This window comes from Archangium sp. Cb G35 (assembly GCF_001896145.1).
GTDB lineage: Bacteria > Myxococcota > Myxococcia > Myxococcales > Myxococcaceae > Archangium > Archangium violaceum.
In genome coordinates this window covers 456711-570881 of the sequence record NZ_MPOI01000002.1, presented here as the reverse complement: position 1 = coordinate 570881, position 114171 = coordinate 456711, and the positions used below count along the sequence as shown (strand labels likewise).

Annotated in this window: 100 protein-coding genes (2 of these 100 running past the window's edge); 35 read left to right on the top strand and 65 right to left on the bottom strand. The window is 69.0% G+C overall.

The features are described from left to right. Positions 1 to 10, top strand: the 3' portion of a protein-coding gene (locus BO221_RS08735; protein ID WP_073559922.1) for an alpha/beta hydrolase. Its footprint begins 797 nt before the window's first position; only the last 10 of its 807 coding nucleotides appear in the window; its start codon lies off the left edge, out of view; its stop codon occupies positions 8 to 10. A 57-nt stretch (positions 11 to 67) separates the two neighbouring features. Next, positions 68 to 1804, top strand: coding sequence for a hypothetical protein (locus BO221_RS08730; RefSeq protein WP_143195339.1), 1737 nt, complete (start codon positions 68 to 70; stop codon positions 1802 to 1804). Between the two features lie 53 nt (positions 1805 to 1857). Here the strand turns inward: BO221_RS08730 and BO221_RS08725 are convergent, their stop codons facing one another. Genes BO221_RS08725 through BO221_RS08685 form a run of 9 tightly spaced genes read right to left on the bottom strand, consistent with a single transcriptional unit; the run spans position 1858 to position 9552 of the window. Then, positions 1858 to 2256, bottom strand: coding sequence for a hypothetical protein (locus tag BO221_RS08725; RefSeq protein ID WP_073559920.1), 399 nt, complete (start codon positions 2254 to 2256; stop codon positions 1858 to 1860). A 26-nt stretch (positions 2257 to 2282) separates the two neighbouring features. After that, positions 2283 to 2753, bottom strand: a complete 471-nt coding sequence (locus BO221_RS08720; RefSeq protein ID WP_073559919.1) for a hypothetical protein — start codon at positions 2751 to 2753, stop codon at positions 2283 to 2285. 12 nt (positions 2754 to 2765) lie between these two features. Further along, positions 2766 to 3503: an SDR family oxidoreductase gene (locus BO221_RS08715; RefSeq protein WP_073559918.1), complete on the bottom strand. Its 738-nt coding sequence runs from the start codon at positions 3501 to 3503 to the stop codon at positions 2766 to 2768. Next, on the bottom strand, positions 3481 to 4878 hold the full coding sequence (locus tag BO221_RS08710; protein WP_073559917.1) for an NAD(P)/FAD-dependent oxidoreductase: 1398 nt from the start codon (positions 4876 to 4878) through the stop codon (positions 3481 to 3483). Before BO221_RS08710 ends, BO221_RS08715 begins: the two co-directional genes overlap by 23 nt. Continuing rightward, on the bottom strand, positions 4865 to 6145 hold the full coding sequence (gene kynU, locus BO221_RS08705; RefSeq protein WP_073559916.1) for a kynureninase: 1281 nt from the start codon (positions 6143 to 6145) through the stop codon (positions 4865 to 4867). Before kynU ends, BO221_RS08710 begins: the two co-directional genes overlap by 14 nt. Next, complete coding sequence (locus BO221_RS08700; RefSeq protein WP_073559915.1) at positions 6146 to 7159, bottom strand: amidohydrolase family protein; 1014 nt, start codon at positions 7157 to 7159, stop codon at positions 6146 to 6148. Then, positions 7156 to 7680, bottom strand: a complete 525-nt coding sequence (gene nbaC, locus BO221_RS08695; protein WP_073559914.1) for a 3-hydroxyanthranilate 3,4-dioxygenase — start codon at positions 7678 to 7680, stop codon at positions 7156 to 7158. Before nbaC ends, BO221_RS08700 begins: the two co-directional genes overlap by 4 nt. A gap of 1 nt (position 7681) precedes the next feature. Then, positions 7682 to 8113, bottom strand: a complete 432-nt coding sequence (locus BO221_RS08690; protein ID WP_073559913.1) for a RidA family protein — start codon at positions 8111 to 8113, stop codon at positions 7682 to 7684. After that, complete coding sequence (locus BO221_RS08685; protein WP_073559912.1) at positions 8110 to 9552, bottom strand: aldehyde dehydrogenase; 1443 nt, start codon at positions 9550 to 9552, stop codon at positions 8110 to 8112. Before BO221_RS08685 ends, BO221_RS08690 begins: the two co-directional genes overlap by 4 nt. A 209-nt stretch (positions 9553 to 9761) precedes the next feature. Between BO221_RS08685 and BO221_RS08680 the strand changes: the two genes are divergently transcribed. Together BO221_RS08680 and BO221_RS08675 are read left to right on the top strand one after the other, a co-directional pair. Continuing rightward, a complete protein-coding gene (locus BO221_RS08680; RefSeq protein ID WP_073559911.1) occupies positions 9762 to 10853 on the top strand; it encodes an ATP/GTP-binding protein in 1092 nt (363 codons plus the stop codon). Continuing rightward, complete coding sequence (locus tag BO221_RS08675; protein WP_073559910.1) at positions 10850 to 11497, top strand: DUF3226 domain-containing protein; 648 nt, start codon at positions 10850 to 10852, stop codon at positions 11495 to 11497. The genes BO221_RS08680 and BO221_RS08675 overlap by 4 nt, the downstream gene beginning before the upstream one ends. A gap of 18 nt (positions 11498 to 11515) precedes the next feature. Here BO221_RS08675 and BO221_RS08670 read toward each other — a convergent pair whose 3' ends face one another. Further along, the gene (locus BO221_RS08670) at positions 11516 to 12013 is read right to left on the bottom strand and encodes a DUF1579 domain-containing protein (RefSeq protein WP_073559909.1); all 498 of its coding nucleotides are present in this window, start codon (positions 12011 to 12013) and stop codon (positions 11516 to 11518) included. A gap of 120 nt (positions 12014 to 12133) precedes the next feature. On the opposite strand from BO221_RS08670, the gene BO221_RS08665 reads away from it, so the two are divergent. After that, on the top strand, positions 12134 to 12919 hold the full coding sequence (locus BO221_RS08665; RefSeq protein WP_073560279.1) for a 2-keto-4-pentenoate hydratase: 786 nt from the start codon (positions 12134 to 12136) through the stop codon (positions 12917 to 12919). Positions 12920 to 13085: 166 nt separating this feature from the next. Further along, complete coding sequence (locus BO221_RS08660) at positions 13086 to 15098, top strand: ATP-binding protein (protein WP_073559908.1); 2013 nt, start codon at positions 13086 to 13088, stop codon at positions 15096 to 15098. A gap of 30 nt (positions 15099 to 15128) precedes the next feature. On the opposite strand, the gene BO221_RS08655 is transcribed toward BO221_RS08660, so the two are convergent. The 16 genes from BO221_RS08655 to BO221_RS08580 all read right to left on the bottom strand — a co-directional run bounded on the left by BO221_RS08655 (position 15129) and on the right by BO221_RS08580 (position 32836). After that, the gene (locus BO221_RS08655; RefSeq protein ID WP_073559907.1) at positions 15129 to 15644 is read right to left on the bottom strand and encodes a hypothetical protein; all 516 of its coding nucleotides are present in this window, start codon (positions 15642 to 15644) and stop codon (positions 15129 to 15131) included. Positions 15645 to 15766: 122 nt separating this feature from the next. Continuing rightward, positions 15767 to 17416 carry a hypothetical protein gene (locus BO221_RS08650; RefSeq protein WP_083680865.1) on the bottom strand — a complete coding sequence of 550 codons (1650 nt, stop codon included), beginning with the start codon at positions 17414 to 17416 and terminating at the stop codon, positions 15767 to 15769. A gap of 186 nt (positions 17417 to 17602) precedes the next feature. Beyond that, positions 17603 to 17869 carry a DUF5985 family protein gene (locus BO221_RS08645; protein ID WP_073559906.1) on the bottom strand — a complete coding sequence of 89 codons (267 nt, stop codon included), beginning with the start codon at positions 17867 to 17869 and terminating at the stop codon, positions 17603 to 17605. Beyond that, entirely contained in the window at positions 17866 to 18135 is a 270-nt protein-coding gene (locus tag BO221_RS08640) for a DUF5985 family protein (protein ID WP_369864556.1), read from the bottom strand. Before BO221_RS08640 ends, BO221_RS08645 begins: the two co-directional genes overlap by 4 nt. Continuing rightward, positions 18119 to 18493, bottom strand: coding sequence for a hypothetical protein (locus BO221_RS08635; protein WP_233165814.1), 375 nt, complete (start codon positions 18491 to 18493; stop codon positions 18119 to 18121). The genes BO221_RS08640 and BO221_RS08635 overlap by 17 nt, the downstream gene beginning before the upstream one ends. A gap of 93 nt (positions 18494 to 18586) precedes the next feature. Further along, a complete protein-coding gene (locus BO221_RS08630; RefSeq protein ID WP_073559903.1) occupies positions 18587 to 20110 on the bottom strand; it encodes an ATP-binding protein in 1524 nt (507 codons plus the stop codon). Between the two features lie 38 nt (positions 20111 to 20148). Next, positions 20149 to 25428 carry a HAMP domain-containing protein gene (locus BO221_RS08625; RefSeq protein ID WP_073559902.1) on the bottom strand — a complete coding sequence of 1760 codons (5280 nt, stop codon included), beginning with the start codon at positions 25426 to 25428 and terminating at the stop codon, positions 20149 to 20151. 168 nt (positions 25429 to 25596) lie between these two features. Then, positions 25597 to 26082, bottom strand: coding sequence for an arsenate reductase ArsC (locus tag BO221_RS08620; protein WP_073559901.1), 486 nt, complete (start codon positions 26080 to 26082; stop codon positions 25597 to 25599). Positions 26083 to 26198: 116 nt separating this feature from the next. Beyond that, the gene (locus tag BO221_RS08615; protein WP_073559900.1) at positions 26199 to 26957 is read right to left on the bottom strand and encodes a hypothetical protein; all 759 of its coding nucleotides are present in this window, start codon (positions 26955 to 26957) and stop codon (positions 26199 to 26201) included. Continuing rightward, entirely contained in the window at positions 26954 to 27568 is a 615-nt protein-coding gene (locus tag BO221_RS08610) for an RNA polymerase sigma factor (protein ID WP_233165812.1), read from the bottom strand. Before BO221_RS08610 ends, BO221_RS08615 begins: the two co-directional genes overlap by 4 nt. 182 nt (positions 27569 to 27750) lie before the next feature. Next, positions 27751 to 29136: a HAMP domain-containing sensor histidine kinase gene (locus BO221_RS08605; protein ID WP_073559898.1), complete on the bottom strand. Its 1386-nt coding sequence runs from the start codon at positions 29134 to 29136 to the stop codon at positions 27751 to 27753. Next, on the bottom strand, positions 29123 to 29800 hold the full coding sequence (locus BO221_RS08600; RefSeq protein WP_073559897.1) for a response regulator transcription factor: 678 nt from the start codon (positions 29798 to 29800) through the stop codon (positions 29123 to 29125). The genes BO221_RS08605 and BO221_RS08600 overlap by 14 nt, the downstream gene beginning before the upstream one ends. Before the next feature lie 66 nt (positions 29801 to 29866). Beyond that, the gene (locus BO221_RS08595; RefSeq protein WP_233165811.1) at positions 29867 to 30169 is read right to left on the bottom strand and encodes a PepSY domain-containing protein; all 303 of its coding nucleotides are present in this window, start codon (positions 30167 to 30169) and stop codon (positions 29867 to 29869) included. Positions 30170 to 30351: 182 nt separating this feature from the next. Next, positions 30352 to 30822 carry an NUDIX hydrolase gene (locus BO221_RS08590; protein WP_073559895.1) on the bottom strand — a complete coding sequence of 157 codons (471 nt, stop codon included), beginning with the start codon at positions 30820 to 30822 and terminating at the stop codon, positions 30352 to 30354. A 71-nt stretch (positions 30823 to 30893) separates the two neighbouring features. Next, positions 30894 to 31361 carry an NUDIX hydrolase gene (locus BO221_RS08585; protein ID WP_073559894.1) on the bottom strand — a complete coding sequence of 156 codons (468 nt, stop codon included), beginning with the start codon at positions 31359 to 31361 and terminating at the stop codon, positions 30894 to 30896. After that, positions 31361 to 32836 (bottom strand): DUF2380 domain-containing protein, encoded by a 1476-nt coding sequence (locus BO221_RS08580; RefSeq protein ID WP_083680864.1) that lies wholly within the window; start codon positions 32834 to 32836, stop codon positions 31361 to 31363. Before BO221_RS08580 ends, BO221_RS08585 begins: the two co-directional genes overlap by 1 nt. Positions 32837 to 33127: 291 nt before the next feature. Between BO221_RS08580 and BO221_RS08575 the strand changes: the two genes are divergently transcribed. The 4 genes from BO221_RS08575 to BO221_RS08560 are packed head-to-tail and all read left to right on the top strand — an operon-like array spanning position 33128 to position 36837. Further along, positions 33128 to 34390, top strand: coding sequence for a caspase family protein (locus tag BO221_RS08575; RefSeq protein ID WP_073559893.1), 1263 nt, complete (start codon positions 33128 to 33130; stop codon positions 34388 to 34390). After that, entirely contained in the window at positions 34387 to 35145 is a 759-nt protein-coding gene (locus BO221_RS08570) for a hypothetical protein (protein ID WP_073559892.1), read from the top strand. Before BO221_RS08575 ends, BO221_RS08570 begins: the two co-directional genes overlap by 4 nt. Next, entirely contained in the window at positions 35142 to 36251 is a 1110-nt protein-coding gene (locus tag BO221_RS08565) for an Ig domain-containing protein (protein ID WP_073559891.1), read from the top strand. Before BO221_RS08570 ends, BO221_RS08565 begins: the two co-directional genes overlap by 4 nt. 46 nt (positions 36252 to 36297) lie before the next feature. Then, complete coding sequence (locus tag BO221_RS08560) at positions 36298 to 36837, top strand: hypothetical protein (protein ID WP_143195338.1); 540 nt, start codon at positions 36298 to 36300, stop codon at positions 36835 to 36837. Between the two features lie 10 nt (positions 36838 to 36847). Here BO221_RS08560 and BO221_RS08555 read toward each other — a convergent pair whose 3' ends face one another. Next, positions 36848 to 37375 (bottom strand): LOG family protein, encoded by a 528-nt coding sequence (locus tag BO221_RS08555; protein ID WP_073559889.1) that lies wholly within the window; start codon positions 37373 to 37375, stop codon positions 36848 to 36850. Positions 37376 to 37506: 131 nt separating this feature from the next. On the opposite strand from BO221_RS08555, the gene BO221_RS08550 reads away from it, so the two are divergent. After that, a complete protein-coding gene (locus BO221_RS08550) occupies positions 37507 to 38895 on the top strand; it encodes a cytochrome P450 (protein ID WP_073559888.1) in 1389 nt (462 codons plus the stop codon). Between the two features lie 9 nt (positions 38896 to 38904). Here the strand turns inward: BO221_RS08550 and BO221_RS08545 are convergent, their stop codons facing one another. The 3 genes from BO221_RS08545 to BO221_RS57260 form a co-directional block, all read right to left on the bottom strand. Beyond that, positions 38905 to 39882 carry a hypothetical protein gene (locus tag BO221_RS08545; protein WP_233165809.1) on the bottom strand — a complete coding sequence of 326 codons (978 nt, stop codon included), beginning with the start codon at positions 39880 to 39882 and terminating at the stop codon, positions 38905 to 38907. 308 nt (positions 39883 to 40190) lie between these two features. After that, on the bottom strand, positions 40191 to 41831 hold the full coding sequence (locus BO221_RS08540; RefSeq protein WP_073559887.1) for a M55 family metallopeptidase: 1641 nt from the start codon (positions 41829 to 41831) through the stop codon (positions 40191 to 40193). Positions 41832 to 41841: 10 nt separating this feature from the next. Continuing rightward, entirely contained in the window at positions 41842 to 43143 is a 1302-nt protein-coding gene (locus BO221_RS57260) for a c-type cytochrome (RefSeq protein ID WP_073559886.1), read from the bottom strand. 229 nt (positions 43144 to 43372) lie between these two features. Between BO221_RS57260 and BO221_RS08530 the strand changes: the two genes are divergently transcribed. Beyond that, on the top strand, positions 43373 to 44035 hold the full coding sequence (locus BO221_RS08530) for a sterol desaturase family protein (RefSeq protein ID WP_073559885.1): 663 nt from the start codon (positions 43373 to 43375) through the stop codon (positions 44033 to 44035). A 21-nt stretch (positions 44036 to 44056) separates the two neighbouring features. Here the strand turns inward: BO221_RS08530 and BO221_RS08525 are convergent, their stop codons facing one another. The 7 genes from BO221_RS08525 to mmsA all read right to left on the bottom strand — a co-directional run bounded on the left by BO221_RS08525 (position 44057) and on the right by mmsA (position 52053). Then, on the bottom strand, positions 44057 to 45193 hold the full coding sequence (locus BO221_RS08525; protein WP_073559884.1) for a hypothetical protein: 1137 nt from the start codon (positions 45191 to 45193) through the stop codon (positions 44057 to 44059). A gap of 291 nt (positions 45194 to 45484) precedes the next feature. Further along, entirely contained in the window at positions 45485 to 46048 is a 564-nt protein-coding gene (locus BO221_RS08520; protein WP_073559883.1) for an imm11 family protein, read from the bottom strand. Between the two features lie 16 nt (positions 46049 to 46064). Further along, positions 46065 to 47342 carry an AHH domain-containing protein gene (locus tag BO221_RS08515; protein ID WP_233165807.1) on the bottom strand — a complete coding sequence of 426 codons (1278 nt, stop codon included), beginning with the start codon at positions 47340 to 47342 and terminating at the stop codon, positions 46065 to 46067. A 58-nt stretch (positions 47343 to 47400) separates the two neighbouring features. After that, a complete protein-coding gene (upp, locus tag BO221_RS08510; protein ID WP_043399529.1) occupies positions 47401 to 48036 on the bottom strand; it encodes a uracil phosphoribosyltransferase in 636 nt (211 codons plus the stop codon). Positions 48037 to 48114: 78 nt separating this feature from the next. Continuing rightward, a complete protein-coding gene (locus tag BO221_RS08505; RefSeq protein WP_073559881.1) occupies positions 48115 to 49305 on the bottom strand; it encodes a URC4/urg3 family protein in 1191 nt (396 codons plus the stop codon). Continuing rightward, positions 49298 to 50551, bottom strand: a complete 1254-nt coding sequence (locus BO221_RS08500) for a GTP cyclohydrolase II (protein WP_073560276.1) — start codon at positions 50549 to 50551, stop codon at positions 49298 to 49300. The genes BO221_RS08505 and BO221_RS08500 overlap by 8 nt, the downstream gene beginning before the upstream one ends. Positions 50552 to 50568: 17 nt before the next feature. Next, on the bottom strand, positions 50569 to 52053 hold the full coding sequence (mmsA, locus tag BO221_RS08495) for a CoA-acylating methylmalonate-semialdehyde dehydrogenase (protein WP_073559880.1): 1485 nt from the start codon (positions 52051 to 52053) through the stop codon (positions 50569 to 50571). 282 nt (positions 52054 to 52335) lie between these two features. Between mmsA and BO221_RS08490 the strand changes: the two genes are divergently transcribed. After that, positions 52336 to 53091 (top strand): endonuclease/exonuclease/phosphatase family protein, encoded by a 756-nt coding sequence (locus BO221_RS08490; RefSeq protein ID WP_233165805.1) that lies wholly within the window; start codon positions 52336 to 52338, stop codon positions 53089 to 53091. A 9-nt stretch (positions 53092 to 53100) separates the two neighbouring features. Further along, on the top strand, positions 53101 to 54645 hold the full coding sequence (locus BO221_RS08485) for a hypothetical protein (protein WP_073559879.1): 1545 nt from the start codon (positions 53101 to 53103) through the stop codon (positions 54643 to 54645). A 21-nt stretch (positions 54646 to 54666) separates the two neighbouring features. Here the strand turns inward: BO221_RS08485 and BO221_RS08480 are convergent, their stop codons facing one another. Further along, the gene (locus BO221_RS08480) at positions 54667 to 56943 is read right to left on the bottom strand and encodes a CHASE domain-containing protein (protein ID WP_073559878.1); all 2277 of its coding nucleotides are present in this window, start codon (positions 56941 to 56943) and stop codon (positions 54667 to 54669) included. Positions 56944 to 57220: 277 nt separating this feature from the next. Between BO221_RS08480 and BO221_RS08475 the strand changes: the two genes are divergently transcribed. Beyond that, on the top strand, positions 57221 to 61204 hold the full coding sequence (locus BO221_RS08475) for a protein kinase (protein ID WP_083680862.1): 3984 nt from the start codon (positions 57221 to 57223) through the stop codon (positions 61202 to 61204). A 9-nt stretch (positions 61205 to 61213) separates the two neighbouring features. Here the strand turns inward: BO221_RS08475 and BO221_RS08470 are convergent, their stop codons facing one another. From BO221_RS08470 to BO221_RS08455, 4 genes are all read right to left on the bottom strand, one after another. Next, on the bottom strand, positions 61214 to 62176 hold the full coding sequence (locus BO221_RS08470) for a DUF5995 family protein (RefSeq protein WP_073559877.1): 963 nt from the start codon (positions 62174 to 62176) through the stop codon (positions 61214 to 61216). Positions 62177 to 62267: 91 nt separating this feature from the next. After that, positions 62268 to 63446 carry a lipid-transfer protein gene (locus BO221_RS08465; protein ID WP_073559876.1) on the bottom strand — a complete coding sequence of 393 codons (1179 nt, stop codon included), beginning with the start codon at positions 63444 to 63446 and terminating at the stop codon, positions 62268 to 62270. Between the two features lie 47 nt (positions 63447 to 63493). Then, entirely contained in the window at positions 63494 to 66061 is a 2568-nt protein-coding gene (locus BO221_RS08460; protein ID WP_073559875.1) for a peroxisomal multifunctional enzyme type 2, read from the bottom strand. 182 nt (positions 66062 to 66243) lie between these two features. Then, complete coding sequence (locus BO221_RS08455; protein WP_073559874.1) at positions 66244 to 67254, bottom strand: aldo/keto reductase; 1011 nt, start codon at positions 67252 to 67254, stop codon at positions 66244 to 66246. 73 nt (positions 67255 to 67327) lie between these two features. Between BO221_RS08455 and BO221_RS08450 the strand changes: the two genes are divergently transcribed. Both BO221_RS08450 and BO221_RS08445 read left to right on the top strand, forming a co-directional pair. After that, a complete protein-coding gene (locus BO221_RS08450) occupies positions 67328 to 68287 on the top strand; it encodes a LysR family transcriptional regulator (RefSeq protein ID WP_073559873.1) in 960 nt (319 codons plus the stop codon). A 175-nt stretch (positions 68288 to 68462) separates the two neighbouring features. Next, complete coding sequence (locus tag BO221_RS08445) at positions 68463 to 69008, top strand: hypothetical protein (RefSeq protein ID WP_073559872.1); 546 nt, start codon at positions 68463 to 68465, stop codon at positions 69006 to 69008. A gap of 56 nt (positions 69009 to 69064) precedes the next feature. Here the strand turns inward: BO221_RS08445 and BO221_RS08440 are convergent, their stop codons facing one another. The 5 genes from BO221_RS08440 to BO221_RS08420 all read right to left on the bottom strand — a co-directional run bounded on the left by BO221_RS08440 (position 69065) and on the right by BO221_RS08420 (position 81609). Then, positions 69065 to 71434, bottom strand: a complete 2370-nt coding sequence (locus BO221_RS08440) for a choice-of-anchor D domain-containing protein (protein WP_255408447.1) — start codon at positions 71432 to 71434, stop codon at positions 69065 to 69067. 344 nt (positions 71435 to 71778) lie between these two features. Beyond that, on the bottom strand, positions 71779 to 79023 hold the full coding sequence (locus BO221_RS08435; RefSeq protein ID WP_304528696.1) for a myxosortase-dependent M36 family metallopeptidase: 7245 nt from the start codon (positions 79021 to 79023) through the stop codon (positions 71779 to 71781). 261 nt (positions 79024 to 79284) lie between these two features. After that, positions 79285 to 79839, bottom strand: coding sequence for a DUF2062 domain-containing protein (locus tag BO221_RS08430; protein WP_073559869.1), 555 nt, complete (start codon positions 79837 to 79839; stop codon positions 79285 to 79287). 111 nt (positions 79840 to 79950) lie between these two features. After that, a complete protein-coding gene (locus BO221_RS08425) occupies positions 79951 to 80382 on the bottom strand; it encodes a response regulator transcription factor (protein ID WP_143195337.1) in 432 nt (143 codons plus the stop codon). Positions 80383 to 80466: 84 nt separating this feature from the next. Further along, positions 80467 to 81609, bottom strand: a complete 1143-nt coding sequence (locus tag BO221_RS08420) for a metallophosphoesterase (RefSeq protein WP_369864543.1) — start codon at positions 81607 to 81609, stop codon at positions 80467 to 80469. A gap of 267 nt (positions 81610 to 81876) precedes the next feature. Here BO221_RS08420 and BO221_RS08415 point away from each other — a divergent pair, with 267 nt between their 5' ends. Next, positions 81877 to 82428 (top strand): hypothetical protein, encoded by a 552-nt coding sequence (locus tag BO221_RS08415; RefSeq protein ID WP_083680856.1) that lies wholly within the window; start codon positions 81877 to 81879, stop codon positions 82426 to 82428. Here the strand turns inward: BO221_RS08415 and BO221_RS55365 are convergent. Continuing rightward, the gene (locus tag BO221_RS55365; protein WP_083680855.1) at positions 82409 to 83077 is read right to left on the bottom strand and encodes a TetR/AcrR family transcriptional regulator; all 669 of its coding nucleotides are present in this window, start codon (positions 83075 to 83077) and stop codon (positions 82409 to 82411) included. The two genes, BO221_RS08415 and BO221_RS55365, sit on opposite strands and share 20 nt — an antisense overlap. A gap of 138 nt (positions 83078 to 83215) precedes the next feature. On the opposite strand from BO221_RS55365, the gene BO221_RS08405 reads away from it, so the two are divergent. Both BO221_RS08405 and BO221_RS08400 read left to right on the top strand, forming a co-directional pair. Further along, entirely contained in the window at positions 83216 to 84226 is a 1011-nt protein-coding gene (locus BO221_RS08405) for an aromatic ring-hydroxylating dioxygenase subunit alpha (RefSeq protein ID WP_073559868.1), read from the top strand. Positions 84227 to 84257: 31 nt separating this feature from the next. Further along, the gene (locus BO221_RS08400) at positions 84258 to 84773 is read left to right on the top strand and encodes a hypothetical protein (protein ID WP_073559867.1); all 516 of its coding nucleotides are present in this window, start codon (positions 84258 to 84260) and stop codon (positions 84771 to 84773) included. 6 nt (positions 84774 to 84779) lie between these two features. On the opposite strand, the gene BO221_RS08395 is transcribed toward BO221_RS08400, so the two are convergent. Genes BO221_RS08395 through BO221_RS08385 form a run of 3 tightly spaced genes read right to left on the bottom strand, consistent with a single transcriptional unit; the run spans position 84780 to position 86648 of the window. After that, complete coding sequence (locus tag BO221_RS08395) at positions 84780 to 85280, bottom strand: hypothetical protein (protein ID WP_073559866.1); 501 nt, start codon at positions 85278 to 85280, stop codon at positions 84780 to 84782. Positions 85281 to 85315: 35 nt separating this feature from the next. Next, the gene (locus tag BO221_RS08390; RefSeq protein WP_073559865.1) at positions 85316 to 85816 is read right to left on the bottom strand and encodes a cupin domain-containing protein; all 501 of its coding nucleotides are present in this window, start codon (positions 85814 to 85816) and stop codon (positions 85316 to 85318) included. Positions 85817 to 85868: 52 nt separating this feature from the next. Further along, positions 85869 to 86648, bottom strand: coding sequence for a class I SAM-dependent methyltransferase (locus BO221_RS08385; protein WP_073559864.1), 780 nt, complete (start codon positions 86646 to 86648; stop codon positions 85869 to 85871). 75 nt (positions 86649 to 86723) lie between these two features. On the opposite strand from BO221_RS08385, the gene BO221_RS08380 reads away from it, so the two are divergent. Both BO221_RS08380 and BO221_RS08375 read left to right on the top strand, forming a co-directional pair. Beyond that, a complete protein-coding gene (locus tag BO221_RS08380) occupies positions 86724 to 88013 on the top strand; it encodes a citrate synthase (RefSeq protein WP_073559863.1) in 1290 nt (429 codons plus the stop codon). Between the two features lie 93 nt (positions 88014 to 88106). After that, on the top strand, positions 88107 to 88382 hold the full coding sequence (locus BO221_RS08375) for a hypothetical protein (RefSeq protein ID WP_073559862.1): 276 nt from the start codon (positions 88107 to 88109) through the stop codon (positions 88380 to 88382). A gap of 105 nt (positions 88383 to 88487) precedes the next feature. Here the strand turns inward: BO221_RS08375 and ychF are convergent, their stop codons facing one another. The 8 genes from ychF to BO221_RS08335 all read right to left on the bottom strand — a co-directional run bounded on the left by ychF (position 88488) and on the right by BO221_RS08335 (position 94891). Next, on the bottom strand, positions 88488 to 89597 hold the full coding sequence (gene ychF, locus BO221_RS08370) for a redox-regulated ATPase YchF (RefSeq protein WP_073559861.1): 1110 nt from the start codon (positions 89595 to 89597) through the stop codon (positions 88488 to 88490). A 45-nt stretch (positions 89598 to 89642) separates the two neighbouring features. Next, on the bottom strand, positions 89643 to 90173 hold the full coding sequence (atpF, locus tag BO221_RS08365) for a F0F1 ATP synthase subunit B (protein ID WP_073559860.1): 531 nt from the start codon (positions 90171 to 90173) through the stop codon (positions 89643 to 89645). Positions 90174 to 90297: 124 nt separating this feature from the next. Further along, positions 90298 to 90528, bottom strand: coding sequence for an ATP synthase F0 subunit C (locus tag BO221_RS08360; protein ID WP_073559859.1), 231 nt, complete (start codon positions 90526 to 90528; stop codon positions 90298 to 90300). A 144-nt stretch (positions 90529 to 90672) separates the two neighbouring features. Beyond that, positions 90673 to 91719, bottom strand: a complete 1047-nt coding sequence (gene atpB, locus BO221_RS08355; RefSeq protein WP_073559858.1) for a F0F1 ATP synthase subunit A — start codon at positions 91717 to 91719, stop codon at positions 90673 to 90675. Further along, positions 91719 to 92069, bottom strand: a complete 351-nt coding sequence (locus tag BO221_RS08350) for a hypothetical protein (protein ID WP_073560269.1) — start codon at positions 92067 to 92069, stop codon at positions 91719 to 91721. The genes atpB and BO221_RS08350 overlap by 1 nt, the downstream gene beginning before the upstream one ends. A 47-nt stretch (positions 92070 to 92116) precedes the next feature. After that, positions 92117 to 92380, bottom strand: a complete 264-nt coding sequence (locus tag BO221_RS08345; protein ID WP_073559857.1) for an AtpZ/AtpI family protein — start codon at positions 92378 to 92380, stop codon at positions 92117 to 92119. 142 nt (positions 92381 to 92522) lie between these two features. Next, a complete protein-coding gene (locus BO221_RS08340) occupies positions 92523 to 93941 on the bottom strand; it encodes a putative metal-binding motif-containing protein (RefSeq protein ID WP_073559856.1) in 1419 nt (472 codons plus the stop codon). A gap of 5 nt (positions 93942 to 93946) precedes the next feature. Continuing rightward, positions 93947 to 94891, bottom strand: a complete 945-nt coding sequence (locus tag BO221_RS08335; protein ID WP_073559855.1) for a hypothetical protein — start codon at positions 94889 to 94891, stop codon at positions 93947 to 93949. Between the two features lie 94 nt (positions 94892 to 94985). Here BO221_RS08335 and BO221_RS08330 point away from each other — a divergent pair, with 94 nt between their 5' ends. Genes BO221_RS08330 through BO221_RS08320 form a run of 3 tightly spaced genes read left to right on the top strand, consistent with a single transcriptional unit; the run spans position 94986 to position 96913 of the window. After that, positions 94986 to 95288, top strand: a complete 303-nt coding sequence (locus BO221_RS08330; protein WP_073559854.1) for a metalloregulator ArsR/SmtB family transcription factor — start codon at positions 94986 to 94988, stop codon at positions 95286 to 95288. After that, positions 95285 to 95932: an SdpI family protein gene (locus BO221_RS08325; protein ID WP_083680854.1), complete on the top strand. Its 648-nt coding sequence runs from the start codon at positions 95285 to 95287 to the stop codon at positions 95930 to 95932. Before BO221_RS08330 ends, BO221_RS08325 begins: the two co-directional genes overlap by 4 nt. A gap of 18 nt (positions 95933 to 95950) precedes the next feature. Beyond that, a complete protein-coding gene (locus BO221_RS08320; protein WP_073559852.1) occupies positions 95951 to 96913 on the top strand; it encodes a CPBP family intramembrane glutamic endopeptidase in 963 nt (320 codons plus the stop codon). Between the two features lie 3 nt (positions 96914 to 96916). Here BO221_RS08320 and BO221_RS08315 read toward each other — a convergent pair whose 3' ends face one another. Continuing rightward, a complete protein-coding gene (locus tag BO221_RS08315; protein WP_073559851.1) occupies positions 96917 to 97705 on the bottom strand; it encodes a cyclopropane-fatty-acyl-phospholipid synthase family protein in 789 nt (262 codons plus the stop codon). Positions 97706 to 97862: 157 nt separating this feature from the next. Between BO221_RS08315 and BO221_RS08310 the strand changes: the two genes are divergently transcribed. From BO221_RS08310 to BO221_RS08285, 6 genes are all read left to right on the top strand, one after another. Then, positions 97863 to 98360, top strand: coding sequence for a YbhB/YbcL family Raf kinase inhibitor-like protein (locus tag BO221_RS08310; protein WP_073559850.1), 498 nt, complete (start codon positions 97863 to 97865; stop codon positions 98358 to 98360). 81 nt (positions 98361 to 98441) lie between these two features. Then, positions 98442 to 100571 (top strand): ATP-binding protein, encoded by a 2130-nt coding sequence (locus BO221_RS08305; RefSeq protein WP_233165795.1) that lies wholly within the window; start codon positions 98442 to 98444, stop codon positions 100569 to 100571. Positions 100572 to 100857: 286 nt separating this feature from the next. Further along, positions 100858 to 101883, top strand: coding sequence for a hypothetical protein (locus tag BO221_RS08300; protein WP_073559849.1), 1026 nt, complete (start codon positions 100858 to 100860; stop codon positions 101881 to 101883). Positions 101884 to 101925: 42 nt separating this feature from the next. After that, positions 101926 to 103347 (top strand): hypothetical protein, encoded by a 1422-nt coding sequence (locus BO221_RS08295; protein WP_198956076.1) that lies wholly within the window; start codon positions 101926 to 101928, stop codon positions 103345 to 103347. 83 nt (positions 103348 to 103430) lie between these two features. Beyond that, positions 103431 to 103919, top strand: a complete 489-nt coding sequence (locus BO221_RS08290; RefSeq protein ID WP_233165793.1) for an ankyrin repeat domain-containing protein — start codon at positions 103431 to 103433, stop codon at positions 103917 to 103919. A gap of 205 nt (positions 103920 to 104124) precedes the next feature. Then, entirely contained in the window at positions 104125 to 104676 is a 552-nt protein-coding gene (locus BO221_RS08285; RefSeq protein WP_073559848.1) for a DUF2378 family protein, read from the top strand. A 23-nt stretch (positions 104677 to 104699) separates the two neighbouring features. Here the strand turns inward: BO221_RS08285 and BO221_RS08280 are convergent, their stop codons facing one another. The 3 genes from BO221_RS08280 to BO221_RS08270 all read right to left on the bottom strand — a co-directional run bounded on the left by BO221_RS08280 (position 104700) and on the right by BO221_RS08270 (position 106934). Next, entirely contained in the window at positions 104700 to 105347 is a 648-nt protein-coding gene (locus tag BO221_RS08280) for a cupin domain-containing protein (RefSeq protein ID WP_073559847.1), read from the bottom strand. Positions 105348 to 105351: 4 nt separating this feature from the next. Beyond that, positions 105352 to 105870, bottom strand: coding sequence for an RNA polymerase sigma factor (locus BO221_RS08275; protein WP_073559846.1), 519 nt, complete (start codon positions 105868 to 105870; stop codon positions 105352 to 105354). Between the two features lie 134 nt (positions 105871 to 106004). Further along, positions 106005 to 106934 carry a hypothetical protein gene (locus tag BO221_RS08270; protein WP_073559845.1) on the bottom strand — a complete coding sequence of 310 codons (930 nt, stop codon included), beginning with the start codon at positions 106932 to 106934 and terminating at the stop codon, positions 106005 to 106007. Between the two features lie 231 nt (positions 106935 to 107165). Here BO221_RS08270 and BO221_RS08265 point away from each other — a divergent pair, with 231 nt between their 5' ends. The 4 genes from BO221_RS08265 (at position 107166) to BO221_RS53515 (ending at position 112365) form a co-directional block, all read left to right on the top strand. Further along, on the top strand, positions 107166 to 108341 hold the full coding sequence (locus BO221_RS08265; RefSeq protein WP_073559844.1) for a hypothetical protein: 1176 nt from the start codon (positions 107166 to 107168) through the stop codon (positions 108339 to 108341). Between the two features lie 168 nt (positions 108342 to 108509). Continuing rightward, complete coding sequence (locus BO221_RS55360; protein WP_073559843.1) at positions 108510 to 110033, top strand: hypothetical protein; 1524 nt, start codon at positions 108510 to 108512, stop codon at positions 110031 to 110033. Positions 110034 to 110107: 74 nt separating this feature from the next. Beyond that, positions 110108 to 111337, top strand: a complete 1230-nt coding sequence (locus BO221_RS08255) for a hypothetical protein (protein WP_073559842.1) — start codon at positions 110108 to 110110, stop codon at positions 111335 to 111337. After that, the gene (locus BO221_RS53515; protein WP_143195336.1) at positions 111337 to 112365 is read left to right on the top strand and encodes a hypothetical protein; all 1029 of its coding nucleotides are present in this window, start codon (positions 111337 to 111339) and stop codon (positions 112363 to 112365) included. The genes BO221_RS08255 and BO221_RS53515 overlap by 1 nt, the downstream gene beginning before the upstream one ends. Here the strand turns inward: BO221_RS53515 and BO221_RS08245 are convergent. Together BO221_RS08245 and tnpB are read right to left on the bottom strand one after the other, a co-directional pair. Further along, a complete protein-coding gene (locus BO221_RS08245; RefSeq protein WP_143195195.1) occupies positions 112281 to 113777 on the bottom strand; it encodes an IS66 family transposase in 1497 nt (498 codons plus the stop codon). The two genes, BO221_RS53515 and BO221_RS08245, sit on opposite strands and share 85 nt — an antisense overlap. A gap of 55 nt (positions 113778 to 113832) precedes the next feature. Next, positions 113833 to 114171 carry the 3' portion of an IS66 family insertion sequence element accessory protein TnpB gene (gene tnpB / locus BO221_RS08240; protein WP_083680609.1) on the bottom strand. 60 nt of this gene lie beyond the right edge of the window, so only the last 339 of its 399 coding nucleotides appear in the window; the start codon falls outside the window, past its right edge — the gene reads right to left on this strand; its stop codon occupies positions 113833 to 113835.

Genomic DNA, 114171 nt, shown 5'->3' with positions numbered 1-114171 from the left:
CCTCCTGTGAAGCACGGTGGCCAGGGAGCTAGAATCCAGGGGCCGCCTGAACCCTGGAGGCTGTCCTGTGAAGCGATGCGTCGCCGCATTGTTGGGTCTGTTCCTGTTCGTTCCGGTGGAGGCCGTCGGCTTCGCCGTCGCCAAGGAGGTGACGTTCGGCAGCGTGGAGCTGCTGGATGGCACCACGGGGGCGGCGTCGTGTGATGACGACGGAGTGCTCGACAAGGGCGAGACGGCGCGCCTGCGCGTCACCCTGCGCAACAGCGGCACCGAGCTGCTCAAGCTGACGAGCATGACGCTCTCCAGCACGGACTCGGGCGTGGTCCTGCCCAAGGAACCGAAGGTGTACTTTCCCCCCATCGAAGCGGGCAAGTCCGCCAGCGTGGAGATGCCGGTGGGGCTCCTGGCCCCCGACACGCCGGCCGATATCTCCCTGCGCATCGACTACCGGGACGACGATCAGACGGAGCCCGGAGACAAGACGCACACGGTGACGTACCGCGTGAACATGGACGAGCGCCTGGAGGCGAGCACGCTCGAGACGGTGGACTCCGCCCGTCACCCGTGGACCGTCACCGTCCCCGCGGCGGGCCTGGTGAGCTGGGCGCGCACGTCCGATCCGGCGGGTGTCTGGTTCTTCCGGGGACCGGCCAACGGGCGGACCGCGGACCTCTCGCTCGTCTCGCCGCCCATCCAGGTGTCTGAGACGGAGGAATTCCGCGTCATCTTCCAGCAGCGTTACGCCTTCGAGGCGAGCCCCGCGGGCGTCTACTACGACGGCGCCGTCATCGAGCTGAGCCAGGATGATGGGAAGAGCTGGGTGGGAGTCGAGGACGCCGTGAGCCCCGCCTACAACGCGACCATCTATGCGGGAGACGAGAACCCGCTCAAGGGCAAGAAGGCGTATGGAGGGCAGAGCATCGGGTACCCCGCATTCACCAAGGCGACCCTCAACCTCGGCACCACGTATGCGGGCAAGACGGTGCGCCTCCGCTTCCGCATCGGTACGGACAGCAGCAAGGGAGACACGGGCTGGGATCTGGATGATCTCCAGTTGGAGGGGGTGAAGAACACGCCCTTCACCACGCTGGAACCCCACCGGGGCAAGTGCACCGACCGGGCGCCGGTGGCGAACGCGGGCGAGGACCAGACCGTCGAGGAGGGGCGCCTCGTGACGCTCTCCGGCAGCGGAACGGATCCCGAGGGAGCGAAGCTCACCTACGCCTGGACGCAGTCCAAGGGCCCGTCCGTGACGTTCAACGACGCGAGCACGTCCAGCCCCACCTTCCTCGCGCCCGACGTGACGAGGGACACGGAGCTCCAGTTCGAGCTGCGGGTGAGCGATGGGGTGAACACGAGCCCGCCGGACCTGGTGATCGTGAAGGTGCGAGACATCCCGCTGCCGCTGGCGCAGGCGGGGGAAGACCAGGTGGTCCGCGAGGGCAGCGGGGTGACGCTCGACGGCTCGGGATCGAGGGATCCGGAGGAGTCGGGGCTGATCTATACCTGGACACAGCAGGGGGAGCCCAAGGTGAACCTCCTGCAGGCGGGCCCGAGGGCCATGTTCAACGCGCCGGAGGTGGACGGGGAGATGGTGCTCACCTTCCAGCTCCAGGTGAAGGACGCCCTGGGACAGACCAGCGAGGACACCGTCACCGTGCGAGTGACGGACAGGGAGCTGGAGCAGATTCCGGGCAAAGGCTGCGCGGCGGGTCCGGAGGGCGGAGGGCCCACGACGGCCCTGCTGCTGCTCACGGCGCTCGGCATCACGCTCAGGAACCGCACCTCCCGCCTCCGTCGATGACAGCCTCCTGAATTCCTCGATACGACACACGTCGGGAGCCTGCTGGGAGGCACCTACTTCGGATCGGGAGGAGGCATCTTCATCAACTCCTCCGGAAGAGGCGTCGGACGGAATCTGAGCCCATTCCCATCCCGTCGAGGAATGACACGGAAGCCCTCGCCAGCGATCTTGACGAGGTCCCCCTCTTTCAACCGTCCATTGACGAGCCATTGGTCCGCATCCTCCCTCGTCGCGAACGTATGAGAAGGGACGATGTAATCGATGGCAGGCGTGTAGAACTTCCGGAAGAACTCGCGGTAGTCCTCCAGCCTCTGGGCTTCACGGACGTAGAACAGCGCAACCGAAGCGACCCGGATTGCCTCATCCTCTGGCGAGCCTTCCGGATACTTCTCATTCACGGTGCGCAGGATGTCGAGGACGGAGTCAACATCGAAGTCAGGATTGTATTTCATGTCCGAATCCAGAGCCGGCCCGAGAATCAGAGGGCAAGTGGAGCCAGGATCAGCGCGCCAGAACCGCCCGTAGTGAGGACGAAGGCGACGCCAGCGATGATGACGACAGTGCCCAGCGCGACCTCGGCCTTGTGACTCCTCAGCCAGGCAATCGCGTCATCCATGCGTGAGAACTTCAGCTTCTTTCTCTTCGCCTCTTCTTCCTTTTCGTCTTCGCAGTCGTTGTACGCCTTGTTGCAATCCTGCTCGCAGCGCTCGTGATACCAGCCAGACTGCGGTTCGTTATGAGGCCACGGGTAGCGTTTGTCCCAGCACCTCTTCATGCACTGCTTGAATTCCTCGTCACAATCGTAGCCGCCAGAGCCACCCACTCCGCCCGCTTCATCGGAGATGAAGTAGATCTTGCGCTCCGGCGTCTGCGAATGGGCGCACCCACTGACGCCCATTGCCGCAACGGCCAGCAGAACCACCAGCTTCAGCGGAACTGCTGACGTCATTGTGCCGTCCCCTCAGAAGCCGCGCATCCAGCCGCCATCAATGACAACGGACTGACCGGTGATGTAGCCCGCCTGCTCCGAGGCGAGGAACGTCACCAGCGCTCCCAGCTCCTCGGGCTTGCCCAGGCGGCGCGCCGGAATCGCCGACGTAATCTTGTCCTCGGGCACTCCCAGTTCCTTGAGGCGCTCCGTCGCGTGGTAGCCCGGCTGCACGCCGTTGATGGTGACGCCGTGCTCGGCCACCTCGTTGCTCACCGTCTTCACCAGGCCCATCAGCCCCGCGCGCAGGCCGTTGGAGACCGTCAGCAGCGGCATCGCCTCACGCGCGGCCACCGACGTCACCAGGATGATGCGGCCCCAGCGCCGCTCCTTCATCCCCGGCAGCGCCGCCTGCAGGCCCTCCACCACGCTCATCCACAGGCTCTGGAAGCCCTCCTGCCACTGCTCGGCGGTGATCTTCTCGATGCTCCCCTTGGGCGGCCCGCCCGTGTTCACCACGAGCACATCCACGCCCCCCATCGCCCCAATCACCTTCTCCACCAGCTCCTTCGTCGTGCCCGGCTTCGTCAGGTCCGCCGTCACGCCGAACTCGGCGCCCATGCGCTGGGCCGCGTCACGGATGCGCGCCTCGTCGCGCGAGCAGATGGCCACCCGCGCGCCCTCCTTCACCAGCTGCGCACCAATCGCGTACCCCAGTCCAGCCGAGGCGCCCAGCACCAGCGCCCGCCTACCTCGCAGTCCCAAATCCATCCGAATGCTCCTTCACGAAGGGCACCAGCCGCTCGCGAATGAGCGTGCGCGCCCTGTCCAGGTCCACGTCTTCCGCCCGGCCGAGCCCCTCGCTCAGCTCGGACACAATGCCGCCCGCGATGGCGCCCACTTCGTACGCCAGACGGTACGGCGTCAGGCTGAAGCTCACCAATGTGTAGCGGCTCAGGAACTCGCCCGGGAAGGCCTTGAGCAGCTCCTTCTCCACCGCCTTCTCCAGCAGGAAGCGCGGGGCCGCCGTCTTGTCCCGCATCTCCACGAAGTTCTCCACCGCCATGTCCGCGATGGCGTCCGCGTTCGTCTTGCGCAGCCGGAAGAACTCCACGAAGGCGTCCTCCCACCGCGTGTGCTTCCCGAGGCACGCATCCAGCGCCACGCAGTCCTCGAAGCCGCAGTTCATCCCCTGCCCGAAGAAGGGCACGATGGCGTGCGCCGCGTCCCCGAGCAGCAGCGACTTGCCGCCCACGTGCCACGGCTCGCTCTTCACCGTCACCATCGTCCCGGTGGGGTTGTGGAAGAACTCGTCCGTCAGGTGGGGCATCAGCGCCCGCGCGTCCGGGAACTGCTCCTCGAAGAAGGCCACCAGCTGCTCCGGCGTCTTCAACGCCTCGAAGCTCACCGGGCCCTCGAAGGGCAGGAACAACGTGCAGGTGAAGCTGCCATCCTGGTTCGGCAGGGCGATCAGCATGTACGAGCCACGCGGCCAGATGTGCAGCGCGTGCTTCTCCATCTGGAAGGCGCCGCCCGGGCCCGGGGGAATCGACAGCTCCTTGTACCCGTGGCTCAACTGCTCCTGCGCCGCGCGGTAGCCCGGCGCCAGTGACATCTCGCGCCGCACCGCCGAGCCCGAACCATCCGTGCCGAGAATCACCGGGCTGTGCAGCTCGCGCACGGCGCCGCTCCGCCTCTCCAGCACCTCGAGCGAGCCCTTCTGGAAATTCACGCGCTGCACGCTCTGCTCGAACTGGATGCGCACCCGGCCCGTGGCTTCCGCGTGGGTCATCAGGAACTTGTTCAGCCACGCGCGCGAGATGCTGTTGATGTGCTGGGACTCGTCCTTGCCGTAGGCCTGGAAGGCCAGCGCGCCGGAGACGGGGTGGATCATCCGGCCGCGCATGGGGATGGCATGGCGCAGCGCCTCGTCCTCCAGCCCCACCTGCTTCAGGGCGTACAGCCCGCGGGCGGAGATGGCGAGGTTGATGGAGCGCCCCGCGCCAATCTCCTCGCGGCGCATGTCCGGGCGCCACTCCAGGACGTCCACCTGGAAGCCGCGCCGCGCCAGGTACATCGACAGGAGCGAGCCCACCAGACCCGCGCCCACCACCGTCACACGTTGCGTCTGCTCAATCTCGTGCATGCCGTTCGAGCACTCCCGCGAAGCGGTATACGTCAAGGAAGCTCACATAGAGCGGAGCCGGCGCGGCGCGGATGATGTCCGGTGAACGGAAGTCGCAGAGGACTCCCTGCGCCGTCAGCTTCTCGAGCAGCTTCCGGGGTTCCTTGCTGAAGCGCAGCGACAGGTGGGCACCGCGCTGCTTCGGGTCCCTCGGCGTGATGCTGCGCACGAAGCCGGGAGGGAGCTGGTCCAGGAGGAACTCCAGGTAACCGGTGAGCAGCTCGCTCTTGCGGCGCAGGGCCGGCATGGTGGCTCTGTCGAAGATCTCCATGGACGCACGCAGCGCCGCCATCTGGAAGATGGGCGGGTTGGACAACTGCCAGCCCTCGGCACCCGGAATGGGGTCGAAGTCCGGCCCCATCTGGAAGCGCGACTGCTTGTCGTGGCCCCACCACCCCTGAAAGCGGGGCAGCGTCTTGTCGTGCGCGTGGCGCTCGTGGACGAAGACACCACCGAGCGTGCCCGGACCACCGTTGAGGTACTTGTACGAGCACCACACGGCGAAGTCCGGCCCGTCGTCGTGCAGCGACAGGTGGAGGTTGCCCGCCGCGTGCGCCAGGTCGAAGCCCACCTTGCAGCCCTGCCGGTGCGCGGCGCGGGTGATGGTGGCCATGTCGAACGCCTGGCCGGTGAGGTAGTTCACGTTGCCCAGCAGCACCAGGGCGATGTCCTTCCCGTGGCGCTCGATGGTGTCGAGGATGTCCTCGGTGCGCAGCGTCTCCTCGCCGGGGCGCGGAGCGAGCTGGATCACGGCGTCCTCCGGCGTGTGCCCGTGGAAGCGCACCTGCGAGGCCACCGCGTACTGATCCGAGGGGAAGGCACCGGCCTCGATGAGGATCTTCCGGCGCTCGCCCGAGGGCCGGTAGAAGGACACCAGCATCAGGTGGAGGTTCACCGAGAGGGTGTTCATCACCACCACCTCGAGCGGGTGGGCGCCCACCAGCCGCGCGGTCTGCTCGGTGAGCAGCTCGTGGTAGGGCATCCACGGGTGCGAGCCGCGGAAGTGGCCCTCCACCGCGTGCATCTCCCAGTCCTTCAGCGCCTCCAGCACGTAGGGCGTCGCCTTGCGCGGCTGGAGCCCCAGCGAGTTGCCCACGAGGTAGATGACGGGCTCGCCGTGGTGGCGGGGAAAGAGGAACTCGTCACGGAAGTGGCGGAGCGGATCCTCCGCGTCCATCCGCCGGGCGAACGCCTCACTGGCCTCGTACCGCACCGCTGCACCGCTCATCTACTTGAACTCCTCATACGAGCGCCCGAGCCATGCGAGCGCGTTCCGGCACAACAGCTTCTCCCGGGTGGCCGCATCGAACTCCGCGAGGGACTCGATCAACGTGCCCGGCCGGTCCTCGCCGAGAGGGAAGGGATAGTCACTGCCCAGGGCCACCTTGTCCGGGCCGAACATCCGCACGATGAAGCGCAGCATGTCCGGGTCGTGCACCAGCGAGTCCACCCAGAAGCGGCCCAGGTAGTCGCGAGGCGGCACGGGGTTGTCCACCGCGACGAGGTCCGGCCGCACCTGGAAGCCGTGCTCGATGCGGCCGAAGGTGCCCGGGAAGGCGCCGCCGCCATGCGCGAAGGCGACCCGCAGCTTCGGCAGCTTCTCCAGCGTGCCGGAGAAGAGCAGCGAGCAGATGGCCAGCGCCACCTCGGCGGGCATGCCCACGAGCCAGGGCATCCAGTACTTCTTCATCCGCGCCTCGCCCAGCATGTCCCAGGGGTGGACGAAGATGGCGGCGCCCAGGTCCGCGGCGGCCTCGAAGAAGGGGAACAGCTCCGGCTCACCCAGGTTGAGCCCGTTGACGTGCGAGCCCACCTGCACGCCCGCCATTCCCAGCTCGCGCACGCAGCGCTCCAGCTCGCGCACGGCCAGCTCCGGGGACTGCAGGGGCACCGTGCCCAGGCCCACGAAGCGTTTCGGGTGCGCCTTCACGACCGAGGCCAGCTGGTCGTTGAGGAAGCGCGACAGGTCCAACCCGTGCTCCGGCTTCGCCCAGTAGCCGAACATCACCGGCACCGTGGACAGCACCTGCACGCTGACGCCGTGCGCATCACACTCCTCGATGCGCTTCACCGGGTCCCAGCAGTTGCTTTCGATCTCCCGGAAGAACTTCCCGTCGTCGCGCACCATGCGCGCCCGGCATGGGGCGTGGTGCTCCAGCGTCATGAAGCCGCCGTAACCGTAGCGCTCGGCGAAGCGCGGTATCTCGGGAGGCAGCAGGTGCGTGTGGATGTCGATCTTCATGACTTGCGCGGCTCGCGAGTCACCCGGAAGCCGCACTGCTTGCAGGTGCAGTGCTCCGGGTTGCCATAGAAGCGCTCGAAGATGGGCGGCAGCTGGGTGACGATGTTGGTCACCTGGAGGAACTCTTCATACAGCGGGGTGTTGCACTGGGGGCAGAACCACGCGAAGCCATCCAGCTCGCCCTCGCGGCGCTTGCGCTCGATGACGAGGCCCACCGTGCCCGCGGGGCGCTGCGGCGAGTGCGGCACCCGGGGCGGCAGCAGGAAGATCTCCCCCTCGCGGATGGGGATGTCCTGCGGCTTGCCGTCCTCCATGATGCGCAGGTTGATGTCCCCCTCCACCTGGTAGAAGAACTCCTCGCTCTCGTCGATGTGGAAGTCGGTGCGCGAGTTGGGCCCGCCCACCACCATCACGATGAAGTCCCGGTCCTGCCACACCATCTGGTTGCCCACGGGGGGCTTGAGCAGGTGGCGGTGCTCGTCGATCCACTTCTTGAAGTTGAGGGGATGCGGTCGGCTCATCTCAGTCTCCAATCGTGGCCATGCACTTCAGCTCGATGGCGATGGGGGTGGGCAGCGAGGTGATGCCGAGCGTCGTCCGGCACGGCGGGGTGGGCACGTCCTTGAAGTACTCGGCCCACAGGCGGTTGTACGTGGGGAAGTCCTTCTTCATGTCCGTGAGGTACACCGTCACGTCCACCAGCCGGTCCCACGAGGAGCCCGCCTCCTCCAGGATGTAGCGCACGTTGCGGAACACCGAGTGGGTCTGCGTCTCGATGTCGTAGGAGACGATGTTGCCCTGGGCATCCAGCTCGACGCCGGGGATCTTCTTGCTTCCGCGCTCGCGCGGGCCCACGCCGGAGAGGAACAGCAGGTTGCCCACGCGCCGGGCGTGGGGATAGAGGCCCACGGGCTCGGGGGCCTTCTGGGAGTCGACTCGATCGGAGTTGCTCATAGCTTCACGCACACGTTCTTGGGCTCGGTGAAGAAGCGCAGCGCGTCCAGGCCGCCCTCGCGTCCCACGCCCGATTCCTTCACGCCGCCGAACGGCGTGCGCAGGTCGCGCAGCATCCAGCAGTTCACCCAGACGATGCCGCTCTCCAGCTTCGCGGCGAAGCGGTGGGCCCGCGTCACGTCCCGCGTCCACACGCTCGCCGCCAGCCCGTAGCGGGTGCTGTTGGCCCAGGCGAGCACCTCCTCCTCCTTCTCGAAGGGGGTGATCGTGGCCACCGGGCCGAAGATCTCTTCCTGGTTGGTCGCGCACGCGTGGCCCAGGCCCTCGATGAGCGTGGGCTCCACGAACCAGCCATTGCCGCAGCGCCCCGGCACCTCGGCGCGCTTGCCTCCGGTGAGGACGCGGCCGCCTTCCTTGCGCGCCACCTCGATGCAGCCCATCACCTTCTCGAAGTGCTGCGGGGACACCAGCGCGCCCTGGTCCGTGGACGGGTCCATCGGGTCGCCCACCTTCAGCGCCTTCGTGCGCTCCACCAGCGCCGCCTTGAAGCGCTCGTAGATGGGGGCCTGCACGAAGATGCGCGAGCCACAGAGGCAGATCTGCCCCTGGTTGGAGAAGGACGAGCGCACCGTGGTGGCCAGGGCCTCGTCGAAGTCGCAGTCGGCGAAGATGACGTTGGGGTTCTTACCGCCCATCTCCAGCGAGAGTTTCTTGAAGACCGGTGCGGCGACGCGGGCGATTTCGGCGCCCGTGCGCGTGCTGCCGGTGAAGGAGATGGCGCTGATGTCCGGGTGGCGGCTCATCGCGGAGCCCACCTTGGCGCCGTAGCCGTGGACGATGTTGAGCACACCCGGAGGCAGGCCGACCTCGCGGCACACCTGGGCGAGCAGGTACGCCGTCATGGGCGTCACCTCGGAGGGCTTGGCCACCACGCAGTTGCCGATGGCGAGCGCGGGCGCGAGCTTCCAGGTGAGCAGGTAGAGGGGCAGGTTCCACGGCGAGATGCAGCCCACCACGCCCAGGGGCGAGCGCACCGTGTAGTTGAGCGCCCCGCCGTCCATGACGTGGGCCTCGGTGGAGAACTGCGTCACCGCATCCGCGAAGAACTCGAAGTTCTGGATGCTCCGGGGGATGTCCACCGTGGAGGCCAGCTTGAACGGCTTGCCGGTGTCGATGGCCTCGGCGCGGGCGAAGGCGTCCAGCCGGGTGCGGATGGTGTCCGCGACGCGGCGCAGCAATCGGGCCCGCTCGGCGGCCGGGGTGGCAGACCAGGCCGGAAACGCGTTCCGGGCGGCCTCCACCGCGCGCTGGATGTCCTTCTCGTCCGAGTCCGGCACCTGGACCGAGAGTTCCCCGGTGGCGGGGTCCGGCTTGTCGAACCAGACCTGGGAGCTCGGGGCGACCAGCTCTCCACCGATGTAGTTGAGAACCTTCTCCATGCGCGAATCCTCCTCGGGCAAGCCGGGGCCCGGAATACCACGGGCCCCACACCCCGGCTACCGGGGTGGCGGCGCCGGAGCGTTCAGTTCCGGAGTCCGCCCCAAGCGAGGACCCGGTCGCACCAGTCGCCGCGCTCACAACTGGAGCGTTGGGGATGCTGATGGTAGACGCCAGAGTGGCCTGACCTCTTCTGCCTGGAGTCTCCAGCATGATGTCCACTCTGCGGATTGATAACTTCCGCTCCTTCCGCAAGCTCACCGTGGAAGGGTTGACCCGGGTCAGCCTGCTGGTCGGTACGAACAACGCCGGGAAGACCTCGGTGCTCGAAGCGGCCGAGCTGGTACTCGGCGGAACAGGCCCCTCCATTCTCGAACGCAGTGCGCGGAGCCGAGGCGAATACGTTCCCCTCCGGGATTTTAGCGGCGGCTACATCGAGGTGAACCATCTCTTCCATGGCCACACTCTCGAACCCGAAAAATCCTTCGAGATCGAGTCGGTCGTGGGAGAGCACCCTCGGTTCATCAACTGTAGGATCATTCCCCGCCCCCCAGGAAAGATGGAGGGCGACGAGATTGCACCGCCTGTTGAGTTTCTCAGGTCTGGCTCCCCCAGCCTCGCCCTCTCGATTTCAGGAGATGGAATGAGCCCGGAGGGCTACATCTTTCCGTTGGCTGGCTACAACGTCATGTCTCGTCTACTGCGTAATGCAGTGGCGAAGCCTGCCGGTAACGACTGGAAGGTCCGGTTCATGGGAACGGCTGCACCACCCGTTTCGGAACTCCAGCTGCTATGGGATGACATTGTACTGACCCCGGAAGAAGCAAAAGTCACGAACGCGCTCCAGATCATCGAGCCAGACATCGAACGCCTCGCTGCCCTCTCCGGGCCGAGGTCGGAAAGGGGGGGAAGCATGTTCGTCAAGCTCAGAGGCTCTGACGAACGCATCCCCCTGGGAAGCATGGGAGAGGGAATCAAACGGCTCCTCGCCTTGAGTATGAACCTCGTGAGTTCCGCGGGCGGCTACCTGCTCATCGATGAAATCGACACGGGGCTGCACCATTCCGTCATGACGCAGATGTGGCGGCTCGTCGTGGAGGTGGCGCGGCGGCTGAACGTCCAGGTGCTGGCCACGACCCACAGCCTCGACTGCGTCCGGGCCCTGGCGGCCTTGTACGAGGAATCCCCAGGCGTCCGCGACCTCATCTCGCTGCATCGCATCGAGCGCGGCACCGAAGCGAGTGTCCCCTACTCCGCCGATGAAATCCTCGCGGCCTCCCAGCATCAGATGGAGCTCCGGTGAGCAGGCCCCTCCCCAAGAGTCCCTACCGGCTGATGGTCGAAGGGCCAGATGATCAATACACGATCATCAACCTCCTGCGCCGCCATGGATACGACTGGGAGAATGACCGCATCATCCGTCCCTACGTTGAACCCGCTGGAGGAATCGAGAAGCTGCTCGTGAAGGCCACGCTCTCCACGGCGCTCAAGACGTACGACCGGCTCGGGCTCGTCCTCGACGCGGACCTGTCTCCCCCCCATCGATGGCAGCAGCTCAGGGACCTCTTCAGAGAGCTGGGCGCCCCCCTGCCTGCGACCCCCTCTCCAGACGGCACGGTCACCGAAGGAATCCGCCCCAACTCGCGCGTCGGCATCTGGCTCATGCCAGACAACTCGCAGCCCGGGCGAGTCGAGGAGTTCATCGAGAAGCTGATCCCCCAGGGAGACACAGTCTGGCCGCATGCACAGGCCACGACCACACAGGCCCTGGCGCTGGGCGCCAGGCTGAATCCGCGCGACCATCTCAAGGGGGCCATCCATGCATGGCTCGCGTGGCAGAGGGACCCAGGTCTACCCTTCGGCACAGCGCTAACCACCGAAGTGCTCGGTCATGATTCACCAGAGGCCCTGCGCTTCGTCGGCTGGTTCAGGCAGTGCTTCACCTGACCAGCCAGTTGCCACGGTTCAGCGCTTACGCCGGTACACCGTCTCCACCGCCTTGGCCTCCTGGCCGTCGGGGGTGATGTTGTAGTGGGTCATGATCAGCCGATCCGCCTCGGGCTGCTGAATCTCCGTCCGCCAGCCCCACGGCGGTCCGGACGGGGCCTCGTAGCTGCCCAGGACCCCGAAGCCCCGGCCCTCGTTCGCCCCCTTGAAGAACATGATGCCCGTGCCGGTGTGGAAGCTGTCGGCCCACGCCATCTCGAAGCGGTCCGGGTCCAGGTGGTAGCCCAGAATCGCCACGCCCGAGAGCGGCTTGCCCTGGAACGAGCCCTCGTACTCGTGCACCACGAACCGTCCTCCCGCCACGGGGCGCAGCGTGCCGCGCCACGGGGACTCGTCCCCGAGCTTGTCCGGCTCGAACCACGTCTTCGTCGTCCCCTCCCACTCCCCGGCGAGCTGACCCAACCGGTGGTGCAGACCGCCTTCCTTGCTCGACTCCTCGAACGTCCGCTTCGCCATGCGTGCGCCTCCTGTGGGAGCGCAACCTAGGCGTCTTTCACCGGACCGCGCCAGAAAGGCAGCTTGCGCTCGCGGCGGAGGCATTGGAAAACGCGCCCGTTCCCCACTTCGGAGATGGCGATGAGCGCACAGATGCACGAGGAGCTGGCCCGGCTGTTGGATCAGGCACGGCTGGAGGCTCGCGAGGTTCCCCCCCTCACCCGGGCCCACCCCACCCTCTCGCTCCCGGACGCCTATGCCATCCAGGCCGAGGGCCGCCGCCTGCGCATCGCTCACGGCGAGCGCGTGGTGGGCCTGAAAATGGGCTTCACCTCCGAGGCCAAGCGCCGGCAGATGAACCTGGACCTGCCCATCTACGGCTTCATCACCGACCGCATGGCGGTGCCCGCCGGTGGCACGCTCCGGATGCAGGGCGCCATCCACCCTCGAATCGAGCCGGAGATCGCCTTCCGCACCTCGCGCGAGCTGCGCGGCCGCATCACCCGCGAGGAGGCGCTCGACGCCTGCTCCACCGTCTTCGCGGCCATGGAGATCCTCGACTCGCGCTTCATCGACTTCAAATACTTCTCCCTGCCGGACGTGGTGGCGGACAACACCTCGGCCTCGCGCTACGTCCTGGGCACCACCGAGCGTCCGCCGCGCGAGCTGGACCTGCCCAACCTCCAGATGGTGATGGAGGTGAATGGCGAGCGCGTCCAGGCGGCGCGCTCGGACGCCATCTCGGGAGACCCTGTGGTGTCCATCATCCAGCTGTGCGAGCTGCTCGAGCAGCACGGGAAGCCGCTGCCCGCCGGCAGCATCGTGCTCTCCGGGGCGGCCACCGCGGCCCACCCGCTCCGGGCCGGGGACCGCATCCGCCTCACCGTCGAGGGGCTGGGCGACCTCTCCGTCTCCGTCGAGCCCTGAGCACGTCCAGCAGCCAACACACCGGCCCCTCGCTCCCGGTCCCGCACCGGGAGTAGACCGGGATGGCCGTCCAAAGGCCGATATGATGTGGTGCGTCAACCCACCTTGACGCCAGACAAGCCACACGGGCCCGTGCGACAAAAGTGCGGCAAGGGGGAGGAATGCCATGCACGTCGTCACGCTGGGAGTTCCCCACACCATCAGCGAGGAATGGGAGCGCGGGCTGCGCGAGGAGGGCAGGCGTCACGCGGTGGAGTGCCAGGTCCAGCACGCACGGGGCCTGGAGGAGCTGCCCGAGCTGCTGCCTCGTGGGCTGCTGGTGCTCTGGGACGCGGGCGGGCCGGTGCAGGACACGCTCACGCTCTGCCAGCGGCTGCACGCGCGCAGGGACCCGGTGCACTCCCATCTCGTGGTGGTGACGCCCCGCGGTCCGGACGAGCTGGACACCCTGGAGCAGGCCGGCGCCGACGAGTGCCTGCCGCCTCCGGGGGGACGCTGGGGCGCGCGGCTGATCGCCCTGGAGCGGCGGCTGCGCGCGCTGGAGCACTCGGCGCTGGTGGCCCCCAGTGGCAACCGCATGCGGACGGAGGCCACGCTCCAGGCGCTGCTGGAGTTCACCCTGGCCGAGCCCGGCCCCGACTTCTTCCAGGTGATGGTGCGGCAGCTGGCCCAGGCGCTCGGCGTCACGTGCGCGCTGGTGGGCGAGCTGGACGGGGACGCGGTGCGCAAGCTGGCTTGCTTCAACCTGGGCGACTTCTGCGAGCTGCCGCCCTATGTGCTCGCCGGAACGCCGTGTGAAATCACCGTCGACCAGGCCATCTGCCACTACCCGGACGGGGTGGCCGCGCGCTTCCCCGAGGACACGATGCTGCGCGAGCAGGGACTGCGCAGCTACCTGGGCGCGGCGCTGAGGGACTCGAGTGGCCAGCCCATCGGCGTGCTGGCCATCCTCCATGATCGTCCGCTCGAGGCGCGGCAGCTGGACTATGCGCTCATCAACGCCTTCGCGGTGCGCGCGGGCTTCGAGCTGGAGCGCCGGCGCCAGCGCGACGAGATGGAGCGCTCCAGGGACCTGCTGCAGAAGACGCTCGACACCGTGCCGGAGCCGCTGCTGGTGAAGGACCGGGGGTACCGGTGGATCGCCATGAACAGCGCCTTCTGCCGGCTCGTGGGGCGCCCGCTGGAGGAGCTGCTCGGCATGACGGACCGGGACCTCCTGCCCAAGGCCGAGGCGGACGCATCGCGGCGGCAGGACGAGCAGGTCTTCACCACCGGCCAACCGCACGAGGCCGAGGACACCTACACCGACGCGTCCGGCCAGGCGCGCGTGCTCCTCAGCCGGAAGACGCTCTTCACCGGCGGGGGCCGCTCGCTGCTGATGGTGCTCTGCCGGGACGTCACCGAGCGCAAGCGGCTGGAATCCCAGCTGCGGCTGGCGGACCGGATGGCATCGGCGGGCACGCTGGCCACGGGCATGGCGCACGAAATCAACAACCCGCTCACCTTCGTCTCCGCCAACCTCACCTTCCTGGAGGAGCAGCTCACGGGGATGATGGTGCTGCCCGAGGCGCTGCCCGAGATGCGCGAGGTACTCACGGAGACGCGCGAGGGCGTGGGGCGCATCCGCGAGCTGGTGCAGGACCTGAAGTCCTTCGCGCGGGCCGACGACGATCGCGTGGGACCCGTGGACGTGCACCGGGTGGTGGACAGCGCGCTGAGGCTGATGCGCAGCGCGCTGCGGCACCGCACGCAGGTGGTGCGCGCGTTCGGCGAGGTGCCGCTCGTGAGGGGCAACGAGGCGAGGCTGGGACAGGTGCTCGTCAATCTGCTGGTGAACGCGCTGCAGGCGCTTCCGGCGCGCACGGCCGACGACAACCGCATCCAGGTGTCCACGTGGCGAGAGGGGCCCCACCACGTGGTGCTGCAGGTCGAGGACAACGGGCAGGGCATTCCGCTGGAAATCCAGCGGCGCATCTTCGAGCCCTTCTTCACCACCAAGCCGGTGGGAGTGGGCACCGGCCTGGGGCTGGCCATCTGCAACAGCATCGTGCAGGGCATGGGCGGACGAATCGAGGTGCGCAGCCAGCCGGGCCAGGGCACCGCCTTCCAGCTGAAGCTGCCCGTGGACGGTGTGATGCCGCCTCAACTCCGCGGCAAGGAGGCCGTCCTCCCGCTGTAGTGCTGGCTCCCATTCGGGCCCGGGCGGCAATCACCACAGGCGTTCATTCTCCGTGCAGCTGTAGAACTCGAGACTGCGGTGGCTGACCCGCCAGCGCTCCCCGTCTCGCGAGAAGCGCATCTCGAGCTCGAAGCCCTCGTAGCCGGTGATAACCGGGAGCACCGCATGCACGAGCGGCTTCTCTGGGTCACTCCAGTCAATGGCATCGAATTTCAAGGGAAGGGAGAGAGCCTCCCCTCCCTCGGGAAGAGGGTGCCACCCTGAGGGGGCGCAGGCGGTCCGAGGACCGACGCGTACGGGATGGGACGCGAAGCGCGCGAGAACCGCCGGGTGGGGGGAACGGCCATGGAGGTCCAGGCAGTACAGCATGTCATCCTGCCCGAGGTCGTAGCGCGCTGGAATCCGTGGCTCATCGAGCACTTCGCGCGTGGCCATCGCGTAGAGCTCGTCCTCGGCACTGATCCGATCCACGAGCCGTGCGGGGGGCGCACGGCCACAGCCGGCCAGCACCAGCAGGATGCTCCAGAAGCCTCGCACGATGCGCATGGACCGACTCCGTGGGTGAGCCGGCCTGGAGCATGACACAGAGCCGCATGGAGGCACATGGGCGGATCCGAGCCGCGTCCTGGCTCCGCTTCGTCCAGGTACGAGGCCCGGCTCGTCCCCTGCTATTCGCCTCGGTAGATGCCGATGGCTCCCGGGCGCCCACTCTCGCTGCCGAAGGCCACCAACAGCCGGCGCTCCGGCCCGCTGCCCACGGACTGGATGTCCCAGACGGGGTGGTACGACAGCGCCCCGAGCGCCTGGCTGTAGCGCATCACCAGGTCCGCCTTCAGCCGCGTGAGCCCGCCACCCCAGCGGTGGCCCGCCCAGACGCTGTCATCGGCCCCATCCTTCCCCAGCGCGGAGACGTAGCGGTCCGCCCCCGTGCCGAGCGCGTACTGATTCACCACGCCCGTCGCGTCCATGCGTGCCAGGCCCCGGGCGAAGGAGCTCACCCACACCGAGCCGTCCGGCATCAGCGCCATGCCCGACACCAGATCGTCCACGCGGTCCGAGGGGCCCGGAATCCCCACCTCGTCCACCAGGTCCGGCCACACATCGATGCGGTTCTTGATGGCCGAGGCGTTCTCCGTCTGCTTGCGTGCCGTCTCGAAGTCCCGCGGGGTCTTGATGGTCATGTAGCGGAAGCGCGTGGAGCGATTGGCCCCGCCGAACCACACGTCCCCGTCCGGCCGCACCGCGACGCCGTAATAGGCATCCGTGAGCCGGAAGACGTGCCCACTGGCATCCTTCGCGTTGATGTGCGGATGCGCGTGCTCCTTCACGCCCGAGCACTCCCGCTGGCCGTTGCACGTGGGGTCTCCCGTGTAGTCCGGGTCGCCCCAGGCGAAGCCGTGGTTCGCGCCGAACCACAGGTTGCCGTGCTTCTTGTCCCAGACGATGCGGAGGATGGAGCAGAGCTTCTCGCGCCCACCCGACTCCTCGCCAATCACGCCCGGGCCGGACGAGATGTCGTAGTGGACGACGTCGATGCCCGTCTCCGTCAGCGTGACCTTGTCCGCGTCACCACTCTTGTAGCTGTTCGGGTTCTTCGCGCCCGGCGTGTAGTAGTTGCTCTCGCAGTCCGGTGCTCCCTGGTAGCCCACGAACACCGTCCCCGCCGGGCCTCCCGCCACCGAGAGCACCTTGAGGTACTTCGGCCCCACCGGCACGCTCCCGTCCTTCAGGTAGCCATAGGGACGCAGACCATCGTCCATCGTGAAGCGCTCGAAGGTGGCCGCCCCCGGACGCAGGAGGAACAGCCCCTCCTCACCACCCGCGACCCAGAGGTTGCCGCCCTCGTCCTCCGACACGCCGAGCACCTCGTGTGGCGCACCGTGCTCCGGACCAAGGAACGTCCACCCCGTGGCGTCGGGATAGACGACCGTGCCCGCATCGGGCGTCCCCGCGTCCCCCGGAGGCGGCGGCTCGACCGTGCCCGCATCGGGCTCCACCGTGCCCGCGTCGGGCTCCACCGTCCCCGCGTCGGGCGTCCCGGCATCCACCGGAGGCGGTGGTGGCGGCGGCGGTTCGACCGTGCCCGCATCGGGCTCGACCGTCCCCGCGTCCACAGGAGGAGGAGGTGGTGGTGGTGGCGGTGGCGGTTCGACCGTGCCCGCATCGGGCTCCACCGTGCCCGCGTCCGAGCTCCCCTGCCCCTGTTCATCTCGATCTCGCGCGGAAGACTCTCCGCTGTCCGGCTGGCCGCCCCCACACGCCACAACGGCCGCCAACAGCCCCGCCACGCCCCACGTCCACCAACGCCGCCCGTTCATACCCTGGTACGCCTCCACCGACCGCCGCCGGACACTCCGTCCAGTGCCAGACTGAAGCATCGCAAGTGGAGTGCCATGCCCCGGGGCAGGACAGACACGTCCACCGGACACCGGGTGGGTACTCAGGTCATCACCGGGAGCAGTCTCCTGCCCTCCGTGCGCAAACAGCGGGCTCCTCGCCCGTCCCTATCTGCGAGGCGCCGCCCGGTTCTTGTCGATGATGGCCAGGAGGATGAGCACGAAGGAGAGCAGCCGGATGAGGTACGCCGCGATGACGTGCTCGCTGTCGGTGAGCCGCATCAACATCAACACCAGCCGGTGCAGCCCCATCAGCCCGAAGGAGGCGGCGAAGAAGGCGAAGAACCGGTCCCGCGTCTTCCTCCAGAACCGCAGGAAGAACAGCCCCGCGACCAGGCACAGGGCAAACACCGTGCCGGAGAGGAAGTCGTTCATTCGGAGTCCCAGATGAGGCCAAAGACCAGGAGCGCCAGTGACACCAGCGCGGACAGATGACGGAACGTGGTCAGGTCAGGCCCCTTCGGGATGACCATCAGGTCCACCACCAGCAGGATGTTGTTCACCGCCAGCCCCACGAAGCACAGGCAGCTCCACAACAGCAGGGGCACCCGGTTCTGGGCATACCCCCGCAGGAGCAGCACCGCACAGGCGAGACTGGTCGCCGCACACAGCAGGAAGACCGCGTCAGCCATTGTCATCATCGTCCCTCCGGAGCCGGAAGGCATCAGCGAACGTCCGGATCTTGTCGACGGGTTTGGAGAAGATGAGGTTGATGACCGTCACCCGGCGCTCCGAGTACGCCGTGGCGAGCCCCGCCACCGCCTCCGCCATGTCAGGACTCTCCGGCGCGTAGCGGTATTCCGCCTCGCTGCCTTGAACCCTGGCCAGAATCGCCGAGCGAGCCATGTCCTTCAGCCGGTCCCCGGCGGACAAGGGGGAGATCCGCAGCTCCCGGGCCACCGACTCCGCGGTCCAGGAACGCTCCGGGTGCTGCTGGAGCAGCAGCAGGATCTCCAGTTGCTCGACCGAGTCAATGTGGTCGGCAATCAGCCGTCGCACGACTTCGGGAAGATCGCCCGCGCGCAAACATCATCCCTTTCTCCCCACCTCGGAAAACGGCTCCTTCTACGACGGAAGTCTCCACTCCGGAAGCTAGGACTGCAGCGGCATGCACACGTGGAACGTACTGCCCTCGCCGTCCACTCCCCGCGACTCCGCCCAGATTCGCCCGCCGTGCTGCTCGATGATGCCCTGGGAGATGGTCAACCCCAGGCCCAGGCCACCATACCTCGCCCCGTGGGCCTGGCCGAAGCGTTCGAAGATGACCGGCAATTTCTCCGCCGGAATGCCAATGCCCTGATCGCGCACCTGGAGCACGACGTTGCCCTCCTCGGACCACGCGCGCAGCTCCACCTCGCCGCCCTGGGGCGAGTAACGGATGGCGTTGGCCACCAGGTTGGTCACCACCTGCTCGAGGCGCCCGGGGTCTCCCCGCATGAGCAGCGTCTCGGGCGTTTCCAGCCGCAGCCGGTGCTCGGTGGAGAGCGCCTGCAGACGCTCGCAGGTGGTGCGCAGCAGGGGCACCAGGTCGAACTCCTCCAGCTCCAGCGACAGCCGCCCGGTGAGCAGCCGGCTCACGTCCAGCAGGTCCGACACCAGCTTGGTCATCCGGTCCACCTGCCGATCCAACCCCTCGAGCGCCCGGCGCGGCCCGTCCGTCAGCTCGGCACCGAACTTGCGCTGGGCAAGCTGCACCTGCATCTTCGCCGCGGCCAGCGGGGTGCGCAGCTCGTGCGAGGCAGCGGCCAGGAAGGCATCCTTCGCCACGCTCGCCCGGGCCAGCTCCTCCTCGGCCCGCTTCTGGTTGTCGATGTCCGTGGCGGTGATGATCCACCCGGTGATGCGGCCGCGCTCGTTGCGCTCCGGCACCGCACGGCCCAGGTGCCAGCGGAACGCCTGGGTGCGCTGGCAGCGCAGCCGGAACTGCACCTCGAAGGGCTGGCCGGTGCCCACCGAGTGGCACCAGGCGGCGTACACGCCCTCGCGGTCCTCCGGGTGCACCACCTCCGAGCGCCACAGGTTCTCCACGGCCTCGGAGGGCAGGCCGGACAGCTCCGTCCAGGCGCGATTGCCATAACGCAACCGGCCATCCGGGCCGGCGGCGAACACGCACAGGGGCATGGCATCGCCCAGCAGGCGGTAGCGGTAGGCGCTCTCCCGCTCCAGTGCCTCGCGCTCGCGCCGGCGCAGCAACGCCTCCTGGCGCTTGAGCTGCTCCTCCTTGAGGAACAATTCCACGAAGACGGCCACCTTCGAGCGCAGGATTTCCGGCGCGAAGGGTTTGAGCACGTAGTCCACCGCGCCCTGGGCGTAGCCGCGGAACACGTGTGAGGCGTCCCGGCTGCGCGCGGTGAGGAAGATGATGGGAATGAAGCGCGAGCGCTCGCGCTCCTTGATGAGCCGGGCCGTCTCGAAACCGTCCAGGCCCGGCATCTGCACGTCCAGCAGGATGAGGGCGAAGTCCTCGCGCAGCAGGTGCAGGAGGGCGTCTTCCCCCGAGTGCGCCTTCACCACCTCACCCAGGTCGCCGAGCGTGGCTTCCAGGGTGAGGAGGTTGGGAGCATGATCGTCAACGACCAGGATGCGTGCCCGCGACAGCTCCGGTTGAACCGGCAAGCTCCCGCTATTACCCCCCTCGGCCCACGTCATCGCTGTCATCTCGCTCCCGCGCAAGGCTCTACCCAACGGCGAATCAACTCCAACAGCCGCTCGGTATCGACCGGCTTGGACAGGTAATCGGACGCGCCTGCTTCCAGGCACTTCTCGCGGTCGTCCTTCAACGCCCGCGCGGTGATGGCGATGACGGGCAACGACGCCCACCTGGGATCCGCCCGGATGGCGCGCATCGCCTGGTAGCCGTCCATCTCCGGCATCATCACGTCCAGCAGAACCACATCCAATTCAGGATTCTTCTCCATCAGGTCCATGGCCGCCCGTCCGTCCTGGGCAAACGTCACCTGCATGCCATGGTTCTCCAGGACACTGGTGAGTGCGAAGATGTTTCGGGCGTCATCGTCCACCAGTAGAACCTTGCGGCCGGCGAGCGAGCGGGAGAGCTCCCTCATCTCCTCGGCGGAGACGCGGGACTGGTCTCCCACCCGGCGCAGGAAGCGGCCCACCTCGGCGAGCACGGCCTCGGGTGAGCGGGCGGCCGCCTCGAGCAGCACGGCCTCGGCCGAGCGCCGCAACCGCCGCTCGTCATCCGGGAGGAGCTGCGAGCCACTATAGAGGAGCACGGGAGGCAGGCGGGCGGGCCGGCGCACCAGCTCCACCAGCAGCTTCATTCCCCGGCCACCCGGAGAAGCCAGGTCCAGGGCGAGCGCGTCCACCTCGCCGCGGTCCAGGGCCTCCACGGCCCGGTGGGACTCGAGCTGGCGCATCTCCAGCGACTCCCCGGAGTCGATGAGCTGCTGCACGCAGTCACGCAGCTCGGGCTTGGGGTCCACCACCAGCAGCTTGCGCGGGTGGCCGTTGGCCTTGAGCTCCAGGTGGCTGAAAGCGCCCTGGATGGCCTCGGGGGTGAAGGGCCGGTCGAGGTAGACGAAGCCGCCGCCGCACGAGGCGCCGCGCAGCCGGTCCACGCTCACCACCTGGATGGGGATGCGGCGGGTGCGAGGGTCGCGCTTGAGTTGATCCAACACGCTCCAGCCGTCGATGACGGGCAGGCCGAGCTGCAGGACGATGGCGTACGGCTTGAGCCGCTGGGCGAGCGAGAGCGCCACGTCACCGCGCGTGGCCACCAGCGCCTTGAGGCCGCTCTGGTGGGCCGTGTTCACGAGGCCCCGGGCGAACTCCAGGTCATCCACCGCCACCAGCAGCACGCGGTCATCGGGGCCGAGGTCGTCCCGGTCGTCCGCCAGCGGGTGGGGGGCCGCGGTGCCATGCACCTCGTCGCGCGGCAGCAGCTCGCGCAGCATGGGGGTGTAGCCCACGTCCGTGTCGCTGGCCGGCTCGCCACCCCGCTCCGGGCCGCTGTAGCTGCGCGGCAGGTAGAGGGTGAAGGTGCTGCCCGCCCCGCGCGCGCTGCGCACGCGGATTTCACCGCCGAGCAGACGCGCCAGCTCGCGGCTGATGGAGAGACCCAGGCCGGTGCCGCCGTACTTGCGGCTGGTGGTGCCATCCGCCTGCTGGAAGGCCTCGAAGATGAGCTTCTGCTTGTCCTCGGGGATGCCGATGCCCGTGTCGATGACGGAGAAGGCGAGCACCTGGTCGGCCTCCACCAGCTCCGGCGCGGCGAAGCGCTCCTCGGTGTCCGCCATGCGGATGCGCAGCGTCACCTGGCCCGTGCTGGTGAACTTGAAGGCGTTGGACAGCAGGTTCTTGAGAATCTGCTGCAGGCGCTTCGGGTCCGTGAAGACGGTGGCCGGCACTTCCGGGCCCACCTCGGTGAGGAAGCCCAGGGTCTTCTGCTCGGCCACGGGGCCGAAGGTGCGGCGGGCGAACTCCACCAGCTCCGCCACGGCGGAGTCTCGCGGCTCCACCTGCATCTTCCCGGCCTCCACCTTGGACAGGTCGAGGATTTCGTTGATGAGGGACAGCAGATCCCCACCGGAAGAGTAGATGGTCTCCGCGTACTCCACCTGCTTGCGGCCCAGCGAGCCGTCGGAGTTGTCCGCGAGCAGCTTGGCGAGCACCAGCATGCTGTTGAGCGGCGTGCGCAGCTCGTGGGACATGTTGGCGAGGAACTCGCTCTTGTACTTGGAGATGAGCGAGAGCTGCTCGGCCTTCTCCTCCAGGGAGGAGCGCGCCTGTTCCACCTCGCGGTTCTTCTCCTCCACCTTGATGTTCTGCTGCTCGAGCAGCTTGGCCTTCTCCTCCAGCTCGAGGGCCTGGGCCTCCAGCGCCGAGTTGGAGCGCTTGAGCTCCTCCTGCTGCTGGGTGAGCTCGCGCGACTGGCTCTGCAGCTCGTTGGCGAGGCTCTGCGACTGACGCAGCAGCTCCTCGGTGCGCATGTTGGCCATGATCATGTTGAGCACCACGCCGATGCTCTCCGTGAGCTGGTCCAGGAAGATTTGATGGATGGCGCTGAACGGGTGGAAGGAGGCCAGCTCGATGACGGCCTTGACCTCGCCCTCGAAGAGGACGGGCAGGACGATGACGTTGAGGGGGCTGGCCTCGCCCAGGCCGGAGGTGATGCGGATGTAGTCCGCCGGCACGTGGGTGAGGAGGATGGTCTTCTTCTCCAGGGCGCACTGGCCCACCACGCCCTCGCCGAGGCGGAAGCGGTTGCCCACGTTCTTGCGCTCGCGGTAGGCGTAGCTGGAGGTGAGCTTGGCCACGGGGTGGCCGTCCTCGGTGTCCATGAGGAAGAAGGCGCCGTGGTGCGCGGAGACCAGGGGCGTCAGCTCGGACATGATGAGCCGGGAGACGGCCTCCAGGTTCTTCTGTCCCTGCATCATGCCGGAGAACTTGGCGAGGTTCGTCTTGAGCCAGTCCTGCTCGGTGTTCTTCTGGGTCGTCTCCTTGAGGTTGACGATCATCTGGTTGATGTTGTCCTTCAGGGCGGCCAGCTCGCCGCCCGCATCCACCGAGATGAACCGCGTCAGGTCCCCCTTCGTCACGGCGGTGGCCACCTCGGAGATGGCGCGCACCTGGGACGTCAGGTTGCCGGCGAGCTGATTCACGTTGTCGGTCAGCTGCCTCCAGGCCCCGCGGGCACCGGGCACCTTGGCCTGGCCACCCAGCTTGCCCTCGATACCCACCTCGCGGGCCACCGTGGACACCTGCTGCGCGAAGGTGCCCAGCGTGTCCGTCATGCTGTTGATGGTGTCCGCCAGCGCGGCCACCTCGCCCTTCGCGTCGACCACCAGCTTCTGGGTCAGGTCACCGTTGGCGACCGCGGTCACCACCTTGACGATGCCGCGCACCTGCGTGGTCAGGTTGCGGGCCATCAGGTTCACGTTGTCGGTGAGGTCCTTCCACGTACCGGCGACACCGGGCACACGCGCCTGGCCGCCCAGCTTGCCCTCGGTACCGACCTCGCGCGCGACGCGGGTCACCTCGGAGGCGAACGCGTTGAGCTGATCCACCATCGTGTTGATGGTGTCCTTCAGCTCGAGGATTTCACCCTTCGCATCGACGGTGATCTTCTTGGACAGGTCTCCATTGGCCACCGCCGTGGTCACCTTGGCGATGTTGCGCACCTGGTTGGTCAGGTTGGAGGCCATCGAGTTCACGCTGTCAGTCAGGTCCTTCCAGACGCCCGACACGCCCTGCACCTCGGCCTGGCCGCCCAGCTTTCCTTCCGTACCCACTTCCTTCGCGACGCGCGTCACCTCGGCGGCGAACGACCGGAGCTGGTCCACCATCGTGTTGATGGTGTTCTTCAGCTCGAGGATTTCGCCCTTCACGTCCACGGTAATCTTCTTGGACAGGTCTCCGTTGGCCACCGCGGTGGTCACCAGTGCGATGTTTCGCACCTGGGCGGTCAGATTGGAGGCCATGAAGTTCACGTTGTCGGTCAGGTCCTTCCAGGTACCAGAGACCCCCGGCACGTCGGCCTGGCCACCCAGTTTTCCTTCCGTACCGACTTCCTTCGCGACGCGCGTCACCTCACCGGCGAACGAGCGGAGCTGCTCGACCATCGTGTTGATGGTGTTCTTCAGCTCGAGGACCTCGCCGCGGGCGTCGACGGTGATCTTCTTGGACAGGTCACCGCGGGCAACGGCCGTGCTCACCTCGGCGATGTTTCGCACCTGGGCGGTGAGGTTGTTGGCCAGCAGGTTCACGTTGTCGGTGAGGTCCTTCCACGTACCGGCGACTCCGGGCACATCCGCCTGGGCGCCCAGCTTGCCTTCCACGCCCACCGTCTTGGCGACGCTGGTCACCTGGTCCGCGAAGATGCCCAGGGTCTTCGTCATGCTGTTGAGCGTGTCGGCCAGCGCGGCCACCTCGCCCTTGGCATCGACCACGAGGCGCTGGGACAGGTCACCGTTGGCGACCGCCGTCACGACCTTCACGATGCCTCGCACCTGGGTGGTGAGGTTGGAGGCCATCAGGTTCACGTTGTCCGTGAGGTCCTTCCACACGCCGGAGACGCCGGGCACGTCGGCCTGGCCACCCAGCTTGCCCTCGGTACCGACTTCCTTCGCGACGCGCGTCACTTCGCCCGCGAACGAACGGAGCTGATCCACCATCGTGTTGACGGTGTTCTTCAGCTCGAGCACCTCGCCACGCGCGTCGACGGTGATCTTCCGCGACAGGTCACCGCGGGCCACGGAGGTGGTCACCTCGGCGATGTTGCGCACCTGGGCGGTGAGGTTGTTGGCCAGCTGGTTCACGCTGTCGGTGAGGTCCTTCCACGTACCGGCGACTCCGGGCACACGCGCCTGGCCTCCCAGCTTTCCTTCCGTACCGACTTCGCGCGCGACGCGCGTCACCTCGGCGGCGAACGAGCTGAGCTGATCCACCATCGCGTTCACCGTGGTGCCGATGCGAAGGAACTCGCCCTTCACCGGCTGCCCCGGTAGATCCAAGGCCATCTTCTGCGTCAGGTCACCGCGGGCCACCGCGCCCAGCACGCGCGCCACCTCGGTGGTGGGCTGCACCAGGTCCGCGATGAGCGAGTTGATGGAGCCGATGCTCGACGCCCATCCGCCGCTCACCGGGCCGAGCGACGCGCGCTCCGCCATCTGGCCCTCGCGGCCCACCACGCGCTCCACGCGCACCAGCTCGTCCTGCATCCGCTGGTTCATCGCCACCATCGCGTTGAAGGCGTGGGCGATCTCCTCCATCGCCTGGGGCTGTACCTCCGGCGGGAGCCGCACGGAGAAGTCTCCGTGGGTGACGGCGCGCAAAGACTCCAGCAGTATCTCGAGCGCCTCGAGCGTCGCGACCCGTCGTGGACGGGCGTGCGCGTGGCGGGCGAGGGTGGTCGGCTTGCGGGTCTTCTTCCCAGTCTGGGTACGGCTGGAATGGCTGCTGCGACGATTCAAAGGCCTGCTCCAGTGCTGAGGTTTGGCGATTTCCCAACCCGAGGAGCCTTCGCGTTCGTTCCTGGGTAGGGAAACGCCCCTCAGAGGGCGGGCAGCCAACCGAGCGCACACGTGTCCCGTGATTCCCCGCACCAGCACCCGGAGGTGTTCGCCTGGGGAATTGAATCGCTACAGCGGTACCGCCGCCCGCGCGTCACCGGGCGGCAGGTGCAGCAGCTTCTCCACCGGCAGCGCGCACAGCAGGTCCAGGCGCTGGGACAGCTCCCGCCCCACCTGGATGAAGAGCCGTTCGCGCGCCGCCTCGCTCCCCTCGAAGGCCACCGGGTCTGGTTCATCCCAGTACGCCGCGCGGGGTTGTCCCGGCCACACCGCCCAGGCCTCGTTCGCCTTGTCACAGAGCGTGATGACCAGGTCGAAGCGCTCCTCCCGGAGCTCCTCCCACGACTTGCTGCGTGCTCCCTCCGGCTCGAGCCGGAAGCGTTCTCGCAGCACCTTGAGCGCCAGCGGGTGCACCATGCCTCTCGGTGTCACGCCCGCACTGAAGGTCTCGAAGCACCCGTGCCCCAGACGGCGCAGCAGGTACTCGGCCATGATGCTCCGGGCCGCGTTGCCCATGCTCAGGAAGAGGACTCGGACAACATGGTGGGGGTTCATGGCGCGACTGACGGTGGGTGGGCCACCGTCGCACGCCAAGGGGTCCGGTGGATGGGCCCGCCTGGCTGGTAGACCCTCACCCTGGCCCTCTCCCAGAGGGAGAGGGAAGACGGCGGTCAGCGCGGGGTCAGCGTCAGGTGTGTCTTGGAGAGGGGCCGGCCCTGGGCATCCTCGAAGGTCGCTCGCACCTCCAGCGGCCCGGCGAGCCAGCCCTCCTGCACCGGCGTGCTCAACGGCAGGAGGACGTCCACTCCCGCCTCCACCTCCTGCCCCGTGCCCTCCGGCGGGAAGAAGCGCAACGGCTCACCCTCGGGCGACGTCGCCTCCACCGTCAGCCTCGCTGCCTCGGGCGCCGTGTAGCTGAACTGCACCGCGCTCCCCTCTCCACACACCAGCCTTCCGCCCGGCCGGGCTTCGCCCCGCACCTGTCCGTCCGCGCCCACGCAGAACACCCGGACGCCCCAGGCCGCCGTGCCCGTCTCTCCGCCACGCGCCCCCCACTCCTCGGACTCGCGCGTCTTCAGTTGCGGCACCACCACCAGCAGCGCCACCCCCGCCATCGCCAGCCCCGCCATCGCCGGCACCAGGAAACGGGGGAAGAAGCTCTCGCGCCCGGCCCGCACCGGCGCCCGGGCCGGCTTCGCGGTGGCGCTCAGCCTCGCCATCAGCTCCTTCTCCAGCAGCGCCTCCCGGCCCGCGGGCAACGCGCGCTTCTCCAGCGTCGACTCCACCCGGCCCAGCTTGTCGTAGGCCTCGTGGCACTCGGCACACCCCGCCGCGTGCGCGCGCAACCGGTGGAAGCCCTCCCCGTCCAGCTCGCCCCGGAAGAGTGCCTCCAGCGCCTGCTTCGCCTGCCGGTCCCCGCACCTCGTCATGACTGGCCTCGCCGCTTGAAGAAGCTCCACCCCTTCACTTCCATCCCTTCCAGGTACCCGCGCGCCTGCAGGAACTCGAGCAGCCGCGTCTTCAACCCCAGCTCCCTCCGCCGCACCTGGATGCGCGTCAGCCCCAGCTGCTCCGCCGCGCCCTCCTGTGCCAGCCCCTCCTCGCCGAAGCGCAGCTCGAACAGCCGCCGCTCCTCCTCCGACAACCCTTCCTTGAAGGCCGCCAGCAACCCCTCCACCTCCCGGTCCTCCAGGGTCTGCGCCAGGCCCGTGCCTTCCTCCGGTACCCCTCCCGACTCCTCGAAGGGCTCCAACCCCACCGCCACCTCGCGCTGCCGCGTCTGCTCCAACAGCACGTTGCGCGCGATGCCCACCAGGAAGTGCCCGTACGGCCTCACCCCGTCGTACGCCGCCCGCGTCCTCGGCTCGAAGGCCCGGGCGAACGTCTCCAACACCGTGTTCTCCAGCTCCAGCGCGCCCCTCATCTGCCCGAAACCCCGCCCCCGCCACGCCATGGCCCGCAGCATCCGCGCCAACGCCTCCGCGTGAGCCCGGTACACCTGGCCCAGGATTTCCGGCTCACCGTCCCGGAAGCGTTGCAATGTCCGCGCATCCCACTCCATCCCTCGGCGACTTACCGTGCCCCGCCCACCCCCGTCACCCATCGCTCATGGTTCATTGCGATTTGCCCGCCGGGTTGGATCCTCGGGGTCCCGACAATCATCATCCCCAGGGACCCGGCCGCCCGCCCGCCCCACGGGGTGGGGGCTGTGGGACCCCCTCCTCAGCTTTCACGCACCGCGTCACCCTCTGGGGAGGGGCCCTGGCAATGCCCCTGGAGACGCACCACGAGGCCCGGGGCGTTGTCCGCCAGCGTCACGGACAGCTCGTGGAGGTGGGCGATGGCCGCCACCAGGCTCATCCCCAGCCCGCTGCCCGGGCTGGAGCGGCTCGCATCCAGCCGGTAGAAGGGCTCGAAGACCCGCGCATGTTCAGTGTTGGGGATGCCCGGGCCCGTATCGGACACGGTGGCCGTGAAGCGCCCGTCCGCCCCCTGCTCCAGCCCCAGGTGGATGGCGCTGCCCCCGCCACTGTGGCGCAAGGCGTTCTCCACCAGATTCGCGAAGAGCTGGGTCAGCAGGTTGCGGTCACCCCGCACGTGGAGCCCCGGAGCGAGCCGGTGCGTCAGGCACTGCCCGTTGTCCTCGGCGACGGGGGCGTAGGCGTCCGCGAGGGACTCCAGCACCTCGGAGAGGCAGACGGCCTCGAAGCCCGCCTTGCGCGAGCCGGACTCCACCTCGGCGATCCGCAGCAGGGCGGTGAAGGTCTCCAGGATGGCATCCACCTGCCGCAAGGCCTCGTTCCGCAGCGCGTCTCGCGGCGCCTCCTCGCGCAGGGATTCCAACGTCTGCCGCAAGTGTCCCAGCGGCGTCCGCAGGTCATGGGCGATGCTCGTGCTGACCTGCTGGACGTTCTCCAGCAGCCGTTGGATGCGATCCAACATGCGGTTGATGACCGCGGTGAGCTGGTCCAGGTCATCCCCCGTCCCCCGGGTGGGGAGGCGCCCCGTCACATCCCCCCCGCCAATCCGGTCCGCCGCCCGGGTGATGGCATCCACCTGGGAGAGGAAGCGCTGGCCGATCCACAGCCCTCCCACGGCGCCCGCCACCAGCGTGAATAGGAAGGCCCACCCGAAGGCCTGGCGGATGGCCCGCGTGGCATCCCGCATGGGGGCGAGGTCGGCCGCCACGGCCAGCTTGTAGCCCCCTTCCAGGGTGAGCGAATGGAGCAGGACGGAGGCCGTGGCGTCGGGCGTTCCCTGGGCGGGAACCCGCACGGTGTGCCAGCCATCCGGGGTGGGAATGGCGGGCAACGGATCGAAGACGACACGGCCCTCCGGATTCTGCAGGTAGTAGTACAGCCGCCGGGCGGGATTGGCCTCGATGCGCTCGTGGATGTCGTGGCGAAGCTCCTCCAGCCCATCGTCGCGGTAGTCCCCCAGGAGCTGGACGACCTCCGCTTCGACCTGCCCGCGCAGCTGCTGCTCGAGCGAGGAGCGGACCCCGAAGAAGACGATGACGCCGAGGAGGAAGACGGACAGCCCGAAGACGGCCGCGTAACTCAGGGCCAGGCGGAAGTTCGCCGTGCGCAGGACCCTACGGTGCCACATCGAGCTTGTATCCCGCGCCGCGGACGGTGTGGATCAACGCCGTCTCGAACCCACGGTCCAGCTTGGCGCGCAGGCGGCTGATATGGGTCTCGACGATGTTGGTCTTCGGATCGAAGTGGAAGCTCCAGACGTGCTCCAGCAGCATGGTGCGCGTGACGACACGGCCGGCGTGGCGCAGCAGGTATTCCAGGAGCCGGAACTCCGTGGGCTGCAGGTCGATGCTCTTGCCCGCGCGCACCACCGTCCGCTTGAGGAGATCCATCTCCAGGTCCCCGTGTGAGAGGACCGTCTGTACGTCCTGGAGTGGAGGCCGGCGGCCCAGCGAGCAGATGCGGGCATAGAGCTCGGAGAAGGCGAAGGGCTTCACCAGGTAGTCGTCGCCCCCCGACTCCAGCCCCTTCACCCGGTCATCGATGGCGCCCATGGCCGAGAGGAACAGCGCGGGGGTCCGGACGTGGCCCTCCCGCAGCATCCGCAACAGGGTCAGCCCGTCGAGCTTCGGGAGCATCCGGTCGATGACCAGCACGTCGTACTGGCCGGTGGTGGCCATGAGCAGACCCTCCTGGCCATCCGTCGCATGGTCGACCACCTGGCCCAGCTCGGTCAGCCCACGGCGGACGTATTCCGCTGTCTGCGCGTCGTCTTCGATCAACAAAATGCGCAAGCGAGCCCTCCTGCCAGACGAGGCGAGAGAGGCAGCGCCGCCCCTCTCGTTCCCGTCACCACCGCGTCAGTGCTTCGTGTCCTCGCGCACCCGCAGCACCTTCCCGTCGAGCCCGCTGACCCACACATCGTAGACGCGGTTGTCCTTGACGACACTGACTTCATAGACGGGCTGGAAGCTGTCGTCGTCGATCGACGCCTCGAAGGCCTGGCCGCCCTGGTGTTGCTGGGCCGCGTCGATCGCCTGCTGCAAGGTGATCTTCGTCTGCGCGAGCATGCGGAGCTCCTCCGCATCGGAAGCCATCGCCGAGCCCGCCGCGAGCCCCGTCAGTACGGCGACCGTGGTGAAGAAGGTTTTCAGTCGTGCCATGGGAGTCGTCTCCAGTTCCCTGAACCGTCCAGGCGGCATGCCTGAACGATTCTCATCCTGCACACGGCCGATGACCGGGCTTTGGCGGGAACTATACGGTTTGGCAATGTTGAGGCGGCCGCCCGCCAGCCCAGCATGAGCGACGGACGTGCCTGGCAGGGCTGAAGCGCACAGGGTGAAACTCAGGCTTCTTCGTCGGGCAGGAGCGAGAGGAGCAGTTCGTCGTCGGGGCCGAGCGGACGCCAGCCGGGCGGAGGTGGTGTGGCGAAGAGTGCATCGCTGGCCTGATCAACGCGCTCTTTATGAGTTTCCGGGGTGTAGGCAAACCACGAGCCGAGCGCCTCGGCAACCTTGAAACGGTTGGCGTCGTCCAGCACGGCCGGCCAACCCTCGGGGACGCTCTGTGACCACAGGCGCGCGAACACATCACGCACAAAACGCGTGACCTGTTTACGCCGCTCCGCCTCAGCGAGCAGACCACTCAACACCTGTACTCCGGCGACATCATCCTTGCCCAGTTCCTCTGCCAATAGGTGCAGCGGGACGGCAGGACGCGCATCAGCGAAAGCAGTGAGCGAATCGTAACCACGTTCGCGAACCCGCTCGTACAGGCGCACCTTCACGTTGCCCTGCCACGCACGTCCGTCGCTCATCGCCCTCTCCAGCGGATGAAGGTCACCCTCCCAGAACGGTCCTCGCCCAGGGTCCGCTCCAGGGGTGAAACTCAGGCTTCTTCGTCGGGCAGGAGCGTGAGCAGCAGCTCGTCGTCAGGCCCGAGCGGGCGCCAACCGGGTGGTGGAGGCTTGGCGAGGAGCGCATCGCTGGCCCGGTTGACGCGCTCCTGATGAGTCACTGGAGTGAAGCCGAACCACGAGCCGAGCGCCATGGCGACTTCCATGCGGGCTTCGTCGTCCATGAGGGCCGGCCAACCGTTGGGGAAGCTCTCGTACAGTTCACGCACAAGCTGGCCGCGTACCAGGCGAGTCACTCGATGGCTTCGCTCCGCCTCGTCAACCAGCCCCTTGAAGACCTGCACCGCGTTGAGGTCATCCCCCAGTTCCTCGGTTAGCTCAACCAGTGGGAGGGTTGGGTGCGCGTCAGCGAAAGCGGTGAGCGAACTGAAGCCGCGCTCACGGACCCGCTCATACAGGCGGTTCGCCCAGTTTCCCTGCCAGGAACGGCCCTCGCTCATCACCTTCTCCCGGAGACGAAGTTCATCGGGATTTTATAGCGCCTCATCTCTCTTGCGACGAGCTTCAGGACCGCAGTCGGCGTCAACATCCGGCCTGCCTTGGCCTCAGCCTGGCGCAGTACGCTCATGATCATCTGGTTCCATTCATCGGGCCATGTGCGCCCCAGCTTCCAATTTCCCCCGCCGTGGATGGCCTGATGGTGTGCCTGCTCCAACCTGACGCAGAACTGGTCGATGTCCATCTCGCCGGTGAAGCCGCGCTGCTCGAACCACTCGCGGAATTCCTTGGGCAGCACATGGTGCCGGGGGCGCCTGGCCATGCCAGCCCCCGTTCTGCCCGTCACGCGCATGGCCCGCACCTCGGGCCCCTCGCCGAGCGCCTCGCGCACGCCGCGCGGCAGTTCGCCGTGCGCCATCATCACCTGACCGGCCTGTATCCGCACCGCGGCGCTCACGGCGGGCAGCGAGAGGACGCCGGCCCGTACCAGCCGCTGCATCATCTCCACCCACTCGGCGGAGACGACGATGCGCGTGCCCATCATCACGCCGCCAGAGCCCACCATGAACCCCATGCCCAGCGTGGCGGGAGCCGCCGCGCGCAGCGCGGGCAGCGTGAACTTCAGCGCCGACACCAGGGTGAGCGCCTCCACGGACTCCTTGAGCACCAACGCCTTCTGGAGGTTCTCCGCCCCTTGGCGCACGGCCTCGCGGAATGCATCGAACTCGCCGGTGAGGTGGCCCACCAGCGCGGGCAGGTCATCCGCCGCTGCCTCCACCTGCGCTGGCTCCAGCGAGGAGAGCGCCGTCATGGCGGGCTCGAGCATCTTCTGGAAGCGGTCCATGTCCACGTACAGCCGCTCCACGCTGTAGAGGCGCCGGGAGAGCACGTCGTCGCCGAGGTGGAGAAAGTCGAACCAGACCGCCAGCAGCAGGGAGCCCATCATGGCGGCCTCCAACCGTGGGCCAGCCAGGCGCAGCAGCGCCAGTTGCATGTCCGGCTCCTCCACTTGAGAGGCGGCGGTGGCCAGCTGGGTGGCAGCGGCCAGCTCGGCGTCCATCCACCGCAACTGACGTTCCCCATATTCGACGTAGCGGACGAAGAGGCCGTTGCCCGCGCCAGCGATGCCCTGGTGGCTGGCCTTGAGTCTGGACAGCTCACGGGAGACACGGTGCGTGGAGGCGGACACCTCGTCCACGGCCCCCAGCAACGCCAAGTTGGCCACCAGGGCGCTCCCGGTGTCTTCCGCACCACCCGGCCCCACCGCCGTCACCACCTCTCGCGCATCCTGGCGGCGATGCAGCCGCCGCGCCCCCTCGGCCCCAGGTGTGGACGGCTCACCCGACCATGCGGCCATGGCGCCCTCTCCGTGCGTGGAGCGCAAGTGCATCCCCCGGCCGGGCGGTGGCGTCAGCGGTGCACAGCCGTTGGACAGCAGGGCCAGTACGAGCAGCACCACCAGCGACCTGGAAGTCATCAGCGCCTCCGTGGGGCGGACGTCCAGTCTACCCGCGGGTTGCCCACCAGCCGGGGAGCCGTGGACGGTCGCGGTCGCGGGTGGGGGGATGAACCCGATTCCGCCACACCTACCCAGGTCATCCCCCTGGTGCCGCGCAGGTGGGAGCAGCATCTCATCCATGACGCACAGGGTCGTCTGAGCAACACACCCCCTGGAGGGTTCGAGCCCCCACGGAGGGCGGGTGGATTCCCCACATGCAACCGTGGCACCTTGAACACCCTCGTTGTCCCCCCGGAGACCCCCCCGCGCATGCGACCGCTCCGATGCGCTCCGGCAGCCCTGCTGTGGCTCGCGCTCCTCGCCGGCTCCGCCGCGAGCGCAGCTCCCACCCGGGCCGCCTACGCGCTCATCATCGCCAACAACACCGGCACCGAACCCAAGCAGGCGCCCCTGCGCTACGCCGATGACGACGGCGCGCGCTACTACGAGCTGTTCTCCTCGCGCACCCAGGAGACGGTGTTCCTCTCCGTGCTGGACGCGGACACGCAGGCGCTCCACCCGGGGCTCGCCGCCCGCACGCGTCCTCCCACGCGGGCCGCCCTCAAGGAGGCGCTGCGCCAGCTCAACGCGCGCATGGCCGAGGACAAGGCCCGTGGCGACTCGCCCGTGCTGTATTTCGTCTTCACCGGCCACGGCAAGCGCGGGCCCGCCGGTGAGGGCGCGGTGAGCCTGCTGGACGGGGCCTTCACCCGCACGGACCTCTACTCCCAGGTCATCGCCCCCAGCACCGCCTCCTTCGTCCACCTCATCGTGGACGCGTGTGACTCGTACTTCTTCGTCAACTCGCGCGGCGCGCTGCCGGTGGCGCCCGCCCAGGTGCAGGCGGTGAAGGGCCTGCTGGCCACACGCGAGCTGACGCGCTACCCCAACGTGGGCGCCGTGCTCTCCACCACCCGCGAGCAGGAGAGCCACGAGTGGAGCGCCATCCGCTCGGGCGTCTTCAGCCACCAGGTGCTCTCCGCGCTCTCCGGCGCCGCGGACGTCAACGCGGACGGGCGGGTAGAGTACTCGGAGCTGAGCGCCTTCGTCGCCGCCGCCAACCAGGGCGTGGAGGACGTGCGCGGCCGGCTCGAGGTGTCCATCCAGCCGCCCGCGTTGGACCGGGCGGCGGCGCTGGTGGACATGGGGGACAAGGCGCGCCTGGGCTTCCTCCTGCTGCCGGCGGGCCTGGAGGGCCGGCTGTGGGTGGAGGACGCGCGCGGCCTGCGGGTGGCCGAGCTCCACAAGGAGCGCGAGCGCTCGGTGGTGCTGGGACTGCCTCCCGCGCAGGGCTACTTCCTGCGGGGCGCGGGGCGCGAGGCCTCCTTCCGCTTCGCCCGCGCGGGCGCGGTGGTGGATGGCGCGGGCCTCTCCTGGCGCGACAACGCCCTGGCGGCACGGGGTGCCATGGAGGACGCCTTGCGCGACAGGCTCTTCTCCGTGCCCTTCGGCCCGCGCTTCTACAACGGGTACATGGCCAGCCTCGGGCAGACGCCCGTGGCGCCCGAGCAACAGCCCGACCTCTCGCCATGAGCCTCCTCTCCCTCGCGCTGGCGCTGGCGCTGGCGCAGAGCCCAACCCCGTGCAGGAGCGGTGAGCGGTGGGTGATGCTCCCCTTCCAACCGGTGGCACTGAGCACGGCCGAGGCCCGGCAGGTGGAGGACGCCGTGCGCCGGGCGGCGGAGCAGACTTCCGGCGTGTGCCTGGAGCCTCGTGCGGACACGGTGGCGAAGGTGCGCGCCCGGGGTGGACGGCTCCCCGGGTGCGTGGACGCGGCGTGCCGGGGGGCGCAGGCGCAGGCGCTCGGCGCGCAGCGGCTGGTGCGCGGGGTGGCGCTCGGCGTGGGCGGAGGGCGCAGCGTGGCGCTCACGCTGGTGGACCGCGAGGGCCTCGAGTCCCACGCCGTCGTCGCGCTCTCCGGAGAAGGACTGCCACCCGGCCAGGAGGAGGCGCGGGCCCGCGAGGCCGTCCAGGAGCTGAGGAAGACGCACCTGTCGCCGGCCGGCGCGGTGAAGCGCCCGGGCAGCGCGTGGCCCACGGTGCTGCTGGCGGCGGGAGGCGTGGCGCTGGCGGCCGGGGTGGGCTTCGGACTGGCGGCGCGCAACACGGAGGCGGTGCTCTCCCAGGGCAACGCGGGCTGCTCGGGTGAGGGCGAGGCCTTCCGCTCCTGCTTCACCGGCCGGCTGCGCGAGGGCCAGCGGCAGGCGCGCACGGCCAACGTGCTGATGGGGGCGGGCGCGCTGCTGGGGGCGGGGGGTGCTGTCTTCTTCGTCTGGGAGCTGCCATGAGACAGGGGCTGACGTGGCTGGGATTGGCGGTGCTCCTCGGAGTGGTGACCTGCACCGGGGGGGCCTGCACCTTCCAACCCAACCTCTCCCGCTTCCCCGCGTGTGACGGGCAGGGGGCGTGTGCCTCGGGCTGGACGTGTCTGGCCTCCGAGGGCGTCTGCCTCCCGGACTGCGGCGAGCGCGGGCCCTGCACCGGCGAGGAGCCCTCGAGCATGGGCGCCGACGGGGGCACGGACGGAGGCATGGACGCGGGCACGGATGGGGGCAACCCCGACACGGTCCCGGCGCGGCTCGTGCTCATCCCGGATGCGCCCGGCCCCGGCACGGAGACGGTGAGCTACTTCCACCGCTTCCAGGTCAGCGGCGGGACGCCTCCGTACACCTTCTCCACCGAGGGCGAGCTGCCCGCGGGCCTGTCCTTCGACACCGGGCGGGGAGAGCTCTCCGGCAAGCCGCTCACCACCGGGAAGTCCACCTTCACCGTCGAGGTGGTGGACCAGGGCGCCGAGCCCCAGCGCGCCAGCCAGGAGTTCTCCGTGAGCATCCGGCCCGTGCTGCACCTGGCCGGACCGGACGTCCTCGTGTACTTCGAGAGCGGCAAGGACTACGTGGAGACGCTCTCGGCCACCGGCGGCAAGCCGCCCTACACCTTCGAGCTCTCCAGTGGCGCCCTGCCCTCGGGCATCGTCCTGCGTGGCAATGGCAGACTCGACGGCGCGGCCTACGCGGGCAGCGGCACGCCCCCCTTCGAGGTCCGCGTCACGGACTCCGACGAGCCTCCGCAGACCCGGGTGCGCCGCCTCCAGCTCACCTCCATCTCGTGCTCCGGCGGCGAGGTCTGCATCAAGAGCAGCGCCGTCCCGGATGGGCGCGTGGGCTCGGCGTACACCCACTCCCTCCAGAGCACCCCCGCCTCCGTCACCTGGACCTGGAAGAAAACGGACAGCGGCGCCCTGCCACCGGGCCTCGGCTTGAATGCCGGAACGGGTGTCATCTCCGGCATGCCCACACAAGTGGGGATGTATGAATTCAATGTCACCGCCACGGCCGGGGGCCTGCTCCCTCCGGCGCCCTCGACGCTCACCCTGCGGCTGATGGTGTATTGAGCGCCGGAAGATCCAATCGCCTGTCCTGGCATCAATGCCTGGACAGGTGAGCCCTTCCGGTCCAAGCCAGAAGCAACGAGCCAACTTCCGCCAGTGGCTGCCGCTGCTCTGTGGCGTGCTGCTCGCGGGGGCGATGGTCTGGAGCCTTACCCCGGCCGAGCCCCCCTGCGCCTACGTCGTGGGCCCGGCCGGCGAGGCCACCGTGGCCACTCCCGCCCGTGTCGTCTTCATCACGCCGGGGGAAGCCGCCGCTCCATCACCGAAGGACAAGGGGACTTCCTGGACGTGCTCCAGCGAGGGCGTGAGTGTCCCCGCCCTTCCCGTACACGTCTCCACGCCGATGTTCGAGAACCCGGAAACGCTCGTGGAGGCGACGTCCATCACGCTCCACCTGTCGAGCACGCCGGTGACGCGGGAGGGCCACGTCATGACGCTCGAGGGGGGCGGGCTCCTCGTCCTCCCTCAGCCAGGGCTCTCCGGCTCCATGCCCGAGGGAGACATCGCCGAGCCGTTCATCACCGTCGACTTCGGAGGCAACGTGACGACGGCCCGCTATGTGCCGGCCCCGAAAGCACCCGGACGATGATTTTTTGAAGTCAGCGCACCGCTTCCGACAGGAAGGCGCACACCCGCTCCAGCGACTCCGTGCGCTCCAGCTCCGAGGGGAAGGCGTGGAAGGCCTCGCGCGGGCCGAAGAGGATGAGCGGCTTGCCGTAGCGCAGCGCGAGCACCGCCTCGGACACCGTGCCCGCGCCGCCGGGCAGCGCCACCAACGCCCGCGCGGTGAGCACGTTGAGGTGGTTGCGGCTCATCGGCTCCGTGCCCTGTTCTCCGCTCAACGGCAGGTGCGTATGGATGGGCAGCTCCACCGCCGGATGGGGATAACCCGGCTTGGGCCGCCACGTACCGTCCACCACCGCCCCCGGCACGATGCCGATCGACAACCCCGCCCTCCCCTCCACCGCCACGAAGGACTCCGCCGCCGCGCCCATCACCCCGCCTCCCGCTCCCGTCAGCAGGTGGAAACCCCTGAGGGCGATCCACCGCGCCAGCGGCTCCACCCAGGCCCGGTGCTCCTCCTTCCCCGAGCCCAGCACACCGATGACTTCACGCCGGGTATCCATGGCCTCGCTCCCTGGCCCTCTCCCAGGGGAAGAGGGGACACGTCAGGTTCCGTCAGTCTCCCCGTGGATGCTGGTTCCCACACGCCACGGCGGACACAATCCCGCCTCTTCCTCGAAACGGCCCGCCCATCATGACTTCCTCCGCACCGCTGCCTCCCATGCCCCCGGGCCACTGGCTCTGGGGCCACCTTCCCGAGCGCGCGAGCAACCCGCTCGGCCTGTACCTCGACAGCCAGCGGCGGCTGGGGGACGTGGTGCGCTTCCGCATGGGCTACATCTACGTGGAGCAGCTCACGCACCCCGACCACGTCAAACACGTGCTCGCCGACGCGAGCGCCCGCTACACGAAGGGCACCGTCTTCGACAAGACGCGTCCCCTGGTGGGCAACGGCCTGCTCACCGCCGAGGGTGACTTCTGGAAGCGCCAGCGCCGGCTCGCCCAGCCCGCCTTCCACCGCGAGCGGCTGGCGGCGCTCGGCACGCGGATGACGGACACCATCTCCGAGATGCTGCCGGCCTGGGAGCGCTCGGCGGACGGGGGCACGCCGCTGCCGGTGTTCCAGGAGATGATGCGGCTCACCCTCACCGTGGCGGTGCGCGCCCTCTTCGGAGTGGACGTGGCCCAACACACCCACGCCGTGGGCGAGGCCTTCACCACCGCGCTCGAGGTCACCAACGAGCGCATCATCTCCCCCCTGCCCTACCAGCCGTGGCTCTACCGGCTGCCCACGCGGAGCAACCGCGCCTTCCGCCGGGCGGTGGACACGCTGGATGGGATTGTGCGCGGCCTCATCTCCCAGCGCCGCGCGGCCGGGACGCAGGCAGAGGATCTGCTCGGCATGCTCATGGCCGCGAGCGACGCGGACACCGGTGACACCTTCAATGATGCGCAGCTGCGCGACGAGGTGATGACACTGCTGCTGGCCGGCCACGAGACGACGGCCACCGCGCTGGCGTGGACGTTCCACCTGCTGGCACAGCACCCGGAGGTGGAGGCCACGCTGCACGCGGAGGTGGACGCGGTGCTCGGCGGGCGGATGCCCACGGTGGCGGATCTGCCGAGGCTGCGCTACGTGGGCTGCGTCTTCGAGGAGGCCATGCGCCTCTACCCGCCCATCTGGGCCATTCCCCGCGTGCCCCTGGAGGACGACGTGGTGGATGGCTACCGGATTCCCAAGGGGGACATCGTCATCCTCGTCCCCTACGTCACCCACCGCCACCCGGACTTCTGGCCCGAGCCGGAGCGCTTCGATCCCACGCGCTTCCTCCCGGAGAACAGCAAGGACCGGCCGCGCTGGGCCTACCTGCCCTTTGGTGGCGGGCAGCGCCAGTGCATCGGCAACAACTTCGCGATGATGGAGGCCCAGCTCATCCTCACGCTGGTGGCGCAGCGCTTCCGGCTGCGCGGGGTGCCCGGGGTGCCCGTGGTGCCCGAGCCCCACGTCAGCCTCCGTCCCCGGGGCCCCATGCCCATGCGGGTGGAGCGGCGCGAGGAACTCCCCCGGGTGCGCGTGGCCTGAGGCCGCCACTCAGAGGACGCAGGTGCCGCAGTCCAGCAGGCAGCTGTCCGCGGTGATGCCGAAGCCGCAGCGCTCGCCCTGCTGGCACACGCCGTCACCGCAGCGGTTGATGTCCTGGGGACGGATGCGGGTGGTGAGCGGCTTGTACTGCACGCCGTTGACGGTGCACTGCGTGTAGAACGCGCCGTTGGGGTCCAGCGTGCAGTGCTGCTCGCACTGGCCCACGCGCTGCACCTGCGAGCAGGAGGAGTTGGACAGCAACCCGAAGCCCACCAGGCCGCACGGGCGCGAGGAGCTCTCGTCCGAGGCCAGCGCGCTGCGGTCGTTGCCGGCGAAGAGGCCCTCGTTCTTGAAGACGTTGCCGAAGAAGCACGACTCCTTGCGGGCGAAGGTCGCCATCTCCTCGGAGCTGAAGGGGATGGTCACCTCCTTCGAGTCACGGCCCAGCAGGGAGATGGGGACGTGCAGCCCGTAGTTGTTGGCGTGGGCCGCCAGGCAGGCGGAGATGACCTGCTGCTCCACCAGGGAGGCCGGCGCGCCCCCCGCCCAGTCCGGCGCCAGGCCCATTCCGCCCTGCCACGTATAGACAAGGCCCGTGCTCGGGTTCGTGAAGGTGCGGCTCTCGTTGGCGGGCACCGCGCAGGTCACCATGTAGCGCATGAGCTGCGCATTGCCGGCCGGGTTGCCGTTGAACCAGGTGGCGAAGTCCGTGGTGGACAGGCCATTGAGCGACAGGCCATTGAGCGACAGGCCATTGAGCGACAGGCCATTGAGCGACAGGCCATTGAGCGACAGGCCGTTGTTCTCCACGAGCGCCTGCTCCACGGTGCCCGGCGCCGAGCCTGGCTCCTCCGGGGGCAGCTCCTCCACCCCGCAGCCGGTGGCGCTCACCGCCAGCGCCGTCGTGAGCACCCACGCCACCACGCTCCGACCCGCCACGCGCCCGCCCATCCCGTTCCGCAGACCTTCGAAAGACGTGAAACCCATGGCTCACACCTCCGGCTCTCGGCCGCCTGGGGCTCACCAGGTGGCAAAAGTCAGGGTGGAGATGCGGGAATTTCCCGGCATCGGCCGGAACTCCAGGAAAGCCGTAGAGGTCTGCCTGTCGACAGCACATCCGTCCAAGGCGCGACGGTGGGTTCCTCAGAACGTGAGAGGATCAACACCTCCCGGGGCGTGCGCACAGAGACCTACAGGCGCTCCATGGAAAGGAATTTCCCCGTCAGGGAAAGATGGCGCCCCACCGGAGCCTACCCATTCGTCACCGTGGGAACTCTGGTAGGCACTCCAGGGTGCTACGGCAGGCGCTCCTCGGCCCCCGCGAAGGCGAGCAGGGCGCCAGCGGTGGCATGAGCGTCCTCCATGCGACCATCGGGCTGCTGGTGACGCTCGAGCAGGACCAGGAGGGCCTCGTGGGCCCCACCACCGGCCTCGTCCACGCACTGGAGGCAGAAGGCCAGCTCCGCGCCCAGGTCCACGTTGCCCTGCTCCACCACCCAGGGCGTGGCCACCAGCAACTCCTCCGTCCAGGCCGTGGCGTCCGGATGCGCCGGCGCGGCGCGCAGGTAGCGGGTGTCCAGCAGGTACAGATGCGTGAGCCAGTAGAGGTCCGCCACGCGGGAGACGTCGCGCATGGCGCGGGCTGGAATGGGCAGGCGCACGTCCAGACCGCGCGTGGCGGCCATCTCCCCCAGCAGCCACGCGTGGAGGCCGTGCTCCTCGCCCGCCAGGTGCTCCAGATAGGCCCGGAGGAGGTACGGCTCCAGCGGGGCGTGGGGCAGGCCGCGCTCGCGGCGCACGTACCAGGCATCCACCCGCGCCATGCCCACGTCTGGAGACAGCCCGTCGGGGAGCGCCAGCGGCACCTCGGCCAGCGCGTCCACCGCCGCCTCCAGCGTGGGCCCCAGCCCCCGGCGCGCGAAGGCCCCGGGCGCATGGCCCTCCAACATGTGCAGCGTCAGCGCGCGCAGGGCCCGCGCCTCGTCGTCCTGCCCCTCCGTCAGCGAGAGGAAGGCCCCGAGCGTGCGGTCCACCGCCTCCGTCCGCCGGGCGGGCGGGTGCGTGGGAGGCCCGCGCAGCTGGAAGAGCGCCGTGGCATCCCGGAGGAAGCCGGGGCCGCCGGGCCCCTCCGCCACCGCGTCCGCCAGCACCGCGCCCGCGGCCGAGGCCGCCTGGAGGGCCCGCGTGTAGCGCTCGCGGAAGCCAGGCCCCTCCACCTCCACGCGGTAGCGATCCAACCGCCGGGCCCCGGTCTGGGCGGCGAGCGCCGCCTGGTGCCCGCTCTTGAAGGTGAGGACGAGCGGCGAGTCCGGGAGGGGCTCCACGGGCCGTGCTGGCAGCGAGGCGGCGCGGGTGAGCTCCGGCAGCACGGCCTCGGGCTCGCGAGAGTCAGCGCGGGTGACGGAGAGGGCCACCTTGGTGCGCACGTAGGCCACGCGGCCCCCGAGCTGCGCCTGCAACACGTCATCACCCGAGACGAATACCGCCGGCACACCGGCCTCCGCGGCCAGCGCCAGCACGAGGTCCGCCTCCGACAGTGCCCGCCCGGCGCACGTCCACGCGCCCAGCACGTCCACGGTGTGCGCGGCGAAGCCCACCGGCCCCGCCGCCGCGTGCATGCCCAGACAGGCCACCGCCTCCACCTCGTCGAAGAGGTGCGCGGCGTACGCGTCCTCCGGGAGGAAGCACGGCTCGGCGGCGGGGTGCAGGGCCTCGGGCAGGAGGTTGGACTCTCCGGAGCCGCACAGGTGGCTGTCGCTCACCCGCACCCGTTGGAAGCCGGCGGCGAGCAGGCCCTCCACCGCGGCGTTCACCTCGGCCGTCAGCAGGGCGCGGGCGCGCACGTACTCCGGCATCCCGGAGATGAGCGCACCCGGCGAGTCCACGCCGGCCACGCCCTCGAGGTCCACGACGAGCAGGGCCTGGCGCACACGCATGGGGCGCCTCCTACTTGCGAGCGGCCGGGCCGCCGGACTTGATCCACTTCGCCAGCGCGAGCGCCGTGGGCTCGTCGACGAGCGAGGCGTAGGTGGGCATGGTGGTGCCCGGGACGAACTTCTCGGGGTTGCGGATCCACTTCGCCAGCTCCTGCTCGGGCTTGCCGGCGGCCTGGACGATGCGCTCGTGGTAGCGGGCGCCCGGGGCGTGGCAGAGCGTGCAACCCAGCCGGGCGAAGAGGGCGGCGGGGTCCACGTCCTTGCGGGGCTCGGCCTGGGCGAGCACGAGGGTGGCGAGCTGCGCGGCGGCCGAGGTGCGCACGGGCGTGCCGGGCTCCACGGCCCGGGTGGACACGGAGCCGGGCGTCACGGGGGCGGACGGAGCCATGGCCTCGGGAGCGGTGCGCGGGCGGGCGCCGGGGACGTCGTGGCGGCGCGGGGGGAGCGAGCGCAGGTACTCGTAGAGGGCCTTCATGTCCACGTCATCCGCGCCGCGGTAGCGAGGCATGGGGTAGCGGACGATGGCCCCGGGGGCGAGCCCGTCGCGCACGGCGCGGGTGAAATCCTCGAGGCTCCAACCCTGGAGGCCGGTGGCATCGAAGGTGAGGTTGCTGGAGCGGATGGGGTTGCCATCGGCGCCGAGGAACTCGCGGCCGCCGGAGAAGCCCTTGGGCCCGTTGGCGTCCTCGGGGTCGAGGCTGTCGGTGTGGCAGCCGGCGCAGTCGAGCACGTGGGCCATGTAGCGGCCGTACTCGAGGGTGGGCCCCTTGGCGGGCACGGGGATGCCCGAGGCGGCATGCTCGGGCACCTTGGACACCAGCCCCCAGGCGAGCCCGCCGAAGAAGGAGAACCGCGTGCGGGGCGCCACGGTGGCATCGGCCTCGAAGAGCGCGTGCTGGGAGCGCATGAAGCCCAGCACGGCGGCGAGGTCCTTGTCGCCCATGGGCGAGCCGGGCATGGGGACGACACGCCCATCGCGGCTGACGCCGTAGCGGATGACGCGGGCGAGCTCCTCGTCCTTCGCCGAGCCGATGCCGGCGGAGGGGTGGGAGGTGAGGTTGGCGGTGTGGAGCGCGCCGAGCCACCCGGGCGCGTCCTTCATGGGCGCTCCGGTGGCGCGCTGCGAGTCGGGCCCACGGTGGCAGCCCTCACAGGCCCCGCGGAAGATGCTCTCGCCGCGCGCGAGCGCCTCGGGAGACGTATCCGCCTGAATGGGGGGATAAGCGGTCCTGGAGACACTTGCGCACCCGGACAACAGGGTGCTCCCCACCAGCAGGGTGCCATACACGGTGCTCAGCAGCTGTCGGCGCATCGGATCATGCCCTCCACGGAAATCCAGGATGCCGCAACTGGCTGTCCAAGGGTAGACACCCCGCCCGTCCGCCCGTCCTCCAGGCGGGCCGGACAGCAGGGACTGGAGGACACCGGGGGGAAGCCGGGGATTTTCGTCACGCCCCCACGGCGGCCGGGGGGTATATAAGGACGGCGGCGGGCGGTTGTCCGCCATGCAGCATCCTTTTGACTCCCTCCCGAGTACGGCCATGAAGACCGAGTACGTGCGCCACGGCACCGCGCGGATGTTCGAGAACGACTTCCTCGAAGCGGCCTCGAAGATCCACCCTGTCACTCCGTTCGCCTTCTACATCCCGCTCATCACGGGCATGCTGGGCTGGGCGCTGTGGAGCGGGACGACCCAATGGGGGAAGGTGGCCCTGTTCGCGCCGCTGGGGTACCTCACGTGGTGCTTCATGGAGTACACGCTGCACCGCAACCTCTTCCACTGGGAGGGGAACGGGCCGCTGACCCGGCGTTTCCACGCCATCATCCACGGCTACCACCACACGTACCCGGATGATCCGCAGCGGCTGGTGATGCCGCTGGGCGCGAGCATCCCGCTGGCCATCGTCATCGGCGGACTGTTGTGGCTGGTGGGCCGGCCGGACGCGACGATTCCGTACTTCTTCGGCGTCGTGGTGGGCTACCTCGCCTACGACTACCTGCACTGGGCGGTGCACTACAAGAAGCCGTGGACGCAGTGGGGCAAGACGATGCGGGCGCACCACATGGCGCACCACTTCGCCTGCCCGGACAAGAACTTCGGCATCAGCCACATGTGGATTGATCGGCTGGTGGGCTCGGTGCAGGTGCGCGGGCAGGCGGCTCGCGACGCCGCGGCGAAGCCGGACACCGGCGCGGCGGAGTAGTCCCCCGCGCCGGGGCCTGCCTCAAGGGTGCGCGGCCGAGGCCCACTGCCAGGCGGAGCCCCGGTGCAGGGCCGCGTAGAGGCGGTCGCGCAGCTCGTTGCACTCGGAGTGGGTCAACGAGCGGTCGAGCGCGCGCAGCACCACGCGCAGCAGCACGTTCTTCTGCCCGGGAGCGATGCCGAGCCGCCGGACGGCGGCGGGCGGCAGGGACGCGTAGGGCGTCTCCGAGAGCACCTCGACGGACTCCACCACGCCGGCCTGTTCGCCGAGTGTGGCGCGCGCCCTGTCTCCGAGCTCCTCGTGGGTGGTGTCGCCCTCGAGCACGAGGGACAGGTCGCGGCGGACGGCGGGCATGGAGGAGACCTCGCGGTAGGGCTCCAGGTCGAGCAACTGCGAGGCGATGCGCGGGTCCTCGGCGCGCAGCAGGCGGATGTCGTCCAGGCCCTTGCGCAACATGAGGATGCGATCCATCCCGAGCCCCATGGCGAGCCCCGAGACGCGTGACGGGTCCAGGCCGCTGTCGGCGAGCAGTTGGGGATGGGCCAGGCCGCACTCGCCGATCTCCACCCACTCGCCGTCGTGGCGGACATCCAGTTGGAGTCCGCCGGTGGTGTAGGGGTGCTGGGAAGAAGTGGTGCGCAGCTCTCGGCCGGGGAGCAGGGCGCGCACCACGGTCTCCACCATGTGGAGCAGCTCCCGGACACCGAGTGGTGCACCATGGCGGATGCGCCAGAGGTCCATCTGGTGGGGCTCACCGGTGTGGAGCCGGTCGATGCAGTCGCGGCGGTAGACGAGCCCGGGACAGGCGAGCAGCACATCGCCAGGAGAACGGGGCGAGGCGGCGAGCTGGCGCAACAGGGGAGGAATCATCGCCGAGGTCTGGGTGCGCAGCAGGGCGGTGTCACAGACGTAGCGGGTGTAGCGGGCGTCGCGGGCGGCGCCATCGGGCGGGTAGCGCAGCCGGTCGTAGTTGTCGGAGACGGAGACGATGGGGCTCCGCCGGTGCAGGAGGACATCGCAGCGCCAGGTGTCACGGAGGGCGGCGAGCACGTCCTCGACGAGACGCTGCATGGCATGAGGGCCGGCGGAGGGGTCGGTCAGGTCGCGGATGGAGAGGGCACGGCGGACGGAGTCTGTGCTGAGGATGCAGACGGACATGGAAGGGCTCTCGGGCTGGAGTGGAAGGAGGCGGCGTCAGGAGACGCCGGGACGCTCGGACACCCCCCGAACCCCTGGTCCAGGCGAGCGTCACGCCGAGAGGCGATCCGCGAAGGGAGAACGGGCTAGCGACGCAGCACGGCCTCCCGGCGCCTGGTGGGGCTCGGGGGGCGGCTAAATCGACGCTGGCACGTCAGGAGAATCATCGCTCGAAGAAGGTAAACGCGGTCCACGCCGAAAGCAATCCGGGGCCGGGCGGAACCCTCGGGTACCGGGGAAGTGGCCGCCCGCTCACACCTCGACGAACCGTGTGCCGGTGATGCGCTCGGCCTCCAGGGCCTGCTTGAGATCCTCGGAGACGATGAGACCTTGTGACCAGCCCCAGGTGCGGAAGATGCGGGCATCGCCCACCTTCGTTGGATCGATGCGCAGGCCCGAGACAACGCGGTACCTCCCCACCTTCTCCGGCTGACCATCCTCTGGCTTCCAGTAGTGCACTTCCTCGCACCGGGCATCATCGATACAGCGGAGGGTGCACAGCGTGTTGAGGATGAAGAAGGGCCCGGCATGGCCCTCCACCTCCACGGGGATGAACTGCACGTCCTGGACGCCCAGACGCTCGAAGAGCTGGACGAAGCGGCCATGCACCACGGGGATGGAGACCCCGGCCCAGCTGAAATCCAACGCCACCCCATCTGGCCTGACGGGCAAGCGGACCAATCCCTGGAGCTCGAGTTGCCTGCCTTTGAAGAACTGCCAGGGGTTGATTCGCTCCCCTTGCTCATCCAGGGGGCTCCTCAAGTGCCAGCGACCCGGATGGTAGAGGTCATCCTCCAGTTCGAAGTACCTGGGCATGATTCTCGTTGGCTCCTCAATCCTGCGACTTTGTCACGAGCGTATGGAGTCGTGATCCAGGAGTGCAGACCTCTCTAGCGATTCTCCGGAGTGCCTCAGCGAGCTTGCTCTTGCACTGAGAGAGGGACCCGCAGTCTTCAGTCGCCGAGGCAAGCGTCCTGTATACCTCTCGATGGTACGCCTCGGGGTGAGGACCTTTGTGCCCCTTGAGGTAAATGAGGTTCTCTGCCGCGTCCAGGCTCATCCCCGCCAACTCGAAGAACTGCTCGAACCTGGGCGTCCAGGGCCCTCCGGAAACCGTCGAGATTTCATTCTTGTTCGTGGCCAGGTGGTGCCAGTGGTAGCCCTCCTGGCTCTTGCTCCCATCCGTGCAGGCACTTCCCACCGCGGATGCCGCCGCCGTGCCCGCCGCCACTCCCGTCACCACGACGGTGCCATCGGCCACCATCTGCACCGTTTGCGCGCCCCCCATCGACAGCCCCTCGGGCAGCGCGAACCGGGGCCAGCGCAGCAACGCCCCGAGTCCCCCTTGCGGCACCTCGGGCAACCCCTTGGCCACACCCATGCTGGCCACCAGCATCAACACCCTCAGCCCCGTTCCACCCACCGCCTTGCCGAAGCGCTCGGCCACCGCCTCCAACTCCTCCACCGTCCTCGCCGCCTGCGCCTCCTGGTACAGCCGCACGCACGCGTTCGCGAACCGGCTCAACTCCACCGCCCCCACCGCCAGCGCCAGCCGCAGCGTCCACGTCGCCACGAACGCTTTCGTGAAAATGGGCTCGGGCGTCAGCCACGCCGTGAAATACACCAGCACCGACAGGGCCACGCTCGTCAGGAAGACGCGTGAGCTGAACAGCTCCCTCGCCGCTTCCCGGACTCCCTGACCCATGTAGTGGGGGGACAGCTTCAGCGCCATGAGGAGCCGGCTCGTCTCCAAGGACCCGGGCAGCGCCACCTCCGGCGCACCGAACCGGGACACGAACTCCTCCCGCAGCTGCCGCTCCCACTCTTCCGGCCCCGGCTCCGTCGACGCTCGCACCAGCCGGAAACGGCGGCTCTCCTCTCGTGGGAAGGACGCATGGAAGGCCGCGAGCACCGCCCGCGCCTCCTCCACCCTCACCCGCTCCAGCGCAAGGTCAGGCGCCACCGGCCCGAACGCGAGCCGCAGTGCACCACCGGGCAACGTGCTCGTCCGCACTACCGTGGGCCGCGCCGCACTCCGCCCCTCCGGAGGCAACACCTCCGGGGACGTGGCACACGACACCAACAACAGCCACCACAGGGCCACAACCATCCGCGGCCAGGAGCACTCACTCATGCTCCGGCAGCATGCATGGCCCTCGGACTTCGAGCTACCGCGTACCGAAGAGCCGGTCTCCCGCGTCTCCCAGACCCGGCAGGATGTAGCCGTGCTCGTTCAGCTTCTCGTCCACCGCGGCGGTGTAGACGTGCACGTCCGGGTGGTGCTCGCGCAGGTTCGCCAGGCCCTCGGGGCACGCCAGCAGACACACGAACCGCAGGCTCCCCGGCTTGCTGCGCTTCACCCGGTTGAGCGCCGCCACCGCCGAGTTCCCCGTCGCCAGCATCGGGTCACACATGATGACGTCACGGTCCGCCAGCTGGTTCGGCACCTTGTAGTAGTACTCCACCGCCGCCAGCGTCTTCGGGTCCCGGTACATGCCGATGTGTCCTACGCGCGCGCTCGGCACCAACTGCAGCATCCCGTCCAGGATGCCCTGCCCCGCTCGCAGGATCGCCACCAGCACCAGCTTCTTTCCGTCCAGCACCGGAGCCACCGTCTCCATCATCGGCGTCTCGATGGTCTCCTCGCGCACCTTCAGATCCCGCATCGCCTCGTAGGCGAGCAGCAGGGAGATCTCCTGCAACAGCGCGCGGAACGAGGCCGTGCTCGTGTCCTTGCGCCGCATCAGGGTCAGCTTGTGCTTCACCAGCGGGTGGTCCACCACGGTGCAGTTAGGGTACGTCACGGCGCTCTCCTCGTTGCTCGAGTACTAGAAAGAAGACCCTCACCCCCGGCCCTCTCCCAGAGGGAGAGGGAGGGCACTTCAGAACACCGTCCCGTCGCTCTCGATGCGGATGGGCGGCGTGCCTCCCGGACGCTTCTCCGCGGCGATCTTCCTGCCCGCGCTCCACGTCCCGCCCTGCAGCACCTTCGCCAGCGGCAACTGCTCCGCCGTCATCCCCAGCCGCTCGCGCACCTGCTTCGCCACCTCGTCCAGCAGCGCCACCGTCAGCGCCCGCCACTCCACGATCGGCTCCGAGCCCGGTGCGTACGCCTCCGTCAGCAGCCGCGCGTCCCTCGGCACCAGCAGGCCCATGTCCACCAGCAGGCCTCCGTTGCGGTACTCGGGCAGCCCGGTGAGCACGTCCAGGTCCGTCACCGTGATGCCGCCTTCCTCCAGCGGCTCCAGCAGTGAGTACGTCAGCCACTGCGACAGCTTGTGGAAGGGCACCAGCGACTCCGGACTCCCCTCGCGCCCCATCATCGAGTGCGGCCACACGTCGCCCAGGTTCACCCCTTCCAGCGTGACACGCCCGGGCCAGATGGAGCCCAGCGACTCCAGCACCCGTCCCAGCACCTCGGCCGCGGGCACGCGCGTGCCCCACGCCAACACCTGGTCATACAGAGCACCGGGCCTCGGCAGCGCCCGTCCCAGCCCTTGCAGCAGCGCGAGCCGGCCCTCCAGGCCCGCCAGCGGGTTGGCCTCCGTCACCTGGAAGCCCCGCGCCAGCGACTCGAGCGTCAACCGCTGCAACCCCTCGGCGTCCGCCCGCAGGGGCTGGCTCGGGTCCGAGGAGAACGCCCCCGCGAGGAACATGCGGAAGCTGGCCACGGCCAGTCCCTCGGAGCGCGCATACGTGCCCCCCCCGGGCTCCACGTACTTCCACGTGGGCCCGCTGCCCGCGTCCAGCAGCACGCTCGTGATGACCAGGTCCAACTTCGCCCGGGCCCGCTCGGCGCGCGGCAGCGAGGCCAGCCGCGCATCCAGCTCCGCGTTGCGCCGCACACCGCCCACGTCGAAGTGCCCCCACCGGCTGTGCACTGGAATGTCCAGCGTGGGGTACATCTCGCGCGTCACGGCCAGCACGTAGTCCGCCACCGCGGGCAGCCGATCCATGTCCACGCGGAAGTGCTTCAGCTGGCCGGCGGTGCCCAGCGCCAGCAGGGCCCGGCAGCGCTCGCGGATGGTGCGAGGGCTGCGCAGGTACGCCACGGTGGATGAGGGCTCACGCATCGAGAGACCTGCCCTTCACCTCCGCGAGCTCCTCCTTCGAGGCTACCTTGCCCGTGGTGAAGTAACCGGCGGCCTTCTTCGCCTCCATCTCCACCTTGGCGTCCGCGGGAACCAGCTCCTCCGGGATCGGCACGCGCTCGAGAATCTCGATGCCCGAGCGCACGATGGCGTCGTGCTTCATGTCGCTCATGGACACGAAGCGGTGGATGCGGGTGATGCCCAGCCAGTGCAGCACGTCCGGCATCAGCTCCTGGAAGCGCATGTCCTGAACACCGGCCACGCACTCGGTGCGGTGGAAGTAGGTGGCCGCCGAGTCCCCGCCCTCCTGGCGCTTGCGCGCGTTGTACACGAGGAACTTCGTCACCTCGCCCAGCGCGCGGCCCTCCTTGCGCGAGTAGGCGATGACGCCCGCTCCGCCCTGCTGGGCCGTCTGGATGCACACTTCAATCCCGTGCGTCAGGTAGGGCCGGCACGTGCAGATGTCGCTGCCGAACACGTCCGAGCCGTTGCACTCGTCGTGCACGCGCACGGCCAGCGGGATGTCCGGGTTGGAGATGGTGTCCATGTCCCCGAAGAAGTAGAGCGTGAGCCCACCAATGGGCGGCAGGAACACCTCCAGGTCCGAGCGGGTGATGAGCTCGGGGAACATGCCGCCGGTCTGCTCGAAGAGGCCGCGGCGCAGCTGCGCCTCCGTGAGGCCGAAACGCTTGGCGATACCGGGCAGGTACCACACCGGCTCCACGGCGGCCTTCACCACGCTCACGTCGCCGTTGGCGCAGAGGATGTTGCCGTCCGGCTTGAGACGTCCGGCGGTGATGGCATCGCGCAGCTCGGGCATGTTGATGTGCGCGCGGGTGATGGCGATGGAGGGCCGGAGGTCCACGCCCTGGTCCAGCCAGGAGCGGAAGGCCTGCGGCGCCACCGCGCCCCACGGATCCATCGACACGATGCGCTCGGGGTCCGCCCAGGCCTTGTGGGGGCCGATCTGCACCGCGGGCGCGGTGTTGGTGAGGTCCGCCCGGTGGTCCTGCGTGAGCTGCCCGGCGGCCACGGCGACGGCCCGGTAGATGGCGTACGAGCCCGAGTGTGTACCGATGACGTTGCGCTGTGAGGGATCCGTCAGCGTGGCGATGACGGGGCCACGGCGCATGGGCTCCGGGTCTCCCCAGCGGATGGGGGTGACCTGGGAGTCGCTGTCCGGATGCGAGGTGAGACGGATGTGATTGACGGGTTTCTTATCAGGCATGGGAATTTCGAATCCTCTCAGCTCATCCAGCTGCCATCGGTCCGCGAGGTCCACTTGCGGGTGACCTTCTTCAGGTCCGTCCAGAAACCGAGGCTGGACGCCCCCGTGATGTCACCGTGGCCGAACTTGGACTCGCCGGTACCACCAAACGAGAAGGGCTCGCGAGGCACGGGCACGCCCACGTTCACGCCCACCATGCCCACGCGCGAGCCCTCGACCACCGCCTGCGCCACCGCGCCATTGGTGGTGAAGATGGACGCCGCGTTGCCATAGGGCGAGGCGTTCTCCACCTCCAGCGCCGCCGACAGCGTGGGCACGCGGACGATGGACAGCACCGGGCCGAACAGCTCCCGCTGCGCCGCCTCCATGTCCGGGCGCACCCCGTCCAGGATGGTGGGCCCGAGCCAGTAGCCGCCCGCCCACTTCTCCCCGGCCGGCTTCTTCCCGCGCCCATCCAGCAGCACCCGCGCACCCGCGCGCTCCGCGGCGGCGATGGCCGTCTCCAGACGGGTGAGGCTCGCGCGGTCGATGATGGCGCCCATGCCGGGGCCCACCTCCATCCGCGAGGCACGCTCACGCACCTGCTCGATGATGTGTTGCACGTCTCCCACCGCGAGCAGCACGCTGGCCGCCATGCAGCGCTGGCCGGCGCACCCGGTGAAGGAGTCCACCACGGACTGCGCGGTGAGCGCCTCGTCCGCGTCGGGCACGACGATGAGGTGGTTCTTCGCCCCGCCGAGCGCCAGCACGCGCTTGCCCTGCGCGCTGCCCTCCGCGTACACGCGCCGCGCCACGGAGGACGAGCCGACGAAACCCACCGCGCGCACGTCCGGGTGGGCCACCAGGGCCTCCACCGTCTCGCGGCCGCCATGCACCACGGAGAAGACCCCGCGCGGAATGCCCGCCTCCACCATCAACTCGCCCATGGCGCACGCCGTCAGCGGCACCTTCTCCGAGGGCTTGAGGATGAAGGCGTTGCCCACCGTCACGGCGATGGGGAACATCCACAGCGGCACCATGCCCGGGAAGTTGAACGGGGTAATCCCCGCCACCACGCCGAGCGGCTCGCGCCGGAACTCACAACTGACACCGCGGCTCACCTCCATGCCACCGCCGGTGTCCAGGTTCTGCAGCGAGAGCGCGAAGTCGCACACCTCGATGCCCTTGAGCAGGCCCGCGCGCGCCTCGGCCACCGTCTTGCCGGCCTCGCTCGCCGCCAGGTGCGACAGGCGATCCAGGTTCGACTCGAGCAGGTGGCGGAAGCGGCTCATGAGCGTGGTGCGCTCGCGCAGGGGCGTGGCGCGCCAACCGGGCGCCGCGGCCCGGGCGGCCTCCACCGCCTGGGCCACCCCCTCCGCGGGCGTCAGCGGCACGCGGCCGATGACTCCTCCGGTATAAGGACTGTGTATGTCGAGCAGGGAGGCATCGCGTGGCACCAGCCACTCGCCTCCGACGAGGTTGCGGCAGGTGGTAACGCTCTCGGGCAACTGGACGAAGGACACTCGCGCTCCCCCACAGTGACAACTGCGTGAATTGCGAGCATAACAAGTGCCCGGCAAAACCCGGTAATCCGAGGGGAGCAGGCAGGCTCGGAAAGAAGGTCCGTTTCCCAACATTCGGCCCTTACGACGCGCCGCGCAGTGACAGGGACGAAAACACGCGCCAGGGGTGACCTCCCGCGTCCCCAGGGCCACGCCTCCGCGTCCCAGCGGCCACGCGAGCCCACATCGAGGCCGCGTCCACGCCGAGAGTCCCCTGGCCCCGCCCCTGCACCCGGGAGGGACATGCACACCCCCCTGCTCGTGGTGCTCGCCCTGCTCTCGGGCCAGCCCTTCAAGGCCATGGCCTACAACGTCCTCTATGACGCCCCCGCGGAGGACATCGAGAAGTCGCTCGACGTCATCGAGCGGGAGAAGCCAGACATCCTCTGCCTGCGGGAGCTGACACCGGGCTTCGCCAAGGCCTTCCGCAAGCGTCTGGGCAAGGAGTACCCGCACACCGTGCTCGTCCCCCGGAGGGGCACCTGGGGCATGGGCATCGCGAGCCGGCATCCGCTGCCGCGCACCCGGAGCTTCCCCGAGAAGCCCCACCGCATTCCTGGCATGGAGGCGGACGTGAAACTCGGCGGGCAGCGGCTGAAGGTGGTCTGCGTGCACCTCATGGCGCCCGGGGCGAAACACATCAAGAGCGACGGCCTGCTCGTATCGCTGGAGAAGAACGCGAAGCTGCGCGCGAAACAGGGCAAGGCCCTGATGGAGCGCTATGCCCAGGAGAAAGCGCCCATCCTGCTCCTCGGAGACATGAACGAGGGCCGCGAGGCCGACGCGATGAAAGCCTTCGCCGCCGCGGGCTTCACCCACTCCTGTGATGGACCGAAGGCTTCCTGTGGCAACACCTGGCCCGGCGCCAACACCGCCCTGCCCGCCATGGTGGAGATCGACCACATCCTCGGGCGCGAGCTCACCTTCTCCGAGGCCAGGGTGCTGCGCTCCGGAGGCTCGGATCATTTCCCCGTCCGCGCGCTCTTCGAGTTCAGATAGAGAACAGACATGACCGCGAAGCCCTCCCAGCTGCTCGCCGCCCTCACCTCGATGGCGGTGCTCGCCACTGGATGTGGTGGCAAAAAGCCGCTGCCTCCTCCTGCTCCCGAGCTCTGCACCGGCACCACCGCGCTCGACGTGCTCCCGGGCACGTACCCGAACGTCGTGGCGCCGTCGGACCTCGGTGCCCTGGAAGTGGCCGTGCTCGGGGATGCCACGCTCGATGCACGGACGCTCGACCCGGCTACCGCCACGATGTCCGACCCGGACGGTTCCGCCCCGAGCGTTTCCGCCGAGCCCGGGCTCCGCGAGCAGGACGTGAACGGAGACGGCCTCGTGGACGTCGTGCTGCGCTTTCCCCTTGCCGCATTGAGGGAGAACGGCGTCCTCCACGCGGAGGTGAGCCGCCTGAAGCTGGACGCGAGCACCCGTGCCGGTGCGCGGGTGGACGGATGCGACCGGGCCCGGGCCTCGGGCCATCTCTTCACCCGGCTCCCCGCGCCCTCAGGCCCCCATGCCGTGGGCACCACCGCCTTCTCGTGGGTGGATTCCTCTCGCGAGGAGACGTTCACGGAGGACAAGAAAGACAAGCGCGAGCTGATGATGCGCGTCTGGTATCCCGCCACGCCCACGCCGCGAACCCAGCCCGCGCCCTACTTCCTCGCGCGCCGCGAGGGCATCGCCCAGCTGAAACAGGGCGGCCTCGACCTGCCCCCTGGCGTGCTGGACTTCGTCCACACCCACTCAGTGGCCGAGGCGCCCCTCGCGGCCGGCGAGCGCTTCCCCGTCATCCTCTTCTCGCCCGGCGCCGGCTTCTCCCCCACCTTCTACACGTCCGTGCTGGAGGAACTCGCCAGCCATGGCTACGTGGCCGTGGCCACTTCGCACACGTATACCAACGGTCCTGTCATCTTCCCCGACGGCCGCTACGCCCCCAACACCCAGGAGCCCACCGGCCTCTTCGGCACGCCCTACTTCGACGTGGTGGTGACGGATCTGCGCTTCGTCCTCTCCCAGGTCCGCGCGCTCGACACGGAGGACGCCCGGGGCCGCTTCACCGGGCGGCTCGATCTGGAGCGAGTGGGCGTGTTCGGACACTCCATCGGTGGTGCCGCCTCCACCATCGTCTGCCAGAAGGAAACGGGGGTCCGCGCCTGCGCCAACCTCGACGGTAGCTTCCAGGGCTCCTGGGACAAGGGCATCACCCAGCCGCTCCTCCTGATGCACGCCCAGGCGCACGAGGACGGCACCCATCGCTCCTTCATCAAGGACAGACACGCGCCCGTCTACGAGGTCACCGTCTCCCAGGCGGGGCACCTCACCTTCTCCGACCTCCCGCTCCTGGTGGAGCTGATGAAGAGCTACGACTCGAAGGTGAGCGCCGAGACCTTCGACACGGGAACGCTGGAGCCGGCGGAGCGCACCGCGTCCATTACCCGCGCCTGGGTGCTCGCGTTCGCGGAGGAGCACGTGAAAGGCAGCGGCGAGTCCCCCCTCCTCCACGGAGGCGAGGGAAACGACCCGGCGGTCACACCGAAGGTCCATCCCCGCTGAGACGGCCGACGCTGAGCGCCGTCAGTTCACCGTGGAGGCACCACCCGCTCCCGCGTCCGCCACCAGCTCGCGCACCTGCTCGAGCTCCACCGGCTTGACGAGGTGCGCATCGAAGCCCGCCTCGCGCGAGCGCTGCCGGTCCGAGGCCTGTCCATAGCCCGTCACGGCCACCAGCCGCGGACCCGCGCCGCCCGAGCGCTCGCGAATCCTGCGCGCCACCTCGTACCCATCCATCCCCGGCAGCCCGATGTCGAGGAAGACGACATCGGGAGCCTCGGCGCCCAGGTGCTCCAGCGCCGCCATGCCGTCATGCACCACCGTCACCCGGTGCCCGTCCATCTCCAGCACCTCGCCCAGCAGCTCCGCGGCGTCCACGTTGTCGTCCACCACCAGAACCCGCCGCCCCCGGGTGGACACCTCCTGCCCGGCCGGCACATCCACAGGCGCCACCGGCACGCGCTCCTCGGGCAGCAGCGGCAGGCGCACCGTGAAGACGCTGCCCTTCCCCACACCCTCGCTCGCGGCCTCCACGCGGCCGCCGTGCATCTCCACCAACTGCTTCACCAGCGTCAGCCCCAGGCCCAGGCCTCCCTGCGCCCGGTCCAGCGTGCGCGCCACCTGCATGAAGGGCTCGAAGAGGTGCGGCAGCGCCTCGGCCGGAATGCCCATGCCCGTGTCCGTCACCCGCACCACCGCCTCGCCGCCCTCGCACACCAACGTCAGGGTGATGCGGCCACCAGACTCCGAGTACTTCGCCGCGTTGTGCAGCAGGTTGGTGAAGATCTGCACCACCCGCACCGGGTCCGCCTCCGCCCACACCGGCCTGTCCGGCAGCTCCACGCGCAGCGTGTGCTCCCGCGACTCCGCGAAGGGCCGCGCCGACTCCACCGCCCGCCCCACCGAGGCCACCAGGTCCATCGGGTGCGTGCGCAGTTGAATCTTGCCCCGCGTCACCCGCGACACGTCGAGCAGGTCATCCACCAGCCGCCGCATGTGGTGCACCTGGCGCTCCACCACCTCGCGCTCCCGCTCCGTGCCCAGACCCGCCCGCTGCTTGCGTTCCATGAGCTGCACGGCGGTGAGCACCGGCGCCAGGGGGTTGCGCAACTCGTGGGCCAGCATGGCCAGGAAGTCGTCCTTGCGCCGGTCCGCCTCGCGCAGCTGCTCCTCCACGCGGGCCCGCTCGGCGAGCGCCACGCGCAGCTCGTCCGCGCTCCGCTCCGCCGCCCCACGCGCCCGCACCTGAGCGAGCATCATCAAGAAGAATCCCAGGCTCACCAGCGCGCCCAGCCCCGAGAAGGGCAGCAGCACGATGGGCCGCGCGGCCGTCGCGTCGAAGGCCGGCAGCGAGGAGAAGGTGAGCGTCCAGGGCCGCCCCGCCACCAGCAGCGTGGTGGTGGTGGTGAACATCGGCTCGTACGCCAACGCCTCGGGGTGCGAGCGGTGCATCAGGCGCGCCTCGTCCACCTCCAGGCCGTCGTAGAGCTGGAAGGCCACGCGGGGGTGCCGCTCGGCGCCAAAGATGCCGTTGAGCAGATCATCCGCGCGGAAGGGGCAGTAGACGAAGCCCTCGAGCAGCTCGCGCCGCTCCTCCAGCGTGGCCGGCACGCGCCCTCCCTTGTAGACGGGCAGGTACAGGAGGAAACCCGCCTGCTTGTCCTCGCGGATCTCCTGCTTGAGCGTCACCTTCCCGGTGAGGGCGGGCTCCCCCGTGTCCCGGGCACGGGCCATCGCCTCCCGGCGGATGGGCTCGGAGTACATGTTGTAGCCCATGGCCGCCAGGTTCCTCATGTCGCGCGGCTCCAGCAGGGTGATGGAGTGGATCTCCTCCCCGGGCACCTCGGGCCAGGCATGGAAGCCCGGCAGGCCCAGGGTGGTGCGCGCCCGGTGCTCGACCTGGGCGCGCTCCTCGCGCGGGAAGCGCCGCGTGAAACCGAGCCCCTGGATGCCCGGGTACTTGGACTGGAGATCGAAGAGCCGCACGTACGCGGAGAACTCCTGCGGCGTCACCTCCTGCTGGGTGGCGAACAACCCCTCCGTCCCCTGCAAGAGCGCGACGTACGTGTCCAGACGGCGCTGGATGCGGTCGGACGTCGACTGCACCAGGTTCTCGAAGCGCGCCTCGTCCCGCGCACGCGCGGACAACCCCAGCAGCACGCATACGCAATACGTGAGCAGCAGGCAGAGGGCGAGCACGCCCACGGGCAACAGGTGCCGGGGCAGGCGATGGAAGGGAGAGGAGCGAAGCAGCGTCATGAAGGCGGGCAGGTAGACCAGCGTCCGCTGCCATTCCCCCACACGTGCGGGCCAGCTTCACGCGCCGGCGGGAGATGAGCGGACCCGGTGCTCGGTGCACAACCCTTCAGGGAGTCCGCCCCATCCCCGGTGTGACCCGCCCGGCGAGTCACCCGGGCCGCGGCGCGACTCTCTCCAGGAAGTGGATGGCCAACGCCTTCCTGCCCCGCCGGGCCGCTTGCATTGCCCGGGGTCTGGTCGCTCCCTAACTTGGGGCCCAGCCATGTCGGGTGCCGCGGCACGCGACACCGGAGCCGGGTGGGGATGCTGGGGGAAGACCATGGCGGGAAACACCGGTCGGAATGGCACTGGAGGCGGCTCGGGCTCCGGGTTCGAGGACTCGGACTTCGGGGACGTGCTGCTCCAGGCCGTCTCCCAGGAGTCCGCCCTGCTGCGCATCCCCACGCTCGGCGAGCGGCTGGGAGGCGGCGACGGCCAGCGGTTCGAGATTCTCGAGCAGCTCGGCGGTGGCACCATGGGCCGGGTGTTCCGCGCCTGGGACGCTCAGCTGCGGCGCGAGGTGGCGCTCAAGTTCCTGCTCCCCGGCTCGCCGCTGGACGAGCACCAGCTCTTCTCCCTGCTGAGGCAGGAGGCCCTGGCCATCGCGCAGCTCGCCCACCCGAACATCGTCCGTCTCTTCGACACGGCCGAGTGGGTGGGAGCCGCCTGGGAGCCGCGCATCCCCTTCCTCGTCATGGAGTGTCTGGAGGGCGAGTCCCTCTCCGTGCTGCTGCAACGCGAGCCCCGGCTGGAGCCACGGCGTGCCCTCGCCATCCTGGCGGGCATCGCCGCAGGGCTGGCCCATGCCCACGAGCACCACGTCATCCACCGCGACCTCAAGCCGAGCAATGTCTTCCTCACGAAGCAGGGCGAGGTGAAGCTGCTCGACTTCGGCCTGGCGTGGCTGCTGGAGGAGGGCAGCGCTCCGGGCTTCGAGGATCTGCCCAACGCCGGCACGCCGGCCTACATGGCGCCGGAGCAATGGCGGAGCGAGCGGCAGGACGAACGCACGGACATCTGGTCCACCGGCATCGTGCTGCACGAGATGCTCACCGGAACCACGCCCTACCCGAACGCCCACCTGCAGGAGCTGCGTGCCCGGGTGCTCTCCCCCGAGCCCATCCCGTCCGTGCGAGAGCACCACCCGGAGCTGCCCCGGGAGGTGGAGCCGCTGCTGCGCACGATGCTGGCCAAGCCTCCCGAGCGGCGCTACCAGACGGCGCAGGAGCTCGTCGAGGAGCTGCGCGAGGTGAGGGAGTCGCTCGGCCTGCGCGGGCAGGCCCCGCGCCGCGTGAGGCCCGAGCGGCGGCAGGTGACGCTGGTGTCCTGCCGGTTGACGGGGCTGGCCGCGCCCGGGCAGGTGCTGGACGCCGAGGACATCGGCGAGCTGGAGGAGGCCTTCCACCAGCAGTGCGCGGAGCTCGTCCAGCAGCGCGGGGGCTCCATCGTCCTGGCCATGGGCGACGAGGTGCTGGCCTGCTTCGGCTACCCGGCGGTGCGCGAGGAGGACTCGGAGCACGCGGTCCAGGCGGGGCTGGCCCTGGCCCGGGAGCTGCCCGCCGCCCTCCAGCGCAAGCTGCCCCGGCTCGCCTCGGACGTGCTCGCCGTGAAGGTGGGCCTGCACACGGACCAGGTGACGCTGAGCGAGCCCCCGCGCGAGCACGGCAACCGGACGCTCGTGCTGCAGGGCGAGGCCCCGAAGGTGGTCACCTGGCTGGCGGCCCGGGCCGGGCCCCACACCGTGGCCGCCAGCGAGGCCACCTGGGCGCTGGTGCGCGGGAGGTTCGAGGCCGAGCCGCTCGGCACCTTCGTCTACGAAGGCATCTCGGGGGCGTCGCGCCTGGGCGTGTACCGGGTGCTGAGCGAGCGGCCCTCGTCGTACCGCTTCGAGAAGGCGATCATCACCGGAGGCCTCACGCCGCTGGTGGGCCGCGAGCAGGAGCTGCAACGGCTGCTCTCGTACTGGGAGAAGGCCCGGCGGGGCCAGGACGGCTTCGTGCTCGTCACCGGCGAGCCGGGAGTCGGCAAGTCCCGGCTCATCCAGGAGCTGCACGCACGCGTCTGCCAGGACACCTGCATCCACTTCCAATGCCAGTGCTGGCCGCAGACCAGCACCAGTGCCTTCCAACCCATCATCGAGGTGCTGAGGCGCCTCTTCGCCTCGCGCGCGGTGGGGCCGGAGTCGCTGGGGCTCTCCGCGGAGCACGCCTCCCTGTTGAGCCAATTGCTGTCCCTGCCCGAGTCCGAGGCACGGCCTCCCCTCCAGCTCTCCCCGGAGCGGCGCAAGGAGCGCACCCTGGAGGCACTGGCGTCGCTGCTCTCGCACGTGGCCCGGCAGCACCCGGTGCTCGCCGTGGTGGAGGATCTGCACTGGGCGGACCCCTCCACCCTGGAGCTGCTCGGCTACCTCGTGGAGCGCGTGGAGCCCGAGCGCATCCTCTTCGTCCTCAGTGCCCGGCCCGACTTCCACCCGCCCTGGCCCGCGCACCCACGGATGCACCGGCTCACGCTGGAGCGGTTGTCTCCGGAGCACACCGCGGCGCTGGTACGCGAGGCCGCGGGAGGGCGCGACCTGCCCCCGGAGGTGATCCGGCAACTGGTGGCCCGGACGGATGGCGTCCCCCTCTTCGTGGAGGAGCTGACGCACATGGTGTTGGAGCGAGGCACCCCGGACGCCATCCCCATCACCCTGCACGAGCTGCTGCTGGCGCGGTTGGATCTGCTCGCCCCCCGGCAGAAGTCACTGGCCCAGGAGTGCGCGGCCATCGGACGCAGCTTCTCGCACGCGCTGCTGGCCACGCTGACACGCCGGAGCCCGGCGGCGCTCCAGCGCGACCTGGAGGAGCTGGTCGAGGCCGGGCTCCTTCAACCCCTCAACGAGCGGGCCGGGCTGGGCTACCGGTTCCGCCATGCCCTCATCCAGGACGCGGCCTGGCAGTCGCTGCCGCGCAGCGCACGCCGGAAGCTGCACCACCGCATCACCGAGGCCCTGCTGGAGCAGTCCCCCGAGGTACGCCAGACGCAGCCGGAGCTGCTCGCCCACCACTACACCGAGGCCGGTGAGGACGAGCCGGCCATCCACTACTGGTTCCAGGCCGGGCAGCGCGCCAGCGTGCGCTCGGCCAACCACGAAGCGGTGAGCCACTTCCAGCAGGCCCTGCGGCTGTTGCGCCTGCAGCCGGACACGCCGGAGCGGCTCCAGGAGGAGTTGCGGCTGCTCATCTCCCTGGGCATCCCGCTGGCCCAGGTGCAGGGCTACCGCTCCGCGGAAGTGGAGCGCACGTACGGCCGGGCCCGCGAGCTCATCCATCAGGTGGGCGAGGCACTCCCCCGGCTGCAACTCTCCTACTGGGGGCTCTTCGTCTATTCCTTCTCCCGGGCCGAGTACGGCGTGGCGCACGAGCTCGCTGCGCGGCTCGTGGCGCAGGGCGAGCGCCACCAGAACATGGAGCTGCTCGCGCTGGGGCACCGGATGATGGCGGCCACCTTCTACATCTGGGGAGAGCTGGCCGCGGCGATGGACCATGTCGAGCGGGGACTGGCCTGTCCGGACCTGCCGCTCGAGGCCCACCGCGTCATCGCCGAGAAACAGTGGATCAACCCGCGCGCCACGACGCTGGCCTTCGGGGCCATGGTGTACTCGGCGCTCGGGCGCGAGCAGGAGGCCCGGCGCTCCAGCCAGGAGGCGCTGGAGTTGGCGCGGCGCATCGGCCACCCGCATACGACGGCCATGGTGCTGAACTACATCTGCGTGGCCTGCCAGCTGCGCCGGGAGGCCAGGTGCGCCCTGGAGTGGTCCGCCCAGGCCATCGCGCTCGCGCACGAGCATGGCTTCCGGGCCTCGGAGATCTGGGCCACGCTCATCCAGGGCTGGGCCATGGCCGAGCTGGGACAGGCCCGCGCGGGGCTGAAGCTCATCCGCGAGGGCATCGCGGCCTGGAGGGGCCCGGGCATCAGCGCCGGCCTGTTCCACCACGACCTCGGCCTGATGGCGGAGCTGCACCTGAAGCTGGGACAGCCGCACGAGGCGCTGGCGCTCCTCAATGAAGCGCTGGAGCGGGCGCCCACGGAAGGCCAGCACTTCTACGAGGCCGAGCTGCACCGGCTGCGAGGCGAGGCCCTGCGGGTGCTCGACCACGAGCTGGACGCGCGCGAGTGCTTCCTGCGCGCCATCCAGGTGGCCCGCCGTCAGGGGGCCCGCGCCTTCGAGCAGCGGGCCCGGGAGGCACTCGGAGCCCAACCTCCAGAGCACCGCCACCTGTAGCCTGGGGGCTCAGAAGGGCCGCTGGAGCCGGTAGCCCATGCTTCCCCCCGCGTGGACCTCCACCCCATCCAGCTCGGGCTGGAACCTGCCCTCGATGCGTGCCCGGCGCAGGCCCCTGTCCAGGCGGAACACCGCGTTGTTGAGCCAGCCACCCTTGATGAGGAACTCGGCCATCTGCTGGGACTCCCAGCCCAGCCGCAGCTTCACCTTCTCACGCTCCTCGGGTCCCGCCGCCAGCAACCCGAGCACGTTGTTCCAGACGCGGTCGCGGTAGTACCGGAGCCCCGCGCTGGTGGCGAGCTCGTCGAACATTCCACCCGCCCTGCTCAACAGGCCCATGGCTCCCCGGAACTCCCGGCCCAACACCTCCTGGAGCTTCGGGTTGGTGCGCACGAGGACGTTGTTCATCTGGTCATGGTCGAACTTCCACCGCGCCATGAGCTCCAGGGTCCGGCGCTCCCTCGCCCCCGGCTCCCTCACCTCGTGCCGCAGGCGCAGCAAATCCTCGCGGACGACGTCATGGATGCCCTGGGCCAGGTCGAAGTTGATATGGGCATTGATGCCGAGCAGCATGCACAGAAGGATGCTCGGCCGGGGCCTCGCGGCCTGCTCCATCGCCAGGCCCCAGGCCTCGCAGATGGGCTTGTTGTCGGGGTAGCACGCCCGTGAGCGCGTGAGGGACTCGAAGTAGAGCCCCGCGAACCGGCCCGCGAGCCGATCCACCCAGGAGGGGTCGAAGAAGATGGGGCCCGTCTGCTCGAAATCCCCCGTCCCATGGACCGCCGCGTTCACCTGCGCGGTCATGACGTAATAGGCGCGCAGGAAGATGGCGCGCCCGTCATTGCGCGCGTAGAGCATCTTCAGCTCCTTCTCCATGCAGCACAGCGCCTCGCCCGTGGTCCGGGGCTGGTGGCGCGCGTCCCTGCAATCGGCGCCGCACTCAAGCAGCGGAGCGGTGGAGGTATCATCCATGGCAACTCTCCCTCTCGGTTCCCGTCGTCCAGGGCGGATGGAGAGGGAGAGCGCCATTTGTGACGCGGGCCGCCATCGCCCGCCTGCCCGCTCAGTCGCGGCGGTACATCGTCACCACACACGCGCCGCCGAGGCCGAGATTGTGCTGCAACGCCACGCGGGCGCCCTCGACCTGGCGCTGCTCGGCCTGGCCACGGAGCTGCCAGACGAGCTCCGTGCACTGCGCGAGACCCGTGGCGCCCAGCGGGTGGCCCTTGGAGAGCAGCCCGCCCGAGGGGTTGGTGACGAACTTCCCGCCGTAGGTGTTGTCGCCGTCCCAGATGAACTTCTCCGCCTCGCCCTCCTTGCACAGGGAGAGCGCCTCGTAGGTGAGCAGCTCGTTGGCGGTGAAGCAGTCGTGCAGCTCGACGACGTCCACAGCCTCGGGGCCGAGGCCGGACTTCTCGTACACCTGCTTCGCGGCGAGGGCGGCCATGTCGAAGCCGACCATCTTGATCATGCTGTCGCCGAAGCTGGAGGGCAGGTCCGTGGTCATCGACTGGGCGGCGATGTACACGGGGTTGGAGTGTCCCAGCTTCCGGGCGAACTCATCCGAGCAGACGATGGCCGCGGCGGCGCCGCACGTGGGCGGGCAGCACTGGAAGCGGGTGAGCGGATCGAAGACCTCGTCCGAGGCGAGGACCTCCTCCACCGAGAGCGTCTGGGTGAAGAGCGCGAAGGGGTTCTTGCTGGCGTGCTTGCGGGCCTTCTCGGAAATCTTCGCGAAGGTCTCGCGCTTCGTGCCGTACTTCCAGCGGTACTCGCGGCCGGCGCCGCCAAACATCTGCGCGGCGAAGGGCGACTGATTCATGCCCTGGGCGCGGTTCATGGTGTCCACGTGGCGCTCGAGCGGATTGGCGCGGTCGTCGAACTTGGAGGCGAGCGCGCCCTTCTCCATCTTCTCGAAGCCGAGCGCGAGGACGCACTCGGCCATGCCGCCCTCGACGGCCTGGCGCGCGAGGTAGAGCGCGGTGGAGCCGGTGGAGCAGTTGTTGTTCACGTTGATGACGGGGATACCGGTGAGGCCCACCGAGTACACGGCGCGCTGGCCACAGGTGCTGTCACCGAAGACGTAACCCGTATAGGCCTGCTGGATGTCGCCATAGGAGATGCCGGCGTCCTTGATGGCCGCCTGCGCCGCCTTGGACGCCATGACGTCGTACTCCTCGCTGGCGCCCGGCTTGGCGAACTTCACCATCCCCACTCCGATGACATTGACTCGACGTCCCATGGTTGTTGTCCCTTTCTCTTGGAGCGGATTGATGACCATCCGGTGGGTTACAGGAAACGCAGGCGCCGGGCCGCCAGCACATCCCCGTCCACGCGCAGCTTGCCCTGCATGTACAACCGCGTGATGGACTGCGGGTCTTCCTTCAAGGTGACCAGATCCTCGTCGGAGATGCGCACCGTGGTGTCTGGCTTCTCGACAGTCCCCTCGCGCACGCCCGGAGTCTCCCGACCGTCCACCACCCAGGAGCCCTTGGGGCCGGTGACGAGGAACTGGATGACAGCACCCAGCTCGCGGGCCAGCTCGGGCTTCTGCGCCAGCCGCTCGCCGAGCGCCTTGAAGATGGCCGGAGCCTGGCCGTTCCCCGTCTTCTCGCCGCCCGAGTCCGGAGCCGGAGCCGCGGACGCCTTCGCGGGAGCCGAGCCCTCCCCCGCCGGCCCCACCTTCGCGAGGAAGCCGAGCTTCTGCGAGGCCATCACGTTGCCGGTGATCTTCAGCTTGCCGCCGAAGTAGAGCTTCTGCGGATCCGCCTTGCCGGAGGTCATGGCGAGGAAGTCCGCGTCGGTGAGCTCCAGGGTGCAGTCGGCCTTGCCCTGGGCGCCCTCCTGCACCGAGCCCGCGCCGTTCTTGAGGTCCAGCGTCCAGGCGCTGTCCGGCTGGGTGAGCTTGAAGAGGTAGACGTTGGCCACCTGGGTGATGAGCTCGGGGTGCTGGGCCACATAGGCGCGAATGGCCCCGAAGACCCTGGCGCTGGCGGAGCTTCCACTGGCCGCGGCGGGAGCGCTGGCCTGCGCGGCGGGCTTCGCCTGGGCCGTGGGAATCTCCTTGTGCAGCTCCACGGCGGCGTTGCTGATGACGACCTTGTCGCGCTCGACGGCCTTGCAGCGGATGATGACGCGCTCGCCGTCCTTCCACATCTCGGTGCGGAGCGTCTCACCGGGCAGCACGGTGTCGGCGAAGCGCACGCGGATGCTCTTGAAGAGGCGCGGGTCTCCGTTGGCGAAGGCCTTGATGACGTGGCGGCCCACGTAGCCGAAGGTGCACAGGCCGTGGAGGATGGGCTTCTGGAAGCCGAAGTTCCGGGCGAACTCGGGGTCGGCGTGCAGCGGGTTCCAGTCACCAGACAGCCGGTAGAGGAGCGCCTGGTTCTCGTGCGTCTTCTCGGTGATGACGGCGTCGGGTGCGCGCTCCGGGGGAGGAATGTCCGTCACGGGCCCGCGCTCGCCCCCCCAGCCGCCCGCGCCGCGGACGAAGGTGGTGATCTCATTGCGCACGAGCGGCTCGCCCGTCTGCGCGTCGTAGCTGGTGACCTCGGTGACGACGAGCGCGTTCTTGCCCTTGTCGAAGATGTCCTTGATGCGGCCCTTGTGGCGCAGCGTGGCCTTGGCGGGCAGCGGGCGGAGCAGCTCGGTGTACTGCTCGCCGTGGAGGACGCGGTCCAGGCCGTAGTTGAGCCCCGGGGCCTGCTTGCCCTCGGCGGACATCTTCAGGACGGAGTTGAGGGCGGGGATGACGCCGTAGGTGGGCAGCGGGCGGAAGCCCTCGCCGTGGAGTTCGTAGACGTACTGGAGTTCCTTCGTGTCGAGCGGATCCTGCGCGGCGCCCACGCCGAGCGCGTAGAGCGAGAGGTCACGCTCGTCATAGGAGGAGCGGGTCTCGGGGAACTCGTAGCCGAGCGCGGCGTCGACGTCGATGAACTCGTTGCCGCCCTTGCTCTGGGAGGTGAGGTTGTCCATGACCGGCTGCATGCCGGAGGCCACGTCGGTGGGGTGGGTGGCGCCGGTGAAGCCGGTGATGGACTCCCAGGACTTCTGGACGGCCTCGGGAGAGATGGCGCGGCCGAGCTTGAACACCTTGCCGCGGGTGCGCTCCCAGCGGAGCTTCGCCATGAAGCCACCGCCCACCTCGAAGAGAGCGCCGGTCTCCTGGCAGTCCTCGTGGCAGAGCCAGGCGGCGAGCGGGCTGACGTACTCGGGGCGGAGCGCATCGACGACCTCCTTGGGGAGGATGGTCTCGGTCATGCGGCTGCCAGCGATGGGGGCGATGGCGTTGACGAGGATGTTCTTCTTGCGGCCCTCGATGGCGAGCGTGTTGGCGAAGCCGACGAGGCCGAGCTTGGCCATGCTGTAGTTGGCCTGGCCGAAGTTGCCGTAGATGCCGGCGGCGGAAGCGGTGAAGAGAATGCGGCCGTAGCCCTGGTCGCGCAGGTGGGGCCAGACGGCCTGGGTGACGCGGAAGGCGCCGAGCACGTGGACGCGGTAGATGAGCTCCCAGTCCTGCTCGGTCATCTTCTGGAAGCTGGTATCGCGGAGGATGCCAGCGTTGTTGATGACGATGTCCACGCGCTTCCAGGTATCGAGCGCGGTCTGGACGATCTTCGTGCCGTCCTCGACGGAGTCGTAGTTGGCGACGGCCTCGCCGCCAGCGGCCTTGATTTCAGCGACCACCTTGTCGGCGGCCTCGGAACCACGGCCGCCGCCGGTGCTGGAACCGCCGAGGTCATTGACGACCACCTTCGCTCCACGGCTCGCGAGCAGCAGCGCGTGAGAGCGGCCCAGGCCATTACCGGCACCGGTGACGATGGCGACCTTCCCGTCGAAACGAAGCTCGTTGCCCATTCAGTCTCCTTGCGGAGCGAGAGCAGACGACGAGCCGGTCACTTTGACAAGTGAGTCAATCCAACCCAAGAACCCCTCTCCCCTCGGGAGAGGGACGGGGTGAGGGTGCCACGCCCCCCGGGTTTGACTCCGTGTGCGCCAAGAGCGCGCCAGAAGTTCGCCGAGCGAAACGACGCTCCGCGTTACGGATGCGCGTGGCGCTCACTGTCGAGGTGCTTCATCTGTTCCGCGCCATACCGCTCGCCGGAGATGTTCACGATGGAATCGAGGGCCGAGAGGTCCTCCTTGGACAAGGTCCGATTCAGAGCACCCAGCGAGTCCTCGAGCTGCGCGACAGTCTTTGCCCCCACCACGGGAACGAGAGTGGGCTGGCGCGCGAGCACCCAGGAGACGGCGAGCTGCCCCGGGGACATGTTCCGCTCCCGGGCGAAACGCTGGAGCTCACCCACGACATCCTCGTTCTTCTCCCGGTTCGAGCCGGTGAAGCGGGGCAGATACGCGCGGTAGTCGCCCGAGCCCTTGGGCTTGCTGCCGGTGAGGAGACCCCGCGAGAAGACACCGTAGAGGGTGGCGCTGATGCCTAGCTCGGCGAGCGCGGGGAAGATCTCCGCCTCGGGGCCGCGGCTGGCGAGCGAGTACTCGATCTGCAGATCGACGATGGGGTGGACGCGGTGGGCGCGGCGGATGGTCTCGACGCCAACCTCGGAGAGGCCGATGTGGCGCACATAACCAGCCTTCACGAGCTCCGCGATGGCGCCGATGGTGTCCTCGATGGGGACGTTGGGATCGAGCCGGGCGGGGCGGTAGATGTCGATGACGTCCACGCCCAGACGCTTCAGGCTGTAGGCGACGAAGTTCTTCACGGCGGCGGGGCGCGTATCCACGCCGCCCCAGCTGCCATCCGGGCCGCGGAGCGCGCCGAACTTCACGGAGAGCTGGACCTTCTCCCGGCGGCCGGCGATGGCCTTGCCCACGAGCATCTCGTTGTGGCCCATGCCGTAGAAGTCACCGGTGTCGATCAACGTGACGCCGCGATCGATGGCGGTCTGGATGGTGCGGATGCTCTCGGCGTCATCGGTGGCACCGTACATGCCAGACATTCCCATGCAGCCGAGTCCCAGCGGGAATACCTCGGGGCCCGTGGAGCCGAGCTTCACCGTGCGCTGCGTCTGCTTCGAGTCGTGCGTGCTCATCGTTCGTCTCTCCTTCTGCGCAAAGACTATGGATCGACACGCTGAAATCCAATGAATAGGATGTATCTGAATCATGCACGGCATCTATGAAAAGGATCTCGACCTCAACCTGCTGCGAGTCTTCGTGGTGGTGGCGGAGGCGGGCAGCGTCACCGAGGCGGCGAGCCGCCTCTACCTCACACAGCCGGCGGTGAGCGCGGCGCTGAGGCGGCTCACCACGGCGGTGGGTGCACCGCTGTTCGTCCGGGCGGGACGAGGGCTCGCGCTCACGACACGGGGGCGGCGCCTGTTCACCACGGCGCAACCGCACCTGCAGGCGCTCGTCGAGGCGGCCGTCGCTCCAGCGGCGTTCGACGCGAAGACGAGCGAGCGGACGGTGCGGATTGGCCTCTCGGACTCGAACGAAGCCTGGCTCCTCCCGCCGCTCCTCCGGCTGCTCGCCGAGGAGGCACCCCGCATGAGGCTCATCGTGGTTCCGGTGCAGTTCCGCACCATCGCCGAGGCCCTGAGCTCCGCGGCGGTGGACCTCGCGGTGACGGTGGCCGACGAACTGCCCGCGGGCACGCGGCGCCTCGAGCTGTTCACGGGAGGATTCGTGTGTCTCTTCGACCCACGGCACACCCGGCTGGGAAGAACCCTGACCCTGGAGCGCTACCTCGCGCACGAGCACGTCATCGTCTCGTACAACGGGGATCTGCGAGGCATTGTCGAGGACATGCTGGGGGTCCAGCGGCGCGTGCGGGTGTCGGTTCCCACGTTCCACAGCGTGGGTGCGCTCGTGGAGGGCAGCGCCCTGCTCGCCACGGTGCCCGCCATGGTCGCCCGGGAGGTCATCTCGGTGCGTCCGAACCTGCGTACGGTCGCACCACCCATGTCCCTGGGGAGCGCGCCCATGGAGCTGCTCTGGCGGAGCACGGTCGAGGACGACGAGGCCATCCGTTTCATGCGCGAGCGGGTGGTGCGAGTGGCGGAGGCGGCGCAGGGCCCGGCTTCTTCGAAGAGGGCCCAGGCGTCCATGACCGCCCGTGAGTGAGCAGGCATGCGGAGGGGCGTTCCCCCTGTACGCGAGTGCCACTCGCGCGTGAGAGCGGGAGCAGAGCGCCCACCCTGACGCCCGATGGAAGAAGGCACCTCCCGATCCCCACCCTGAAGAGCGGAGGCGGGCTCGTGACAGGACCCGCCCGGCATGAGGCACGGAGGGATGGGACATGCGTGGAACCTGGACGAAGACGGCACTCTTCACGCTGGTGGCGATGCTGGGAGTCTCCGGTTGCGGTGGCCCGATGGAGGACGAGGGCCCCACGGATGAGCAGGAGGAGCTGGCGCTGGACGAAGGTGACGTGAGCGCGCTCGAGGGAGACAAGCCCTCCTGCAAGAAGGTGAAGGCGGACCCGGAGCTGCTGTGGCCGCCGAACCACAAGTTCCACACCGTCAGGCTGAGCGGAAAGGACGACTACGGAAAGCCCTTCAGGGTGACCATCAAGAAGGTGCTGCAGGACGAGCCCGTGAATGGCCCGGGTGACGGCAACACGGAACCGGACGCGAGGTGGGTGGGCGATTACCGGGACCGGGTGCAGGTGCGGGCGGAGCGCAGCGGCCAGGAAGACGGGCGCGTGTACTGCATCACCTTCACGGCGAAGGACAGCAAGGGCAACACGTGCACGAGCACCGTGGAGGTCGGCGTCCCGCACGACATGGGCGGACAGTCGGAGCCAGTCAACTCCGGGTGCAAGTACGACTCGTTCGAGGACTGAGCACGGACAGCGAAGCCGGAAGCCGCTGTGACTGGCGGCTTCCGGCCCCTCATGGACTAACCGTTCCGCCGGCGCCGGGAACCCAGGCCCACCAGCGCCAACAGCGCCAGCATTCCCGCGCTCCCCGCGCTGGTGCTGTCACAGGCGCATCCACCCGCCTGCTCCGGCGCCTCGAGGCTTCCCGTCACCGGAATCAGCGCCTCGGCCTCCGTCTCTCCCTGCAACCACACCTCCACTTCATTCTCGGCCTCGCCCTCCGTCTGGGGCTCGAAGGCCACCGAGATGGTCGCGCTTCCTCCCGGCGGGAGGGGCTCGGCCAGGGCCTTCGCCTCCAACGAGAAAGGCGTCCCCTCGAGGTTCTTCAGCTTCACCACCACGCGCTGCGGCTGTGAGGAGTGATTGGTGATGGTGATGTCCCTGGGCGCCACCTGCGTACCCGCGGCCACCTGGCCAAACTCCAGGCGCGTCCGATCCACGCTCAGGAAGCGTTGTACCGCCCTGCCCTCGAGCTGGACCTCCGCCGAGCGGGGCTTCGGCGGCAAGGTGGTGCCAAAGGACAGCTGGGTCTCGGACAGCGTCTCCACCATGGGCTGGTAGCCCACCGGCACGATGATGGACATGCCGGGCTCCAGCGTGCGATCCCGCACGAGGGCCTCGTCATACAGGAAGGGCACGCCCGTGGCGTACGTCACTTCCGGCGCGGCGAGGATGATGGGATCGCTGCTCAGGTTGGTGAGGGTGAGCGGCTGCACGCGCTGGGCGCCCCCAACGCGCACCGCACCAAAATCCAGCGGCGTGGGCATGACGGAGAGCACCGCGGGAATGCCCTTGCCATTCAGCTCCACTCCGAGCGGGTCCGGCATTTCGCTGAAGGAGAACTTCAACACACAGTCCACCTCGGCCTCGGACGAGGGGGTGAAGCGCACCATCACCTCCTGCTCCTGACGGGGCCCCAGCGAGAGCGGCAGCGGCGGCACCATCACCGAGAACCGCGAGGCGCCCGCTCCCTCCACCGTCACCGCCGTGAGGGTGACGGGCGAGTCGCTGTTGTTGATGACGCGCACCGTGCGCGGGCTCGAGGGGTAGTGGATGAGCTGCCTGCCGAACTCCAGCACCGGCGTCGAGAGTTGGAGTTGCTGGCGAACGCCCACACCGGACATCGGAACCACCACGCCCGGCATATACGTGTCGTTCGACTCCACCACGAGCTGGGCCGCGAAAACCCGCTCCGCCTCCGGCTTGAACGTCACGGCGATCTCCGAGGTGGCCCCCGGCACCAGGGAGAAGGGCAACGCGGGCGACGTCAGGAGGAAGGAAGCCACGTCCGCGCCCCCCACCACCAGGGAACGCACGGTGAGCACACCCGTGCCCGTGTTGGTGAGCCGGAGGACGCGCGGCGCGGAAGGACTGCCCACCCGCACGCTTCCAAACTCCAGACCCGGCGACGACAGCTTCAGGACCGGCGAGGTTCCCTCCCCCTGGAGGTTCACCTCCACGGCCTTGTCATTCGTGTAGACGATGGCCCGGGCCTGACGCAGGCCCAACGCCTGCGGGGTGAACAGGATCGGGACGAGGACACTCTCCGAGGGCTTCACCGCCAAGGGAAACGTCACCGAGCCGCCGACGCCAAAATCCAGCGCCGCGCCCGGGGCTCCTGCTGGAGCATCCACGAAGGCGATGTTCGAGACGTACAGCTCCCGCTCTCCCGTGTTCTTGATGGAGAGGTTCTGGGAGGTGGGCACCCCCACGTTGGCTCTACCGAAGGAGAGGTCGGCAGGCAGCACCTCCACGGCGGCGGCGAGTCCCGTGCCATCCATCGATAGATGAAGGGTGGGGTTCAACACGGAATCACTCCGGATGACGGTGGAGGCGCCGGCATAGCCGCGCCTCACGGGCTTGAAGGTGACCGTGAACGGCCGATCCTCGCCCGGCTGCAGCACCGTTCCCGGAGGCAGACCGGAGACGGTGAATGCCGCATCCTCGGGAGGATCCACGCCCGTGACCGTCAGCTTGTACTCGCCCGAGTTGGTGAGCGTCACGCTCCGCGCCACACCAGGAGCCCCCACGTCCACACCCGAGAAGGACAGGGAGGAGGGCGTCAGGCTCATCCGTCCGTCGATGCCAATGCCCTTCAGGGACACGGAAGGAGCCGCCGTGACGGCATTGCTGATGATGTCGAGCCGGCCTTCCACCATCCCCAGGGTCCTCGGGGTGAAGGACACATAGACGGGCACCATCTGGCCCACGCCAATCCTCAGCGGCGCGCTCTCCGTGGGCGATGGCGAGATGGAGAACACGGAGGGATGGATGAAACGCGTGATCTCCAGCTCGGCCGTGCCCGAGTTCCTGATCATCAACGAGAGGGGCTCGCTCACCACCGTCACGGGCTGCTTGCCGAAGTCCAGTGCGGACACGGATGTCTCCACCGCCGAGGTGGAGCTCAGCGCGAGCTTGCTCCCCGCCAGGGTCTGGGACGGTGATTCCGGGGGCTCACAGGCAGCCAACAAGCCAAGACACAGGACAAGCAGGGCTTTGAATCGAAGCAATTGTCGCTCCCAACCATCTCGATGAAGGGGCGCACGCTAACCGATTCCTGGCACAACCAAATACAGGCAAACCACGGCTCCCAGGAGGAACCAAAGCCATGGAGCGTTCCCCGAAACACCGGCGGCCGGCACCTGGGTGACAGGGGCCGGCCGCCGGGGCACGACGATTCAGACTCCACCCCCCTCCCCCTCCGGAACAACCAGAGGAGGAGGGCGGCGGTATGTCAGTTCAGCCAGCGGCGGCGGCGCAGCAGGCCGAGGAGCGCCAGGCCGAGCACGCTGGCCGGGGCGCCCGTGCCGGTGGAGGAGCAGCCGCCCGGATCCGGCGTGGACGTGGACAGCGTGGCCGTGGCCTCCACGGTGGTGTTGTGCGAGGCACCACGGGCATCCGTCACGGTGAGACGGAAGCTGTAGGTACCGCTCGCGGGCACATCCACGTTCAGCACCGCCTGGTTCGCGTTGGCGAGCTGCATGGCCGGGCCGCCGATCTGCTCCCACTGGTAGGAGAGCGCGTCCCCATCCACATCGCTGGAGGCCGAGCCGTCGAGCGTCATCGACTCCTGGCTGCCAGAGAGGAGGATGCGGGCCTTGGCCACCGGAGCCTGGTTGCCAGAGGGCGAGACGGTGACCGTGACGGTGGAGGGATCGCTGGAGAGCGAGCCATCGCGCACCACCAGCCGGAAGACGAGGTCGGTGCTCGACCTCACGGCCGGAGCGAGGAACGACGGCGTGGCGGTGTCAGCCCCCGCCAGCGTCACCCACGGACCACCCACCTGCGTCCACTGGTACGTCAGGGTGCCGCCGTCGGGGTCGAGGCCGCTGCCCTCGAGGTTGACGGTGGTCTGGGACACCGCGGAGATCGCGGGGCCCGCGTTGGCCGTGGGCGCGCGGTTGACGTTGCGCACGTTCACCGTCACGTCACGAGTGGCCGAGGCCTCGCCGTCGCTCACCGTCACGCGGAAGGTGAGCACGCGGTCCGCGGGCACCTCCCCGGTGGAGAAGGTGGCCGTCGCGGTGTTGGCACCGGAGAGCTCCACCGCCGGGCCGGACACCTGCACCCAGTTGTAGGTCAGCGCGTCACCGTCCGGGTCCGACGCGGTGGCCACGAGGGAGGCGGTGCTCCGCTCGTCCACCGTCACCGGAGACGCCGTCACCACCGGCGCGCGGTTCACCGGCACCACCACCACGTTCACCGTGTCGCTCACGCTCGCCGTGCCGTCGCTCACCGTCAGCACGAAGGAGAGCGTCTCGCCGGAATCCGTCTCCGGCGCGGTGAAGCTGGCGGACACCGTGTTGGCACCGGTCAGCGCCACCGGGGTACCGGACACCTGCACCCAGGCGTAGCTGAGAGCGTCCCCGTCCGCGTCGCTCGCGGAGCCGCTCAGCGTGTAGACGCTCCGCTCGTTCGCGGTGCCGTCCACGCCCGCGTTCACCGTGGGCGCGCGGTTGGTGGTGACGTTGCGCACCGTCACCGCCACGTCGTAGCTGGTGCTGGTGAAGCCGTCGAACACCGTCACGCGGAAGGTGAGCACGCTGTCGGCGCTCACCTCGCCCGTGGAAAAGGTGACCCGGGCCGTGCTGGCCCCGGAGAGCGCCACCGGCGTGCCGGACACCTGCGTCCAGCTATAGGTCAGCGCGTCACCGTCCGGGTCCGAGGCGGTGGCCTCGAGCGTGGCCGTGCTGCGCTCGTCCACCGTCACCGCGGGCACCGTCACCACCGGAGCGCGGTTCACCGGGTCGACCATCACGTTCACCGTGTCGCTGGCGCTCGCCTTGCCGTCGCTCACCGTCAGACGGAAGGTGAGCGTCTCACCGGAGACCGTCTCCGGCGCGGTGAAGGCAGCCGTCGCCGAGGTGGCATTGGTCAGCGCCACCGCCGTGCCGGACACCTGCGCCCAGCTGTAGCTCAACGTGTCCCCGTCCTCGTCGCTCGCGGAGCCGCTCAGCGTGTAGGCGCTCCGCTCGTTCACGACGCCGTCCACGCCCGCGTTGGCCGTGGGCACGCGGTTGACGTTGCGCACGTTCACCGTCACGTCACGGGAGGCAGTGCCGCCCTTGCCGTCGCTCACCGTCACGCGGAAGGCGAGCACGCTGTCGGCGCTCACCTCGCCCGTGGAGAAGGTGGCCGTCGCCGTGTTCGCCCCGGAGAGCGTGACCGGCGTGCCGGACACCTGCACCCAGTTGTACGTCAGCGCATCACCATCCGCGTCCGAGGCAGTGGCCTCGAGCGTGGCCGTGCTGCGCTCATCCACCGTCACCGAGGACGCCGTCACCACCGGCGCGCGGTTCACGTCGTGGATGACCACGTCCACCGTGTCGCTGACGCTGCTCTGGCCGTCGCTCACCGTCAGGCGGAAGGTGAGCGTCTCGTCGAGCGACACCTCCGGCGTGGCGAAGGTGGCGGACGCCTTGTCGTAGTTGCTCAGCGCCACCGGCGTGCCGGACACCTGCGTCCAGAGGTAGCTGAGGGTGTCCCCATCCGCGTCGCTCGCGGAGCCGGACAGCGTGTAGCTGCCACGCTCGCTGGCCGAGCCATCCAGGCCCGCATTCACCGTGGGCGCACGGTTGACATGACGCACCGTCACCACCACGTCCTGGGTGGCCGAGGCCTCGCCGTCGCTCACCGTCACGCGGAAGGTGAGCGTCTCACCGGAAGCCGTCTCCGGCGTGGTGAAGGTGGCCGTCGCGGTGTTGGCCCCGGAGAGCGTGACCGGCGTGCCAGACACCTGCGTCCAGCTGTACGTCAGCGCATCACCGTCCGGGTCCGACGCGGTGGCCACGAGGGAGGCGGTGCTCCGCTCGTCCACCGTCACCGCGGGCGACGTCACCACCGGCGCGCGGTTCACCGGCACCACCACCACGTTCACCGTGTCACTGACGCTCGCCTTGCCGTCGCTCACCGTCAGACGGAAGGTGAGCGTCTCACCGGAAGCCGTCTCCGGCGCGGTGAAGGTCGCCGTCGCCGAGGTGGCACCACTCAGCGCCACCGCCGTGCCGGACACCTGCACCCAGCTGTAGCTCAGCGTGTCCCCGTCCGCGTCGCTCGCGGAGCCGGAGAGCGTGTAGGACGCGTGCTCGTTCACGGAGCCATCCACGCCCGCGTTCACCGTGGGCGCGAGGTTGACCTGACGCACGTTCACCACCACGTCCTGGGTGGCCGTGGCCTTGCCGTCGCTCACCGTCACGCGGAAGGTCAGCACGCTGTCGGCGCTCACCTCACCCGCGGAGAAGGTGGCCGTCGCCGTGTTCGCCCCGGAGAGCGTCACCGGCGAGCCGGACACCTGCACCCAGCTGTACGTCAGCGCATCACCATCCGCGTCCGAGGCGCTGGCCACGAGGGAGGCCGTGCTGCGCTCATCCACCGTCACCGAGGACGCCGTCACCACCGGCGCGCGGTTCACGTCGTGGATGACCACGTCCACCGTGTCGCTGACGCTGTTCTGACCGTCGCTCACCGTCAGGCGGAAGGTGAGCACCTCGTCGAACGCGACCTCCGGCGTGGCGAAGGTGGCGGACGCCTTGTCGTAGTTGCTCAGCGCCACCGGCGTGCCGGACACCTGCGTCCAGAGGTAGCTGAGGGTGTCCCCATCCGCGTCGCTCGCGGAGCCGGACAGCGTGTAGCTGCCGCGCTCGCCGGCCGAGCCATCCAGGCCCGCGTTCACCGTGGGCGCACGGTTGACGTTCAACACGCGCACCGTCACGGTGTCGCTGGCGGTGAGCGCGCCATCGCTGACGGTCAGCCGCAGCACCATATCCGTGTCACTGGTCACATCGGGGACCGTGAAGGACGGGGTGCTCGTATTGGCGCCCTCGAGCACCGCCGCCGGGCCGGACAGCTGCGTCCAGCTGTAGCTCAGGGCGTTACCATCCGCGTCCGACGCGCTGCCGGACAGCGTCGCGCGCGAGCGCTCGTTCGCCGTCAGGTCCGCGCCGGCGTTGGCCATGGGAGCACGGTTCATGCACACGCCGTTCTCATCGGCGATGCCCGTGAACGGATTGTTCACGATGCCAGTGAAGGCCAGGTCATCCAGCAACCAGCCCGTCGCCGCGAAGCTCTCGTCGGAGCCGATGCGGAAGCGGATCCGCACCGTCTGGCCCGCGTAGGTGGTGCCCAGGTTCAGCGTCGCGGGCACGAACGTGGGGAAGTCCGGGGTCGCCGCCACGAGGGCGGGCCGGGCATTCAGCGGGTTCAGGTTGCCCGCGTAGGTGGCGAGCGTGCCGTTGTACAGGGGGGCACCAACGTCCACCCACGTCGCCCCTCCATCATTGGAGAGCTCGATGACGGCACCGTCGTAGTGGCCGGTGGAGTCGGACTCGAAGTCATGCGCGTGGCGGAAGGAGACGACGAGCGGCTCCGTGGCGCTCACCTCGAGCGGCGGGGTGATGAGGCGCAGGTCGCTCGCGGCACCCAGGTTCGGGCCGAAGAAGGCCCGGTTGAGGTCGGCGATGAACTCGACGATCCCGAAAGCGCCCGGGGTCAGCGCGGGGTTGTACTCGACCATCCACGGCACCGCACGAGCCTCCACCGTCTCCGTGGCGGAAGTGGCCGGCGCCTCGTCGTAATGCGTCTTGATACCGAACGAGTGGACCTTGTCACCCGGAACCGCCTGGCCCTCGTCACGGAAGGCGAGGTTGAAGGAGACGATCTGCCCCTTCGTCGCGCCGCGGAGCGTCACGGGAACGGACACCTCCGCCTCCTCCCCCACGGGAATCACCGGGAAGCGCAAGAAGCCCCCGTTGCCCATCGTCACGCCAGGAGAGGGAGAGAGCACGGTGACGCTGGTGTTGCTGGCCGGCATCGAGCCCGTGTTGCGCACGGTGACGATGATGCGTCCCGTCTCCCCGTTGTCCAGGACGCCGTCCATGTCGCAGGAGCCGGTCGCCACGTCGTCGGCGAACAGGGCGGAGACGAGCTCCAGATTCGTCCCGACGCTGAAGCTCTCCACCACACCGGCGTGGTCGGTGGAGTAGCGGTCCGGAGCCACCGCGCCCACGCCCGCGCCGCGCCGGGCGAAGGCCTTCCAGAAGCGCTCGCCGTCGGCCGGGTCGTTGGCGGTGGCCGCCGCGATGATGGCGTCACGCGCCTCCGTGTAGGTGGGCGCCGCGGGCGTCATCTTGAACCCGTTCACCAGGTAGCTCTTCATGCGGCTCTGCGCCTCCGCGAAGGGATGCGCGCGCAGCAGCGACACGTAGCACTCCCACAGCATGGTGGCCCACACCTCACCGGAGTTGTGGACCTGGGAGTTGACGCCGACCGGGGCCATGGGCGCCGAGGTGGGCAGCGCCACGCCGTCGGAGATATGGCGGAACATCAGGGCGTTCTTGGCCAGGTCCGCCGAGTACGTCACGCGGCGGATGCCGAAGAAGGCGGAGTCCGGGGAGCTGCCACGCGTGGCGTACTCGGCCGCGCCGTAGGCACCGTTCCAGTCCGCGTTGGCGGCGGCCAGGGCGTCCTCCGCGCGCGTCACCATCAGCAGCGCGGTGAAGTCACCCCAGCCCTCGCCCATGGCGCGGCCCTGGTTGTTGACCAGACCGGACGAGTTGGCGATGAGGCGGTTGCTGATGTAGTGGCCCCACTCGTGGGCCACGATGATGTTGTCCACCGTGCCGTCCAGGCTCAGGGGCGACGAGCGGAACAGCCGCACGTAGACCCCGGAGGCACCGCGCAGCACCGCGCCCTCCGCCTTCGTGAGGCGCAGCGTGGGAATGGTGATGGTGGTGGAGGCGCCCCCCAGGTTGGTGATCCATCCATCCACGTTGTCCGCGATGATGACGCCGAGGGCCCCCGCGTTCTGCGCGTTCGTCACCTTGTCGGTGAAGTCGCAGTTGCCACGGTCGATCAGGGCGATCTTCCCGGCCACTTCCGCCGCGTTCGACAGCGCGGTGCACGCGTCGGTGCTGGTGCCGACGCCGTCCAGGGCGGACACCACCTCACCGCCGACGTCGAAGGACTGCGGACCGAATTCGGCGGCGACGCCCGCCTGGATGTCACGCGCGATGCTCGCGGGCGCTTGCACCTTCACGAGCGCGTTGCGGCCGGTGAAGCGGTACATCTGCATGCGCGGGGAGAAGCCGTCCGCCGGCGTGGCCATGTTGGCGTTGTTGAGACCGCTGTAGTCCTGCGCCTGCGCCTGGATGGCGTCGTTGCCCAGGCCGCCGCGGCCGTAGTTGTTCGTCTGCGCGTTGCCGGAGGCCTCGTCGAAACCCGAGTCGTAGAACCAGTCGTGCAGCCAGTTGTTCAAGAAGAACAGGCTGGTGGTGGCCGCGGCGATCTGCGCCGTATTGGCATTCGGCTCGATGTCGAAGAGCATGGTCCGGTCGAACACGCCCGGCGCGGTGACGCTGGGGCGCAGATCGCCCGCGCTGTAGAAGTCCGGCGCGACGAGGTCCGCGTATGCGTCCACGTTGTTACCGGTGGTCACCGTGGCGCCGGCCGGCAGCCAGGGGTCGTTCCGGCTGAAGGGGACGTTCTGCAGGGTGACCAGCGCGGGCGGCACGAACGCCGGGATGAAGCCGCTCGGCGTCCCCGTGGGGTGCGGCGTGGCGTTGGTGCCCGAGGGGCCGTCATGCGGGGTGTACGGCGGCGTGGTGTCCGCGAAGACGCGGTAGGAGTACTCCGCATCCGCCGTCAGGTTGTTGCGCATCAGCAGCCGGCCATCGGCCGCGGACACGACGTAGGAGTAGTAGTCCGACTCCTTGCTGTCCACGCGTCCCGTGTTGAGCTCCACGTAGTAGGCGGGGACCAGTCCGCCCGGCAGCGGGTAGAGCACCTGCTTCGCCCGGGCCGGGAGGAGGAGCCGCTCCGCCAGCGGGCGCGCATAGGACACCGGCTCGTAGTGTACGTACTTGCCGGTCTCCCGCTTCGCGTCAACTCGCGCGAGCAGGCTCTTGTCCATCTCGCTTCCGGTCAGGTCCCGGTAGGCCAGGGAAATGGCCTCGGAGGCCGTCAGCTGGAAGCGCACCCGCGAGGCAGGCACGTCCGCGGAGGCGTGCTTGGACAGGGAGCCGGAAACGGCCACCAGATCATTGCTCCGGTTGAGCAGCAGGCGGAGCGACTGGCGGAAGACCTCGATGCCCGCAGCCTCCTGGGTGAGCGTCACCACCTTGATGCCCTGCGCGTTCTCGCTGATGGACTGCACCCGCGCGCCCGCCGACTCGAAGGAGCTCAGGCCATAGAGGCCGGCGTGCTCGGAGAGCTGCGCCAGGGCGGCCTTCTCCGGCGCCATGCGCGCGAAGGGCGCGGCCCGCTTCGCGGGAGCACTGCCCTTGTTGACCCAGAGGAACGTGGGTGAATCCGTCCGCTCGTCCCGATGGGCAACGCGCGTAACCGATTCCTCCACGGGCTTGAAGCTCCGGCCCGTGGGTTTCACATCCTGCAGTGCATCGTAGTTCGGTAACGACCGGGCAGCGGCGCCTGTGCCCGACAACACCAGCGCCAGCCCTGACAGCGTGGCAACCAACCGTCTCACGTGGGGGAGCTCCCTGTGCATACGACTGCGGAGATGGGAGCGTCCTCGAAACGTCGAGCGGCCTGAGAACCCACCCCGGCACACGTGCCGCGGCGCGCCTGGCCACCCCGGGTCACTCCCAGATGACAAAAGTGTCACCTGGTTGAAATCGTAGTGCCCTGGCGTATGTGGGTTCAAATACGACAGATACTTTTTCCTACCGCCTCTCCAGCGAGGACGGAATCCGGGCTCCCCCTGGCGGAGGCCGGGCCGCGCGGGCGTCTACGCCTCGGGGGCGAGCTTCAGGCCACGAGACCTGCGGGCCCGGCGCTGCTGACGATCGGCCTGGTGGCGGGACACCATGCCGTAGGTGATGCGGTAGCCGACCCACGCCGTGGGCACGCCCAGCACGACGCCGCCAATGACGAGGCCGAGCCCCACCTCGAGCGCATCCGGGCCGGAGAAGGACAGCGCGCTCAGGTCGAACGAGCCCGCGCCAGCCGTCGCCACGGACTGGGGAGGAGCCGGAAGGAGGCGGTGCGCGATGGGGCGGCCGATGAGGTAGCACAGGCCGTAGACGGGCGCGGCGGTGACGGGGTTGTTGAGCCACACACCCGCGGCGGCGGCGACGCGCGAGAGCTGGAAGTGCGTCAGCCGGCGCACCAGCTCGGCGGCGGCGAGGGCCAGGGGAAGCTGGAGGCCCATGACGGGCAGCACGGCGATGAACAACCCGAGCGCCATGCCACCGGCGATCTCACCCGGAGCTCCCGAGCCGCGCAGCAATCGCACGCGCGCGCGCCGGAGCTTCCTCTTGGCAACCTTCCACCACGACGGCACGGGGCACCACTCTTCTCGAAACACTTTCGGGGAACGGCGCCAGGATAATGCGAAGCGCGGGCGCGCGCAGGACATCGTGGCGGAGCCCGATTGGCCGCCTGCCATCAGACATCAGATGGCGTGAAGGGCGCTCGGGAAGGGGCGGAAGCCGAGCGCGGCCTCCACGAAAACACGCAGCTCACCGGCGGCCCACGGCGTGGCGAGCGCGAAGTGGATGATGCTGGCCTGGCTGAGGGTGGAGGCTTCCTCGGGGCGGAACTTGCTGGACAAAAGAACGCGCGGACCGGGGTAGTTGCGCTCCACCAGGGTGGCGAGGAAGTCCGCCGCGCCCCGGGCGTCCGCCAGCCCCAGGTCGAGGACGATGACGGTGGGAGCCGGCTCGAGGTCGAGCAGGGGCAGGGCCAGGGCGAAGGTGTTGACGGGGAGCAGCTCGAAGGCCGGCGACAGCTCCCTGCGGGCGGTGTCGCGCAGCACGGGGTCGTCCGCCACGAAGAGGACACGCATGGGCCCGGAGGCGGCCCGGCCTTGGGACGAGGAAGGCACGGACACAGGCTACAGCCGGAGAGGAAGCAGGGGCAACGCATCCCACGGGGCCAGGACAACCCGTGAACACCGCGCGTACGTGAGCTACGCGCTCACGAGGGTGAGCTCGGCGATCTCGGGCGCGGGCCCCAGGCGCAGCGGTGGGCCCCAGTAGCCGGTGCCGCGGTGGGTGTAGACGCGCACCCCGGCGATGGTGGCCAGGCCCTGGATGACGGGCTGCTGCAACTTCACGAAGAACATGAAGGGGAAGAGCTGTCCGCCGTGGGTGTGCCCGGAGAGCTGGAGGTCCACGCCCAGGTCCCGGGCCAGCATCGCGGCACGAGGCTGATGCGCCAGCAACAACCGGGGAACGCCCGCCGGAGCGCCCGCGAGCGCCACGTCCGGCCGGCACGCATGGGACGGATCCATCCGCCCGCCCTCGAGGTCCGTCACGCCCGCCACCGTCAGGCGCGAGCCCCCGCGCTCCACCACCCGGTGGGCGTTGTCGAGCACGGTGAGGCCCAGCCGGGCCACCTCGGCGGACCAGGCGGCGCCCCCGTGGTAGTACTCGTGGTTGCCGGTGACGTAATAGACGCCGAGCGGCGCACGCAGGCCGGCGAGCGGGGCCACCTCGTCGCGCAGCCGCGAGACGCCGCCATCCACCAGGTCTCCCGTCACCGCCACCACGTCGGGCTGGAGCGCGTTCACCTGATCCACCACCCGCTGCATGAAGCGCCGGTCCAGCGTGGGGCCGATGTGGATGTCGGAGATCTGCACCACCTTCATGCCGGACAGTCCCGCGCCCAGCCCCTTCACCGGCACCGTCACCCGCTCCACGCGCGCCGGGGAGCGGGCGGTGCGGAAGGCGAACAGCGTCGCGGGCACCACCACGCCCACCACCGCCAGGGCCTTGTTCTGGGCCAGCAGGGGCACCGGGCCCACGAGCCCCCACACCCAGCCCACCCCGTCCGCCACCACCGTGGCCGTCAGCAGCAGACCGAAAACACCCATCCACAGCATGCCGCCCCAATGCAGCGCCTGCTCCTTCCACGAGTGCTTCATCCGCGTGGAGGCCATGGCCGCCGGAATGGACAGGAAGCCGAGCCAGAGCACCGACCAGCCGAGCCCCGCCCACGGCTGCGCGAGTCCGGGGTCCGACACGAGCCTCACCCCGAGGTAGTAGTGCAGCGCGGCCACCAGCCCCACCATCATGGTCAACAGGAGGAGGCCCCGGAGGATGAGACCCACGGGCACCTGTCCCGAGGGACCGCTGGACCGTGGCCCGGCGTGTGGACGGCTGGACGGAGAAGACACCTCCACGGACATGGCTCCTTCGCCGGAGGGTGCCCGGCGGCTCGGTCTCGCTGGAGGATAACGGCCATGTCCCGGGCTCGCCCGGCAACCGGGCGGACGCCCGCCGTGCCGTCCTGGCGGAGCCCGCCATCCCCGCCTCCCCACGAGCGGGCGGCCAAGGGGTCCGGCACACGGAGGTGCCCCCGTTCCTATCTTCCCGGCATGAATTCCTTGTACACCCAGGGAATCGGCCGAGCGCTCGGGATGATCGCCCTGCTCGCGGTGGGGGCGGCGGACGCTCAGGGCGGCAAGCAGTACCTCTACCTGCGCACCCCGAACGCGGCCATCACGGCCCGCGTGACGGGCGACAGCGTCTCCGGCCCCGACCTCCAGCTCTCGCGCGATGGAAAGACGCTGCGCGGGAGGGCCTTTGGCCAGACGGTGTTCCTCGGCCTCAACGGCCAGGAGCTGGGCGGCACCGTGGGCCGGGAGCTGACGCGGATGAGCTTCGAGGACGACAACGGCGTCACCCGCGCGCGGGGCTCCTTCTACGGCCGGCTCTCGGAGCTGAACCTCAGCAAGGAGGAGCTCACCGGGACGGTGGGCCCGTGCAGCTACGAGCTGAAGGCGACGAAGGATGGGAGCTACGTGGGCTCGCGCAGCTGTGGAGGCGCGCCGGAGCGGCCCGTCATCCTCGACATTCCTCCCGCGCTCGCGAAGCAGGGCACCGGGATGACGCTGGCCACGCTCGGGCTCATCCTCGGCGTGCCTTGAGCGGCTCGGCTGGACTTCGCTCTGGGGGCTCCGGGGCGTGGGCGCGGAGGAAGGTGTCCAGGTGGTCCGCCAGGAAGCGCTCCACGTCCAGCGGACGGCAACGCGAACCCGCCAGTTGAACCTGGTGCAGCAGGCCGAGCACCACCGGGCACACCAACTCCAGCGCGGCGTGGCGCACGTCGCAGCGGCGCAGCTCTCCCTCCGCGATGTGACGGGACAGCCGGGCCTCGGTGGCCTGCAGCGTGGGCTCCAGCAACTCCTGCACGTACACGGGCCCCAGCTTCTCGTGGCCCAGGCTCGCGGTGAGGCCGAAGGCGTGCACCGCCCCCACGCCCATGCGCCAGCCGATGAGGAGTTGCTGGAGGAACCACTGGAGCGACTCGCGCACCGGGCCGTGGAACTCCGTGGCGGTGGCGTGCAGGTGGGGCAGGCCACGCTGGTGCATGTCCGTCATCACCTCCGCCAGCAGCGCTTCGCGAGAGCCGAAGTAATGGCGCAGCGTGGCCACGCTCACCCCGGCCACCTCGGCCAGCTCGCGGAAGCTCGCCTGCGCCCCGTCACTGGCGAGCAGGCGCTCCCGGACCGCCTGCAGCAGGCGCTCGCGCTCCTTCTCGTAGTCGGCGTTGCGGCTCCCCTTCACCCGGGCCATGCCCTCTGAATAACCCGCATGGGGTAGGAAATCCACCTCCTCCCAGGCCTGAGCCACCCCTCCACCGCACTTCGACTTGAAATTAAATAAACCAACCTGAATATTCTATCCCGAGAGCGGTACCCGTGGGAGGACTTCATGTTGGACGGTTTCGCCGACGAGGGTTTCACGGACGTCTGGACGCCGGTGGCGATGGCGAAGGAGGTGGGCAAGGCGCCCTACGCGTTGACGCTGGCGGGTGAGCGCCTCGTGCTCTTCCGGGACGCCCAGGGCCGGGTGTCGGCGCTGCATGATCAATGTCCGCACCGCGGGGTGAAGCTGTCGCTGGGGAAGGTGGGCAAGGACGGGTGCCTGGAGTGCCCCTTCCACGGATGGCGCTTCGCCTCGAGCGGGGCGTGCACGCACATTCCGCTCAACCCCATGCCCGAGGAGAAGCGCCGGCGCTTCGCCGCCACGACCTTCCCGGTGCAGGAGCGCGGAGGCCTCATCTGGGTCTACACGCGCCCGGGAGCGGAGGCACCGGAGGAGCTGTCCGTGCCCTCCGTGATGGAGCAGCCGGGCGTGCACGTGTGGCACTACGCCGAGACGTGGAACGCGCACTGGACGCGGGCGATGGAGAACATGCTGGACTCGCCGCACCTGCCCTTCGTGCACCGGCGCACCATCGGAGGAGCGCTGGCGCGGAGGATGAAGCCGGACTCGAAGATGGAGATGGAGGTGCACCCCACGCCCACGGGATTCCGCTCCTCGTGGACCCTGGATGGAGTGGCCTCGGACGCATACCTGGACTGGCTGCGGCCCAACGGCATGTCGCTGAGGGTTCCCATCCCCCAGCGGCTCATGAACCTGTTCATGTGGTGCGTGCCGGTGGATGAGAACCACACGCGGATGATGCTGGTGAGCACGCGCGACTTCCTGAAGTTCCAGCCGCTCGCGGCCCTGCTGGACCGCTTCAACAAGCGCATCCTGCGGGAGGACCAGGCGGTGGTGGAGTCGAGCTACCCGGTCGAATCGCCGCCGGCCTCCGAGGAGCGCAGCGTGGCGACGGACCGGGCCACGCTGGCGTTCCGCCGCTGGTACCTGGAGCGCAAGAAGCGGGGTCCGAGCGAGGCCACTCCCCTCACCGAGGCCCCGACACTCGCGAGCTGAGTGCTATGCTCCCGGCCACCGGGGAGGAAGCGTGGCCAGGTCTGAAGAGCGCGAGCTGAGGGATCTGCTCGAGACGACGCAGACGGAGGTGAAACGCCTCAAGGCCGAGCTGGCCGCACGCGAGAAGGCAGCCCCCGTGGCGCCACCGCGCGACGAGAAGCAGGAAGCGGCGGAGCTCCAGGCCCTGCGGACACAGGTGCAGTCGTTGGAGAAGGAGAACACCGCCCTCCGCTCCGCGCGCGCGGAGGTGGACCAGCAGCTCGCCACGCGCACGGCCGAACTGAGCGAGTCCCGGCGGGAAGCCTCCCTGGCACGTGACGAGGTGAAGCAGCTGAAGAAGCAGCTGGAGGTCTCGAGTCAGGCGCTGACGAAGGCCAAGGCGAAGCGCGGCTCCCGCTCGTCCTCCGGCAAACGCTCGTTGGTGGAGCGGCTCCGTGAGCTCTTCGGTGGCACGAAGCCCACGGAGGAGCTCGAGGCCGCGCGCAAGGAGATCGCCCGGCTGAACCAGCAGCTCAGCCTGGCGCAGTTCAAGCGGCGGGGACGCTGACGGGCCTCAGGAGCGCTCGGGCTCGCGCTCCAAGGCGTCCCTGTTCTGGGGCGCGAAGAAGCGCTCGCGCAGGAGCCTCGGGAGGGCGCGCTTGTCCACGCACAGGAGCTGGAGCGCGTCGTTCCACTCGCCGAGCAGGGCGATGGCGCGCACATCGGAAGCGTCACGGTAGAGGCTGTTGAGGTTGTGCACGAGCGCCCAGAGGTCCTCCACCTCCCAGCGCTCGGACGTCTCTCCGGCGAGGACGTGGAGCTCGAGGCGCGGGCGCTCGCGGACATCGACGACCTTGAAGCGCTTCGCGGCGCCGCCCATGGCCATGGTGAGAGGACCCACGAGCTCATCGGGCCGCACGCCGAACGCCACGGTGAGGCCGCCCTCGAGCAGCCCGGCGTCGCACAGGCGCAGCAGGGAGACATGGGGAGGCTCGGCGGGGTTGAGGACCTCCCGCGCCGCATCCCGGTCCTTGAGGAGGCGCGAGCGTTCGAGCGAGTCGAGGAGGGAGGCCATGGGACCGCGAGGGTGCCACGGCGTCTCCCCCAGGCTCAACCTTCCTCGCCGGTCCAGTAGCTGACCTGGGAATTCAGGGGCAGGTAGGCCTCCAGGGTGCGCGCGGCCTTGTGGCCCCCGGGAGCGGCCCCGGCGAGCACGCCCACCTTCTTCGAGTCCGGGTACACGATGACGTCGGGCTCGAGCATGGTGGAGAAGGCGAGGTAACGCAGGGGCGAGCCGCTCTCGTTGATGAGCTGGTGCGCGCAGGAGGGCCCGGCGGGGAGCGCGACGTAGTCACCGGCCTTCAGGGGCACGGTCTCTTCGCCGAGCCGCAGCGTGCCGGAGCCCTCGAGGATGAAGAGGGCCTCCTCGTTGGCGAGGTGGTAGTGGCGAGGCCAGGACTGCTTGCCGGGAGGGAGCTCGAAGAGGCTGCAACCGAGCTTCTGTCCCTGGGCGGCGGCGCCGAGCTGCTTGCGGCGCATGGCGATGCGGAGACCGCGGGTGCTCTCGGACCAGGGGAGGTCCTGCGCGTTGACGACGTGGGGATGAGCCATGACGAACTCCGAGAAACCCCCTCTCCCTCGGGGAGAGGGTTGGGGTGAGGGTCTACGGACGGGTGGAGATCAGAGCGAAGACGCGGTGGGGAACGGCGAGGGGCTCCGCGGGAAAACGCTCGGCGAGGAGCGAGGCGAGCGCGGCATCGAAGAGGGCGACCTGCTCCGGAGCGAGCGACGCACCAATCTTGGCGCTGGCCCGCACACGCCCGCGCCAGGCCTCATGGGTATAGGGAACGGCGACGTCGAAGGAGAAGCTCTCGAGGCCGATGAAGCCCGCGCCAGCGGCGTCCTTGAACCAGGCGGGATAGAGGCCGGTGCCGTGGCCGAACTGGACGTAGGGCTGGATGGGACCGGGGTTGAACGCGTGGATGAGGTTCTCGGTGGCCTCGATGATGTTGCCGGGCAGGGGGACCCAGTCGAAGTGGGCGATGACGAGCCGGCCACCGGGGACGAGCAGCCGGGCGGCCTCGCGGGCGGCGGCGGCGCGGTCGAACCAGTGCCAGCATTGACCGGCGATGACGAGGTCCGCCGAGGCATCGGGCAGGCCGGTGTTCTCCGCGGGGGCGAGGCGCCAGTCGATGGAGAGCCGCTCATGGGCGGCGAGCTGGCGGGCCCCCTCGAGCATGGAGGCGGAGATGTCCAGGGCGGTGACCTGGCAGCCGTTGCGGGCGAGCCCCCGGGCCACGGTGCCGGTACCGGTGCCCAGGTCCACGGCGCGCAGCCCGGGACGGAGGACCTCCTCGCGGACGAGCCGCTGGAAGAAACGCTCCGGGAATCCCGCCCGGTGCTTCACGTAGTCATTCGCCGTCCGTCCGAAGTCGACCTGCATGGTGACCCGCTCCTTCCATCTCGACTCGACGCGCCATCGAGTCGAGTCGACAATGCACGCCGGGAGGAATGACGAATGGTTAAAGCGCGAGGGCCCGGGGCTCAATCTCGATTCGACAGTCGAGATGAAGAGCTGGTGCCGGCGGCGGAGGCGGCGGAGCTGCTGGGGGTGAAGCGGGCGACGCTCTACACGTACGTGAGCCGGGGCCTGGTGCGGTGCGTGCCGGAGCCGGGGACGAAGGAGAACCGGTACGTCCGGGCGGATCTCGAGCGGCTGAAGGCACGGCACGATGCACGGGCGGGACACGCGGCGGTGGCGGCGGGAGCGCTGCGCTGGGGCGAGCCCGTCATCGACTCGGCGGTGTCACGGGTGGGAACGGAGGGACTGGCGTACCGGGGGTACCCGGCGGTGCGGCTCGCGGTGGAGGGGCGGAGCTTCGAGGACGTGGCGGAGCTGCTCTGGACGGGCACCCTGCCGGCCCAGCCGGCGCGGTGGCCCTCGCCGGAGCTGCCCGTGCAGCCCTCGGCGGTGGCGGAGCTGGTGCCGAAGCGCTCGCCTCCGTTGGCGGTGCTGCTGGCGGTGGTGCCGCTGCTGGGGGCCTGGGACGATGTGCGCTTCGCGGCCCCGGCGGAGCAGGAGCGGCTGCGGGGACGCCGGCTGTTGCGGCATCTGGCGGCCTGGGTGTGTGCGGCGCACGCGCCGACGCGGGTGGCCCGGGCGCTGAAGGAGGAGACGGTGGCTGCCTCGCTGGCGGTGGCGTGGGGAGCGACGGCGAAGCGGGCGCCGGAGATGCTGAACCGGGCGCTGGTGCTGTGCGCGGACCACGAGCTGAACGTGTCCACCTTCGCGGCACGGGTGACGGCGTCTTCGGGAGCGGACCTGTACGCCTGCATGAGCGCGGCGCTGGCGGCGCTCTCGGGGCCGAAGCACGGAGGCGCATGCGACCGCATCGAGGCGCTGCTGCAGGAGGTGGGAAGGCCGGAGCGGGCTCGCACGGTGGTGCACGAGCGGCTGCGGCGGGGCGAGTCGGTACCGGGATTCGGACACCAGTTGTACCCGGAGGGAGACCCCCGCACACCGCCACTGTTGGAAGCGGCGTATGCCTTCCGTCCGGAGACGGTGGGAGTCCGGGTGCTGCGCACGGTGGAGGAGACGATGCGGGAGGCGGGCCACCCGGCGCCGACAGTGGACTTCGGCCTGGTGGCGCTGGCCTCGGCGCTGGAGCTGCCAGCGGGAGCGGCGGCGGCGCTGTTCGCTGTGGGGCGAGCGGCGGGCTGGGTGGCGCACGTGCTGGAGCAACGCGAGCAGGGACACGTGCTGCGCCCGAGGGCCCGCTACGTGGGAGCGCCTGTCACCGCGCCCTGACCCGAGCTCATCACGACCCATCCGCCGTCTCCTGGCGCACGCCGCATGACAATGCGCTGGACTCCGCTCCCTCCACGCCGTACCCGAGCACCCATGAGCCCCTTCGCCCGCCTCCAACTGCTGCTCCTGCTCGGCAACGTCGCCTTCATCGGCGCCTGGGCCGTGGCCGTCTCCCGTCCTCCGGGCTGGAAGTGGATCGGCGCCACCCTGCTCGCCTGCTTCGTCGCCATCCGCGTGGGCGGCATGTGGGTGCGCGCCCGGAAGTTCCCCGACGAGGGCCGCTCCCGCCGCGCCGCCATCTTCTCCACCGCCGTCGCCGCACTCGCCGTCGCCCTGTGGCTCTACACCGCGCTCCGCGGGCCGGCTTAACGCTCCGTCCCCCGCAAAGCACAGAGGGTGCCGGGACCTCCTTCGGTCCACTGGCACCCTCTCGACGACCCTCACCCCGTCCCTCTCCCAGAGGGAGAGGGGTGGTTACACGTTGAAGCGGAAGTGCATGCAGTCACCGTCCTGCACCACGTACTCCTTGCCTTCCACGCGCAGCAGGCCCTTCTCCTTCACCGCCGCCTCGCTGCCGAGCTTGAGCAGGTCTTCCCACCTCATCACCTCGGCCTTGATGAAGCCGCGCTCGAAGTCCGAGTGGATGACGCCCGCCGCCTGCGGCGCCTTGTCACCCTTGTGGATCGTCCACGCCCGGCACTCCTGCTCGCCCACCGTGAAGTACGTCTGCAGGCCCAGCAGCTTGTAGCCCTCGCGCACCACCTTGTGCAGGCCCGGCTCCGTCAGCCCCGCACTCTCCAGGAAGCCCGGACGCTCCTCCTCGGGCAGCTGCTGGATCTCCGACTCCATCGCCGCGGCCAGCACCACCACCCCCGCGCCCTCCTTCGCCGCCATCTCCCGCACCCGCTGCACCATCGGGTCCGAGTCTTCCTTCCCAATCTGCTTCTCGCTGATGTTCGCCACGTACAGCACCGGCTTGTCCGTCAGCAGGAAAAGGTCGCGCAGCAGCGCCCGCTCCTCGGACGTCAGCTTCTGCGCGCGAACGGTGATGGCCGAGTCCAACCCCGCCTTCACCTTGTCCAGCAGCGCCAGCTCCGCCTTCGCCTCGTCGCCCGCCTTGCCGCCCATCTTGGCGTTCTTCTGCGAGCGCTCGCGGCGCTTCTCCACCGTCTCCATGTCCTTGAGGCAGAGCTCGGTGTCCACCACGTCCCGGTCCCGCACCGGCTCCACGCCACCCTCCACGTGGGTGACGTTGTCGTCCACGAAGCAGCGCAGCACGTGCAGCACCGCGTCCACCTGGCGGATGTTGCCGAGGAACTGGTTGCCCAGTCCCTCGCCCTTCGAGGCGCCGCGCACCAGGCCTGCGATGTCCACGAACTCGAGCGAGGTGGGAATCTTCTTCAGGGGCTTCACCAGCGCGGCCAGCTTGTCCAGCCGCTCGTCCGGCACCGGCACCACGCCCACGTTGGGCTCGATGGTGCAGAACGGGTAGTTGGCCGCCTGGGCCCCCGCTGCCGAGAGTGCGTTGAACAGGGTGGACTTGCCTACGTTGGGCAGACCGACGATGCCGATGGAAAGCGCCATATTGGATTCCTGAACAGCGGTGCGCGGACCCGGAAATCCGGTGGGTTACGCCCGGCCCTGCTTGACCGGCAGGCCCTGCACGAACTGCTCGGCCAGGGCGCGGTGCTTGGTGTCGTCCAGGCGCTCGTTGAGCAGCTTGCTGGCCACTTCCATGGACAGGTCCACCGCCATGGCCTTCACCTCGGCGATGGCCTTGGACTTCTGCTCTTCAATCTCACGCTGCGCGGACGCCTTGAACTCCTCGGCCTCCTTGCGGCTCTTGGCCATCAGCTCCTCGCGGAACTTCTCCACCTCCTGCTGGTTGCGGCGGAGCATCTCCTGCGCGTCGCGGCGGGCCTCGGCGATGGCCGTCTTCTGCTCGGCGAGCAGCTTCTCGGCCTCGGCGCGCTCACGCTTGGCGGCCTCGATGGAGCTGGCGATCTGCTTCTCGCGCTCCTCGACCAGCGACAGGATGGGGCCCCACGCCTTCGCCCGCAGGACGACGGCGACGGTGATGAAGGTGACGAGGGTCCAGAAGATGAGGCCCGGGCGGACCTCCACGAAGCTGCTGGCGGCGAGAACGTTGGGCAGGAGCATGGCGGCCTTCGGCGGTACGGCGGCAGGGGGGACTGCGGGAATTCTCTACATGATGCAAGGGCCGGCGCCCCCCGTCTGTAGCGGGCGCCGGACCCCGGGTCCTACTCGACTGCCAGAACCTGGATCAGGTCTTGACGGCGAGCAGAACGCACACGACCAGCGCGAACAGCGTGGCGCCTTCGATGAGGGCGGCGGCGATGATCATGGTGGTGCGGATGTCACCGCCGGCGGCCGGCTGGCGGCCCGTGGCGTCCATGGCGGCGGCGGCCAGACGGCCGATGCCCAGGGCGGCGCCGATGATGGAGAGGCCGGCACCGAGGCCGGCGGCGAGGAAGGCGAGAGCGACGTTGGTCATGGGAGTGCTTCTTCTTTCTTCGGAGGGGGACCCGCTTGTGGGGGGGTCGTGACTGCCCTTTGGGACGACCTCCGGCGACCTTTCGAATCGCCGGGTACTCACCGGGGCCCCGGACTCCAGGGCCCCGCTAACTTGGGAAGGACCTCAGGAGCCCAGCACGTGGGCCTTGCCGTGGTCGTGGCTGTGCGCGCCCTCGCCATGGCCGTGCTCCTCGGCGTGCTCGTGGCCGTGGTGGCCCATGGCCACGCTCATGCCGATGAAGAGCGCCGAGAGCATGGTGAAGACGTAGGCCTGCACGAAGGCCACGAAGAGCTCCAGCAGGTAGATGCCCATGGCGAAGGGCACGCTCACCAGCGCCACCGCCGGGTGGCCGAGCATGAAGATGAGGCCCAGCAGGAAGAAGATGACGATGTGGCCCGCCAGCATGTTGGCGAAGAGACGGACCGTGAGGGCGAAGGGCTTGGTGAACAGGCCGAGGATCTCCACCGGAACCATGATGATCCACAGCCCCCAGTGGACGCCGCCAGTCAGGTGGGCCAGGTAGCCGCCCAGGCCCGCGGAGCGGATGCCCGCCACCTGCGTCAGCACGAAGGTGCACACCGCCAGGGCGAGCGTGACGGCCAGGTTGCCGGTGGCCGTGGCCATCCAGGGGAACAGGCCCAGCAGGTTCATGAAGAGGATGAAGAAGAAGGCCGTCAGCAGGTAGGGCGTGTAGCGCGGGCCCTCCTCCTTGCCGATGTTCTTGATGGCCAGCTCGTCGCGCACGAAGAGCACGAGCATCTCGAAGAGGTTGGCGCCCGTGCCCCGGGGCACCAGCTTCGTCTTGTCGCGGTTGCTCCAGATGAGCAGCGAGCCGATGAGCAGCACCGCCGCCAGCCACATCATCACCGTGTGCTTGGTGATGGAGAGATCCAGGCAGCCCGCGCCCAGGCTGGGGACGGCCTCGCCGTGGTCCGTCATCTGCTTCTCACACGCCCCGGCCTTCAGGGGGATGAGGATCTCCGGCAGATGGATGGGGATGTGGTTGTGGCTGAGGGGAACCTCGATCTCCAGCTCCCGCGAGTCGGAGACGTGGTGGAGGATGTAACCCGCCACATCCTCGCTTTCCTTCTCCTGGTGCGAATCGGCGCCGGCGGCGTACGCCGCACCCGCCGCCATCAGCCCGACGAGAAGAATCATTGCCTTGCGCATCACTCGTCTCCGCCCGCCGCGTCCTTGGACGCGGCCATCACGTAGCTCACTTCAATCCACTGCAGCGCGAAGTAGGTCCCGAAGAACCCCGCCACGAACGCCACCGGATTCAGCCCCGACTCCACCGTCCACAACAGCCCCGCCACCACGCCCACGGCCCGAAGTCCGAACATCACCCCTACCGCCTTCAGCGCTTCCTTCAAGTCCTTGCGCACCGCCCGCCGCTTGAGCACCAGGGCCACCACCCCCGTCGCCGCCGCCAACGCCACCCCGATGAAGGCCGACTGCCTGGCCTCCGGCGCCTTCGGGAGGAAGGCCGCCACCACCAGCCCCGTCACCGCCACTCCCATCGCCAGTCCGGCGTGCTTCCGGAAGACCTTGTCCGCCTCGTGCTCGCTCACCGCTTGCGCTTCCCCAACCGTGCCATCTCGTGAAGGAATCCGTAGAAGCCCACGGAGATGCCCACCAGACTCAGCCCCACCAGCAGCCAGGGCGTTGTTCCCAGCTTCTTGTCCAGGAAATACCCACCCAGCACGCCCACCACCGCCCCGCCCACCAGCTTCCACACCGCCGAGATGTACGGCTCCGCCGCCCGCATCTGCCGGGCCGTCTCGCCCAGCTCGCTTCCGTCCGTGTCCTTCCGGGGCTCCTGTTCCGCCATCGCCACAACCCCCGGGAAAACCACGGGTTTGCCTTCCGACCACCCCGCCGTTCCTACACGCGGGCGCCGCTTAGCATTGAAGGTGCGCGGCGCGCAACCGCCACGCTCCCGGAGTGCTCCAATCTAGAAGGGGGCGGAATGCCTAGGGCAAGCCGAAGTCCGGGTGGAAGTCGAACCGGAAGCTCCCGGTCGACGCGGCCGGCTGGATGATCACCTCGATGCGCTTCACCTGGCGCAACACCCCCGGAATATCCGAGGAGCTGTTGGCCCCCACCACCCAGCCCGACGTGCTCGTGGGCGGCAGGGGGATGTTCTCCCGGATGGCCTCGGTCCCGGTCGAATCGAGGATCGCCGGGGAGGGCACCAGCCGCAGGAAGCCGCCCGGCCCGCACAGCAGCACGATGGGTTGCCCATGGTCCGACCAGCGGCTCAACCCTCCATCCCTGTTCGTCCCGGTGCCCGCGTCGCTGGCGACATCGGCGAAGAGCTTGAGTGTGGTCAAGGAGCGCGAAAGGTCCCACGTCCCGCCATCACGCTCCGCCCAGAAGACGTGGGAGGTGGAGCCGGAGCCCGTCCACACGTCCCCGGAGACGACGTCCGCCGGGGTGGTATTGGGCAGGGTGCTGCCCTTGAGGCAGTCGCCCATCACCCCCTGGAGGGCCGAGCCCAGGTGCCGGGCCCCGAAGACGACCGAGGGGTCCCCGGCGAAGCGGATGGGCCCGCCACAGTCCGGCTTCTCGTCCGTGGTGCCGTCGCAGTCGTCGTCCTTCGCGTTGCACGTGTCGAGCGAGGGAGTCTTGACCTGGCTGCAGACGTCCACGCCGCCGTCACAGGCCCTGGCGCCCTCGGTGCACACCCCGAGCTTGCCGGAGACGGTGCACGCCTGACCAATCTGGGCGGTGTCGTCCGTCTTGCCGTTGCAGTCATCGTCCAGGCCGTTGCAGACCTCGAAGGCCCCTGGATAGGAGGTGCCGCTGTCCGGGACGCAGTCGTTGCGGTTGTCCACCCAGCCCACCGGCCGCTGGCAGAACGCGCCCGGGCGCGCGGGGTCTCCAAAGCCGTCGTTGTCCTCGTCGAGGTAGTAGAGCCCGCCGTCGAGCCCCTCGTCGGCGACGCCATCGCAGCTGTTGTCGTAGCCGTCGCACTGCTCGGGGGCCCCCGGGAAGAAGAGTCGGCCGCCCGCGGTGGGGTTGTCGTTGCAGTCGTCACCGTTGGTGGCCGTCGGCAGCGACTGGGGTGGGACGCAGCGGTAGAGGGGCCTGGTGAGGTTGCCGAAACCGTCCTCGTCCAGGTCCTCGTAATAGGTCTGGGGCGTGCCGCCGTCCAGGCAGGAGCCTCCGTCCGCGCCCCCGTCCAGCACCCGGCCGATGCAGATGGGGTCCTCCCGCTCGCGGCAGCACACGCCATCGTCGCAGACGAAGCCCCCATCACCGCACTCCGCGTCCTCCTTGCAGGAGTAGTAGTCGCGCACCTCGGGCACCTCGTAGCAGGCGATGGCCAGCACCACACAGGCCCCCAGGGTGAGGAGGGAGGAACGGACGAGACGGTCGATGGGGAGCATGGGCTCTACTCGGACTGGGAAGAGACGAGGTCGAAGACGAAGAGGCCGGCGCCCACCGCGATGAGGCCCGCGCCCGCGCCGAGCAGCACGTTGCCCGTGCGCGCATAGCGGCCCGCCCGCTCATAGACGGGGCTCGCCTCGGGGAAGGAAGTGCAGGTGCGGGGGTACCCCGCGCAGGGATCCACCCCACGCAGCGCCCCCCGGGACAGCCCGCCCGCCACCAGCGAGCCCGCCACCGCGAGCGCGCCCACGCTGAAGGTGACATAGGAGGCCGTGCGCAGCCCCTTGCCTCGCGGCGCCCGGGACTCGCCCGGCTGGGGCACGAAGTCCGGCCGGGACTCCAGGCGCAGGAGCACACCCTCGGCAATCCGCTCACGGGTGAGGGACGCCTCGCCCGAGGGCAGCAACAAGTCCACCTCGTGCGGCCCCGCCGTCAGCGCCACCACCTCGCCCGGCTCGGTCATCCGCCCGTCCACGCGCAGCCGGGCCGACCCCGGCGCCACCACGCCGCCCCAGCCCTTGCGCGCGAAGGCCGGCACCAGCCCCGCCATCACCGGCCGCAGTTCCTTCGCCAGCGCCGCCGGTGGGACGGACGCCACCGCGCGCCGCGCGATGCTGCCTCGCACCGTGTCCACCCAGGCCACGTCCACGTCCAGCGTACCCTGGCGCTTCGGCGTCACGCCCACCACCAGGACGTGCTCCGTCTTCACCTCCGCCGCCACCGCGCGCAGGCACGCGTCCTGCGCACCACAACGCCCCGGCAGCACCCCCTCCGGAACCTGGGTGACGTCGAGGCCCGTCAACTCCCGGGCGACGTCCTCCGTCAGGCCGAGCACGCGCTGGGACTCGGCCGCGCCGAGCGCGCCCCCATGCAGCAGCCGCACGGCGAGCCGCTCCGCCGCGGCCGAGGGCAGGGAGACGAGGAGGAACAGGAGGAGGGTCCGCTTCACGGCGCGCCACTGTAGCGCAGGTGACCCGGGGGTCCCACCCGCTGTCGAAAGGGCTTGAATTTCGATATCCATCTAAATAGATATTCATCGAAACATGGCTCCCTCCTCCCGCGGCCCCTTCGAGGCACTCGCAGACCCCAACCGCCGCGCCATCCTCCGGCTGCTGCGCCAGGGCTCGCTCACCGCGGGCGAGGTCGCCGCCGCCTTCGAGCTGACCCGCCCCACCCTCTCCCACCACTTCAAGGTGCTCGAATCCGCCGGGCTGGTGCGCTCGGAGAAGCGCGGCACCCACGTCGTCTACACGCTGCAGAGCAATGTCCTCGAGGATCTGGCCTCGGAGCTGCTGGAGCTGACCGCCTCGGTGAAGGCCGCCACCCGGCGAAAGGGCAAGGCATGAGACCGCCCCGCTTCAATCACACGGACATGGCCAGCCTCGGCCTCGTCGTCTTCGGGCTGGGGCTCTCCGCCCTCCTCTACCCCCGCCTGCCCGAGCTCGTTCCCGTGCACTACAACCTGGAGGGCGTGCCCGACGGGTGGATTCCCCGCACCCGGGGCGCCTTCCTCCTGCCCCTGCTCGCCCTCGTGAGCTGGGTGCTGCTGCGCCCCGGCGCCGCCCTGCTCCCGGCCCGCCCTCGCGCCGCGCTCGCCCGCTCCCCCATGGACGCGGTGGCCCTGCGCAACGTGGCCCTGTTCACCGCCCTGCACCTCATCATGCTGTACATGGCCCTCGGCCGCGCCGAGACCGCCGGCACACCGCTCGCGCTCGTGTGTGGTGTCTTCTGGATCCTCTCCGGCCAGCTCATCCCCCGGCTCCGCCGCAACCCCTTCGCCGGTTTCCGCAACCCCTGGGCCCTGCGCTCGGACGAGGTGTGGCACCGCACCCAGCGCTTCGGCGGCTACAGCCTGACGTTCGGCGGGCTCGCCACCCTGGCCCTCGCACCCTTCTCCACCCCCGCCGCCCTCGGGGCCCTCGTCGTGTCCGGCGCCGCGCCGGCTCTCTACTCCTTCCTCCTCTCCGCCTCGCCCGTGCGCGAGCGCTGACGGCTCGGAGCCCACGCCATGCCTTCCTCCTCCCGGCTCGATACGCGCGGTGTCGCCGCTTACGTGGCCATCGCCTACGGATTCTCCTGGCTGTGTGTCCTCGGCTTCGTGCTGGGTTTCGGCACCGCGCCGGAGAAGTCACCCGGCATGTTCAAGGCCATCGCCGCCCTGTCCATGTTCGGCCCCACCGTGGCCACCCTCCTCGTGAGCCGTTGGGTGTCCCCCCTGCCCTCGCTCAAGCGGGACACGGGGCTGGGGCTCGGCCAGCACCGGTGGCGCTTCTTCCTGCTGGCGTGGCTGGGCACTCCCGTGGTGGTGCTCGGGGCCCTGCTCCTCTCCGCCCTCGTCTACCCCCAGGCGATGGACCTCGCCGGGCTCTCCAGCGTGCGCGCCCTGATTGCCCAACTGCCTCCCGCGGCCGTGGAGAAGCTCGGGAAGCTCGCCGAGCCCCATGTCTTCCTCGCCCTCCAGGTGGTGCAGGGCGCGCTGCTGGGACCCCTGCTCAACGTGCCCTTCATCTTCGGCGAGGAGTGGGGCTGGCGCGGCTACCTGCTCCCCCGGCTGCTGCCACTCGGCCAGTGGCGCGCGCTCGTGCTCAGCGGCGTCATCTGGGGGCTGTGGCACGCCCCCCTCATCCTGCTGGGCCACAACTACCCCCAGCACCCCGTGCTCGGCATCCTCCTCTTCACCGTGGTCAGCGTGCTGCTCGGCATCCTCCTCGGCTGGATGCGGCTGGCCACCGGCAGCATCTGGTCCGCGGTGATCGCCCATGGCTCCCTCAATGCGGTGGGCCCTGTCGTCATGATGCTCGGCCACGCGGGCTCGCCGCCCGACACCGCCCTGGTGGGCATCACGGGATGGCCCGGGTGGCTGCTGCTCGCCGCGCTCGTCGGCGTGCTGGTGCTCACCCGGCAGCTCCCGGTGCGCCCGCCCGATGAAACCCGGGACATGCCCGGCGACGCCCACGCCTCCCGGGCGTAGGGCTCAAGGTCCTCGCCGCAGCAGCCAGAGCGCGTCCAACAGGTCCGTCGTGAGCAGCCGGCTCTGACGCTCCTGCTCCGTGACGAACCCACGCACCTGCTCCGCCACCTCCGGATGGCGCAGCGCGAGCGCCTCGGCCCTGCGGCGGATGAGCTCGGTGTTGCTCGCGTTATAGGCGTCCGTCTCCTCCGTGGTGGGGAGCACCTCGCCCACCAGCCGGTCCCCATGCGACTGCATCCGCCGCCGGGTCTCCTCCAGGTGCACGTAGCCCTCCAGGTCCTCCGAGGACTCCAGCGCCACGCCCTCGGCCACGTAGCAGTCGTTGATGACCATGTACCCACCGGGCCGCACGCAACGCCGCAGCGCCCCCACCGTCTCCGCCGCGTCCCCCAGCACCCGCCCCACCGCGAGCAGCATCACCACGTCCACGCCCTCCACCTCGCCCACCGCCTCGCGCAGATCCCCCTGGCGGAACTCACACAGGCCCGACAGCCCCCGCTCCTCCGCGCGCCGTCTCGCCTGCTCTACGAAGGGCACGAAGCCATCCACCCCCAGCACCCGCAGGCCGAGCTCCCGGGCGAGCGCCAGCGCCACCGTGCCCTTGCCGCACCCCAGGTCCAGCACGCGCGCCCCGGCCGGCAGCCCCAGCGGACGCAGCAGCTCGACGATGTCGCGGACCTCGGTTCCCAACTCGTCCAGGTCCGCCAACAACTCCGGCAGGAAAGGCAACAACTCCGGGGTGGTCTCGAGCGCCGTCGCCACCTGCTCTTCCAACGACTCGTTCTGGCTCATGGAATGAAGCTCACACTCCCGCCCCCGGCGCTCCAGGGGAAACGGCCAGCGCAGCGCCCTGGAGGATGACCGGCACCGCAGCCGCCCACCGGGCCCTCCTCGCCAGGAGGTCCCGCCGTTCCCAGCTTGCACCTGGACAGCTACGGAGGAGCACGGCATGCCCATCCCCTTCCAACTCACCTCTCCCCGCTTCCAGAATGGCGAGACCATTCCCATCGCCTACACCTGCGAAGGAGACGACCTCCCCCCGCCCCTCCACTGGGAGGGCGAGCCGCCAGGGACACGCAGCTTCGCGCTCGTGATGCAGGACCCCGACGCACCAGACCCGGCCAATCCGAAGACCACCTGGACGCACTGGGCGCTCTACAACCTGCCGCCCAACATCCACGACATCCCCGAGTCCATGCTGCGAGAGAGCCTCCCCGAGGGCGCCCGCGAGGCCCTCAATGACTGGAAGCGCATGGGCTACGGCGGGCCGTGTCCGCCCATCGGCCGCCACCGCTACTTCTACCGCGTGTATGCCCTGGACACCGTGCTGCCGGACATGGGGCACGTCACCTGGAAGCAGTTGGAGCGCGCCCTGGAGGGCCACGTCCTCGCCCAGACGGAGCTCATCGGCACCTACGAGAAGTTCAACCACTCCCACCAGCATTGAGCCCCCATTGAGCTCCAACAGGCCCGGAAAACATCCGGGCCTGCTTCCCCCGACCCGTCCGGAGTGCCATCCTCATCCCCCGTGACGACGCCTGACGGAGCGGGGGGGGCCCCGTACCAGCACCTGGACACACTGCCATTCGCCCTGGCTGTCGTCCGCGATCGAAGCATCGTCCACGCCAACACGGCGCTGCTCGAGCTGCTCGGCTTTCCCCGCGAAGAGGTGGTCGGCAAGCTCTTCGAGCTCTTCTCGCCGCAACAGCAGGCCTTCCTCTCCGAGCGGCACACGCGCCGGCGGCAGGGCGAGCCCGTCCCCGACACCTACGAAACGGTGATGCGCACCTCCACCGGCGAGCGGCGCGTGGAGCTGTCCATCTCCATGAAGGGGCCGGAGACGTGGATGCGGGTCCGCGATCTCTCCGGCCGTGTCGTGCACCGCCAACTCCTCCAGCGGGTGGCCACGCTCGGCGCCTCGCTGCCCGGCCTCCACGACGAGGGGGAGGTGCTCAGCCACGTCTTCCAGGGCCTGGCCGAGCTGGAGCTGTCCTACGGCTACCTCGTGCCGGACACGGAGCGGGTGTGGCTGGGCCATGCCTTCGTGGCCACCGGCACCGCCGCGGGCGAGGCGCGCCTCAGCGGCCAGCACCTGGTGGATGTGCCGGGCACCTGGAGCCCCATGCTGCGGCTCGCGTGGACGGAGGGTTCCGCCTACGGGGTCGACTTCGCCCGCGAGACGGCCCAGTTCGTGGGCCCCGATTGGGCCGAGCCGGTGCTCACCCACCTGCGGCGCGTGGGGCCCCTGCGCTCCGTCTGCGTCCGCATCGACCAGGCCGGCAAACCCCGGGCCCTGCTGGCGCTGGCCGCGGACTGGCTGAGCGAGGAGGAGCTGCCCCCGCTGCGCCTCTTCGCCGCCCAGGTGTCCGCCGCCCTGGAGGCCGCCAACACCATTTCCCGCCTGTCCACGCACAACATCGCCCTCACCGCGCTCAGCCGGCTGGCCGCCGTGGCCGCCACCGCCCCGGAGCCCCGTGCCTTCTTCGGGCCCGGCACCGAGGAAATCATCGGCCTGCTGCGCTGCGACTCGGTGCTCCTGCTGCTGCGCACCGAGAGCACCGAGGAGCTGGAGCTCGTCTGGCACCAGGGCACCACCGAGGAGTCGGTGCGGGCCTTCCTCCGCCTGCCCATGCGCGGCACCATGTTCGGCAAGGTCATCGAGCTGGGCATCCCCATGGTGCTGCAGACCGACGACTTCCCCGAGCCCGTGCGTGAGCACCTGCGCGGCAATGGCCGCTCCACCGTGGCCATGGTGCCCCTGCAGGTGCGCTCGCGCATGGTGGGCACGCTCGTCATCACCTTCTCCCAGCACCGCCTGCTGTCCGTCATGGAGCTGGAGACGCTCCAGGCCATGGGCTCCCACTTCGCCGCGGCCATCGAGTCCCACCGGCTCCTCCAGCAGGTGCGCGGACGCGCCGAGGAGCTCGCCCGGCTCCACGCGGAGCTCAAGCACACCCAGCGGCAACTGGTGGAGCACGAGCGGCTGGCCGCGCTCGGCGAGTTGTCCGCCGTGGTGGCCCACGAGGTACGCAACCCCCTGGGCGCCATCTTCAACGCCGTGGCCACCCTGCGCCGCTTCGTCGAGCCCAACGCGCCCGCACGCACCCTCGTCACCATCCTCGAGGAGGAGGCCAACCGCCTCAACCGGCTGGTGGATGACCTGCTCGACTTCGCCCGCCCCTCCGCCCCCGAGCTCTACCCCGTCCCCCTGGCGCTCATGCTCGAGGAGGCCGTGCGCACCGCCACGAACGGCCAGCCCCGCGTCCGCGTGGAGTGGGCCCTGCAACCCGACGTACCGCCCGTCCCCGTGGACGAGCGGAAGATGCGTCAGAGCTTCCTCAACCTCGCCCTCAACGCCGTGCAGGCCATGCCCCAGGGCGGTACGTTGCGGGTGAGCGCGTACCGCTGCACCGGGAAACCCGGCGCCGTGGTGGAGTTCACCGACACCGGCTCCGGCATCCCCCCCGAGCTGCGCGAGCGCCTCTTCCAACCCTTCTTCACCACCAAGGCCACCGGCACCGGCCTGGGGCTCATCATCGTCCAGCGCACCCTGGAGGCCCACGGCGGCCACATCCACGTCGAATCACCTCCCGGCGGCGGCACCACCTTCCGGCTCGTGCTGCCGCTCGGGCCGGAAGTGGAGACCCAGGTGGGGTGACACGGGGAGGGAGTGGAGCGGCCGCTCTCCTGCCTGCCCTCCCGCGCGCCTGACGCCAGTGTCGGGTTCCGCACGCTCACGGGCCGGGGCGAAATCACTTTCAATCCCTTGTCAAGGAATTCCTCTGTCCCACCCTGGTCAGTCCTGACCGGACGGAGTAGAACCAACGAATCCCCAGGTACCGTTCCGTCGCTCGGTGTGGCCGGCCCCTGTCGCCGCCTGGGAAGAGTGCCTCGAGACGCCGGGCCACCCACCGACCCCATCCCGTATCCCGGGAGGTAGCGTGATGCGTCGTCTGCTCGTAGGGAGTGTCGCAGTATCCGCGCTGGCGTTGGCGGGAAATGTCCACGCCGCAGGAGAGTGTGGCTCGACGTCCGCTGGCTGGAACGCGCCCAACGGCGCGGTGGTGTTCGACCGCAGCCAGGGCCCCATCCGCGACGTGCTGGATGCCATCGGCGAATACCGCACCCACTCCATGCTCTCGCATGGCCCTGGCACCACCGTCTCGCACGCCACCATGGCCAACCCCACCCAGGCCCCCTGGCCCGGCGTGTGTAGCAAGCCCATGAGCGGCTTCGACCTGCGCTACGGCTACCCGGGCCTGGAGCAGATCAACCAGGGCGGCATCTACATGTCCCTGTTCGGCAAGGGCCCCGGCCCCGAGTGGACCGGCTGGCAGCAGGGAGACCCCGCCCAGGCCGCGCTGATTGGCGATTCCATCTGGTACAACCACGCGTACACCAGCGACCAGTCCCGCATCGACTCCGGCCAGTGGATCGACCGGCCGGTGCGCAACGGCGCCCGCGTCAACTACTCGCTCTTCCAGTACCGGACGCTCGAGACCGCGCACCAGATTCCGGGCAATGCCTCGAACAACGGCATGGTGTGCTCCACCTTCATGGCCTACGCGCACAACTACGCGGGCCGGGGCGTGGTGACGCCGCACCAGTACTCGCACGCGCAGATCGCCAACGCCTCCAACTCGCTCTACACGGGCATCTACAACGAGTGCAAATCGTCGCTCGGCTGGTTCGTCGACGCGGCGCTCACCGTCGCCTGCCCCACCTTCAACGTCTGCGGCAACGCCGGCAACCAGGTGGCCAACTGCATGTCCGCCAACATGTGCGACACCTCCGATGGCCGCTACTGGAAGAGCGTGCGCGATGATCCCAACGCCACCGCCACCTCCATCAGCCCGGACCGCGTCGGTGGCTGGGGCGTCCACCCCATCAACAACACCATCTGGGGCCCGGACTACACGCACCAGCTCCAGTGGAACTCGGGCGGCAACGTCTACGGCTGCTGGCAGTAACCCTTCCCACTCCGCTTCCCCTCGCAGAGGAGCCACCACCTGATGAGCCCGACCCCCGAGAACCGTTCCCAGCGGCCCTGGCGATGGGTGCTGCTGCTCGCACTCCTCGCCCTCGGGGGTGTGGTGGGCTGGCTCCTCTCGCGGGAGCAGCCCGCGCCGGCCGCTCCGGTGACCCAGGTGCGGACCCGCACGCCGCCCTCCCCGGAGCAGGCCTCCTCTCCAGTGCTCGCCGCCGCGCCAAAGCCTCCCGAGGCGGCCGACGCTCCCGCCACCGCCGAGCCGAAGCCTCCCATCGTGGATGAAATCCTCGTGGAGAAGCAGGAGGTGTGCTCGGGCGAGGACAACCTCATCACCGTGCGCGCCCACACGCCGGATGGCAACGACGCCTACCTGCACTACACCGTGGGCGATGGCACCGGCCAGCGCATCCCCATCCGCGTCTGGCGCAACGACGCGGACGGCTCGTATGAGCTGCCGCGTGTCACCGTCTTCACCAAGGACAACGTCTCCGTCACCGTCCCCCTCCCGCCCTATCGAGTGAAGGACTGCGAGCCCGAGCGGCTCATCCACGTGATGTCGCGGCGCCAGCCCAACTCCGAGGATGACGTCGAGTTCTTCGCCAAGCTGGTGGAGCGGCCCGTACTGGCCGGCCAGCCCGCGCCCAAGCCCTTCGTGCCCGTGCGCTTCGTGTGGACCTTCGACGACGAGGCCCCCGTGACGACGACCGGCCCCATCGTCTCGCACTCCATGCTGAGCAACACGGGCGCCAGCAGCATGTACACCCAGCACCTCATCCGCGTGGACGCCTACGACGCCGCGGGCCGCAAGGAGACCGGCCGCTCCTCGCTCCAGATGCTCAACACCTCCTTCGAGAACTTCGACAAGAAGGGCATCGTCACCCTGCTCGCCGTGGGCTCGCCCCGCTTCCCCGTGCTCGACCCGGACGGCGTGGTGCGCCAGACCTTCCGCCTCTACCACCGCTTCCGCGGGCCCGTGCGCATCACCCAGGTCAAGGCCGTCCGCGCCTTCCGCGGCAACGAAGATTCCCCTCCTCCCCCCGAGCAGGTGGACGTCGCCTCCCTCTCCGTGAGCGAGGTCCCCGAAGGCAAGGGCGCCGAGGTGCAGGTGTCCTTCGACACCAAGGCCGAGCCCGATGTCTTCGCCATCACCTATGCGCTGGAGGGCGTCAGCTCCGAGGGCCACCCCGCGCGCGGCACCTTCTCCGTCATGCGCCCGCCGCCCCGGCCCACCAAGGAGACCAGCACTCCCATCACCGACCCCGTCCTGCTCGCCAAGGTGAAGCGCGCGCGTGAGATCCTCCAGCAGGAGTTCGTCACCGACGAGGACATCTTCCGCCTCGAGCGCGAGGGGAAGTTCGCCGGCCTGCAGGTGGAGAAACCCTCCGGCGAGGTGGCTCCCGCCAGCGGCACGCTCAACGGACGCCCGAGGAATCCCGCGCGGTAGTTGGAGCGAAGACCCTCACCCCGACCCTCTCCCAAAGGGAGAGGGAGGAATGGGGTGGGTGGCGTGGGCGGAGCGAACGCGCCATGCTTCTGCCCATGTCCCTCTTCGATGCCGTGGCCGCTGGTGACCTGGCCCAGGTGGAGGCGCTGCTCGCCGGTGGCGCCGACCCCAATCCCTTCGACTCCGAAGGCCGTACCCCGCTCATCCTCGCCGCCGAGAACGGTCATGAGGAGTTCGTGCGCACCCTGCTCGCCGGTGGCGCCGATCCCTCCCTCACCGACCGCCTGGGCGAGTCCGCCCTCCTCAAGGCCGCCGCCCATGAGCACCCCCGCGTCGCCGCCCTCCTCTATCCCCTCGCCTCCGAGGACGACCAGACCATGGCTCGCACCCTCCTGAGGGTGGGCACCGACTTCCTCAACAACCTCCCGCGCGCCCCGGCTCCGCCCCCCGACGACTTCCGCCGCAAGCTCGCCTCCGCCAGCGCCTACATCTCCGACAAGCTCGGCGACTCCAACCCCTCCGAGCGCCTCGAGCGCCTGCACCGCGCGGAGAGGAACTCCAAGAAGTCCTGAATCTCCCGCCACAGGCTTTTCTGGAATTCGCCCCCTTTGTAGGGTTTTCAACACCTCTATCGCTCAGCACCCAACACTTTCCCGGGTAGGTTTCGGGCGGGTAACAGCCTTCCATGTCACCATGGGTGCTGTTCGGTGCGGCCCTGTGGGTCGCAAGGTGCCACGCAGCCCCCATGTGGGGGGCTCTCGCAATAGGGGGTCATGCATGATGATGATGGATGAGCGTGTGGTGTTCGGTAACACCTTCCACGGCCTCTTCCAGATAGCGCTGCACGGGAGACTCTCCCTCGCGGCCCGGGCGGCACTCGGGCACATGGGACTCCACCTCGACCGGCAGCCGCTCCCCTTCTACCCGGCGTCCGTCTGGCGCCCCTCCCTCGACATCGTCGTCCGGGACCTCTTCCCCGACCTGCAGTACGAGGAGGCCTACCGTCGGCTCGGCCAGAAGATGGTGACGGATGTCAGCGAGACGGTGCTCGGCCGCGGAATGCTCGCGCTGGGCCGCGCGCTCGGGCCCCGCCGGCTGCTCATGCGGATGAACCACAACTTCCGCAACGCCGACAACTACGTGCAGATGCAGCTCAAGGAGCTGGCGCCCACCACGTACGAGGTCCACATCAACGAGACGCTCGGCATGCACTCGTACTACCAGGGCATCATCGAGGCGGCGCTCGGGGCCGCTGGAGCCCGTGAGCCCCACGTGCACCCCGCGCGCGCCGAGGGCGGTGGGTGCACCTACCGCGTCCAGTGGCACTGAGGGAGCGCGGCGCGAGGGGACACTCAATGGGACAGGAGTGAGGCGGCCCGCTGCAGCACGCCCCTCCAGCCCGTCAGCTTCACGTCCTCGCATTCCTCGCGGATCAGCGCCCAGCAACCTTCCTTCTCGTCCGCGCGCAGCTCGTGGCTGGAGCCCGCCGGTGCGCTGCCCCAGTCGCCCGCCTCCAGGAAGCGGCCCCGGTCCCAGACACCTCCGGCCAGCACCATCCCCTCTTCTCCGCCCGGGTGTGCGTGCCTCGGGAAACGGGCCCCTGGTTTCATCTGCACCAGGAAGAGCCCACACCCGCCCGGCGCCTCGCGCACCAGACGTGCCGTCCGGCTGCCACTGCCCGGCACCGGGTGCCAGCGCCACGCCTCCGCCGGTGGCAGTTCCGCCAGCACCGACGCCGGCAGCGGTACGCCCTCCACCGGCCGCGGCGGCTCGTGCCGGGAGGCCTCCGCCCAGATGCGCTCGAAGAGCCCCGCTGGCACGGGCTCCTCGGGCACGGCCTCGAGCAGGGTGCCTCCGGGCGCGGTGAGCCGCCCCACCTCGCGCGTGCAGGCGGGACAGAAGGACAGGTGCGTCTCCAACAGCAGGCGCAGGGGCACGTCCGCGGCGCCCGTGGAGTACGCCAGCAACCGCTCGGAGGGGGGATGGTTCACGGGCATCATCGCTTCACTCCGTCAGCAGGGCCCGCATGTGTTGCAAGGCCATCCGGATGCGGGACTTCAAGGTGCCCAGCGGTACGGAGAGCTCCGCCGCGGCCTCCTCGTGTGTGTAGCCGCCGAGCACCGCCAACTCGACCGCCTGGCGCTGCTCCGGGCTGAGTCCCTCCAGTGCCCGCTCCAGGCTCATCGACAACTCGGGGTCCGCCTGCACGAGCGCCATCACCGGCCGCTCCGCCTCCGAGGCCCCCGCCACTCCTGGCGGCCCACGCCTCCACCGGTCCACCAGCTTGTTGCGGGCGATCCGGTACATCCACGCCAGGGGAGTGCCCTGCCCGGCATGGTAGCTGGAGGCCTTCTGCCAGATGGCCGTGAAGACCTCCTGCACCACGTCCTCGGCGAGCGTGCGATCCCTCGTCACGCGCAGCACGTAGCCCAGCAGCCGGCCCGCGTGCCGCTCGTAATAGGATTGGAAGGCCGCCTTGCTGCCCCGGGCGATGGCGCCGAGTAGCGCCCCATCCTCCTCCATGGCTCCCCCACCAGGTTCTCTCCAGAGGGCCTACGCGGAAAAGGTGCGGATGGATGAGGGCATGAAAAAGGGGAGGACGCTTGTCAGCGCCTCCCCCGGGGGACGGGCAACCCGTCGTCAGTGGCTGCCTGGAGCTAGAACTGATTGGCGCGCGCCTGCTCGAAGGGCACGCGGTGATTCAGGTAGGTCTCCTGGAGGCTGTGGTTCTTGAGGAGGTTGATGCCGCCATCGCCGAAGCGGTGGATGACCGCGTCCTTGCCGGCCTTCTTGATGAAGGTGAGCGGATCCACGCTGCCACCCAGACCGGTGAGCGTGGGGACCGCGTCGCGGTTGTTGATGTAGTGCACGTACTTGGGACCGTCCGGGTAGGTGGCCGCGGCCGCGCCGAAGGTCTCCACGTTCAGCTTGCTCATCACCTTCTCGGTGTCCGCCTTGGACAACCCATCTTCGATGCGCAGCCGGTTGTAGACGTCCTTGAGCGCGCGGCTGGTGATGAGACCACCCTGGCTGTAGCCCATGAGGTGCACATCGCGGCCGGCCTTGAGCTCCGAGTAGACGGTGTCGGCGAGCGTGTCCACGGCCGGGTTGGTGCCCTTGTCCAGTTTGTCCTTCACGCACTGGGCCAGGTCGGAGATGAAGCCCTCGGTGGAGTTGTGGATGCCGATGGCCTTGGCGTTGGTCTTGTCGGCGATGGCCTGGAGGTCGCTGGACTGCCCCGCCTTGTCCGTCATGATGCCGTTGACGTAGATGACGGTCTTCTCGGGGTTGGGGTTGTTGCGCGGGGTGACGCCGGGGATGTCCTTCAGCGACGTGCCGGGCGGGAAGGTCTGGCCGCCGGCGCCCACGAACTGGCCGTCATAGACCTTGTCCTTGGGCTTGCTGCCACCCAGCAGGCTCGCCGAGACCTGGCGAGCGGGACCCGCCTCGAAGGTATCTCCGGCCTGCTTGGTCACCTTGGCGGAGTCGGCCTTCACGGTGTTCACGGCCGGGGTCGTGACCGGCTGGGCCTTCTCGACGGTCTGGCGGCCCACGGGGGCCAGCGGGTTGCGGTTGATCGAGGTCATGGGGGCTCCTACGTAGTCTTGTGTGAAATCCGTTGATCCATTCTCCCATGGAGCCCTGTGGAAGTTGCGTACCCCCCGAATTTTTTCCGGCGGACGGGCGGATCAGGGGTCTGGACACCGGGCTGGCCACGTGCTCTCAGTCCGTGAGAATGAGGAGACCGGGGGCATGGGCGGGCGATTTGCGCGTCTGGTGCTTCGGGATAGCCTCCCACGTCAGGGAGCAATCGTTACGTGAGAGCGCATTCCGGGAGGTCTGCCGTTCAAGGCGCTCTCGTCCTTGTCCTGGCCCTGGTCCTTCCCATCGCCGCGTCCGCTGAGAACGAAGGCGCGATCCGCGGCCACATCATCGCGATCAACAGTCAGTACGAGGATCTCGAGTACGAGCGCGCCCTCGGCCAGGTCAAACTCGCACGCCAACTGCCTCGTAGCACGGACGATGAGGTCACCCTCTCCCTCTATGAGGGCATCATCCTGTGCGAGATGGGTAAACAGGACCTGGGGGCATCGCTCTTCAGGGCTGCCCTCCTTCTCAGGTCCGGCGCGAAGCTACCTGTACAGGTCGCCCCCAAGGTCGACGCGCTCTTCGAGTCCATGCGCACCCAGGTGAAGCAAGAGACGGCCTTCATCCTCCCACCGAGCGGAACGGAGAAACCGTCGACCACGGCCGAGCAAGAACGGCTCGACCCATCCGCCTCGGCATCCACGGGACTTGCCGTGGAGAAGCGCGAGGAAACGAAGGGTGCGCCCATGCCTTCAGAGCCAGGCTCCGCCGAAGCAGAACAAAAGAAGGCAGAACCTGTTGCTGACCAGCCCGTCAAGCTGTCGGACTGCGGGCCCAAACCCGCACGCGTGGCGAGCCGTAGCGTGAAGGAGCGGCAGGTGTGGCTGCTTGCCAGCATGCAGCACGAGCTTTGCCTGCGCGGCGAGTTCCATGGGCTCGTCTCCGAAAAATGGATGGGTTTGAAGACCCGCATAGAGGGCGCCACAACAAGCCAAGAACGGATGCGTATCATCCTGGAGATCGACCAGTTTGCCCGTGAGTTCATATATGGGAACCCACAGCGCAAGGCGGAGCTGCTGGAGGCAAGGCGGTTGGAGACGGAGCGATTGGAAGCGGAGCAGCTGAAAGTAAAGCAGCTGGAGGCTGAGCGGTTGGAGACGAAGCGGTTGGAAGCGGAGCAGCTGAAAGTAGAGCAGCCAGAGGCGGAACTCAGCAGCGAATGGCTGATGCAGCAGCTCCTGCGCCTCCAAGGAAAGCTCCTCCAGGGGGACTTCCCCTCCAAAAGGGTTCCCCTCAGGGAGCTCGACAAGATCGGCCAGCAAATCCGGGCGGCCCACACCACAGAGTCACTACAGGAAGCAGCACACGCCCTCGATGCCTGGCAGCAGAGGCATCTTACTCAATGAAACAGGGCTCCTCCGGAATCACGGCATGAACTCGATGCCCGCCTGCAAGCCCTCGAGCCAGTGAAGCATCCGCATCAGTTCTTGGAGTTCCTCTTCTCCAAGGGCAGATGAGCGCTTTGCGCAGCTGGGGCTTCGGGATAACCTCCCACGTCAGGGAGCAATTATTACATGAGAGTGAATTTCGGGAGGCCTGCCGTTCAAGGCGCACTCGCCCTTGTCCTGGCCCTGGTCCTTCCCTTCGCTGCACTCGCTGAGAACAATGGCGAGATCCGCAACTATCTCATCTCGATCAACCGACTGTACGAGAGTCTCGACTACGAGCTCGCCCACCAGCAGATCCAACTCGCACGCCAACTGCCTCGCAGCACGGACGACGAGGTCACCCTCTCGCTCTACGAAGGCATCATCCTATACGAGCTGCGCAAGCATGGGCCGGCGGCTTCTGTCTTCAGGTCCGCGCTCCTGCTGAGACCTGACGCGAAACTACCCGTGCAGGTAGCCCCCAAAGTCGAGGCGTTCCTCGAGTCCGTGCGCAAACAGGCGAAGCAAGAGGTGGCATCCCTCCTCCCTTCGAGAGGAACGGACAAGCCATCGAACAAGGTGGAGCAGAAACGAGAGAACCCGCCCTCTCCTCCATCAACGGGTCCTACACAGGAAAAGCGCGAGGACACGAAGATTGCGCAGTCGCCCAAGAAGGAAGACCCCTCGAGCGTGGAGTCCAAGGCACCATCAGCCCAGGAGGCCAAGACTGACACAAAGCTTCCTCCCATGCATCCCGCTCCGAGCACCCAGAAAGCGGAGCAGAAGAAAGACGGGCTTGTTGCCTTACAGGCCATCAAGAAACCGGACTGTACGCCTGAGCCCTCTCTGCCAGACCGGACCGCAAGGGAGCGGCAGTTGTCGCGGCTTGCCCTCATGAAACAGGCGCTTTGCGTCAACGGCAAATTCCAGGGGTCCACCTACGAAAAATGGATGGAGTTGAGGAACCGGGTAGAGACCGCGTCAACGCTCGACGAGCGGAGGCTCATCACCACTGATCTCGACCTGTTCGATCGTGAGTTCGCTCATTCGGCTCTAGAGCTAGAGAAGCAAGAGCGACTCGCGGCAGTGCAGCAGAAGGCCACGGAGCGACTCGCGGCAGAGCAGCGGGAAGCAGAGTGGCTCGTGGCAGAGCAGTGGGAAGCGGAGCGGCTCGCAGCGGAGCAGCAGAAGGCCACGGAGCGGCTCGCAGCGGAGCAGCGGAAGGCCGCGGAGCAGCGGAAGGAGGCGGAGCGGAAGGAGGCGGAGCGGAAGGAGGCCGAACGGCAGGAGGCGGAGCGGAAGGAGGCCGAACGGCAGGAGGCGGAGCGGAAGGAGGCCGAACGGCAGGAGGCCGAACGGCAGGAGGCGGAGCGGCGGGAGACCGAGCGGCAGGAGGCCGAACGCACCCAGCAAAAGAAGAGAGCCCGCGAGGACGCGGACCTGGACACATCCAGGTGCCAGCCCATCGTCAGCGCCGACTGCGAACTGCTCATGCAACGGCTCCTCTCCGTTCAGGAGGATTTCCTCCGCACGAATCCGTCCTCCAAACTCGCCTCACTCAGGCAGCTCGTCACGATCGGCCAGGAGATCCGGGCTGCCCGCACCAAAGAGGAACTGCAAGAAGCCGCGCATGCTCTTGACATCTGGAAGCAGCTGCAATTGCCTCAATGAAACCGCACCGATACGTAGGATTGAATTCCGGGAGGTCCATCGTACCAGGAGCACTGCTCCTGCTCCTGGCCCTGGTGCTTCCCTTCGCCGCGCCCGCTGCGAATGAAAACGAGATCCGCAACTACATCATCTCGATCAACCGCCTGTACGAAAGCCTCGACTACGAGTTCGCGCTCAATCAGATCCGACTCGGACGCCAACTACCTCGCAGTACGGATGAGGAGGTCGCCCTCACGCTTTATGAAGGCATCATCCTGTGCGAAATGGGCAAGCCAAGCATGGCAACCTCGGCCTTCAGAGCCGCCCTCCTGCTGAGGCCTGACGCGAAACTACCCGTGCAGGTGGCGCCCAAGGTCGAGGCGCTCTTCGAGTTCGTGCGCAAGCAGGTGAAACAAGAGGTGGCATCTCTCCTCCCATCGAGCGGAACGGAGAAAACGTCGAACAAGTCGGAGCAGAAACGGGAGGACCCTCTTGCTCCGCCATCCACAAGTCCTGCCCTGGAAAAGCACGGGGACACGAGGATTGCGCAGTCAACCAAGAAGGAAGGGTCTTCGAGCGTGGAACCCAGGGCGTCAACAGCCCAGGTGACCAAGACTGACACGAAGCATCCTCCGATGCCTTCCGCTACGAGCGTCCTGAATGCGGAGCAGAAAAAGGAAGCGCCTGTTGCGGTACAGCCCCCCAAGTCACAGGACTGCGGGCCCAAGCCCTCGAGCGTGTCGAGCCGGGACCAGATAAACCAGCAGTTGTGGCGACTTGCCCGCATGCAGCATGCGCTTTGCCTGAGCGGCAAGTTCCAGGGAGTCGTCGCCGAAAGCTGGACGAAATTGAAGGCCCGGATGGAGGACGCGACAACCAGCTACGAGCGGACGCTCATCACCAAGGACATCGACCAGTTTGCCAGTGAGTTCATTTATGAGGACCCACAGCGAGAGGCGGAGCGGCAGGAAGCCGAGCGGCGGGAGGCGGAACGACTAAAAGCAGCGCTGGAAGCGAAGCAGCGAGAAGCCGAGATACCACGGGAAGCCGAGCGCGCTCTGATCAAGAAGAAGTTCCTTGATGCCGCGAATCTGGATACGTCCAAGTGCCAACCCGTTGTCAGTACCGACTGCGAACGTGAGTTGCTCATCCAGCGGCTCAACACCGTTTATAAGATATTCCTCAGCACCAATCCGCCCTCCCCACAGTCCCCCGTCAAGGAACTCCTGACGCTCGTCAGTAGGGTCCAGGCGGCGCGCAACCACGAGGATTTGCAGCAAGCCTCGCAGGCCATCGATGCCTGGCAGCAACGGCGATTCCCCTGATGAAACCGTGCATTGACGTGAGAGAGCATTCTGGGAGGTCTGCCGTTCAAGGCGCTCTCGTCCTTGTCCTGGCCCTGTCCCTTCCCTTCGCCGCGTCCGCTGAGAACGAAGGCGCGATCCGCGGCCACATCATCTCTATCAACAGTCTGTACGAGAATCTCGAATACGAGCTCGCCCTCGGCCAGGTCAAACTCGCACGCCAACTGCTTCGTAGCGCGGACGATGAGGTCACCCTCTCCCTCTATGAGGGCATCATCCTGTGCGAGATGGGTAAACAGGACCTGGGGGCATCGCTCTTCAGAGCCGCCCTCCTGCTCAGGCCCGGCGCGAAGCTACCTGTACAGGTCGCCCCCAAGGTCAACGCGCTCTTCGAGTCCGTGCGGATGCAGGTGAAGCAAGAGGCGGCATCCATCCTCCCGCCGAGTGGAACGGAGAAGCCGTCGACCAGGGCCGAGCAGAACCGGGAAGCCCCACCACCCGACGCCCCTGATACGGACAAACAGCCAAGCAGCAGTCCCACTGCGTCCGAGGGCGGTTCAACACCAGAGGCTCAGCAGGAAAGCCACGCGGACAAGGACCAAGCACCTGCTCGGGTGGAACGGGAGGAACTCAGCAACGAATGGCTCATGAAGAGGCTCCTGCGCCTCCAGGGGAAGTTCCTCCAGGGGGAGTCCCCCTCCAAGCGGGTTCCCCTCAGGGAACTCGACAAGATCGGCCAGCAGATCCGGGCGGCCCACACCACAGAGTCGCTGCGGGAAGCAGCGCACGCCCTCGATGCCTGGCAGCAGAGGCACCTCGCTCCGAGCACCGTAAATGCTCGCCGAGCCCCGTGGTCGAGGAGCTTGACGACGAGCGCGGGGCATGAGGGAGCGCTCACCGCGGTGCGACAGCCAGCGCGGCGCCCGGTCAGCTCAAGACAGGTGGGAATGAGTGCCGTGGCGAGTCAGCCCGCAGCGGACTGCGCGAGCTGGTTGGGCAGGGGAATCGCTTCCCCGCGCAGGGCCGCCAGCGCGGCCTCTCGCAGGTAGCGCTTGGGGTCCACCCCGCCCAGCTTCGCCGTCTCCATCAGGCTGTAGTAGAGGGCCGCCACCTCGGTGCCACGCCGGCTCCGGCTGCCGTAGTGGTTCTTGCGCCCCAGCGCCAGCCCGCGCATGGCGCGCTCGGTGGCCCCATTGTCCAGCGGCACCCGCGGGTCCGTCAGAAACCGCGTCAGCCCCGTCCACCGGTTGCTCATGTATTTGATTGCCTGGCCCAGCGCCGACTGGGGCAATGCGCGCTGCTCGCACGCCCACTGGTGCAGCCGCTCGATGATGGTACGACTCTTGTGCTGTCGCAGCTCCAGCAGGCGCTCCAGGCTCTCGGGTCCCTCCTTGTACTCGCGCTCCACTGCGTACAGCCCGGCAATCATCTCCAGAGCCTCTTCGGCCTGGGGGAAGGCCTCCACGCACTCCACGTACTTGCGCCGCGCGTGCATCCAGCAGTTCACCAGGGTCAGCTTCCCCCCGGAGCCCGCGGCGGCGCTCTCGTAGGTGCTCAGCCCATCCACCATGAGGATTCCGCCATAATCCTGGAGCATGTTGCGCGCGGCCTCGGTGTCCCGGCCCTCCTGTATCCGGTACACCACTGCGTCGGGGGCGCACAGCGCCCAGGCGTGCCAGCGCGTCTGGCTCTTGCTGCCCAGCAGCGGCCAGCGCGTCTCGTCTCCCCCCAGAATCTCGCGCGTCAGCAGCGCCGCGTGCAGCGCCTCGTGCGCGGGCGACAGCAACCGCGCCAGCGCGTCAATCTGGTCCCAGAGTGTCTGGCTGTCCACCACCAGCCCCTCGCGCTCCATGCTTCCCACCTGCCGCTCCAGGGGCATGTGGTCGAGGTACTTGGCCACGGCCACCTCCACGGCGAAGTCCACGGAGTAGCGCCCACCGGCCTGGAGCTTGGGCGGGCCCAGGGCCGTCTCCACGCACCCGCCGCAGCCGCAGCGATACTTCTGGCGCTTGTGGCGGCGCAGCACGAAGCGCCGCTCCACCACGTCCACCTCCTCGGCCTCCTCGTAGCAGCCCTTCATCTGCGCCAGCGCCCCGCCGCACTTGGGACACTGCTTGTCGGGCTCCTCCAGCGTGTGTTCCACCTCCAGCGTCGGCAGCGTGGGCTGGGCGCGCGGGCCGTGGCCGTGCGTGGGCGGCTCGGGTTTGTTCCCCTCGTCCTGCTCGCGCTGGGGGCGCTTCTCGCTGGAGCGGCCAAACAGCTCGCCGGTGCGCTGCGCGAGCTGCCGCTCCAACTCCTGCAAACGCAGCTGCAACTCCTCGGCGTCCTTGCCCTGGGCGCTCATCAGCTTGCGCGTGAGCTCCACCACGCGCGCCACCAGGCGTCTGTTTTCCGCCTCCAACAGGAGGGCCGCCTGGCGCAGCCTCTCCACGTCCTTCTCCGTCGTAAGCTGGAAGCTCATGCGCGGGTAGTGCCATGCCAGCACCCGCCCGCGCAAGTAGTGCGCGCGGCATGACTCACGAAGTCACCGCCCCAGCGTCCTCCGGCTGGAAGAGCGGCGCCAGCGTGTACGGCGCGGGCGACAGCGGCGCTCGTCCCACCAGCTCGCTGCCCTCCAGAAACAGGGCCAACTCCGACACCGTCAGCACCAGCGGCGGCTTGTCGCTCTCTGGCTGCCACAGCGGCGCGAAGCGTCCTTTCTCCAGCCGCTTGGCGTACAGGCACAGCCCGGTGCCGTCCCAGAAGAGCGCCTTGGCCCTCTTCCTGTCCCGTCCCACGAAGAGGAAGACGTCGCCCGAGAGGAAGTCGCGGCCCAGTGCCTGCGTCACCAGCCCGCTCAGCGCGTCGTAGCTCTT

What these genes read in the sequence shown, in the direction of transcription:
- BO221_RS08575 (WP_073559893.1), top strand. Translation starts at nt 33,128, where the DNA reads ATGCGACCGCTCCGATGCGCTCCGGCAGCCCTGCTGTGGCTCGCGCTC.
- BO221_RS08655 (WP_073559907.1), bottom strand. Translation starts at nt 15,644, where the DNA reads ATGCGCATCGTGCGAGGCTTCTGGAGCATCCTGCTGGTGCTGGCCGGC.
- BO221_RS08275 (WP_073559846.1), bottom strand. Translation starts at nt 105,870, where the DNA reads ATGGAGGAGGATGGGGCGCTACTCGGCGCCATCGCCCGGGGCAGCAAG.
- BO221_RS08285 (WP_073559848.1), top strand. Translation starts at nt 104,125, where the DNA reads ATGATGATGATGGATGAGCGTGTGGTGTTCGGTAACACCTTCCACGGC.
- BO221_RS08395 (WP_073559866.1), bottom strand. Translation starts at nt 85,280, where the DNA reads ATGGCCTCCCTCCTCGACTCGCTCGAACGCTCGCGCCTCCTCAAGGAC.
- BO221_RS08280 (WP_073559847.1), bottom strand. Translation starts at nt 105,347, where the DNA reads ATGATGCCCGTGAACCATCCCCCCTCCGAGCGGTTGCTGGCGTACTCC.
- BO221_RS08490 (WP_233165805.1), top strand. Translation starts at nt 52,336, where the DNA reads ATGCACACCCCCCTGCTCGTGGTGCTCGCCCTGCTCTCGGGCCAGCCC.
- BO221_RS08385 (WP_073559864.1), bottom strand. Translation starts at nt 86,648, where the DNA reads ATGCAGGTCGACTTCGGACGGACGGCGAATGACTACGTGAAGCACCGG.
- kynU (WP_073559916.1), bottom strand. Translation starts at nt 6,145, where the DNA reads ATGAGCGGTGCAGCGGTGCGGTACGAGGCCAGTGAGGCGTTCGCCCGG.
- BO221_RS08615 (WP_073559900.1), bottom strand. Translation starts at nt 26,957, where the DNA reads ATGACGAGGTGCGGGGACCGGCAGGCGAAGCAGGCGCTGGAGGCACTC.
- BO221_RS55360 (WP_073559843.1), top strand. Translation starts at nt 108,510, where the DNA reads ATGAGAGTGAATTTCGGGAGGCCTGCCGTTCAAGGCGCACTCGCCCTT.
- BO221_RS08300 (WP_073559849.1), top strand. Translation starts at nt 100,858, where the DNA reads ATGCGTCGTCTGCTCGTAGGGAGTGTCGCAGTATCCGCGCTGGCGTTG.
- BO221_RS08325 (WP_083680854.1), top strand. Translation starts at nt 95,285, where the DNA reads ATGAGACCGCCCCGCTTCAATCACACGGACATGGCCAGCCTCGGCCTC.
- BO221_RS08690 (WP_073559913.1), bottom strand. Translation starts at nt 8,113, where the DNA reads ATGAGCAACTCCGATCGAGTCGACTCCCAGAAGGCCCCCGAGCCCGTG.
- BO221_RS08665 (WP_073560279.1), top strand. Translation starts at nt 12,134, where the DNA reads ATGAGCGCACAGATGCACGAGGAGCTGGCCCGGCTGTTGGATCAGGCA.
- BO221_RS08470 (WP_073559877.1), bottom strand. Translation starts at nt 62,176, where the DNA reads ATGGATGATACCTCCACCGCTCCGCTGCTTGAGTGCGGCGCCGATTGC.
- nbaC (WP_073559914.1), bottom strand. Translation starts at nt 7,680, where the DNA reads ATGAGCCGACCGCATCCCCTCAACTTCAAGAAGTGGATCGACGAGCAC.
- BO221_RS08475 (WP_083680862.1), top strand. Translation starts at nt 57,221, where the DNA reads ATGGCGGGAAACACCGGTCGGAATGGCACTGGAGGCGGCTCGGGCTCC.
- BO221_RS08450 (WP_073559873.1), top strand. Translation starts at nt 67,328, where the DNA reads ATGCACGGCATCTATGAAAAGGATCTCGACCTCAACCTGCTGCGAGTC.
- BO221_RS08580 (WP_083680864.1), bottom strand. Translation starts at nt 32,836, where the DNA reads ATGACTTCCAGGTCGCTGGTGGTGCTGCTCGTACTGGCCCTGCTGTCC.
- BO221_RS08245 (WP_143195195.1), bottom strand. Translation starts at nt 113,777, where the DNA reads ATGAGCTTCCAGCTTACGACGGAGAAGGACGTGGAGAGGCTGCGCCAG.
- BO221_RS08360 (WP_073559859.1), bottom strand. Translation starts at nt 90,528, where the DNA reads ATGACCAACGTCGCTCTCGCCTTCCTCGCCGCCGGCCTCGGTGCCGGC.
- BO221_RS08670 (WP_073559909.1), bottom strand. Translation starts at nt 12,013, where the DNA reads ATGGCGAAGCGGACGTTCGAGGAGTCGAGCAAGGAAGGCGGTCTGCAC.
- BO221_RS08715 (WP_073559918.1), bottom strand. Translation starts at nt 3,503, where the DNA reads ATGGATTTGGGACTGCGAGGTAGGCGGGCGCTGGTGCTGGGCGCCTCG.
- BO221_RS08415 (WP_083680856.1), top strand. Translation starts at nt 81,877, where the DNA reads ATGAATTCCTTGTACACCCAGGGAATCGGCCGAGCGCTCGGGATGATC.
- BO221_RS08565 (WP_073559891.1), top strand. Translation starts at nt 35,142, where the DNA reads ATGAGACAGGGGCTGACGTGGCTGGGATTGGCGGTGCTCCTCGGAGTG.
- BO221_RS08525 (WP_073559884.1), bottom strand. Translation starts at nt 45,193, where the DNA reads ATGTCCGTCTGCATCCTCAGCACAGACTCCGTCCGCCGTGCCCTCTCC.
- atpB (WP_073559858.1), bottom strand. Translation starts at nt 91,719, where the DNA reads ATGCGCAAGGCAATGATTCTTCTCGTCGGGCTGATGGCGGCGGGTGCG.
- BO221_RS08455 (WP_073559874.1), bottom strand. Translation starts at nt 67,254, where the DNA reads ATGAGCACGCACGACTCGAAGCAGACGCAGCGCACGGTGAAGCTCGGC.
- BO221_RS08310 (WP_073559850.1), top strand. Translation starts at nt 97,863, where the DNA reads ATGCCCATCCCCTTCCAACTCACCTCTCCCCGCTTCCAGAATGGCGAG.
- BO221_RS08520 (WP_073559883.1), bottom strand. Translation starts at nt 46,048, where the DNA reads ATGCCCAGGTACTTCGAACTGGAGGATGACCTCTACCATCCGGGTCGC.
- BO221_RS08345 (WP_073559857.1), bottom strand. Translation starts at nt 92,380, where the DNA reads ATGGCGGAACAGGAGCCCCGGAAGGACACGGACGGAAGCGAGCTGGGC.
- BO221_RS08375 (WP_073559862.1), top strand. Translation starts at nt 88,107, where the DNA reads ATGAGCCCCTTCGCCCGCCTCCAACTGCTGCTCCTGCTCGGCAACGTC.
- BO221_RS08605 (WP_073559898.1), bottom strand. Translation starts at nt 29,136, where the DNA reads ATGTGGCACCGTAGGGTCCTGCGCACGGCGAACTTCCGCCTGGCCCTG.
- BO221_RS08270 (WP_073559845.1), bottom strand. Translation starts at nt 106,934, where the DNA reads ATGACCTCGATCAACCGCAACCCGCTGGCCCCCGTGGGCCGCCAGACC.
- BO221_RS08725 (WP_073559920.1), bottom strand. Translation starts at nt 2,256, where the DNA reads ATGAAATACAATCCTGACTTCGATGTTGACTCCGTCCTCGACATCCTG.
- BO221_RS08620 (WP_073559901.1), bottom strand. Translation starts at nt 26,082, where the DNA reads ATGAACCCCCACCATGTTGTCCGAGTCCTCTTCCTGAGCATGGGCAAC.
- BO221_RS08540 (WP_073559887.1), bottom strand. Translation starts at nt 41,831, where the DNA reads ATGCGTGTGCGCCAGGCCCTGCTCGTCGTGGACCTCGAGGGCGTGGCC.
- BO221_RS08685 (WP_073559912.1), bottom strand. Translation starts at nt 9,552, where the DNA reads ATGGAGAAGGTTCTCAACTACATCGGTGGAGAGCTGGTCGCCCCGAGC.
- BO221_RS08650 (WP_083680865.1), bottom strand. Translation starts at nt 17,416, where the DNA reads ATGAACGGGCGGCGTTGGTGGACGTGGGGCGTGGCGGGGCTGTTGGCG.
- BO221_RS08315 (WP_073559851.1), bottom strand. Translation starts at nt 97,705, where the DNA reads ATGAGCCAGAACGAGTCGTTGGAAGAGCAGGTGGCGACGGCGCTCGAG.
- BO221_RS08290 (WP_233165793.1), top strand. Translation starts at nt 103,431, where the DNA reads ATGCTTCTGCCCATGTCCCTCTTCGATGCCGTGGCCGCTGGTGACCTG.
- BO221_RS08460 (WP_073559875.1), bottom strand. Translation starts at nt 66,061, where the DNA reads ATGGGCAACGAGCTTCGTTTCGACGGGAAGGTCGCCATCGTCACCGGT.
- BO221_RS08505 (WP_073559881.1), bottom strand. Translation starts at nt 49,305, where the DNA reads ATGCGTGAGCCCTCATCCACCGTGGCGTACCTGCGCAGCCCTCGCACC.
- BO221_RS08500 (WP_073560276.1), bottom strand. Translation starts at nt 50,551, where the DNA reads ATGCCTGATAAGAAACCCGTCAATCACATCCGTCTCACCTCGCATCCG.
- BO221_RS08660 (WP_073559908.1), top strand. Translation starts at nt 13,086, where the DNA reads ATGCACGTCGTCACGCTGGGAGTTCCCCACACCATCAGCGAGGAATGG.
- BO221_RS08640 (WP_369864556.1), bottom strand. Translation starts at nt 18,135, where the DNA reads ATGATGACAATGGCTGACGCGGTCTTCCTGCTGTGTGCGGCGACCAGT.
- BO221_RS08390 (WP_073559865.1), bottom strand. Translation starts at nt 85,816, where the DNA reads ATGGCTCATCCCCACGTCGTCAACGCGCAGGACCTCCCCTGGTCCGAG.
- ychF (WP_073559861.1), bottom strand. Translation starts at nt 89,597, where the DNA reads ATGGCGCTTTCCATCGGCATCGTCGGTCTGCCCAACGTAGGCAAGTCC.
- BO221_RS08350 (WP_073560269.1), bottom strand. Translation starts at nt 92,069, where the DNA reads ATGGGAGTGGCGGTGACGGGGCTGGTGGTGGCGGCCTTCCTCCCGAAG.
- BO221_RS08445 (WP_073559872.1), top strand. Translation starts at nt 68,463, where the DNA reads ATGCGTGGAACCTGGACGAAGACGGCACTCTTCACGCTGGTGGCGATG.
- BO221_RS08295 (WP_198956076.1), top strand. Translation starts at nt 101,926, where the DNA reads ATGAGCCCGACCCCCGAGAACCGTTCCCAGCGGCCCTGGCGATGGGTG.
- BO221_RS08320 (WP_073559852.1), top strand. Translation starts at nt 95,951, where the DNA reads ATGCCTTCCTCCTCCCGGCTCGATACGCGCGGTGTCGCCGCTTACGTG.
- BO221_RS53515 (WP_143195336.1), top strand. Translation starts at nt 111,337, where the DNA reads ATGAAACCGTGCATTGACGTGAGAGAGCATTCTGGGAGGTCTGCCGTT.
- BO221_RS08515 (WP_233165807.1), bottom strand. Translation starts at nt 47,342, where the DNA reads ATGGTTGTGGCCCTGTGGTGGCTGTTGTTGGTGTCGTGTGCCACGTCC.
- BO221_RS08710 (WP_073559917.1), bottom strand. Translation starts at nt 4,878, where the DNA reads ATGCACGAGATTGAGCAGACGCAACGTGTGACGGTGGTGGGCGCGGGT.
- BO221_RS08680 (WP_073559911.1), top strand. Translation starts at nt 9,762, where the DNA reads ATGATGTCCACTCTGCGGATTGATAACTTCCGCTCCTTCCGCAAGCTC.
- BO221_RS08595 (WP_233165811.1), bottom strand. Translation starts at nt 30,169, where the DNA reads ATGGCACGACTGAAAACCTTCTTCACCACGGTCGCCGTACTGACGGGG.
- BO221_RS08340 (WP_073559856.1), bottom strand. Translation starts at nt 93,941, where the DNA reads ATGCTCCCCATCGACCGTCTCGTCCGTTCCTCCCTCCTCACCCTGGGG.
- BO221_RS08590 (WP_073559895.1), bottom strand. Translation starts at nt 30,822, where the DNA reads ATGAGCGACGGACGTGCGTGGCAGGGCAACGTGAAGGTGCGCCTGTAC.
- BO221_RS08585 (WP_073559894.1), bottom strand. Translation starts at nt 31,361, where the DNA reads ATGAGCGAGGGCCGTTCCTGGCAGGGAAACTGGGCGAACCGCCTGTAT.
- BO221_RS08555 (WP_073559889.1), bottom strand. Translation starts at nt 37,375, where the DNA reads ATGGATACCCGGCGTGAAGTCATCGGTGTGCTGGGCTCGGGGAAGGAG.
- BO221_RS57260 (WP_073559886.1), bottom strand. Translation starts at nt 43,143, where the DNA reads ATGCGCCGACAGCTGCTGAGCACCGTGTATGGCACCCTGCTGGTGGGG.
- BO221_RS55365 (WP_083680855.1), bottom strand. Translation starts at nt 83,077, where the DNA reads ATGGCCCGGGTGAAGGGGAGCCGCAACGCCGACTACGAGAAGGAGCGC.
- BO221_RS08700 (WP_073559915.1), bottom strand. Translation starts at nt 7,159, where the DNA reads ATGAAGATCGACATCCACACGCACCTGCTGCCTCCCGAGATACCGCGC.
- BO221_RS08550 (WP_073559888.1), top strand. Translation starts at nt 37,507, where the DNA reads ATGACTTCCTCCGCACCGCTGCCTCCCATGCCCCCGGGCCACTGGCTC.
- BO221_RS08485 (WP_073559879.1), top strand. Translation starts at nt 53,101, where the DNA reads ATGACCGCGAAGCCCTCCCAGCTGCTCGCCGCCCTCACCTCGATGGCG.
- BO221_RS08720 (WP_073559919.1), bottom strand. Translation starts at nt 2,753, where the DNA reads ATGACGTCAGCAGTTCCGCTGAAGCTGGTGGTTCTGCTGGCCGTTGCG.
- BO221_RS08570 (WP_073559892.1), top strand. Translation starts at nt 34,387, where the DNA reads ATGAGCCTCCTCTCCCTCGCGCTGGCGCTGGCGCTGGCGCAGAGCCCA.
- BO221_RS08380 (WP_073559863.1), top strand. Translation starts at nt 86,724, where the DNA reads ATGGTTAAAGCGCGAGGGCCCGGGGCTCAATCTCGATTCGACAGTCGA.
- BO221_RS08465 (WP_073559876.1), bottom strand. Translation starts at nt 63,446, where the DNA reads ATGGGACGTCGAGTCAATGTCATCGGAGTGGGGATGGTGAAGTTCGCC.
- BO221_RS08545 (WP_233165809.1), bottom strand. Translation starts at nt 39,882, where the DNA reads ATGGGTTTCACGTCTTTCGAAGGTCTGCGGAACGGGATGGGCGGGCGC.
- BO221_RS08645 (WP_073559906.1), bottom strand. Translation starts at nt 17,869, where the DNA reads ATGAACGACTTCCTCTCCGGCACGGTGTTTGCCCTGTGCCTGGTCGCG.
- BO221_RS08405 (WP_073559868.1), top strand. Translation starts at nt 83,216, where the DNA reads ATGTTGGACGGTTTCGCCGACGAGGGTTTCACGGACGTCTGGACGCCG.
- BO221_RS08330 (WP_073559854.1), top strand. Translation starts at nt 94,986, where the DNA reads ATGGCTCCCTCCTCCCGCGGCCCCTTCGAGGCACTCGCAGACCCCAAC.
- atpF (WP_073559860.1), bottom strand. Translation starts at nt 90,173, where the DNA reads ATGCTCCTGCCCAACGTTCTCGCCGCCAGCAGCTTCGTGGAGGTCCGC.
- BO221_RS08530 (WP_073559885.1), top strand. Translation starts at nt 43,373, where the DNA reads ATGAAGACCGAGTACGTGCGCCACGGCACCGCGCGGATGTTCGAGAAC.